Consider the following 115,343-nt stretch of genomic DNA (forward strand, 5'->3'; position numbering starts at 1 on the left):
TCTATTGATATTACCTTGCCTAATGTTACGGACTCTACAATTTGTTATGATGTTGTGGTGAGTGACCCAGTTACGGGTTGTACAACTACGGAACAAGCCTGTTTGGTAATTGGGCCACCCCGTGGACCTGTAGAGTGTATCAATATTTATGTATCGCCCACGGCTAGCGCTACTGGTGCGGGTACACAGTTTGATCCTACGACGATTGAGACGGCGATTGCGCGTTCGTCTTGTAACAATACAGTAATTAAGATGGCCCAAGGGGTGTATAATATTGACACCACCTTAAACATCACAAGCTTTTTGACTATTGAGGGTGGATTTGATCCTACTAACTTGTGGGAGAAAACATCTGATGTGGCACAGACTGTAATTAACAGAACCAATGCAAACCCCTTGGGTTTTGCAAATGCTTATCAACTCATTGCGATGAATGCCTCGAATGCGCAGGGATTCCGTTTGCAAGATTTGACGATTACCACCGATGATGCAGACTCTTTGGGTATGTCTACTTATGGTCTTCGTTTGACAGGCTGTTCTGACTATAATATTGTACGCTGTTCAATTTCTGCTGGTGCTGCTGGAGATGGCGCTGATGGAACTGCTGGTTCTATTGGGTTTGACGGTGACCCTGGTGGAGATGGCGCTGCTGGTTCAGCAGGTATTCTAGACACCTATGCCGGCGGTGGCAATGGTGGCTCTGGAGGAGGACTTTCTGGTTTTGGTAACGGGGGCTCTGGAGCTTCTGGTGGCAATACTGGTATTCCTTTGCCTGGTGATGGTGGAGATAGTGCGTCTGTTGCTAGTTCTTCTGGTGGCGGCGGTGGCGGCGGTGGAGCCGGTAATGTGCATTCGCCTTCTGCTGTTGGTGCTCAAGATGGTGGTGGTGCTGGATCTGGCGGTATTCCACCTGATGTAAATGGTTTGGGCGGAAGTGTAACTTCTGTTCCTTGTCCTACTGGAGCAACTGGACTTGGCGGCGGTGCTGCTGCTGGTACGCCTGGTTCTCCGAATGGAGCAAATGGTACTGTGGGTACTTCTGGAGCAAACGGTGCAAATGCGCCTGTTGGTCCTGCTCCTACTGCTTTGGCATTTTTCTTCCCTGGCACACAAGCTCTCCAAGGCCAAAACGGTATTGGTGGAACTGGTGGTTGTGGTGGTGGAGGAGCCTATGCTGCAGCGCCTAACACCGGTGGCGGTGGCGGCGGCGGTGGCGGCGGTGCCTCTGGCGGTATTGGTGGTTTTGGTGCCTATGGTGGTGGTGGATCTTTTGGGGTCTACATCTATAGCAACGGAGCCAATGGTAATATTCAAGATTGTAATATCACTACATCTACTGCAGGTGTAGGAGGTACTGGTGGATTTGGTGGCGCTGGTGGAACTGGTGGCGCTGGCGGTGCTGGCGGACTATCTGGTGGCGGAGTAAGCCAAGGTGGCGCTGGTGGCCGTGGTGGTGATGGTGGCGCTGGTGGCCGTGGTGGTAATGGTACTGCAGGTTACTCAGTAAATGTTATGGTATCTTCTGCTGTAGCTTCACAACCACTAGTTAATGCTGACTCTCTTTATGACTTTACTGTAGAGCCAGTCATCATTGTAGAAAATGTAAACTGTACGAAAGCAACCGTTCGTTTTGAAGATACTGGCTTGCCTGTTGGTAACCCTGGTGCGGGTTTCAATATTACAGATTGGGACTTTGATGTGATTGGCAACCTAGCTAATCCTACTAATGGTATTCACAACCCTGATACCACTCAATATGATAGTGTTGGACGTTATACTATTGCTCATTCAGGCTTTAATTATACCGACTTCCATAATATTGCCTTTGATGGGGCTTATCAACCTACTATTTCAAGTACAGCGAATTTGATTGGAAATGATACTTTCCAGCTTTGTGTAGGAGAAACAGCTAGTTTCTGTAGTGATATTTATGCGGACTCTATTATTTGGAACTTTAGTGGGGCTATTCCTAACCCTGTTGATGTTCAGTGTACGCCTAACGCACAGTTTAATGTAGCTGGCTTCTATGTTGTAGAATTGCAGCTCATTACTGACTGTTGTGGAGACTCTCCTTTGGATACCGCTTATTTGTATGTTGATCCTGTACCTACAGCAACAGCTGCAAATCCTGTTAATGATATTTGTAAAGGAGAAACGTCTACTTTGACCTTGAATGGCTTGAGCCCAACAGATTCTGTTATTTGGTCTCCTACAGTAGGAAACTTGACCGTAACTTCTCAGAGTACTGTAGATGTTACCCCTAATGATAGTACAACTTATATTGCTACTATTTACTCTGTAACAGTAACTAACGGTCAGACCCGTTTGTCTTGTCCTTCTTCTGTTTCTTTTGATGTTAATGTATATCCTGACCTTGATCCTAATCTCAGCTCAACAACTACTATTTGTGGTAATGATGGTACAGCTACTGCTGCTCCTTTGAATGGCTCTGGAAGTTATGACTTCAACTGGTCTAATGGTGTAGTGGAGACAGCTGTTGCTAGTTCTACTATTAGTGGTCTTCCTGTAGCTGGTTATACAGTAACAATTACAGATGCAAATACTGGTTGTGATACTGTTGAAACTATTTTTGTTTTTGCTGGTCCAACTCAACCTAGTGCCCAATTAGACTCTTTGGCAGATGTTAGTTGTGCAGCTGGTACCGATGGATTTGTTCGTGTGGCTACTATTGATGGAACTGCTCCGTATGATTACGTATGGGATAATGGTTTTGTAGAAAACAACGTTTTGACAACAGAACAAAGTGGTCTGGCCTCAGGTGTCTACTGTGTTACTGTAACTGATGATAATGGCTGTTCTTCTTCTACCTGTGTAACAGTAGGAGAGCCTGATCCTTTAGTAATTAACTTGATCCAAGTAGATACTGTAGACTGTAGCTATGATGCGGATGGAGTAATTGAAGTAGAGGCGCAAGGAGGTACTGGTCTTTATACTTATAGTTGGTCTGGAACTGCCCAAACAACAGCTTTGGTAACAGGATTAACCGGAGGACCTGCTACTTCTTATACTGTAACAGCTACTGATGAAAACGCTTGTACAGCAACTTTGACTGTAGATATGCCGGTCAAGTACCCTGTTACTCCTCAGGTTGTACAAACAGCACAAATTCTATGTAATGGAGATAGTACGGCTGTAATTCGCGCTGGAGCAACAGATGGTGTTGGTCCTTACGAAGTAGCCATTTCTGGTCCTATCTCAGCAATTGATACTCAGGCTGCTGGCGCATTGGCTACACCTGTAACTTTTGCTAACCTACCCGCAGGAACTTATGACATTACAGTTACTGATATCAATACAACTCCAGGTTGTTCTGCAGTAACTAATATTGTAATCAATGAGCCTGCACTACTAAGTAGTTCAACTGCTTTGGATCAGGATGTTAGCTGTAATGGCGGTAATGATGGTGCTGCAACAGCAACAGCAACAGGTGGAACTGCCCCTTACACTTACCTATGGGCTAATGGAGAAACAACCGCTTCGGCAACAGTTCTTCCTGCAGGTAGTCAATGTGTAACTATTACAGATGCCAATGGATGTACCTCATCTTCTTGTGTACTTATTAGCGAACCTATTGTACATACAGTCAGCGCATCGGTAGCTACACCTTACAATGGTCAACAAATTAGTTGTGTTGGCGCTTGTGATGGTAGTGCAACAGCAGCAGGAGCTGGTGGAACAGCACCTTATACTTATGTATGGAGTGATGGTCAGACTACAGCTACAGCAACTGCTCTATGTGCAGGAACTTATAATGTTACTTCAACGGATGCTAATGGCTGTACAGCTACTGTAGTTGTCACTGTTTCTGATCCAGCCGCTTTAACAGCAGCTATGAGCTCTACGGATGTATCTTGTAATGCTGGTACTGATGGAACTGCCACTGCTTCTATTTCTGGAGGTACAGGTGCATATACTTATCTCTGGGATGATGGACAAACAACAGCTACTGCAACAAGCTTGTCAGCTTCTGCATCTTTCTGTGTGACAGTAACGGATGCGAATGGTTGTACAGTTAGTGCCTGTGTGCCTGTTAATGAACCAGGAGCTGCACATACTGTCAATGCTGCAGTAAGCGCACCATACAATGGTCAACAAATTAGCTGTGCCGGCGCATGTGATGGTAGTGCTACGGCAGTTGGATCTGGCGGAACTTCACCTTATACTTACGTATGGAGTGATGGACAGACGACGGCTATAGCCACAGGTTTATGTGCAGGTACTTATACCGTAACCTCAACAGATGCGAATAGCTGTACTGCTACCGCAACTGTAGTAGTCAATGATCCACCCGCATTAACGGCAAGTAGTGCCGGAACGGATGTATCTTGTAATGCAGGAACAGACGGAACAGCAACAGTTACAGCTGTAGGGGGTACGGGCGCATATAGTTATCTTTGGGATGATGGACAGACGACGGCCACAGCGACAAACTTGTCGGCCTCTGCCTCATTCTGTGTAACGGTAACCGATGCGAATGGCTGTACAATCAGCTCATGTGTAACAATTAACGAACCTGGCGCGGCGCATACCGTAGCGGGTACAGTAGCTGCTCCCTATAATGGAGAGGAAATTAGCTGTGCCGGTGCTTGTGATGGTAGTGCAACAGCAGCAGGAGCTGGAGGAACTTCACCTTATACCTATGTATGGAGTGATGGACAAACAACAGCTACTGCAACTGGCCTATGCGCAGGTACATATACCGTAACCTCAACAGATGCGAATGGCTGTACAGCAACAGCTAGCGTAACTGTAGATGATCCCGCGACATTAACAGCAAGTAGTGTTGGAACGGATGTATCTTGTAATGCAGGAACAGACGGAACAGCAACAGTTACGGCTGTAGGGGGTACGGGCGCATATAGTTATCTCTGGGATGATGGACAGACGACGGCCACGGCAACAAACTTGTCGGCCTCTGCTTCATTCTGTGTAACGGTAACCGATGCGAATGGCTGTACAATCAGCTCATGTGTAACAATTAACGAACCTGGCGCGGCGCATACCGTAGCGGGTACAGTAGCCGCTCCATATAATGGAGAGGAGATTAGCTGTGCCGGCGCTTGTGATGGTAGTGCAACAGCAGCAGGAGCTGGTGGAACTTCACCTTATACTTATGTATGGAGTGATGGTCAGACTACAGCTACTGCAACTAGCCTATGTGCAGGTACATATACCGTAACCTCAACAGATGCGAATGGCTGTATAGCAACAGCTAGCGTAACTGTAGATGATCCCGCGACATTAACAGCAAGTAGTGTTGGAACGGATGTATCTTGTAATGCAGGAACAGACGGAACAGCAACAGTTACGGCTGTAGGGGGTACGGGCGCATATAGTTATCTCTGGGATGATGGACAGACGACGGCCACAGCGACAAACTTGTCGGCCTCTGCTTCATTCTGTGTAACGGTAACCGATGCGAATGGCTGTACAATCAGCTCATGTGTAACAATTAACGAACCTGGCGCGGCGCATACCGTAGCGGGTACAGTGGCTGCTCCCTATAATGGAGAGGAGATTAGCTGTGCCGGTGCCTGTGATGGTAGTGCAACAGCAGCAGGAGCTGGAGGAACTTCACCTTATACCTATGTATGGAGTGATGGACAAACAACAGCTACTGCAACTGGCCTATGCGCAGGTACATATACCGTAACCTCAACAGATGCGAATGGCTGTACAGCAACAGCTAGCGTAACTGTAGATGATCCCACGACATTAACAGCAAGTAGTGTTGGAACGGATGTATCTTGTAATGCAGGAACAGACGGAACAGCAACAGTTACAGCTGTAGGGGGTACGGGTGCATATAGTTATCTCTGGGATGATGGACAGACGACGGCCACAGCGACAAACTTGTCGGCCTCTGCTTCATTCTGTGTAACGGTAACCGATGCGAATGGCTGTACAATCAGCTCATGTGTAACAATTAACGAACCTGGCGCGGCGCATACCGTAGCGGGTACAGTGGCTGCTCCCTATAATGGAGAGGAGATTAGCTGTGCCGGTGCTTGTGATGGTAGTGCAACAGCAGCAGGAGCTGGTGGAACTTCACCTTATACTTATGTATGGAGTGATGGTCAGACTACAGCTACTGCAACTAGCCTATGTGCAGGTACATATACCGTAACCTCAACAGATGCGAATGGCTGTACAGCAACAGCTAGCGTAACTGTAGATGATCCCGCGACATTAACAGCAAGTAGTGTTGGAACGGATGTGTCTTGTAATGCAGGAACAGACGGAACAGCAACAGTTACGGCTGTAGGGGGTACGGGCGCATATAGTTATCTCTGGGATGATGGACAGACGACGGCCACAGCGACAAACTTGTCGGCCTCTGCTTCATTCTGTGTAACGGTAACCGATGCGAATGGCTGTACAATCAGCTCATGTGTAACAATTAACGAACCTGGCGCGGCGCATACCGTAGCGGGTACAGTGGCTGCTCCCTATAATGGAGAGGAGATTAGCTGTGCCGGTGCTTGTGATGGTAGTGCAACAGCAGCAGGAGCTGGTGGAACTTCACCTTATACTTATGTATGGAGTGATGGTCAGACTACAGCTACTGCAACTAGCCTATGTGCAGGTACATATACCGTAACCTCAACAGATGCGAATGGCTGTACAGCAACAGCTAGCGTAACTGTAGATGATCCCGCGACATTAACAGCAAGTAGTGTTGGAACGGATGTATCTTGTAATGCAGGAACAGACGGAACAGCAACAGTTACAGCTGTAGGGGGTACTGGCGCATATAGTTATCTCTGGGATGATGGACAGACGACGGCCACAGCGATAAACTTGTCGGCTTCTGCTTCATTCTGTGTAACGGTAACCGATGCGAATGGCTGTACAATCAGCTCATGTGTAACAATTAACGAACCTGGCGCGGCGCATACCGTAGCGGGTACAGTGGCTGCTCCCTATAATGGAGAGGAGATTAGCTGTGCCGGTGCTTGTGATGGTAGTGCAACAGCAGCAGGAGCTGGTGGAACTTCACCTTATACTTATGTGTGGAGTGATGGACAAACAACAGCTACGGCAACTGGCCTATGCGCAGGTACATATACCGTAACCTCAACAGATGCGAATGGCTGTACAGCAACAGCTAGCGTAACTGTAGATGATCCCGCGACATTAACAGCAAGTAGTGTTGGAACGGATGTATCTTGTAATGCAGGAACAGACGGAACAGCAACAGTTACAGCTGTAGGGGGTACGGGTGCATATAGTTATCTCTGGGATGATGGACAGACGACGGCCACAGCGACAAACTTGTCGGCCTCTGCTTCATTCTGTGTAACGGTAACCGATGCGAATGGCTGTACAATCAGCTCATGTGTAACAATTAACGAACCTGGCGCGGCGCATACCGTAGCGGGTACAGTGGCTGCTCCCTATAATGGAGAGGAAATTAGCTGTGCCGGTGCTTGTGATGGTAGTGCAACAGCAGCAGGAGCTGGTGGAACTTCACCTTATACTTATGTGTGGAGTGATGGACAAACAACAGCTACGGCAACTGGCCTATGCGCAGGTACATATACCGTAACCTCAACAGATGCGAATGGCTGTACAACAACAGCTAGCGTAACTGTAGATGACCCTGCTGTATTGACGCCAACAATTACATCTACTGTAGATGTGAATTGCTTTGGTCAGTCTACAGGGGCTGCTACAGTAGCTGCCGCAGGTGGAACTTCACCTTATACTTATCTTTGGGATAATGGAACAACTACAACTGTTAATGCAGGCTTAGCTTCAGGAACACACTGTGTAACAGTGACGGATGCCAACTCTTGTACTGCAACAGTTTGTGCTACAGTAAATCAGCCGGCTTCCGCCGTGACAGCAAATACTGCAGTAACGTCTAATTATAATGGACAAGATGTTAGTTGCGCCGGCTCTGCAGATGGAGAGGCAACAGCAGCAGGAGCTGGTGGAACAGCACCTTTGAGCTATCTTTGGACCAATGGTCAGACAACTCAAGTTGCAACAGGTCTAGCCGCAGGAACACATTGTGTGACTGTAACTGACAATTTAGGCTGTACAGCAGTAAGCTGTGTAACAGTTACAGAGCCTGCTCCAATTGCTCTAACTGTAGACAGTCAAGTTAATGTGAACTGTTTTGGTGACGCAACTGGAGAGGCAACTATTGGTACTACAGGTGGAACCGCACCTTATACTTACCAATGGGATGCTGCGGCTGCTAACCAAAATACAGCAACCGCAACAGCTTTGGCTGCTGGCACTTATTGTGTAACAGTTACAGATGCTAATAATTGTCAAAACAGTCTTTGCGTAACAATTACAGAACCCACCCAGGCTGTAGCCGTAACTCTTAATGAGCTCGCTCCAGTTAGCTGTGCAGGAAATACAGATGGTTCTGTAGAGGCTATAGGTTCTGGTGGTAGTGGTTCTCTAGCTTACCAGTGGGGAACAGGAGATGTGACTTCAACACTTACTGGACTCGGCGCAGGAACATATTGTGTTACTGTTACGGATAGTCTAGGCTGTACGGTTAGTGATTGTATTACATTGACGAACCCTACTCCTTTAGTAGTTACTACGGTAAACACTGTAGATGTAAACTGTTTTGGAGAGTCTACTGGTGAAGCTACTGTGATGGGATCTGGCGGAATAGCTCCTCTAAGTTATCAATGGGATGCTGCTGCAGGGGCTCAGACAACAGCGAATATTGTTGGTCTAGCTGCTGGTACTTACTGTGTGACAGTAACAGATGCCAATGGCTGTACAGCAACTAACTGTGTGACTATTGCTCAGCCGGCAACTGCTGTTGCTGTAACTGCAACTGCTGTCTCAGATTATAATGGATTTAATGTTTCTTGTTTTGGTGATACTGATGGTTCTGCCACTGCAAATGCTAGTGGAGGAGCAGGAAACTATACTTATGTTTGGGATATTAACTCTCAAACTACACAAACAGCAACAGGTCTAGCTGCAAGTACATATTGTGTAATTGCAGCAGATGCGAATGGTTGCCGCGATACTTCTTGTGTAACCTTAAATGGTCCTACTGCAGTCCAAGCGACAATTACAGATTCTGTAGATGTACTTTGTCAAGGTCAAAGTACAGGTTCTGCCACTGTAATGGGATCTGGTGGAACAGGAAGCTATAGCTATAACTGGTCTAACACACAAACTACAGCTGTCGCAACTGGATTGGCTGCAGGTGTATATAATGTGACTGTTACTGATGCTAACCTTTGTGCAACGGATGCTACAGTAATTATTGAGGAACCTGCTTCTTCAGTTGCTGTAAATGTAGTGTCTACTACTGATGTTTCTTGTAATGGAGGTAGTAATGGTTCTGCAACTGTTGCAGCTCTTGATGGTACCCCCGGCTACACTTATCAGTGGGATGGGGCTACAGGTGGTCAGATTGGTGCCACAGCTAATAATTTGTCTGCTGGTACTTATGCAGTAACAGCTACAGATGCAAATGGCTGTACCGCTGTCACTACAGTAACTATTAGTCAACCTACTCTTGTTGTAGCTACAATTAGTAGTACTGTAGATGTAGATTGTCGGAATGATTCAACTGGATCAGCTACAGTTACTGCTACAGGTGGAACTCCTAATGCTGTAGGTCCCGCATACACTTATATTTGGGATGCTAATGCAAATAGCCAAACTACAGCGACTGCAACTGGCCTAGCTGCTGGTTCTTATGATGTGACTGTAGTTGATGCAAATGGTTGTACTTCTGTGGCTTCTGCTACTGTTTCTCAGCCTGCTGGTTTGGTAGATGTTACAGCATCTATTACTTCAAACTTTAATGGTCAGGATGTGAGTTGTGCTACTGCAGCTGATGGAGAGCTTACAGCTACAGCAGTAGATGGCACAGGACCATATAATTTCGCTTGGTCTAATGGTGCTACAACTGCAATCGCTCCAAATGTTGCAGCAGGTACTTACACGGTAACAGCTACCGATGCAAATGGCTGTACTGATACAGCTATTGTTACTGTTGTTGCTCCTGCAGTTCTTACGGCAACAGCTACTGTTGATAATGATGTAGCTTGTAACGGAGGCGCTAATGGACAGGCTACAGCCGCTGCTACAGGTGGAACTGCACCTTATACTTATATTTGGACTGACGGACAAACGACAGCTACCGCAACTGCTCTAGCCGCAGGAACACACTGTGTAACTGTTTCTGATGCGAATGCTTGTCAGACTGTTGTTTGTGTTAATATTACTGAACCTGCAACAGTGGTTCAGCTTACAGAATTAACTAACAACTCTCCAAGCTGTGTAGCTGGTAACGATGGTAGTGCATCTGTTGTAGCAAGCGGTGGTGTTGCCCCTTATACTTACGAGTGGGACGGTAATGCTGCCAGTCAATTGACGGCAACAGCAACTAACCTAAGTGCTGGAGCATATAACGTAACTACAACTGATGCCAATGGTTGTACTGCAGTAACAACAGTTACTGTTGTAGATCCTGCTGCAATCACAGTTGTTGGAACAACAGTAGATGTAGACTGTAGAGGAGATTCTTCAGGATCTATTACACTTGCTGTAAGTGGAGGAGCTACTCCTTACAACTACAACTGGTCAAATGGTGCATTTACTGCAAATTTGATGAATCTCACAGCTGGACTTTATACGGTAACAGTAACGGATGCAAATGGCTGTGTTCAAACTGCATCTTATACAATTACAGAACCTGCCACAGTATTTACGCTAGCATTGAGTGTAACTGATATCTCTTGTAATGGAGGTAGTGATGGATCACTTACTGCAAATACTGCAGGTGGTGTAGCTCCCTACAGCTATGTATGGGATTTGGGTGGACAAACAACTCAGAGCATTACCAACCTTGCAGATGGTGCCTACTGCGTAACGGCTACCGATGCAAATGGCTGTGTGCAACAAGCTTGTACTACTCTAACTGAACCTACTCTAGTAAATGCGGCTGTTGTGTCTACTACAGATGCAAGCTGTAACGGAGGTTCTGATGGAACAGCTACTGTAGCTGGAACTGCTGGAACTCCTGGTTATACCTATCAGTGGGATGCTAGTGCAGCTAACCAAATAACTGCTACAGCGACAAACTTGAGCGCTGGTCTAAGTCCTTACTCAGTTACTGTAACAGATGCAAATGGTTGTACGGCACAAACTAGTGTAATTATTGGTGAACCTGCTTCTTCTGTATTAGCTACAGCTAGTGAAGTAGCTGCTGTTAGTTGCTTTGGTGGAAACGATGGTGAAGCCCTTGCTGCCGCTACAGGCGGAACGGCTCCTTACACTTACCTCTGGGATGCTGCTGCAGCTAGTCAAACTACAGCTACTGCTACTGGATTGTCTGCTGGAAACTTCTGTGTGACCGTAACAGATGCAAATGGTTGCTCAGATGTAGTTTGTGTAACAATTACTGAACCTACACAATTAGTAGCAACAGTAACTGCTACTACAGACGCAAGCTGTAATGGAGGCAATAACGGTACTGCAACAGTAACTGCTACTGGTGGAACAGCTAACTATAGCTACCTCTGGGATGCTAATGCTGGCAACCAAACAACTGCTACAGCTGATAGCCTAGCTGCGGGTACATACAATGTGACCGTAACCGATGCAAATGGCTGTCAACGCGTAGCTACTGCAGTAATCTCTGCACCTAGCAATGCTTTGAATGCAAGTATTACAATTACTTCAAACTATAATGGAGCTCAGATTTCTTGTAACACCTTCGCTGATGGTGAAGCTACAGTTAATGTAGTTGGTGGTACAGGATCTTATTCTTACCAATGGTCTTCTACTGGAGCACCAACTACAGCTTCAGTAACTGGACTACCCGCTGGTATTGTCGGTGTTACTGTAACAGATGCAAATGGTTGTGTTGCTGTAGATACAGCTCAGTTGATTGCACCAGTGGCTCTTGTCGGAACAGTTAATACTTCTGATGTTTCTTGTTTCGGAGGAAATGATGGAGTGGCTACGGTCACTGCAACTGGAGGAACAGGAACCTACACTTATCAATGGGATGATGCTGCCGCCCAAACTACAGCTACAGCTACTGGCTTAGTTGCTGGCCCGGTTTGTGTCACTATTACCGATGCAAATGGCTGTCAAACGGTAAGCTGTGGTTCTATTGCTGAACCCGCAGCTGCGCTTACCGCTTCTGCTACTGTTGTCGCAAATCCTGCCTACAACGGTGAAGATGTTAGCTGTAATGGAAGTGCGGATGGTACTATCGCTGTAAGCACTACAGGCGGAACAGCTCCTTATACTTACAACTGGAGCAATACCGCAACTACAGATACTGTTGTTGGTGTAGCTGCTGGTACATATAACGTTGTCGTTACAGATGCAAATGGCTGTCAAACTACAGCCACTGTTACTGTAACTGAACCTACTCAAGTTACTGTTGCCGTGGTTGCAACTGTAGATGCTACTTGTAACGGTGGTAATGATGGAGAAGCAACGGTAACTGCTAGTAATGGTACAGTACCCACAGGTACTTACACCTACCTATGGAATGATCCTGCTGGACAAACTACAGCTACTGCCACTGCTCTCGCTGCAGGTTCATATACAGTGACTGCTACAGATGAAAATGGATGTCAAGCGACACAAACAGTAACTATTGGACAACCACTCATCGCTGTAAATGCAACAGTAAATACTACTTCAAACTATAATGGTGCTGAAGTAAGCTGTCCTACAGCTTGTGATGGTGAAGCTAATGTAACAGCTGCTGGTGGAACTGCTCCTTATACCTTCCAATGGGATAATGCTGCAGCCCAAACGACAGCTACTGCAACTGGCCTCTGCGCAGATACACTTTATAGTGTAACTGTAACTGATGCTAGTGGCTGTACTGATATCCAAACAGTAACGCTTAGCGCACCAGCTCAAATCGTCGCTACAGCTGTGGTTGACAACGATGCAAGCTGTAATGGCGGTAACGATGGTGCTGCTACAGTAACGGCTACAGGCGGAACTGGTACTTTGACTTACCTATGGCCTAGTGGAGAAACTACGGTTTCTGCTACTCAGCTCTTTGCTGGTAACAACTGTGTGACTATTACAGATGATAATGGATGTACAACAACAGCCTGTGTCACTATCGCTCAGCCTGCTAACCCATTACTCCTTTCTGTAGTTAATGATACTTTGTACAACGGACAGCAAATTACTTGTAACGGAGCTGCTGATGCTGCTATTAGTGTAGCAGTAGCAGGCGGTGTTCCTGCTTACTCTATTCAATGGAGTAACGGACCTACTACAGCTAGCCAAACTGGCCTCGATGTAGGAATGTACTACGTTTCTGTTACTGATGCTGGCGGATGTACTCAAATCGATTCTATCGAGATCTTAGAACCTAACCTAGTCAATGCTACAGTAGCTAGCCAAACTAATGTTGGCTGTCTAGGTGACTCTTCAGGAGCATTTACTATCGGCGCTACTGGTGGTACTCCTGGTTATACTTATGATATTGGTGATGGACCAGTGTCTAGCAATGTATTTAATAATCTTCCTGCTGGCTTCTATAGCGTAACAGTAACAGACTTGAACTATTGCTCGACTACTATTTCTGTAACTATTACAGAACCCGCTGCTGTACTTACTGCTTCTGCAGTTGTGACCTCAAACTATAATGGAGCAGATGTTAGCTGCTTCAATAGCTGCGATGGGGAAGCTACAGTTACTGCTGCTGGCGGAACAGCACCCTACACTTATGTATGGTCTGCAAATAACCAGTCTACTGCAACAGCCACGAACCTTTGTGGTGGAGCAAACTATAGTGTACAAGTTACGGATGCGAATGGCTGTCAAGCTACAGCTACTGTAACTATCGCTAATCCTACTCCTGTTGTAGCTAGCCTACAGTCTACTGTAGATGTTCTCTGTAACGGAGATGCAACGGGTCAAGCTACTGTAACTGCTACCGGTGGAACAGCTAACTATACTTACGATATCGGAAATGGTCCTCAAGCTGCAAATACCTTCACTAACTTAGCTGTAGGAAACTATGAAGCTACTGTTAGCGATGCAAATGGCTGCTTCACTACTGTTCCTTTCGTAATCAACGGTCCAGCTGCACTTACTTCTACAATCAATGTTACCTCTAACTATAATGGTAACCAAATTAGCTGTGCAGGAGCCTGCGATGGTGCCGCTACAGCTGTAGGAGCCGGTGGAACTGGTACTTATACTTTCCAATGGAGCAATGGTCAGACAAGCTTTACAGCAACAAACCTTTGCAACAATGCCTATGTAACGATCACTGATCAAAATGGCTGTTCTGTTGTAGACTCTGTAACGCTTAGCGAGCCCACTCTTCTTAACTTGGCTGTAGTTAACCAAGTAGATATTGGATGTGCCGGAGCAACTTCAGGCTCTTTTGAAGTACAAGCTTCTGGTGCTACTCCTAACTATACCTTCGATATCGGAAACGGTCCTCAAGCAAATGGTATCTTCTCTAACCTAAGTGTAGGTACTTACTGCGTGACGGTTACAGATATCAATGGTTGCTCTGATATTATTTGTACTACGATTACTCAAGGTTCTTCTATGAACTTGACTACTCAAGTAATCTCAAATAATAACGGCTCTGCTATTAGCTGCGCAAATAGCGCAGATGGCGAAGCTTCTGTATCAGTAACTGGCGGAACCGCTCCTTATACTTACCTCTGGGATAATGGCCAAACTACTGCTATCGCAACTGGCCTAACTGGTGGTACACACTGTGTAACAGTAACAGACGCTAACCTATGTGATGCTGTTGCTTGTGTAACAATCACTGGCCCTGCCGCACTTGATATTACAGTCATCGATTCTACTGAAGCTAGCTGCTTCGGCCAAGCCGATGGCGCCTTCACTGTAGCCGCTACAGGTGGTGTTGCTCCTTATATCTACTCTGTAGACAATGGAAATACCTTTACAAACCAAGTTACTTATAACAACTTGGCTGGTACTGTAGCCGGAATCAACTATACTGTAATTGTTCAAGATGCCAATGGCTGCCAAGACACTGTAATTGCTACTGTTTATGCACCCACTCAAGTTCAGCTTGTTCTAGTCAATGAAAATGATGTGAGCTGTGCCGGTGGCAATGATGGTAGTGTCTCTGTTACAGCTACAGGCGGAAACGCTCCTTATACTTACAGCTTCCAAGGTGGTGCCTTTGACACAACCTCTAGCTTCCCCGACCTTATCGCTTCTAGCTACACAATCGTAGCTCAAGATGCAAACGGTTGCCAAGCTAGCTTGCCTGTAACGATCTCTGAACCTACTCCGCTAGTGTTGAGCATCGATACGACAATCAACCCCAGCTGTAACCTAGATTGCGACGGTCAAATCCAGCTTTCTGCAACAGGAGCTACCGCTCCTTATAGCTTCTCTATCGATGGCGGAAATACTTTCCAAGCTGTAGGTGCCTTCAACGGCCTTTGTGAAGGAAATTATACCGTGATGGTGATGGATGCTCAAGGTTGTACTCGTACTCGTACGATCTTCCTAGATGATCCCGATCCTGTCCGTGTAGATGCTAGCATCACTGGAACGATCTCTTGTAATGCTGCAGCCGATGGCGAAGCAACTGCTGTTGCCGTAGGTGGAACTGGAACATTTACTTACCTCTGGTCTCCTTCTGGTCAAACTACAGCTGTAGCTACTGGCCTAGATGCTGGAGTAGTTCACACGGTGGTCGTTACAGATATCAATGGCTGTTCTGCTACTGATTCTGTAATCCTTACAGAACCTGTTGCCCTAGCTGCAACAGTAACTCTACAAAATGATCCTGCTTGTAATGGAGATAACAACGGTGCAATTAGCATCCAAGCTAATCCTACTACAGGTACTGGTCCTTATACTTATGACATCGGATCTGGTGCAACTAATAATGGCGTATTTACCAACCTAAATGCAGGTACTTACAACATTACAATTGCCGATGCCAATGGCTGCTCTATCGTCGAAACAGTAACACTCAACGATCCTGCTCCTTTGGCGATCCCTCAAGCTGTAGTTACTTCTGACTATAATGGTCAAGATGTAAGCTGTAATGGCGCCGATGACGCTAGCGTAATTGTGCCTAGCCCAATTGCTGGCGGTACTGCTCCTTATAGCTTCCTCTGGTCTACTGCCAATACTACTCAGGCTGTCTCTGGCCTAGGAGCTGGCACTTATGTAGTCACCGTAACTGATGCAAACGGTTGCTTCGATACTACTTCTGTAGTAGTTACTGAACCTACTCTTCTTGCTGTAACTGCCACGGCTGTAGCTGCTGGCTGTAACGGCGGAAGCGATGGAGAAGTAACTGCCGTAGGAACTGGTGGAACTGCACCTTATGCTTACGAGCTTAACGGAACAACCAACATTACTGGAGTCTTCTCTAACCTTACTCCTGGTAGCTACATTGTCAATATTACCGACGCTAATGGCTGTACAAACAGCACGCAAGTTCAGGTGACTGACGGTAGCGCTATCAATACCGGTATCGCTGTTACTTCTAACTATAGCGGATTTGATATCAGCTGTGTAGGAGCTGCAGACGGTGAAGCCGCTGTAAGCGTTTCTGGTGGACAAGCACCTTATGCCATCCTTTGGTCTAATGCCGCTAACACCGATACTATTACTGGCCTAGCTGCCGACACTTACTATGTGACTATTACTGATGCCAATGGTTGTACTGCAACCGACTCTGTAGTGGTTAGCGATCCTAGCCCGCTCGACCTAGTCGTTGCTAGCACTATCGATCCTAACTGTGGAAGCACTGCTGATGGTAGCATCACTGTTGCCGCTAACGGCGGAGCCGCTGGATACCTTTACAATATCAACGGTGGTCTCGCTCAGTCTTCTCCCACTTTTGCTAACCTCGGCGGTGGAACTTACACCATCGAAGTGGTAGACAATAACCTCTGTAGCTCAACACTTACTGTTGACTTGACCGCTCCAGATACACTTATTGCTCTACTTAGCGCTACAGATGTAAGCTGTAATGGCCTACAAGACGGTACGGTCACTACTACTGTAACTGGTGGTACTCCTTACCCCAACGGTGGATATGTCTATAACTGGTCTCCAATTGGTCAAACAACAGCCAATATCGGAAACCTACAAGGCAATGTGAACTACACGGTAACTGTAACTGATGCCAACGGATGTTCTGATGTTCAAACTGTATTTGTGGCAGAACCCACAGCCATGCAGGCCAATATCCTCGATATCCAACATGTTACTTGTAACGGAATCAATGATGGTGAACTTACGCTTAACCTCTTCGGTGGAAACGGCGGCTATGATTACTCTCTAGATGGAGGCGCTAACTTTACGCCCGTAACAACTAACCCGCTTGTTCTTACTGGACTCGCAGGTGGAACTTACCAAATCGTTATCCGCGACTCTAGCTCTATTAGCTGTGAAATTCCCGTTTCTGTAGAAATCTTGGAAACTGACGGAATCACAGTAGATGTAACTACTACGCCTGTTTCTTGTGTAGGCGATGAAGATGGTACCGCAAGCGCTATCGCTACCGGTGGTACTGGACCCTATAGCTTTGAATGGTCTGCTAACGCAGCCACGCAAACTACACAAACGGCTACCGGCCTAGATGCTAACTTTATTGATAGTGTCTTCCAAGCCGCACCTTACTTTGTTATCGTTACCGATGCAAACGGCTGTACAGATACTTCTGCCGCTGTAGGTATCGCAGAACCCGATACACTGGAAATTAACCCTGTTGTGGACCAAAATGTAAGCTGCTTCGGCGCTGCCGACGCTAGCATTAGCATCAACCCCACAGGCGGAAATACCATTGACGGATTTACTGTTCTCTGGGATAATGGAGCAACCACAACTACGCTCTCTGACCTAGACGGCGATATCTTCTACACAGCTACTGTAACTGATGCTAAAGGTTGCCAAGAAGTAGCTACCGTATTTGTCGATGAACCCGATCCTATCGTTGCCGGATTTACTACAGACTCTGTGAGCTGTTTCGCTGGCAATGACGGCCTCATCCAAATCGATTCTAACGGAATTACTGGTGGTACGCCTTTCAATGGCACTGACTACGAGTTTAGCCTAGATGAAAATGGTCCTTTCACTTCTGATGTGATCTTTAATCAAGGGCTAACCGCTGGAGTCTACACGGTCTTTGTACGCGACTCTAACGGCTGTGTGCTCGAGGTAGATAGCCTAGCTATCTTCGAACCCGCTCAGTTGACGGTACAAGCCTTCAGTGACCAAACTATCCGAATGGGTGAAGAGGTTACTGTAAACGCTAGCGTGAACTCTGTAAATATCGATAGTACGCTAATCAACTGGTCTTATGTTGATCAAGATGGCAACCAAAATGTGCTCTGCCAAGGTGGTGATTGCTTCGAGCTTACTCTCGATGAACTTACCCAAACTACTCAACTGACCTTCGATCTAGGTACGCCTTGTAACGATACCGCTTCTGTTCTGATTACCGTTAATGAAGCCCGCTCGATCTTCGTACCGAATGCCTTTACGCCTAACGGCGATGGCTCTAATGATGTCTTTACGGTCTACGGATCTGTAGATATTGAGCGCATCGACAAGTTTATGGTATTCGACCGCTGGGGTGAATTGGTTTACGAAGCTACTGACTTCGCTCCCAATGATCCTTCTGCAGGATGGGATGGTACTTTCCGCGGTAAACTTATGGATCCCGCTGTATTCGTCTACTATGTCGAATTTACTACCGTAGATGGCAAAACCGCTGAGGACGGAAACGTCCGCAAAGGTGATGTTACCCTACTCCGATAATATCTGAATATGGAAAAAGGGCCCAATTAAGGGCCCTTCTTTCTAATATATTATCTCTTTGTTATACACTAGTTAAAGTTTATTTGCGTTCTTATAAATACTGAACATTCTCTTGCATAAGAACACAAATTTATAAACCTATAAGCTGCTCTCACAGCCTTTAAAATAGCCTATCATGAAACTGTCCAGACTCCTATATTTGGCGCTAGCTTGCTTCTTTGCTGGCTCTTCTCTACAGGCCCAGGATATCCACTTTTCACAGTTCTATGCTTCGCCCCTCAACCTGAATCCAGCAACAACGGGCGTGCTTAGCTGTGATATGCGCTTCTCTGCTATCTATCGCAACCAATGGGCAAGCGCTCTCGGAAATAAGGCCTTTAGTACCTTCTCCGCTGGTATGGAAACTCGCTTCGATGTTGGAAAAAATGATTACTGGGGCCTTGGCGTGAACCTTTGGGCCGATAAGGCGGGTACCTCTTCTTTTAGTAATGTGCATGGCTCGGTTAGCGCTTCTTATATCAAGCGCCTAGGCGGCCGCCGTTCTAATAATATGTATTTGGTAGCTGGTGGTGCTGTGGGCTTCTCTCAAAGAAGTATCGAAACGCTTGGCCTTCAGTTTGGTGAACAATGGGATGGCGATACCTATAATGGCGCTAATTCTTCTGGAGAAAATCTGGCTAACTGGAATAATAATATAACAAACCTCGATGTTCGCGCTGGCTTGTTCTGGTGGATGGCCCTCGATAAAAAAGATAAAAGCAATGTCTTCGCTGGTATCGCTTTTGACCATCTTACGCAATCTAATATTGCCTTTATCGAAAATGGCTTTGATCCGCTTTATATGAAGACAACGGTACATATTGGTGGAGATTTTCGCATCAAACGCCGATTGGCTGTTGTCCCCAATATGATTATGCTTTTCCAAGGCCCTTCTACAGAAGTGAATTTTGGCGCTATGGTCCGATTCGATTATAGCAAACGGGCTTACTCTAATCAAGCTTTCGAAATTGGCCCTATGTTCCGCCTAGTGCAATCAAGAACAGGACAAATTGCCTCTGATGCCGCTATTATTGCCGCCCGTATGCGCTACGGCAGCTCTACTTTTGGCCTCAGCTATGACCTGAATATCTCGGCCCTGCGCCCCGCCACCAATTCTAATGGTGCTTTCGAGGTCTCTTATGTCTACACGCTTTGCGGTGTTCGCAGTCGCAAAATGGGATGTCCTACTTTCTAGGATAGCTATAATACAATATCTTAGGTCCAGCTTTTTCTAAAGGCTGGGCCTTTTTTTTGGGGCCCGCGGCCGTTCCGGCCGCCGCTATGCTGCGGGGCTCGCAAGCCTGCTCGGCCCTGCAGCCGCCTGCGGCGGCTTGGGTCTGGCCCTTCGGGCCACCCGCTCCGCAGCGCTGGGCCTGCGGCGGCTTCGCCGCCTGCAAACCGCAAAAATGGTATTCGTCGCTGCCGCTCCTCATCTGTTGATATGTCCCCGCCCACCCTCCCCTCTATGGGATTCCTTAGGGAATCCCTCGGGGAGTTTGGACCAAGAAAAAAGCCGCCCCGCCAGGCAGCAACTGGCCTAGCGATGTGCAGCAGTGGCCGTCAGGCCAGACCAAGGCGGCAGAGCCGCCGCAGGGCCGAGCAGACTTGCGAGCTGCGGAACGTAGCGCCGACGACCAAAGGGAGGCGGAGGCCCCAAAATTACCAAAACCTAAAACTTAAGGTCGTCTGCATATAGATTCCCGAAAACTCCTCGAAGTTGGCCCCAAAGCCATAGCTATAGGCCCCCCGAACTCGCCAAATGACTTGTCGGGTATGCAAGAGATTGAGGCCCAAAATAAAGGCCGCCCGAGAACGGGCCTTCTCAAAATCAGACCGCTGGATACCGCCATATTCTAGCCCCCAAAAGGGAACAAAAACAGCCCGCTTGATGCGGTCCTCAAAGGAAAACTCGACCCCCAAAGAACTACTCAAAATAGAAGAGGTGTCTTGCAATTGGCTACGCAGCAAAGCCGCCTGAGCATAGACCCGAAAATAAGCGGGGCCCGTCCGAGCATGCGCCCGATTCCGCATATAAAGATTTAGGCCAAACTCAGGCCCAATAAATGGCCCCAAACCCTTATCTTCATAGGGCAAAAATGCCGTAACCCCCAAATTGGGCCCCAAATGATCAAACCAATGAAATGGGGCAGGAGCGCCATTGATAATCCTCGCATCTTCCTTTTGTCCAAACAATAAAGTAGCCCCAAAACTGAAAATCAAAATCAAAAAAATGTTTTTCATATCATCTAAGTTTAGTTGTTGTTTAGATGAATGAATTACTTTATCCCCCTATATTATGCTTCTTCAATTTATCGGGCTCCAAGCCCAGCTCCAAATACAACGCTCAGAACCAGCGGCAGAACTTGCGCAAGCCCTAGCCCCGCTGCTGGCCAATGAACAGCAACCCAATGCCCCCTTTATGGGCCAAATTAAGGGGGAACGCATCCATTTTCGTCGAAATAAACCCGCTCAGGGACTCAGTTTCCCCATTTGGGTTAAAGGCCAGTGGCATAGCTGGGGCAAAGACCAAAGTGCGCTCTTTCTGCAAATTTCTCCCTCCAAATGGGTGCTGGCCCTTTTTGTGATCTTCCTACTTTTTATTTTGGGCCTGAGTTTCGTATTTTTGGGCCTCAGCCAATTAGACCAATGGATAGATCTGGTTTTTTTTCTGCCCATCCTCTTCTTTTTGGCCATTTTTGGCCTATTTTACACGGCCCTCAAACAAGAAGTACAACATCTTAAAACTGAGCTGAACCGCTTGCTGCAACCCTAATGTATGGCCGAACCAACAGAAGATTGGGAGTTCGATTTCCAATGGCTACAACTCCGCCACCAATTTAAAAATCAACTCCAACTAGAGAGCCTGCCCAATCTGCAGGCCATGCTCCTACTTGTCGGTATCCAAGAACTTGGGCAACTGAAAGAGGAGTTTACCAAAGAGGAAAAACAAGACCTCATGCAGCTGGCCTCTTGCCGCCTTTTGGCCTATGAAGGCTATTTTGAGTTTGAAGGCCTAGATGCCGAGGGCTGGCCACATTATCGCAACCTTGGCCTAGCCCCAAAAATGGGCATCAAAGAGCAAGAAAAACTCCTTAAGTCTCTGCTGCTCCGATATGCCAAAGAAGAGTTAGAGCTGCCCAAAGAAGAAAATCCCAACTAAACCAAATATTTATTTTCATGTTCTAATAATAATTGTAGCTACATGAATACATTTTATCGGCAATTGCCTAAGTTTGCATTGCTATTTTTTGTCACATTTATGCTATTTAGCGCCTGTCAAAAGCCTATGTTTAATCCAAAATCTGCAGAATATTCTCCTATCATTGAGCTGCAAACGACTAAAGGAAACCTGCAAATCCAATTGTACGCTTCGACCCCTAAACACCGCGACAATTTTGTAGAACTCGTGAAAGAAGGCTACTATAACGGCTTGCTTTTTCATCGTGTCATTGCCAACTTTATGGTGCAGGGCGGCGATCCCGATTCTAAGGAAGCTAAGCCTGGCCAGTCCTTAGGTATGGGTGGCCCCGGCTATCAAATTGATGCCGAACTAGGCGTAAATGCCGATAGTACACTCAATCATATCCATCTTAAGGGCCGCATTGCTGCCGCTCGCCAAGGTGGAATTGGCAACCCCCTCAAAAAGTCTAGCGGATCACAGTTTTATATTGTGCAAGGCCAAAAGGTAGAAGAGGATTTCCTCCAAAAAGTAGAGAATATTCGCAAGTTTAAATATTCAGAAGCGCAGAAGAAGGCTTATCTAGAAAAAGGCGGAACGCCCCATCTAGATGCCGATTATACCGTTTTTGGAGAGTTGGTGGATGGCGAAGAGGTGCTAGATGCTATTAGCAATGTCCCTTGCGATCAGATGGACCGCCCTATGCAAGATGTCCGCATCATTAAAGCCGTGATCGTAAAGGGCTAAACGCCTTTTAATCATGAAAATACTCTATGTCTTTCCACATCCCGATGACGAATCTTATGGCCCTGCCGGCGCTATTTATCAGCAACTGCAAGCCGGGCATGAGGTCCACCTCCTGACCCTAACAGAGGGGGAAGCCACCCGAATGCGCCATAAATTGGACCTTTCTAAAGCAGAAATGGGCCAAGTCCGCCGAAAAGAAATGGAGGCGGTAGCGCAGGTTTTGGGCCTTTCTTCGCTTACCGTCTGGACCTGGCCCGATAGCCAACTTCAAGACCTTGATCCTCGTCCGTTGGTCCAAGAACTCAAGGCGTTTATCCAGCAACTGAAACCTGAGATCCTGGTCTCTTATCCGGTGCATGGCATTAGCGGCTTTCACGACCATTTGGTCACGCATAGCCTCATCAAACAATGCTTTTTGGAGCTAAAAACGGAGGGGCATTCGCCAATCAAGCGTTTGGCTTTTTATACCATTCCGGACCATGGACAAGCTACTTTCAGCGGAGATTTTATCCGTATGCGCCATTCTACAAAAGAGCGGATTGATTGCATTGAGCCGCTTTCGGTCCAAGCGATACAGAAAAATCGGGAGGCCCTGATGGCTTATGAAAGCTATCAAGAGGTCATCGAAGAGTCGGGGATTCTCAACAAATTGGATGAGAAGGCCCATTATGAGTTTTTTCAAGAAAATTTCGAGCCGCCAGTCCAAGAACTAACGGCTGGCCTCTAAGGCCCAAAAGTCACTGCTTAATGATTTAGGCAGTGACTTTTTTTTTATCTAAGGATTTGGGGCCTCAGCTGCGGCTTCGCCTTGCTGCGGGCTGTGTCGCGGCTCGCAGGTCTGCTCGGCCCTGCAGTTTTTTCGCTTTGCTCAAAAACTTGGGTCTGCGGCTTCGCCGCCCCGCTTTCCATCCCTAGGCCTGCGGGCGCTTTGCGCCCTGCTACATCCAAAAAGGGCCAAAAAAACCTAAAAAAAACTGTACTTTAGGCTAGCCAAATCAATCATTATGCAGTTAAGAGAACTCTTATTTAAGTACACCACCGACGCCTCTCGTTTTTTGGTTGTAGATGATATGCTCATCCATTATCGAGATGAGGGAACTGGAGAACCCTTGCTCCTTTTGCATGGGGCTTTTTCTTCTTTACATACCTATAATGAATGGACCAAATACCTCAAAAGCCATTATCGGGTGATTCGCTTAGATTTGATGGGTTTTGGTTTGACAGGGCCCAACTCTACAGGCAATTATACGATGGAAAATCATATTCGGGTGCTCAAGCAGTTTCTGGATATTTTGGGTTTAGAGCAGTTTCATTTGGTGGGCAATTCGTTGGGGGGCTGGATCAGCTGGGAGTTTGCCTATCGTTATCCCCAAAGGGTCAAAAAATTGGTCCTTATTGATGCGGCGGGTTTTATGGAGGAAGAAAATGTGCCCTTACCCTTTAAATTGGCCCAAGCGCCCATCTTTGGTCGGGTGGTCAAGTATGTGGTTCGGAAACCCATTTTAGAGAGTTTTTTGCGGCAGGTATACTACGATAGTGATAAAGTGACCAATGCCTTGGTAGATCGTTATTACGAGCTATTTAGTCGAGAGGGGAACAATGACGCCTTTCTCAAGCTCGTCAATTCGCCTTATACGGACCATAGTCCATTTTTGAAATATGTGAGCAACCCCACCTTAGTGATGTGGGGGAGAGAAGACATGTGGATTCCGGTCCATAATGCCGATCGGTTTCATAAGCTACTGCCTCATTCTTGGCAAAAGATTTACCCTAGGGTAGGGCATATCCCGATGGAGGAAATTCCGGAAGAAAGCGTTTTAGACCTCTTGCATTTTTTGCAGGAAAGTGCGGAATTTTCCCATATTTCTGAGGGCTAAAAAAATAAATGGAAGAAAAAAAGGGCTCCTTTTGCAAAGCTTGCAGAATATTTAATAATTTAATCTTGCCTTAGATCTGCGATCTACAGGCCCGCAGGGCCGCAGGCTGAGGGATGGAAAGTGGGGCGGCGCAGCCGCAGACCCAGCAGGCAAAGCCTGCGCAGGGCCGAGCAGACTTGCGAGCCACGACAGAGCCCGACCCGAGCGAAGCGAGTGGGCAGCCCCCAAAAAAAGTTCTTAGCCTAATGAAAAATAGTCTTTTAGCCATATAACTTATTGAAGAATTTGATCTTGAGTGAGTTCATAAAATGATAACCCATGTTAGTTCCAAGCCTTATTCTTAAGCAACTGTATAACTTTAATAGCCTAGCGAATGTAGAGGGCGGTTTGCAGTTCATGATGAAAAATCGTTTGAGCGATACGCAGATTACCCAACTCAAATCGGTGCGTATTGGAGACCATCGGCTGCAGGCGGATGAAATTACGCTTTTGCTAGAAGATGGCAGTCAGCGGGCTGCGGCTAGTTTGACCGAAGCCGCGCCCTTAGATTTGCCCCTAAAGGCCAGTTTTCAGTTACATTGTGCCATGCCCCAATTGCCTAATGGAAAATATGAGGTAGAAATTGTTTTTTCTGCTCAGCCTTTTGGCGAATTGACCTTAGTGGTAGAAGATGGGCTTTCGGATAAATCGGAGCCTACGGTTAGCATTCCTAGAGACCGGAGCGATGACTATGGCGATGCCATTATTAAGGAGCGTCAAAAGTTTGTAGAGGATTATACGGGGGCCAAAATGGAGCATGTTGGACAATACTCTTTTGATCCGCATAGCTGTAATGGAAACTGCGAGCACTTTATTGGAGCGGCTCAGATTCCGTTGGGTGTAGCTGGGCCTTTGCAAGTAAACGGAGAATTTGCCCAGGGCGAGTTTTTGATTCCATTGGCCACCTCAGAAGGGACCCTAGTGGCCTCTTACAACCGAGGCATTAAGGTTGTTAACCTTTCTGGAGGGGTAAAATGTACGGTCCAAAGAGATTCGATGCAAAGAGCGCCCGTTTTTGTTTTTGAGGATGCCCGTGCTGCTCGTGACTTTGTAGACTGGGTAAAGGTTAATTTTGCCAAAATTGCCGAAGAAGCCGAAGCTACCTCAAGTGTGGCTCGTTTGCAATACATTGACCCCTATTTGGCCAATAAATTTGCCTACCTCCGCTTCAACTTCTTTACGGGAGATGCTGCGGGGCAAAACATGGTGGGTAGAGCTACTTTTGCGGCCTGTAGTTGGATTCTAGACGCCTATAAGGACCATAAAGTAGAGCACTTTTACTTAGAGTCGAATTTTGCGACTGATAAAAAAGCCTCTCAGGTAAACATCATGCGCACTAGAGGAAAACGAGTAACTGCCGAGGTCGTACTCAAGCGAGATGTACTCATTCAAAATATGCGGGTAGAGCCCGAAAGTTTGGCCTACCACTATGGCGTGGCCAATATTGGCTCTATTATGTCGGGGGCCAACAACAACGGTCTACACTCAGCCAATGCCATTACGGCCATGTTCATTGCTACGGGCCAAGATGTAGCCAACGTTTCAGAATCTTCTGCGGGCTTGGTCTACTGTGAGCTCACGCCCGAAAAAGACCTTTATTTCTCGATCACCATCCCTTCGCTGATTGTGGCCACTTTTGGAGGCGGAACAGGCCTCGCCACCCAGAACGAATGCTTGAGCATGTTGGGTTGTGTAGGCCGCGATAAGGTCAATAAGCTAGCTGAAATCATTGCGGGAGTAGTGCTTGCTGGAGAAATTTCTTTGGCCTCGGCCATCTCCTCTTCCGATTGGGTATCTAGCCATGAACAATATGGAAGGAACCGATAGGCACCGTTTTTGCCTAGGAAGGCTAGCAAAAGAGAAAAAATTGCTGCAAATTTTATCTTTTTTCGCTTTTGTCAATTTACTTTCCGTAAAAACTGTAATTTTGCAGTGCTTTTATTTTACACAAAATCACACATCTATGAAAAATCTTGTGAAATTTCTTTCGTTCGCTGCTCTAGTTGCTGCTTTCACCACTTCTTGTACTGAAGACGATCCCTGTAAAGACGTAGTTTGCGGCGACTTCGGTAGCTGTAACGAAGGCGTTTGTGAGTGTGTTTATGGCTATGAGCAAGATGCTGACGGCCTATGTAACACTACTTGGGCGGCTAAGTTTGCTGCTGGACCCAACGCTCCTGCTGCTGACACTGTTTATGGAGAGACAGGTAATTACACTCAGGCTTACAACATGACTGTTTCTGTAACTGACTCAGTAAACCTTTCTACTACTAACTTGGGTGGATTTGGTGCTAACAATGTTGTAAATATGGAAGTTACTAGCAGCTACGATATTTTGATCGACGATACTGATATTGGTGGCCGCACATTTAACGGTACTGGTACAATCAGCGGTAGCGAGATCACTTTGAACTACACAGTGACTTATAGCGATAACACCGTAGATACTTGCGAAACTGTTATCACAAAATAATTAGGACTTAATTCCTAAATGTTTAGGCCCAGCTTTTCTAAGCTGGGCCTTTTTATTTTTTTGTGAACTCCAAACTGCGCCTTATTTTGCGCTCGTCAAATTTTGCCCCTAAATATAGCCACATGTCTATCTACGCTCAACGCCTCGACCAATTTACTGCTGCCCACAAACAGGCTCAACAACAGTTCAATCTGCTGAGTATTGCCCGCCTGATTACGGTGGGGCTCTTTATTGTTGCTGGCTATTACTATCTCGATAATCAGGAAAGTCTTTGGGCTTATTTGCTGCTGGGCAGTACGCTGGCCTTTTTTGGCCTGCTCCGCCTGCACGATCAGGTAAAACGCAAACGAGACCGCCTCAAGGAACTTTGTATTATCAATGAGCAGGAGCTGGCCCATACCCAAAATGGAGCGCTTCCCTTTGATGATGGTCAGGCGCTGGCCCCTCAAGATCATCCCTATTCTCATGATCTAGATCTTTTTGGCCCTAATTCGCTCTACCAATTGCTCAACCGCACGGCTACCCCTATGGGCCAAGCCGCACTCCAAAAAGATTTGTTAGAGGGCCTAGAACAGGCCGATATTCTGGCCCGACATGCCGCTATTGAAGAGCTTAAAGCCGAACTCGACTGGCGGCAAGAGTTTTTGGCCCAAGCTCGCCTAGCACCCAAAGGCAGCCAAAGCCTTTATCCCGATTTTTTGCGCTGGACCCAAAGAGCGGCCTCTTCAGTTCATCCTTTAGCAAATGTTCTCCGCTTCCTTTTTCCTATCGGCCTTTTGCTTTCCGCTATCGCCTATATATTTACGTTTAGCCTGCTTTGGGAACGCTTGACCGAAGCCTTTTTTATCCTCAATATTATTTTGGTCCAACGCCATCTTAAGGCCATTCAGGCCGAAAGCCTACAACTGGACCGCCTGCGGCCTACACTCCGCCAATACGGCATTCTCCTCCAATTGTTCGAGAAGAAAAGCTGGCAATCGCCGCTACTCCAAAATATGCAGGCCAATTTGCGCAAAAATGGCCCAGAAGCCGCCCAAGCCCTTAGCCAATTGGGCCGCCTGCTGGCTGGCCTCGATAGTATTAGCAATCTGGTCGGCGCCCTGATCTTTAACGGCATCGGCGCTTATCATCTCCACCTTTTGGCCCAACTCTACAATTGGCGGAAAAAATACGCCAAAGAACTCAACGAATGGTTGCTGCTGCTAGGCGAGCTCGAAAGCCTGAATTCCTTGGCCAATTTGGCCTATAATCGCCCCGATTACCAGTTTCCCGAACTGCAAAATACCCCCGATTTCTATTTTGAAGACCTGAAACATCCGCTGCTTCCCCCAGAACAGGCGGTGGGCAACGAACTCGATCTCCGCCAACAAAAGCTAATTATCCTCACGGGCTCCAATATGTCGGGCAAAAGTACTTTCCTCCGCGCTATGGGCCTCGCTATGGTCATGGCCCGCATGGGCTCGGTAGTGGCCGCCAAAACGGCTCAATTACAAGCCCTGCCGCTCTATCTGTCGATGCGCGTCAATGACTCGCTCAGCGAAAATGCCTCTTACTTTTTTGCCGAGGTCAAACGCCTGCAAACTATTCTTGAAGCCCTAAAAAAAGCACCCCATTTTGTCCTCCTAGACGAAATTCTGCGCGGTACAAATTCCGATGATAAACGCAACGGAACTCTGGGCGTACTCCGAAAACTAGTGGAGTATAAGGCCGTTGGCGCCTTGGCTACACACGACCTCGAGGTCTGTGCCCTACAAGCCAATTATCCCAATTATTTGCTCAATGCCTGCTTTGAGGTCGAAATCCGTGAACAAGAACTCTATTTTGACTATAAACTAAGAACGGGTATCTGCCAAAATCAATCGGCCAGCTTCCTGATGCGGAAATATTTGTAGGCTGTTGTATATATAGGTTTGGGGCCTCCGCCTCGCTGGTCGGCGGTTACTCCCGCTGGTCGTCGAACTGCGGCCTAAAGGCCTTGTTGTCGTTTCGCAGCTCGCTGCTGTTTTGGGGCCTCCGCCTCGCTTCGCTCGTCGGCGCTACGTTTCGCAGCTCGCAGGTCTGCTCGGCCCTGCGGCGGCTTTGCCGCCTTGGTCTGGCCTGCGGCCACTGCTGCACATCGCTAGGCCAGTCGCTTCGCTCCTCAGAATGCGCCAAAATGGCTTTCCTCTTCATCCGTCTAAGAAAAGGGACCTATGTACAAGAGTAAACTATTTGCCTTATATCGCTCTTTGGGAACTGCTCAAGAGCAGCGCCTAGGCCGCTTTTTGTCTTCTCCCTACCACAACCAAAGAGAAGATATTTTGGCCCTTTATGATTATATACACAATCATGCAACCGAAACAGATCGCCAATCACTACGTAAAGAAACGGTCTATGCCGCCCTTTTTGAAGGCCCCTATAAGGTGGCCAAAATGGACCATCTGATGTCTATGCTCCTCCAACTGATCGAACGCTTTTTGTTGGTCGAACGCATCGAGCAAGAACCCCTAGAATCACAAATCAAACTCAACCGCAGCTATCTGGAATTGGGCCTCGATAAGCATTTTAGACAAAGCTGGCGAAAAGCCGAAGCCCTAAGAGAAGAGTCTCCGCTCCGAGATAGTAATTACTATAGATACGGCTATTACTTAGAGTACCAACGCTACGAACAGTCTACCTCAGAACGTAGACACCAAGCCAAAAATCTACTTAAGTTGAGCCAAAGCTTTGATATTTACTTTCTAGCCGAACGCTTCAAACAAGCTTGCCTGATGCTGGCCCATGAAGCAGTCTATAAGGTAGAGTACAACCGCAGCCTAGTCGAACTACTCGAACAATATGTGCAGCAAAACCCTCAGCTTTTGGCCCAGGATAGTCCTCTTTCCCTTTATTTTTTTTGCTACCAAAGTTTACTTCCGCCTTATCCCGAAGCCAGTTTCCAAGCTTTTAAAAAGGCCCTGCTTGGCCCCGCTCAAAATACACTCCCCAAGGCCGAACTCCGAGACCTCTATCTATTGGCCATCAATTACTGTATTCGCCGCTCTAATTCTGGACAAAAACACTATCTCAAAGAATTACTCTATTTCTATAAGTCGGGCCTGCAAGAAGGGATCCTCATCCAAAATGGCCGCCTGCCAACAAGTAGCTTTAAGAATATGGTCAAGGCCGCCCTCAAAAGCAAAGAGTTTGCCTGGGCCAAGGAGTTTATTGAGCAGTATCCACCCTATTTAGACCCCAAGCACCGAGCCGCTTATTTACATTATGCCCAAGGCGAATACTATTATTATTTGGGCCAATATGAACAAGCTATGCTGGCCCTGCAAGAAATTGAGTTTGGCGATATTTTTATGAATCTGAGCGCCCGCCTGCTCTTACTCAAAATGTACTACGAATTAGGCGAACTAGAGGCCCTAGAAGCCCAAATCAATAGTATGAAAATCTATTTGCAACGCAAGGACCAACTGGGCTACCACCGAGAGAACTATAAGAATATTCTCTACTTCTGTCGCCGCCTCCTCCAATTACCCCCATACCCCAAAATAGCCGAGAAAAAAAAGCTAGAGGCCGACATCCAAAGCCGCCAACCCTTAACCGAAAAAGACTGGCTGCTCCAACAATTGGCCAAAAAATAAGCAAAACAAAAGGCCCTGCAGCTCGCTGCGGGGCCTTTTGTTTGCCCAGAACCGCCCCTGAGGCCAAGAATTAGAAATCTAAAACTATTCTAAATAAGAAGCAACTAGGCCTTTATTTAAGCAAAAAGCGGGCTCTTGGGTTTTGATATAGTAATTTAGATATAAATCTGGCTCAGAAGATAAGCCTTTTGCCCGCTCTTTCTGTAACTATCTTTACAAAAAAGGGAAGAAAGAGGACAAAATTTAATATTTTTCGGCCGCTTTGTTTGTAGCAAAAAACAGACAAAATTGGGAGAAATATCTTCTTCTGAGAACGAAAACACATTATCGAACCAAAATCTTGACACATGAATTGGGTAGTCAAATTTCTTACTTCATCTTTGGGCAAAAAGCTCATCATGAGTCTTACCGGTCTCTTTTTATGCACCTTTTTGGTGGTGCATATGATTGGTAACCTGGCTCTGTTTGCCGATGCCGACGGTCATAGTTTCAACGAATATGCCGAGTTTATGGCCCACAACCCCCTCATTAAGACGGTTTCTTTGGGCCTCTATTTCTTCATTTTTCTGCATGCTGTACAGGGAATTGCCATTTGGGTATCTAACCGCAATTCTGCCGGAGGAAGCAGCCGCTATAAGGGCAGCGAAAAAGCTAAAACAGAAGCTAGCGCAGCTTCTCGCAACATGATGTGGCTAGGCGTACTTATCCTCGCCTTTTTGTTGTTGCACATGGCGCAGTTCTGGCTCAAAGCTAAGTTTACTGGCCTTACCCGTGAAGGCGACCTATACTATGAGGTCTCTCTTGCCTTTCAGCAAGAATGGGTGGTGATTGTTTATCTATTGGGCTTGTTTGCACTCTCTGCTCACCTTTTACACGGCTTTCAGTCTGCTTTCCAAACTTTGGGACTCAACCACAAAAAGTATACTCCCGTTGTTAAAGCTATCGGAGTTGCCTTTGCTATCCTTGTCCCTCTCGGATTCGCAACTATGCCAATCTTCTTCTACGTTAAGGAAATGCTCTAGATAGCGCAAACTATCTAAGTAGCTAGCTGTTAGTTTATTAGCAGCGAAATGTTTGGCTCTGCCAACAGTATTCAAACTCGACTTTAAAAAAATAATCATACTCTTATGAGAAAGTTAGATTCTAAAGTACCTCCTGGTCCCTTAGCCGAAAAATGGGTTAAGTATCGTTCAACTATGCCGCTAGTAGCCCCCAATAACAAACGTCGCCTAGATGTTATCGTTGTTGGTACTGGCCTCGCTGGTGCCTCTGCTGCAGCAACCCTAGGAGAGTTAGGCTATAATGTTTCTTGTTTTACTTTTCATGATAGCCCCCGCCGCGCTCACTCTATCGCCGCTCAGGGTGGAATCAATGCCGCCAAAAATTACCGAAATGATGGCGATAGCGTTTACCGCCTTTTCTATGATACCATCAAAGGGGGAGACTACCGCTCTAGAGAAGCTAATGTGCATCGCCTAGCCGAAGCCTCTACCGATATTATTGACCAATGTGTGGCTCAAGGGGTTCCCTTCGCCCGCGAATATGGTGGAGAACTCGCTACCCGCTCTTTCGGTGGGGTACAAGTATCTCGTACCTTCTATGCCCGTGGCCAAACTGGTCAGCAGCTTTTGTTGGGCGCCTATAGTGCCCTCTCTCGCCAAATCTCTTTGGGTAGCGTGACGATGTATAACCGCCACGAAATGCTCGATTTGGTAGTCGTAGACGGTAAAGCTCGCGGAATTATCGCCCGTAACCTCCTCAACGGGAAAATTGAACGCTATGCCGCTCATGCCGTTGTGCTCGGTACCGGCGGATACGGTAATGTGTATTATCTCTCTACTAACGCTATGGGATGTAATGTCTCTGCCGCCTGGAGAGCCCACCGCCGTGGTGCCTATTTTGCCAACCCTTGCTATTGCCAAATTCACCCCACCTGTATCCCCGTTTCGGGCGATTATCAGTCTAAACTAACACTGATGTCAGAATCACTCCGTAATGACGGACGTGTATGGGTGCCCAAGGATATGGCTATGGTCGAAAAACTCCGCAAAGGAGAAGTTAAACCCGAAAATGTAGCCGAGGAAGATCGCGATTATTACCTAGAACGCATCTATCCCGCTTTCGGTAACTTGGTGCCTCGTGATGTAGCCTCTAGAGCCGCTAAATATGTTTGTGATGAAGGACGTGGAGTTGGACCAACTGGCCTCTCTGTTTACCTAGATTTCTCTACAAACACTATGCGCTACGGCCGCTCTGTAGCTATCTCTAAAGGCCAGCCCGATGCCTCAGATGCTAAGGTGAAAGAATGGGGTAAAGAAGTGGTTTCTGCAAAATACGGTAACCTCTTCGAAATGTATGAGAAGATTACTGGCGAAAATCCCTACGAAACACCCATGCGTATCTATCCCGCTATCCACTATACTATGGGGGGACTTTGGGTAGATTATAACCTAGAAACAACGATCCCCGGCCTCTTCGCCCTAGGCGAATGTAATTTCTCTGACCATGGCGCTAACCGCCTCGGTGCTTCTGCCCTAATGCAAGGTCTAGCCGATGGCTATTTCGTCATCCCTTACACTATCGGTACTTTCTTGGCCAACGAAATCCGTACACCCAAGATTAGCCCCGAACAAGCTGCTTTCGATCAAGCAGAAAAAGAAGTGAAGGAACGTATCGAGAAACTACTTAGCATCCAAGGAAACCGCTCTGTAGAGTCTTTCCACCGCGAACTAGGCGTAGATATTATGTGGGAGTACTGCGGTATGGCCCGTAATGCCGATGGCCTCAAAACAGCACAGCAAAAGGTCCGCAAACTCCGCGATGAGTTCTGGAAAAATGTATTCGTCCCCGGCGCTGCCAACGAATATAATCCCGAACTCGAAAAAGCGCTCCGCGTAGCCGATTTCTTCGAACTCGCCGAGGTGATGATTATGGATGCCCTAGACCGTAAAGAGTCTTGCGGTGGCCACTTCCGCGATGAATACGCTACTCCAGAAGGAGAAGCCCAGCGTAATGATAAAGAATATGCTTATGTAGCCGCCTGGGAATTTAAAGGCCCCGGCCAAGCCGAACTCCACAAAGAAGAACTCACCTTCGAAAATGTAGAGCTCAAAACGCGTAGCTACAAGTAATTCTTTTCACATCTATTGACTATTTAAACTCCATATATTATGGCTCATGACGAAATTAGACTGACGCTCAACGTCTGGAGACAAAAAAGTGCAGGCCAAGCCGGTAAGTTCGAAAGCTATCAGGTGACTGCCAATACGCATATGTCTTTCCTCGAAATGTTGGACGTCCTCAATGAACAACTCAACTCCCAAAAGAAAGACCCCGTCGCTTTTGAACACGATTGCCGCGAGGGAATCTGCGGAGCTTGTAGCCTCGTAATCAACGGCCGCCCGCATGGCCCTATGCAAGGTACCACTACTTGCCAATTGCATATGCGCCACTTCGATGATGGCGATACGATCTGGATCGAACCCTACCGCGCTAAGGCCTTCCCCGTAGTGAAGGACCTGGTGGTAGACCGCTCTGCCTTCGATCGCATTATCCAAGCCGGAGGATACGTTTCTGTAAATACTGGGGGTACTCCCGACGGTAACGCTATTCCTATCGAGCAAGAGGTGGCCGCCAAGGGCTTTAATGCCGCCGCTTGTATTGGCTGTGGCGCCTGTGTGGCCGCCTGCCCCAATGCCTCGGCTATGCTCTTTACTTCTGCTAAAGTGACGCATTTGGCCACTATGCCGCAAGGACATGTAGAGGCCCAACAACGGGTACTCAATATGGTCAGCCAAATGGATGGCGAGGGCTTCGGTCTTTGCTCTAATATTGGCGCCTGTGAGGCCGAATGCCCCAAGGAAATCTCTATCGAGAATATCGCTCAGATGAACCGCGAGTATATTGCCGCTGTCTTTGGCTCTAACCGCCAAGCTGCTAAATAAACCGCTTCCTCTGATCCCAATTTATACTGGTCAGTGCCTCCTGAGGTACTGACCTTTTTTTTGGGGCCTCCGCCTCGCTACGCTCGTCGGCGGTTACTCCCTTTGGTCGTCGAACTGCGGACTGAAGTCCTTGTTGTCGTTCCGCAGCTCGCTGCTGTTTTTGGGCCTCCGCCTCCCTTTGGTCGTCGGCGCTACGTTCCGCAGCTCGCAGGTCTGCTCGGCCCTGCGTCGCCTTCGGCTCCTTGGTCTGCGGCTGCGCCGCACTGCTGCACATCGCTAGGCCGCTCAGCTGTCTTTTTTCAGCCTAAGTTTCTTCTTCGGCCTTTGATCTCTGTCAAATAGGGCGTAAAGGTTTTGATGGGGTATTTGATCTCTGTCAAATAGGGCGTAAAGGTTTTGATGGGGTATTTGATCTCTGTCAAATAGGGCAAAAAGGTTTTGATGGGGTATTTGATCTCTGTCAAATAGGGCGTAAAGGTTTTGATGGGGTATTTGATCTCTGTCAAATAGGGCGTAAAGGTTTTGATATGCCGTTCTGCATCTGCAGAATAGGGTGTAAAGGTTTTGATATGCTGTTCTGCATCTGCAGAATAGGGTGTAAAGGTTTTGATGTGCTGTTCTGCATCTGCAGAATAGGGCGTAAAGGTTTTGATATGCTGTTCTGCATCTGCAGAATAGGGCGTAAAGGTTTTGATGTGCCGTTCTGCATCTGCAGAATAGGGTGTAAAGGTTTTGATGTGCCGTTCTGCATCTGCAGAATAGGGCATAAAGGTTTTGATAGGTTGTTCTGCCGCAGCCAATCTTGCTGGGCCATCATCTTGCTCGCCGCAGGAGCTTAAAAGCCCCTGCTTCTTGGATAGAAGGCAGGGACTTAGATTTTTCAGGTCCTGCGGCTTTTAAGCTGCAGGCCAAGAGGACTGCCAAAATCTAGCTTAGTTGTTCCGAAATTGGCTGCGGCTTTTAAGCTGCAGCTATGATGGCCGAAGGCCAAAGGCCTAGCGATGTGCAGCAGTGGCCGTCAGGCCAGACCGAGCCGCTGAAAGCGGCGAAGGGCCGAGCGAAGAGCGAGCTGCGCAACGTAGCGCCCGCCGAAGGCGGGAGGCCCCCAATCCCCCTAACTACTTGCAAAAGACCTAGTTGAAACAACTTTTTGAGGAGAAAAAACGTCTTGTTAATAAAGACCTAATGAAAGCAACTGTACTCTACTCTCTTATTTTTATTTTCTTGAGCTACCTAGGCGCCGCCCAGAGCTTTGAAAGCCCCGAAGAGCTCCTTTTTGCCGCCATATTTGATCAAGACCTAGAGCAGGTAGAGGCGGCTTTGGGACAGGGGGCGCAACTGGATAGCCGCTATACCTATAGCCGCTATGCCGAGGATTGTTTTTATTGGACCCCCATGATGGCCGCCTGTGCCATGGGACAAGTTGAGCTGGTCCGGCTGTTGCAGGATAATGGGGCAAGCCTTTGGGCCCCTTTGACGGAAGGTTGGCGCTCTGCCGGACCATTAAGCCAAAAGGGGAGTAGGCCCCTACATGTAGCTGCGGCCTACGGAAGCGTCGAGGTGGCCGAGTTTTTACTGCAAAGAGGCGCTTTGGTCAATGCTGGCCCCAAGCATTATACCCCCTTATTTTATGCCCTGCAAGCCCCCGAGGCCAAGCGAGAAGAGCTCATTAGCCTATTGCTCTCTTATGGGGCTGACTATCGACAGCCGGGCATCTTGGCCGAGGCCATTGCGCAGGGCGAAATAGACTGGGCCAAAAAATGGTTGCGCAAACAAGCCTCTGCCAAGGCCAAACGCCCCAATTGTCAGGGCGCCTGTAGTCCCTTAGAATTGGCCATACAAAAAGAAGCCAACGAACTCCTGCCGCTGCTCAAACAAAAAGGGGCCAAATTAGTGGCTAGCGCAGGAGCCCCCCCCTTATTAGAACAGGCCTTTTTGGCCCAAAATCTCTTTGCTTTTCAGTGGCTTTACCGCCAAGGGCTACGGCCCGATGCCGTCCTATTGGCTCTAGCCGAAAACAGCTCCTCGAGCTGGCAGAAAATCTTGCAAAATGGGCAGCTGCAGGCCGAAGATCGCCGTTTTTTGGCCCTGCTTAAAGACCCCATTTTTCAGAATATAGAACTGAGCGAAAAACCTTTGCAAAATATGCAATGGCGCAGCCTGAGCGGAGGCTTTATCAGTCTGAAGCAATTGCAAGGCGAATGGCTGCTGATTGTGCCTTGGGCCAGCTGGTGCGAAAGCTGCAAAGAACAGCTCCGCTCTTTGCATAAGCTAGACAAAAAGCAGCAAAATTGGCGGATTTTAGTCATTTCTCTAGACCCCAAACCCTATCCCTTAGAAGATTTTATGAAGGCCGAAAAACTGCCTTTTTTAGCCGCTCATGATCCTCAGCTTCATAGCATTAAGGCTTGGGATTGGCGGGCCCCCGAATTGATTTTGCTAGACCCCCAAGGCTGGCAACGCAGCCGCTCTAAGCAGGCCCTAGACTGGCACAAAAAGCCCCTCAGCCGCTTTTTGCAATTGCAGCGAAAACGCTATCCTGCTAGACCATAAAAAAAAGGGCGACCGATAAACGGTCGCCCTTTTTGGTTACTACTTTAGAAGCGAACATTGCTTAGGCCAGCCAAATCCTTGACCTCCTTAATGCAGTCTTGGGCTCGTTTCCGAATCTCTTCGGAGCTGGCCTTAATTTGTTTCTTATACTCCTTTTTATTGCTCAAAACCTCGGCTCGTTTTTCCTTAAAGCCGCCAATCAATTGGCCCAAAGCCGTTTTTGCGGCCTCCTTGAGGTCCTTATAAGAAAGTTGTTGGTTGGGATCCTGATAAACGGCCAATAATTGCTCATGCTCAGTAATATGTCCAGCCGCCTTAATCAAAGTAAAGAGGTTGTCTACCCCAGGGCTCATGATGCCTTGGGCCTGTTCGGCTCCCGTATCGGTCACGGCAGAACCCACCTTCTTAAAGAGGCGGGCTTCCTCTTCAAAAACACTGATATAATGCTTTTCGCCTAGGCTTTTGCTCATTTTGCGGTTGGGGTCGGCCAAAGAGCGAATCTTAGGCGACTCTGTAAATAGGGGCTCGGGCAGCTCAAAAAACTCCTTGCCCACAGCCTGATTGAAGCGAGTAGCAATATTGCGAGTAAGCTCTAGATGCTGCTCTTGGTCCTTGCCCACCGGCACATAATCGGCCCGATAAATTAGGATATCGGCTGCTTGCAAAACGGGGTAGCTAAACAAAGCCGCCGAGATAAAGCTATCTTTTTGGCCCTCTTTCACCTGTTGGCTTTTGTCCTTAAACTGCGTCATGCGGCTCAGCTCGCCATAAGAGCAAAAGCAGCTCAAAATCCAGCAGAGCTCGGCATGTTCGGGGACCAAAGATTGCAAAAAGAGATACTCTGGCTTGACATCTAGGGCCAGAAGATTAAAAATCATGTTCCAGCTATTCTCCCGCAGTTTTTTGGTTTTATAGGGCATGGTCATGGCATGATAATCCACCACCCCAAAGGTACAATCGTAGTTTTCTTGTAGGCGCACCCAATTTTGGACCGCCCCAAAGTAGTTGCCCAAATGAAGGTCTCCGGTAGGTTGAATGGCTGAGAGAACGCGTTTTTTCATCTTCTTAAAAGTTCTTGGACCCAAAGGCCCACATGGTTATAGTAAAGAATCAAAGTTAAAAATCTTTTGGCTTTTGGGGCCTTTGCTTGCTGCTTTTTTGTCTGCTGTTAATTTTGGGGCTGCCCCTTGCTTCGCTCGGGTCGGGCTATGTATTCCCGTTGGTCATCGAACTGGCGCCCCTTTGGGGCTGGTTGTCGCAGCTCGCTGTTACTTGCTTCGCTGCGTCGGCTCCCGTTGGTCGGGTCGCTCGGCCCTGCAGCCCTGCGGGCTTTGGTCTGGCCTTCGGCCACTGCTTTCTATCCCTCAGCCTGCGGCGGCTCCGCCGCCTGTCCACCGCAAAATGGACCAAACAAAAAACGCTCTACCTTTTGGGTAGAGCGAACTAAAAAGTATGGACCCATTAAAGGAGCTTATTCAATCATCAGGCAGGCCAGGGCATTGGCATATTCTCCCTGTTGGATGAGGGTACGGGCATAGCGTTCTTGCATCTGAAAGCGGGCTGTAGAGCCTGCGGGAGCTAGCTCGAGCAAATTGGCCAAACTATCATCTTTTTGGACCAACTGTTCTATTTCCTGCTCTGTTGGTAGGGCCATTAGGCCCGCCATGCAAGCAATTTCACTTCCCTTAAGGGTATCGCTCTGGCGGATGCGCTCTGGCAATTGATCAAAGCCTAGGGCCAAATCAGAAGGATTTTGATAAATAGAGAAAAGGGCATCTCCACTAGCACGCACATAATAGGCTCGGCCAAGGCGGCCCACCAAATCGAGTTTATGAGGGTCAATGCGGTTGCGTTCATCAATAACAGCCTCATCAATATGGAAGCGCTGCACCTTACAGAACATCAGGTTGCCGGCTCCGCCATGTTCTCCCAAGCTAACAATTTGCTCCACCTTGCACTCAAACTGCACGGGAGATTCGGCAATGCGGAAGGGGGCCACGGTTTCTGCGGCTAGGGGCGTAAAGCCTGCTTTGGCAAACTCATCAATATGGGCGGGATAAGAAATGCTGGCCAGGGTCATTTGTTGGACCATATCGTAGGTGACCACATTGATGACCACCTCTTGATTTGCCTGAATATTATGTAAAGTATCTTTAGTGGTATTTCCTCTGACGGTTCGGTTAGAAGAAAAGACCATCATGGGCGGATTAGAGGAAAAGGCATTGAAAAAGCTATAGGGAGCAATATTGGCCACCCCATTTTCATCAATGGTAGAAACAAAAGCAATGGGACGAGGGGCAATGGCCCCCACCATAAACTGGTGCAGGTCTTTAATTTCTAGGTCTTGAGGGTTGATGCTACGCATTTTTGACATGAGTCAATTTATTTTAAGAGCGATTTGATAGTAATATGGTCGGCGATATTTTTGCCGTAATGTACTTGTTTTAATTCTTGATTATCTTGAATGACAAAATCGGCAGGGATGATAGGGCCAGGGCGGTTGCCTTTTTTGGGGTATTTTTCTCCATCATAGGCTTTCTTTCCCTTTTTTGCGGCCTTGCGGACCTTTTTGCTAAAAATGGAATTTCGGACTTTTCCCGCAGATTTTTCAATTTTATAGGCCTCAAAAAGTTCTTCATCGGGGTCGGCCACAACAATAAAGGGGAGTTCGGCATCTTCGGCTAGGGCTTTGAGGCGGTCTTTGGGGCTAGGGTAGACCACAATAACGGCATAACCTTGTGCTTTGAGGGCCTCATAATTATCTTTGAGCTCATGGGTTCTAAAGTTACAGACGGGGCACCAAGTAGGTCTTAAAAAAGTGATGAGGACCCGATCATTTTCTTTGAGTAGCTCTTTGAGCTTATAGCTTTCGCCATCTATGGCTTCAAAGGTAGTTTTGGGGGCTTTTTCGCCTTCTATTAGGCGTTCTGTTTGGGCTTGGGCCAAATTAAACTGGCCAATGAGAAGGCCCAAAAATAAGAGTAAGCTACGCATAGGTAAATTGTTTTGGGGAGGGGGGGATAAATAAAATTTGGCTTAAAATACGCTCTTTTCCTAGGCGAGGTTCTCAAGGAAATGATAAAATAGGTTTAAGAAGATACAAAAAAAGGCAAGCCATCTGGCTTGCCTTTCATTTGCGGATGCTAATTAGCGGTCTCGCTTATTTTTCTTCACGCTGGATAGTCACCTTGCGGTTAAGTTCAGCGCCAGATTCGTCAGTAATTTGGAACATATAAGTACCATCCTCTAGTGTTTCTACGTTGAGTGCGCGGTAGTTGCTACCTTCAGTTACTTCCATAACTCGGTGAGCAGCTAGTTCGTAGCCCTCTTCGTCAAACATTTTCATGGTCAATTCTTTCTGCTCTTGAGATTTTAGAGAGAACACATAGACATCATCTTGAACGGGATCATCAGAGGCAACCATTTCGATATCTAGGACCTTGGCCACTTTTTCGGCAGACATAAGGCTAGTATAAATTGTAGCTACAACTTCACGGTCATCGCCATTGTCCATAAGGAGAATAACAGCAACCATCTTGTCTTCATGATTAGGGTTTGCAGCGAAAGCGTTGCTGGCATTGAAGCCAAGAACAAGCGCTAGGACGAAAGATAGAATTTTCATATCGATCAATGTTAAAAAGTAGTGTAGATAAAAAGTAGATTAGAAATAGCAGGTAAAAACACTCCTTTTGAGCGCTTTTTAGATAGAGACGTACTGGAGTAGAGGCAGTCACTCTTAATAAAGGACTTTTCTTTTGGGGAAGAGCGGCAAACCACCGAAGACAGAAAAAATTGCTTATCTTTGGCTTTGCCCTAACAAAAATAAGTACAAGTCCTTAGAGTTCAAAATTTTAGGATTTGAAATATAACATTTTCTTAAAAATTATTTGGGTGTTCAATTTATTGATTCCCTGATGATTAGCATACTTTTTAAGTTTTTGCTATATGAGTTTAGCACAACAAATTGCCGTTTGCCATCAGTACTTAAATAACAGAACTGAGACCTTTAAGGTTCGCTATGGTTTAATTTTAGGTACGGGTTTAGGCCCTTTGGCGGAAGAAATAGAAGAAGTTCATCGTATTCCTTATGCGGAGATCCCGCATTTTCCGGTATCTACGGTAGAGGGGCATGCGGGTTGTTTGATCTTTGGGTATTTGGCGGGGCAGCCGGTGGTGGCTATGTCGGGTCGTTTTCATTATTATGAGGGCTATTCGAGCAAGGAGGCGACTTTTCCGATACGCATATTTAAGGCTTTGGGCGTAGAGCGCCTATTGATTTCTTCTGCGGTGGGCAGTGTGAATGGGGAGATGAATGCGGGCGACATTATTTTGGTCCGTGATCATATCAACTTCATTCCCGATCATCCGTTGCGGGGAAAGAACGACGATCGTTTGGGTCCTCGTTTTCCAGATATGAAAGATGCCTATGATCATGCTTTAAATAATCGGGTAGAAGCCAAGGCCAAGGCCATGGGGTTGCCCATTCATCAGGGCGTATATTTGGCCCTGCAGGGGCCCAATTTAGAAACGCCAGCAGAATATCGGATGGCGCATATTTTGGGTGCGGATGTCATTGGGATGTCTACGGTGCCTGAGGTCATTGTGGCCAAGCATGCGGAGCTGCCTGTTTTAGTCACTTCTATTGTCTCGAATAAATGTTGGCCTTTAGAGGAGATTGTCGAGACCAGCTTAGAAGATGTTTTGGGGGTTGTAGAAAAGGCTTCGCCCAAACTTTCTGCATTGGTCAAAACTTTATTGGAAGAGGAGATGCTTTAGGGCCTTGGCCCTAGCTGGGCGGCCGCAGGCCGCTTTTGTATGGCCTAGCGATGCGAAAGGGTGGCCGTTAGGCCAGACCGAAGCCCGAAGGGCTGAAGGGCCGAGCGAATAGCGAGCCCTGTAGCGTAGCGCCGCAGCTTTGCTGCGGAGGCCCCAAAAAACAATTAGAATATTATTTAACATAGAACTCCATTTAGATGAGTTCATTTTGCGACGCAAAACACTATGAATAGCTTATTGAGCAAGCTGTCTGCGATTAAGGACAAATTTGAGTACCTGCAAGAGCAGCTTTCGGACCCCAGCATTTCTTCTGATATGAAGAAATTTATGAAGGTCAATAAAGAATATAAGAGTTTGGAGCCTTTGGTAAAGGCGCATGAGGAGTACAAAGCCATCTTGGATGGTTTGGCCGAGTGCAAAGAAATTTTGGATAACTCTGATGAGGCCGAATTTAAGGAAATGGCCAAAATGGAGATGGACGAGCTTTTGGAGCGCCGGGGGCCGTTGGAAGAGGAAATCAAGTATATGTTGATTCCCAAAGACCCTGAAGATGAGAAAAACGTCACGATTGAAATTCGCTCGGGAGCGGGTGGAGATGAGGCGGCCATTTTTGCGGGCGATTTGCTTCGGATGTATGAGCGCTATATTGATAAAATGGGCTGGAAGCGGGAGTTAATCTCGGAAACCCCTAGTGGTTCTGGGGGCTACTCTAAAGTATTTATGGAAGTAACTGGCGATGGGGTGTATGGCCTGCTCAAATATGAGTCGGGCACACACCGCGTACAGCGAGTGCCTAAAACGGAATCTCAGGGGCGGGTGCACACCTCTACGGCTACTGTGGCCATTATGCCTATTTTTGAGACCGAAGATATTCAGATCAATACCGCCGATTTGGACTGGGACACTTTCCGGGCCAGTGGGGCAGGGGGGCAGCACGTAAACAAAACGGAATCTGCCGTGCGGGTAACGCACAAACCCAGTGGGGTAGTGGTAGAATGTCAGGAAGGACGTTCGCAGCATCGCAACCGAGAAATTGCCTTACAAAAACTCTATGCTCGTTTGTTTGAATTGCAGCAGCAAGAGCAGCAAGATAGCATTACCGATTTGCGAAATAGCTTGGTGGTCTCTAGTGATCGCTCTTCAAAAATTCGGACCTATAACTACCCTCAAAACCGAGTGACGGATCACCGCATCAATTTTACCCGCTATAATCTAGGCGATATGATGAACGGAGCCATTGATGAGTTCATTGAGGCTATTCAAACTACCTATAATGCCGAGAAACTAAAAGCCAGCGAAGAAGTATAATTATGCAACATCTATTTACTTTTCTCAAAGGGATGGCCATGGGCGCTGCAGATGTGGTGCCTGGGGTTTCTGGCGGAACCGTAGCCTTTATTACGGGCATTTATGAGCGTTTGCTTCGGGGCATTAAGGGCGTTAATTTGGAGAGCTTAAAAGTTTTGCAAAGACAAGGTATTGCCGCTTTCTGGACCGCCATAGATGGCAATTTTTTATTGGCCCTTTTTGGGGGCATCTTTGTCAGTGTCTTGAGTTTGGCCTCTTTGCTTAGCTCGGCCCTAGAACATTACCCGCAGCTACTTTGGTCCTTTTTTATGGGCTTGGTCTTGGCTTCGGCCCTATATGTTGGGCGGCAAATTAAGTGGAACAACCTGCCTTCTATCGTCCTATTGATTATGGGCGCGGGCATTGCCTACGGCATTACGCTTTTTGTGCCTACCGAAATGCCCAAAAGCTACCCTATGGCCTTCATTTCTGGGGCTATTGCTATTTGTGCCATGATTTTACCTGGCATCTCGGGTAGTTTCATTTTGCTCCTGATGGGCATGTATAAGCATGTGATTGAGGCCATTCATGAAAGAGATATCCTTTTTCTCTTGGTCTTTATGATGGGCTGTGGTTTGGGCCTATTGAGTTTTGCTAGAATATTGAGCTGGCTGTTTGAGCATTATCGCTCGGCGGCCTTGGCTTTGCTCACTGGCTTTATGTTGGGCTCTTTGCCCAAAATTTGGCCTTGGCAAAATGTCATCCAAACACGTATCAATAGCCATGGCGAAGAAGAGCCTTTCTTGTTTCAATCTGTTTTGCCTAACGCCTATGAAGGTGAGCCCTACCTGTTAGGCGCCAGCCTTTTGGCCCTTTTGGGCTTCGCTTTGGTGTTTGGCCTAGAACGCCTAGGACAAAAAACAGGGGAATAAGAAAGTAAAACTTTGCTAGAAGTACTAAAAAATTATATTTTAGGGAGATAGAATCTCTAAATTGCTTTTTAAGCACCAATATGGTGCCCTAAATATTGACTCATGGGAAGACCTACACTCCGTCTATATGATGGCTATCGCCACACCTCCCCCCATCTTCGCGATGAGGTGGCCGAGCTACAAACATTACTCAAAGGTTATGGCTACCGCGTTCGCCCCGATGGCGAATTTGGTCCCTATACCGAGAATTGCGTCAAGCATTTCCAATATAAAAAAAGAATGACGCCTGACGGTATCGTAGGCCCTTCTACCTGGGCGGCCTTGCTGAATCGCCCCCAACCTTCGGGCAATTATCTTCAGTTTCAGACCTCCTACGCCAAAAATAACCCCCATTTGCTCAAGCAATTGGCAGAGCTCAATGGCAAGTATAAAAATGCTGTGCTCCGAGTATCGCAACAATACGGTATTCCCGCCTCGGTAATCGCTGGCATCGGCTCTAGAGAGTCGCATTGGGGCTTGGCCCTAACCCCTCCCGGCCCACATGGCACCGGAGATGGTGGCCACGGTAGAGGACTCATGCAGGTGGATGACCGCTGGCATGTCGCTTTTATCCAGTCTGGAAAATGGGCAAATGCTACCGAAAATATTATCTATGGCTGCGCCGTGCTCAAAAATTCTATGAACCTCTTTACCAAAAAGTTGGGCTGGAAAATGAGCAAACAACTCCTGCAAGCTGGTATCGCTGGCTATAACTGCGGGCCTTCTCGCGCCCTCAGCGCCCATCAATCTGGCTACGATATTGACTACTACACCACAGGCCGAGATTATTCTCGAAATGTGCTAGAAAGAGCGGGCTGGTTCCAACTTCATGGCTGGAAATAAACCGCATATAACAAACTAAAGGGCTGTCCATCTGGATAGCCCTTTTTTTATGTCTCTAAGGATCTTTTTTTGGGGCTGTCCCGCCCTACGGGCGGGTCGCTACGTTTCGGGGCTCGCAGGTCTGCTCGGCCCTGCAGCCGCCAAAGGCGGCTTTGGTCTGGCCTAACGGCCACCCCTGCACATCGCTCATCCGCTCATCGCTAGAGAGCTGCTTTTAGCTGGAGCTCTTCGGCACTTAATAGGCAAAAAATCAATAAGATAGACCTAAAAAATGAGATAAACAATAGAAAAATAAATTAGCTGTAAAACTCTTTAGATGCTTTGTAGAGCCCATCTCTTTTTTCTACATTTAATAGTCAAGCAAGATTTTACCCCACTAAATTAACTAAAAAAGAATGAAAGCTAAGATTCAACCAGATTACAAAAATCTGACCCATGCCGCCTATGTCAAGGAGTTTAAACGCCTAGCCAAAATGGCCGAAACTCAAGCCAATGGCGAAGAAAATGCCGTTACTTTCTTTGTAAAACGCATGCATAAATTTGCCTGCGGCACAGAAGCTCCCCTAATGCTCCTCTCTAAAATGGATGCAAAATGGAAAAAGCAAGCCAAGGAAGACCTTAAAGGCGATAAAAAGATGATTCTTATTGCTAAAGCTCATTTTACCGCTGGCGAAAATGGCAATGTCCTAGAACTTTCTCCCATTAAAGGAAATGCGCCCTTGGCCAAAATTGCTAAGGAAGGAAAGGCCCTACTCAAAAAGGCCAAATTTGCCCTCGTTAAGGCTGGAGAAGCCGTAAGCGCCGCCGCTGCAGAAGGAGCCGCCGCCGCCGGAGGAGAAGAAGAAGCGCCCAAAGAAGAAGCACAGCCAACAACAGAAGACAGCAAAACTACCGAAACTGCCGAAACCACTAGCGATGATACCGCCGCTGCCGGAGCAGAGTCTGCCGCTGTAGATCCTCAACTAGAAAAGAAAAAAGCCAAAGGACGTCAAGTAATGGCCAAAATGCTCGAAAACCTTCAGAAGATTGAAGCCAAACTGAAGAACTAAGCCAACCCATTTACCTAACTAACTTTTAATGACCAATCTTATGGCAAATTTTGATAAGATCCAAGCTCGCTTGGAGCAGTATAATGCAACCCTTGACCAACTCAAGGAGCTCTTTATGAGTGATGGGAAAATTGATGCCCAAGAACAAGAGCAAATCAACCAAATTGAAGCCGCTATTGCCCGCCTAGGCGAGCGCATTGGCTCGGCTACCGCTGCGGCAACTGCCGCCGCAGAAACTCCCGCCGAAACAGGCAGCGAAACGCCTGCCACAGAAACTCCCGCTCCTGCAGCCTCTTCTATTTCGGGCTCGGTGGGCAAAGGCGGAGACAATAAAGAGGCCGATGTGAAATTGGTCCAAGAACTACTCAAGAAAAAGGGCCAAAATGTAGCCGTAGATGGCGACTGTGGACCAAAAACTATCGCCGCTATCAAAGCTTTCCAACAAGCAGCCTTTGGCTGGCAAGATGGCCGCATTGATCCAGGCGGGAAAAGCTGGGGCGCCCTCTCTGGCGGAAGCTCTTCTAGCTCTTCAGAGGATAGCAGCAGCTCAGATAGCAGCAGCGCTGATGCTGCAGCCACAACAGAAGAAGCCGCTCCAACAGGAGATCCCGTTCCAATTAAGGACCTTCAAGGATCTGTGGGCCAAGGCGGAAAAAATAATCCCGATGATGTCAAGGTGGTCCAAACCCTTCTCCGTGAAGAGTTTGACTATAAAGTGGATATCAGCGGAACTTGCGATAATAAGACCATTACCGCGATTAGTAATTTCCAAGCCACTAAATTGGGCGTCAGCAAACCCGATGGCCGTGTAGATCCAGGCGGAAAAAGCTGGAAGGGCCTCAATGGCGAAGGCCTACAAGAAGCCGCTATCCCTGGCCCCATGAATAAACCCAACTGGATCAAGGTGGCAGAGTCTGAGCTGGGCGTTACCGAAATCCCCGGCGCAGAAGATAACCCCCGAGTAATTGAGTATCACTCGACTACTGGTGGCTTCCGCGATGATGAGACGCCTTGGTGCGCCTCTTTTGTCAACTGGGTGATGAATAAAGCAGGCCAAGGTGGAACAGGCAGCGCAATGGCGATGTCTTGGGCCAAATATGGTAAAAAGGTGGATAAACCCGCCTATGGCGCTATTGCCGTTTTGAGCTATGGCGGTGGAAAAGGCCATGTGGGCTTTGTGGTCGGCAAAAAGGGCGGCAATGTCTTGCTTTTGGGCGGTAACCAAAGCAATATGGTGAAAATCTCTGCCTTTAGCACCAGCAAGATTCACGCTTATGTCTTCCCTAACAACTTTGAGGTTCCCGAAAACTACTATACCTTCGGCGAAGCAGAAGGCGACTTTGAGACGACAGATTTCTCTCAAACTCGATAGGGCCAATTGGCGCTAGACGCAAAGGGGCGGTCGGATTTTCCGACCGCCCCTTTTTTGTCTTTTTCGGGCCCCTTGGGGCCTTTTGTCGAGCTGGCCCAGCGCTGCGCAGCCGTGGCCGAAGGCCAGACCCAAGGCGAAACGAAGTGGAGCCTGCAGGGCCGAGCAGACCTGCGAGCGGCGTAGCATAGCGGCGGCCGCCTTGGCTTTGCCAAGGCGGCCGCGGGCCCCAAAAAACAGCAGAAAAACTACTGCTCTTGCTCTTCGTTATTGAAGTAATTCATCAGGTCCGAAGAAACTCGGTCCATGCCATTTACGCCCATTTTGGCGGCAATTTGAAACATATTATTGGTCACTAGGGCCGTGGCCAGGGCCTCGGCGCCAGCAATATGAATGGTATCATTGACCTTTTCATGCAGGCGGTTGAGGCGCAACATTACTCGGCCCAACTGCTGATAAAGTTCTAAATCTCGCTTCATTTCGGCCACATCAATATAGTCGGGCAAAACATCATCATGCTGCTCTGCCGCTCGAATTGTCTCCTCGACAAAGATTTCATTTTCTCTATGGAGTTTGGGGAAAGAAGCGCGCTCGTCTTGGGTAAGCGAGAGCAAAAAGGGGAGCTTTTCTTCAATTTGGGTCACTAATTGGCGGACCTCTTCTACCATATCGGTAGTCAATTCGATAGAAATGCGATTTTCGGCCATTGGATTTATTTTTTAAATGAAATGAGCTTAATACCTCTTCAATATAGGCTTTTTTGAAGGAAAATGAAATTTTATGCTCCTGCTAATCTCGGCTATATCCCTGAAAAACCTCTTGCAAATGCCAGTCGAGATAGTCCTCTTTGGGCCGATATTTTTTGAGATGAGGCAGACGGATTTGCTGGGCCTGATGCCGCAGTAAATAGTAATCCAAACCCTCGCCATGTACCTTATGCGAGACCTGCATGCGCAAGGAATCATCAATCCGAAAAGCGCCCAGATCAAAGAGTTTGTGGTGCATGCTGCAAAGGGCCAGGCCATTTTCTGCCCGATCGGGCCCGCCCGCCTGATGCCACTTAATATGAGCGGCCTCTAAGGCCAAAGGCTGATGCCCCAGCCGCAAATTGAAGCCACAAACCGCACAGGCATAGCCATAGGCCTCCAAAATTTGGCCCCGAAAACGAGGGTCTCTTTTTCGCCTTTTGCTAAGCAAAAAGGCAGGTTCTAGCTCTAAGCCCACGGCTTGCAAAATATTTTGGTGCAGACTTTCGGGGAAGTTGCGCTGCAAAAGCTGCTCGGCCAAATGCCCCACTAAATCGGGTTGCTCTCGCAAAAGCGCTTGCATCTCGGCAGGGAATTGAGCGCTGATGCCTTCTTCTCGGAGTCGCTTGGGCGAGCTATTGATTTTACCATCGATGCGATGCAGTTCACTGAGTTCCCAAATCTTATCTGAGCTTAGGTAGACAAAAGGGTAGTTGGGGCCAGGTGCACTATTTGGTGGACCAAACTCCCGAAAATAATCCTTCAGCTTTGCTTCTTCCTCTGCATACTGCAGTTTTGTTCGGCCTTGTTGCCAGGCGGCTAGGGCATACAGCAGCAAAAGCGGTTTGTGCGGGGCTCGTTTGCCCTTGGCTTTCCAGCTTTTGATTTTGGCCCAGCGGCTTTCTAGTTCTTTTCGGTCCATGACTTAAGGCGCTAAGCGTTCGATTTTCCATTTTTTCTCTTCGCCCTCAATTTTGTCTATGGTATAACGAAGGCGGTCGTGCAGGCGGCTGCGGCGGCCCTGCCAAAACTCGAAGCGGTAGGGTCGGACCAAATAGCCACCCCAGTTTTCGGGCATGGGAATCTCTGTTCCCTCTGGGTATTTTGCCTTCAGCTCGGCCAAACGATCTTCCAAAACAGAACGATCGCTAATCACTTGACTCTGAGCCGAGGCTAGGGCTCCAAATTGGCTATCTCGAGGGCGAGAGCGGAAATACTGCTCAGAAGCCGAGGCGCTCAACTTTTCGACTAGGCCATCTATGCGAATTTGGCGCTCCATTTCGATCCAAGCAAAAACCAAGGCAGCCTGCGGGTTCAGATCGAGTTGTTGTCCTTTGGCGCTGCCATAATTCGTATAAAAATACAGGCCTTTTTCATCAAATCCCTTGAGCAGAACGATGCGGGCCGCGGGCCGCCCCTGTTCGTCTACCGTGGCCAAGGTCATGGCGTTGGGCTCGGGCAAATTGGCATTTAAAGCAGCCTTGAACCAGTTTTCAAACTGCCGAAAAGGGCTTTCGGCTACCTCAGTTTCTAATAGGCTGCCCATTTGATAATCTTCTCTTAATTGGGCGACCTTCTCATTTAAATCTCGATTCATATGCTTATCCTGTTTGAAATGAAAAAAACGGCTTACAGTAAGTTAGTAGGAACTCCTTTAAAAGCGGCATCTGCTAGGCAGAAAATTAGCTTTCTGGGGTTTTTAATAGACTGCGCTATAAAGCGCAGCAAAACTAATATCTTTGGGCTGCTCTCTGACAAACTTGTTTAAAAATAGTGTATGTCTTATCAAGAAACTGCAAAATCGGTATTTGAGTTGGAGGCCAAGGCCCTTCAGCAACTTGGCCAAAAAATTAACAGTCATTTTGATGGGGCTGTTCAGGCTATTCTCAATTGCTCGGGCCGCTTGGTGGTCTGTGGCATGGGCAAATCGGGCCTGATTGGGAAGAAGATTGCGGCGACTTTGGCCAGTGTGGGCCGCCCTAGCTTTTTTCTCCACCCTTCAGAGGCCATTCATGGCGATTTGGGGATGCTGATGGAAAATGACTGCTTTTTGAGCCTTTCTAATTCGGGAGAAACGGATGAACTCTTGCAAATTTTGCCTCATATTCAAGCGCTCGAGCTGCCGCATATTTGTATTGTGGGCCGCCCCAAATCAACCTTGGCCCGTTATGCCGACTTTGTCCTAGATGTGGGCGTTTCGGTAGAGGCCGCCCGCCTGCAGGCGGTTCCCTTAGCCTCTAGCCTGACCGCCCTGGCCATGGGCGATGCCCTAGCCGCGGCCTATATTGAGGCCAGCAATTTCCAACAGGCCGATTTTTTGCGCTATCATCCTGGCGGCAACCTCGGCAAGCGCCTGCTCACTAAGGTCCAAGAGGCCATGCAAAGCGAAAAATTGCCCCTTGTTGGTCCAAATACCAATATGCAAGAGCTACTATTGACGATTTCGGCTGGGCAGCTGGGCCTAGCCATTGTTCAGGAGGCCGGAAAAGTCTTGGGCATTATTACCGATGGCGATTTGCGCCGCCAACTGAGCCAAACGGCCAATGATGCCTTTTTTGCCCTGAAGGCCAAGGCCCTAATGACGCCAAGACCCAAAACTATTTCTCCCCAAGCCTCTTTGCTCGATGCCGAGGAGCAAATGCAGCAGCTGAGAATCAACGCCCTTTTGGTCCTTGAAGAAGAACGCCTGCTGGGGATTATTGCCAAGCAACATCTTAAGTAGGATTTGGGGCCTCCGCTGCGCTGCGCTTGCGGCGCTATGTTGCGGGGCTCGCAGGTCTGCTCGGCCCTGCGGCGGCTGCGCCGCCTGGGTCTGGCCTGACGGCCACCCCTCCACAGCGCTAGGCCAAGGAGGCCTGGCCCTACACACAAACTAAAACTATGTATCCATACCTTTTTGCCATCAGTCTGATTTGTACGGCCTCCTTTTTGCGGGCCCAATCTCTTTTTAGTTTAGAACAACTAGAAAACGATGAGGAAATTCCCCTCTACTATTCGGTAGATAAGGCCTATATAGAAAAAGCCAAGGCCTATAAGCTACGCCTCTACAAACAGGCCAATAGTCTGCCGCCTTTAGTGGCCCAATTGCCCAATTTGCAAGCCCTTTATGCCGAACATATTTACTTTGAGCATTTAACGGAGGCCATTGGCGATTTAGAACAGCTACAACTGCTTTCTCTTCGGCATAATAAGGTGAAAGAACTGCCCGAAGCCCTGGCCAAATTGCAAAACCTCAAGTGGCTGGACCTCAGCAAAAATCGTCTGACAAGCTTTCCCTATCCCTTGGACCAATTAGGCGGCTTAGAAACATTGCAACTGCAAGAAAATGATATCGATAGCCTGCCCGCCGATTTATCGAACTGGCAAAATTTGCAATATCTGGACCTCTCTAATAATTATTTTGTAGACCTTGGTGGCCTGCCTAAATTGCCCAATTTGCAGTATCTAGATCTCTATTATAATAAGCTAGAAGAACTAGATAGCCTGCTCTGGCAAATGGAGAACCTACAACAACTCAATTTGGGCCGAAACCCCCTCAAAAATCCAGAACAACTCTTTGAGCAACTGCCTGCACTCAAACAACTCTATGAGCTACAATTGCCCGAATTGGGCCTAGAGCAACTGCCCAGTAATTTGGACCAATTGCAGCAAATAGAACGCCTTAACCTCAAGGGGAATAAACTAAAAGCCATAGACGAAAGCCTCTATAGCATGAAGGACCTCTTTTGGCTAGACCTCTCTGATAACCGACTCGATAGCCTCTCGCCCAGAATAGGCGAGCTAGAGCATTTGGTTTGGTTAGACTTGGCTGGAAATGATCTAGAGGTTTTGCCCGATAGCCTAAAATATCTGGAAAATCTCCGCTACCTCAGTATTCGGGTGATGGACCTCAAGGGCTTTCCAGAGGTAGTCTGCGAACTGCCCAACCTAGAAGAGCTCAATGCCGCCAATGTTCAGATTTATAGTTTGCCCAGTAGCATGGAAAAAATGCAAAACTTAAGGGCCATTGATTTGAGCTATAACAAATACCTTAAACCAGGCCAGGTTTTTGCCCGCTTGGCCAAACTCCCTCGCTTGAGCAGCCTAAAATTAGCGGGGACCAAATATAACTACCTCCCCCCCAATATTGGCGATTTGCAGGCCCTAGAAATCTTGGACCTCTCGGATAATGATTTTGGCCAACTACCCGATAGTCTGTATAGCCTACGCAATTTGCGCCAACTGAATTTGGCCGATACCAAGCTGCGCAAACTCAAGCATAAAATTGGGCAATTGGAGAACTTGGAAGAGCTCGATTTGCGCTATAATAGCAAATTGGACCATTTGCCAGAAAGCATTAAGCAGTGCAAAAAGCTAAAGAAAATCTATTTGAGGGGCTGCCCTATTCCCGAAGAAGAAAAGGCTTGCCTCCGAGAATGGTTGCCTGGCGTAAAGCTCTATTAACAGCGCATTTTACTGGGGGCGCAGCCCCTTTGATGGCCTAGCGATGTGCAGCAGTGCGGCGCAGCCGCAGACCAAGGCCGTCAGGCCGCAGGGCCGAGCAGACCTGCGAGCTGCGAAACGTAGCGCCGACGACCGAAGGGAGGCGGAGGCCCCAAAAAAGATGATTATTCATCTAAATCGTTTTTCTCTTTGAGCGTTATTTACAGGCAGATGCCCAGAACTAAAAAGGGCTGTCGGAATTCTCCAACAGCCCTTTTTGCTTAGTCCTTATTCAGTTCCTCTTGCTTCTGCACATTTTTAGGAGCTTCGGCTTTGGGTTCCTGTTTTTTGGGTTCCTGCTTCTGCACATTTTTAGGAGCTTCGGCCTTAGGTTCCTGTTTTTTGGGTTCCTGCTTCTGCTCATTTTTAGGAGCTTCGGCCTTAGGTTCCTGTTTTTTGGGTTCCTGTTTCTGCACATTTTTAGGAGCTTCGGCTTTGGGTTCCTGTTTTTTGGGTTCCTGCTTCTGCTCATTTTTAGGAGCTTCGGCTTTGGGTTCCTGTTTTTGGGGTTCCTGCTTCTGCTCATTTTTAGGAGCTTCGGCCTCTTTATTTTCTACAGTATCTGTAGGACGGGGACCCTTGCGTTTTGGTCCACGAGGGGGGCGCTTACTGCTGCGCTTGCCTTTTCCTTTGGGGTCCTCCTCATTCGTCTCCTCTTGTTTAGGAGCATCTTTTCGTTCTTGTTGGCGTTGCTTGCGGTATTTCCGTCTTTCCTGTTCCTCTTCCTTTTCGTATTGTTCTAGGCTAATACTAGGCATTTCATTAGCGTGCATATCCTCATAATTGGCCCTATTTCTATGGGCATCGATAGCCAGATAGAGCGCACGGCGGAAAGAGTCGGCATCGGCTACATTTTTTCCGGCCAAATTGAAGGCGGTCCCATGGTCTGGAGAAGTGCGGACAAAGGGCATTCCTGCGGTAAAATTGACCCCTTGACCAAAAGAGAGGGCCTTAAAAGCCACCAGTCCTTGGTCGTGGTACATGGCCAAAATGGCGTCAAAATTTTTATAATTTTGGCTACCAAAGAATCCATCGGCAGGGTAGGGGCCAATAGCCATAATGCCTTCTTTTTTGGCTTTTTCGATAGCGGGGAGAATCACTTCTTGCTCTTCGGTCCCAATATTTCCACCATCGCTAGCGTGGGGATTAAGGCCCAGAACGGCAATTTTTGGGCGGTCCAGCCCAAAGTCGGCCCGCAAACTATGGTGCATCAGTTGTAGCTTGCGCAAAACGGTTTGGCTATTGATGGCATCGGCCACTTGGCGAATAGGGAGATGATTGGTCACTAGGCCTACACGGAGGTTTTCATGCACCAGCATCATTAGATTTTCTTTGCTACCCAATTGCTCGGCCAGATACTCGGTATGTCCCGTATGCGGAAAGTTGGCTAGCTGCATAGCCTCCTTATTGATTGGGGCTGTGACTAGGGCATCTACATAGCCATCTTTTAGGGCCTGTACGGCTTTTTCGAGGGCGATATAAGCATATTTGCCAGCTTCTTCAGAGATATTGCCCAAATTGATACGAACATTATCGCTCCAACAATTGACCACATTGATTTGTCCTTCTTCTGGCTGTTCTCCTTCTTCTATGGTATGAAACTGAAAACTGCGCAGCTTGACAATATTCTTATGGTAGGCCAAGATCTTGGCCGAACCAAAAATAACGGGCGTACAAAGTTCGGTAATGCGGCTATCGCCTAATGTCTTGAGGAGAACTTCTGGACCAATACCGTTAATGTCTCCAATAGAAATTCCTATTTTAATCTTTTCCATGATTGCTTAAAATGAGCGCATAAAAAAAAGCCCTAGCTCAGTTGTTGAATCAGCGCCTCGCAGGCGCGGTCCAACATGGCATAGACCAACTCAAAGCCATTGTCATCCCAATAAGGATCGGGAACGGCTTGGTTGAAATGGGGCCGTTCGAAGTTCATAATGAGCTGTACTTTTGCTTTTTGCTCTTCTCCTTGGGCCATTTTTCGGGCATCTTGATAATTTTGGCTATCCATAGCCAGAATAAGGTCAAAGATAGCAAAATCTTTGGGTTTTAGGGCTCGAGATCGCTGTTGGCTGATGTCGATCCCATGGGCGAAGGCCACCGCCTGAGAACGAGGATCGGGGGCTTCGCCAGCATGATAGGCAGAGGTCCCCGCCGAATCTATAGTCCAGTCTAAATTTAAATCAGTTACTTTTTTACGCAGAATGCCCTCCGCTAGCGGAGAGCGGCATATATTGCCTAGGCAAAGCATTAAAATTTTCATTATACAATTTGCTTTTTTATTTTGTACAACTGTTTAGTTTTTAAGCGGGAGCTGAGCTAATTTTGGCCCTCTTGCAACTTATGGACAGGCTTTATTTATACACTCCACTTTAAGGTAAATAAACTCCCCCGGATTTATGTCAAAAATAAAAGGACAACTATTCAAGCGGGGGCTGATGTGGCATTTGCGATCAGCCTCTCAACGGCAACAAACTCCGCTGCGCTTGCAGCAGCAGAGCTTGCAGTTTCTTTTGCAGATGGCTGAGCAAACAGCATTTGGTCGGCACTATAAGTTTGCTCAAATTCGGGCGGCTCTAGACCCCATTCGGGCCTATCAGGAGCAGCTTCCTATTGTAGATTATGAACAGATGTATGCCCATTGGTGGCATCGTTTGCTAGAGGATGAGGCCAATGTAGTTTGGCCTGGGAAAATCCGTTATTTTGCCCAAAGTTCGGGCACTTCTGGCAGCCCTAGCAAGAAGATTCCCGTGAGCAAGGCGATGCTAGGCGCCATGAAACGCAGCACTAAGTTTATGTTTGCTCATTCTACCCAATGGGAGCTTGGCCCCAATTTTTATGGCCGAGATTTCCTCATTATGGGCAGTAGTACGACTTTGCGCAAGCAGGGCCAGCATTGGCTAGGCGATATTTCGGGCATTAATGCCACGCAAATGCCAAGCTGGTTTCGGGGCTTTTATAAACCTGGTGCCAAAATTATTAAACTCCCCAATTGGGAGGAACGAGTTTCTGCTATTGCCGAACAGGCCCATAAATGGGACCTAAGCGTAATTGCGGGTATCCCTTCCTGGGTGCAGATGATGCTCGAACGAGTGCTGCAGGTCCAAAAAGCGGATCAAATTATTGATATCTGGCCCAATCTCAAGATTTATGTCTCTGGCGGGATCGCCTTTTCGCCTTACCGACAACGCTTTAAGGAGTTGATTGGCGGCAATGTACACACCCTAGATACCTATAATACCTCGGAGGGGAGCTTGGCCTGTCAAACCCGAATTGACGATGAGGTCATGCCCCTAGAGTTGATTCTGAATAATGGGATTTTCTTTGAGTTTATTCCCTTCAATGCCGATAATTTTAGCCCAATGGGCCAGTTGCTTCCCCAGGCCAAAGCCCTGCATATTGGGGAGGTTCGGGAAGGCAAGGAGTATGCTCTGCTCCTCAGTACTTGCTCGGGCGCTTGGCGCTATTTGCTGGGCGATACGGTCCGCATTCTCAATAAACAAAGGGCCGAGATTCGCCTTACGGGCCGCATTAAGCATTTTGTGAGCATCTGCGGCGAGCACCTTTCTGTAGACAATATGAATGAGGCCCTGGCCCGCTGCGAAGCAGAACTAGGCTTGCAATTTGGCGAGTTTCATCTGCAGGCCGTTAAGGTCGGCAATCATTTTGAGCACCATTGGTTTTTGGGCCAAACGGCCCCCTTGGCGGGCTTGTCGGAGGAGTTGCTGGCCCAAAAAGTCGACCAATATTTGGGCGCTCTAAACGACGATTATAAAACAGAAAGAGAAGATAATTTGTTAAAGAAAGTGAAGCTGCGCCTCTTGCCCAATGCCCTGTTTTGGGAGTGGTGGGGGCAGCAAAAACGCCTCGACGGGCAGTCCAAGTTTCCTAGGGTACTGACCGCCAAGCAATTTGCCGACTGGAAACAATTTTTAGATGCCAAAGGATACTAAAGCCATTTTACTTTTTGATGGGGTTTGCCATCTTTGCGAGAAAAGCGTGCAGTTTGTGCTGCAAAGAGATCGGCAGGCTAAGGTTCATTTTGCCGCCTTGCAATCGGAGGCAGGGCAGCGGATTTTGGCCCAACAGCAACTGGCCCAAAGCGATTTTAAATCGCTGGTTTTAGTAGAAGATGGCCAGGCCTATTTGGGCTCTACGGCGGCTTTGCGCCTGCTTTGTTTGCTGCCTTTTCCCTGGCCCATTTTTGGCGTTTTTTTGTGGCTGCCCCGCTTTTTAAGAGATCCCGTCTACTACTGGATTTCCAAAAATCGCTATCGTTGGTTTGGCCAAAAAGAGCACTGTATGCTGCCTAAAGCGGATTGGCAAGACCGTTTTCTTTCCTAATAATTTGGGGCCCGCGGCCGCCTTGGCAAAGCCAAGGCGGCCGCCGCTATGCTGCGCCGCTCGCAGGTCTGCTCGGCCCTGCAGCCGCCTTTGGCGGCTTGGGTCTGGCCCTGCGGGCCACGGCTGCGCAGCGCTGGGCCGCTCATCTTTTTGGCTTTCTTTTGGCCCGCTTCTTCGGCCCGCAAAAAGGAGCAAAACCCTAGGGTTTTGCCAATCATCGCCTAGGGGCTTGTCTCTAGGCGGCAAAAAGGATAAACACAACATTTTAAACAGACACATAAGGAGCAAGATTAAATTTCTGCGTTTAGAAGGAGCGCAGCGACTGGCCTAGCGATGTGCAGCAGTGGCCCGTAGGGCCAGACCGAGCCAGCTTGCTGGCGAAGGGCCGAGCGAATAGCGAGCTGCGAAACGTAGCGCCCGCCGCAGGCGGGAGGCCCCAAAAACAGCAGCAGCTTAAAAATAAACCTAGAGAAAGCCTTTTAATTTGGAGCTATGCAAGTTTCTTTTTTGGCTAGGGGCGGCTTGATAAATGGCATAATCGGGCGTATCCTGGCTAATGATAGCGCCCATACCGATAATATTATATTGGCCGATTTGGACATTTTGTTGGACAGCGGATTGGAGGCCGAGGAAAGAGCCCTGGCCCACAGTAACATTGCCTGCGAGGGTACAGCCGCTGAGGAGAGTATGGGCCTGGATTTGGCAATGATGGCCTAGTCTGGCGCCAAAGAGAATACAGTTATCGGCTAATTGGATAAAGGGTTGGAGGTCAGATCCTTCTCCGATAAAGACATTTTCGCCAAACTGGAGATTGGGCCAAACGTCTGCTTTAGAGGAGCAATAGCTGGCCAAGGTGTAGCCTTTTTCTTTAAAGTAGTGGAAGAGTCGTTTTCGTTCTTTGATATTGCCAAGAGCAATAAAAACCGCAGTTGTTGAAGGGGGGAAGGAGTTGGGGAGTTCTTCTAGGGGGATAATAGGGTAGTCTGCTTTTGCGTTGGCTAGATACTTTTGTTCGATACAGTGGGCAACAATTTGGTAGGGACTATCTAGTTGAAAAACATAAGCGGCATAGGCGGCAAAGCGGCCGCAGCCATAAATAATTAGCTGCATGAAAGAAATTGGTTATATACATTGGAATAGAGTGGTGTAGTGGTAAATAAGCATAGAGAGCGGCCTACTTCCTTTGGAAATAGGCCGCTCTTGTAAAGCTAAGAATAAAAAAGATTAGGGGCGTTTGTTATCCACCTCTTTTTCGGGTTTGATAGTTAGGATCAATGCTTTTTCGATATCGGCATATTGGTTAATGGCCTTTTTGATATCATCTGCTTTGAGATCTTCGATCATTTTTTCTTTGTCGAAAATGCTCAAGGGATTTTCATTGAAGCGATATTTATTGAGCAATTGGCCGATCCAGAAGCGGTTCTCTTTGAGCGAAGTTTCTAGGCCACGGCGTTTAGTTTCGCGGACCTTTTCGAGATTTTCCTCAGAGGGGCCATCTTTTTGGAGCTTGGCCACTTCTTCTTTAACGGCTTCTACGAGGACCTCCACATCATCGGGAGCGCATTGGAAGAAGACAATAATCTGGCTAGTTCCCTTGGGTTCGCGGCTCATGCCACCGCCTACAAATGGGCTATAGACCCCCCCTTTATCTTCGCGGAGGTTTTCTCGGACCATGATGCTCAGGACGCTAATTGCGGCATCTAATTTAAAGGCCTCTTCAGCCGACCAATTGACCTCTTGGGCAAAAGAGAGAATCACATTAGACTGAGGAGCGAGTCCTTTCTTCAGGTTTTTGGTCATACCCTTAGCGGGGAACTTCACCTCAGGGTCTTTATAATTCTCCTTGCGGTTGGTGCTAGGGAGGCTAGCGATATACTGCTCCACCTGTCCTTTAATCTCTTCGGGTTTAAAGTTACCGACGAGGACAAAAGTAAAGTCGCTAAAATCGGCGAAGCGTTCCTTATAAATCTCGTGAGCACGTTTCATATCGATGCTACGGATTTGCTCCTCAGAGAGGAGGCCAGGGCGGCGGGGGTGATTTTGGCTAAGGGCCTTTTGGTACTCGTTGAAGAAATACTGTTGGGGGTTAGACAGGGCGTTACGGCTTTGTTCTATGGCCTCTTCCAGATAAGCTTCATAGGCTTTTTCGTCTAGGCGGCTTTGGGTAGCATAGAGATAAAGCAATTTGAGCATAGTTTCAAAATCGGCGGTAGAAGAGCGGCCAGAGAAGCCCTCGCTCAGTTCGCTGATATAGGGGCTAATGCTGACTGTTTTGGCGGTCAATTTTTTCTCTAGGGCGATAAGGTCAAATTGGCCAACGCCAGAGCGGTCGATCAATTCGGCGGCGCTAGAAGCCGTAAGGAAATCCTTGACATCATAGATAGAGTGGCCACCGGGGCTATAGGCTTGCAGCATAATTTGGTCGCCTTCAAAGTCGGTGGGTTTCAAGATCACCTTAGCGCCGTTAGAGAGCGTCCATTCGGTAATATTGAGTTCTTTCTCCTTCACTTCTTTTTGGGCCGTTACCTTACCTGTTTTGGGGGCTTTTTCGAGCAGCGGCATATCGAGGAACTTATCCTTATAGGCTTCCACTTCAATCTTTTCGTTTTCGGCTAGCAGTTCGCGGATGCGGTCTTCAGTTGGGATCTTGAGGCCCTCTTTGGCTGGGGCGGTAAGGATAGCCGTGCGGTTTTCCTTGGTGATCCAAGCCTTGGGCAGGGCATTCATTTCCTTAAGCTTAATGCTAGGGAGAAACTCCTTGACCAACTGTAGTTCTTTTTCGATACCGAATAGGGGGGCATCTTGGAGGAAGTGGCTCACACATTCGCTGGCGATAGAGGCTGAAGTCACCTTATCGCGTTTGCGGTAAGCTTGTTCTACATAATTGAGATATTCGGCTTTGGCCCGTTCTAGTTCGGTATCGGTAAAGCCGTGTTCTAGTACACGTTTTTGTTCGCGTAGGACCAGGGCGATAGCCTCTTCGATACTATTTTCTTTGGCGGCAGCTTGGATAAAATAGGCATCGGAATTACGCACATAATTGCCATAGCCAGAACCTGCATAGAGGAAAGGGGCTTTGGGATCTTGGCTTAGCTCATTATAGCGAGCATTAAGCATGATATTATAGAGTTGGTGCGTAATAGAGGTTCTAAAATCGTCTAGAGTCTTGATGCTTTTGGGAGCATGTTTATGGATCATTTGGAAGCTCACATTCGTGGCTTCTTTATCGGTAGCTACAGCGACAAAAGTTTCCTTATGGCCGGGGACCTCAAAGAGTTTTTTCTCTTTGGGGTTTTCGGGATTTTCCATTTTAGAAAAATTCGTTTTGATTTTGGCTTCGATCTCATCTAGGTCGATATCGCCGACCACGATAAGGGCCATAAGATTGGGGCGGTACCAATCCTTGTAGAAGGTCGTGAGGCGTTCGTAGGGGGCATTTTGGATCACCTCTGTAGTCCCGATAGGTAGGCGATTAGCATAGCGAGAATTATAGAAAAGTTTGGGCCAGTAGACCTGGCGCATACGTTCGTCGGCGCCGAGGCGGGTTCTCCATTCTGAGAGAATAACGCCTCTTTCCTTATCAATTTCTTCTTCTTCAAAAGAGACTGCTGAGGCCCAATCTTGCATAACGACCAGTCCTTTATCGACTAAGCCTTCCTTATCGGTAGGGAGTTGGAGCATATAGACCGTTTCATCGAAAGAAGTATAGGCGTTGAGGTCTGCACCGAAGCGGACCCCTGTTTTTTCTAGGAAGTCGACCAACTCATTCTTTTTGAAGTTGGCAGTACCATTAAAGCACATATGCTCTACAAAGTGGGCGAGGCCTCTTTGGCTATCTTCCTCTTGCATAGAGCCGGCATCGATAGCTAGGCGTAATTCGATGCGGTTTTCGGGTTTGGCATTTTTGCGCAGATAGTAGCGCATACCGTTTTCTAGTTGGCCAGTGCGGATACTTTCGTCAAAAGGCAGGGCGGCTTCCATGCCACTTGCTTTTTCCTCTACGGTAGAGGTATTGGCGGAGATACTGCCTAGGCCGCTAAGGGGCGAGCTAGTATCTTTGGCTGGGCTATTTTGTTGCTCATCATTAGAGGAGAGCCCACCTTTTACTTTAGTAGAGGTTTTGCAGGCGGCTACTCCCATTAGGAGCAACCCTAGGGCAAAGCCCCATTGTTTTAGCTTCATCATGAGATATGTCAATTAAGAAATAAGGTGTGTAAAATACATGTATATTAGTGTTGTGTTTTGCTTTTTAGTTAAGCAAAAATAAAATTTGAAAATAGAAACTGAATTTTTTTCGACTGAAATGCCTTTATAGGCCATAAAAACAGTTAAATTTAACTTTTGTTATATTGCAGTACGACCCCTTAACAGGGCTATATAGTATTTTCTCCATTTTGAGGGCGGAGAAAAAGAAGAGCAAGCGAGTTAACCTATAGAATGTATTGAAAAAACGAACTAGCTTAGTGAACTAGGCCCCCCTTTCTGTTTGCCTATTATTTTGGGTAATTATTTTGGGCAGCCCGTCAAAAAAAGCCTAAAAGCAGTCTAGCCAATAGAGGCTTATATCCGAGTTATTGGCTAGCTCACTCATTATTTTATCAATTTTTGGCAAAATAAACATTGAGTCTAATGGTTTGCAAATGAGTGGTTTAAGTTGTTTTTTTGCTATTGGGGGGTAATTTTTCGATTTTTGAGGTAACAAAAACCAAAATTTTGGCATAAATGTCTAAAGATAGAAGTAAAGAGAACGCTCCATTGCTTGAAGCGATTCGGTTGAGAGACGATAAAGTAATAAAGCAGATATATCTGGAGAACAAGAAAAAGTTTGTACCTGCAGCTTGTAAAATTTTTATGCAAAAAGAAGCGGAGGTCAATGAGTACTATCATGAATGTTTTCTTGTTTTTGTAGATAATGTGCAGAAAGGTAAATTAACGAAGCTGACTTGTCAGCTACATACTTATTTACTGGCTATATCTAAGCGTTTGCGCAAGGAATCTTTCCGGAATCAGCAAAGAGACAAGTTGTCTACTCAGGATACCGAATTTTGGTTAAATGTAGATGGGGAGTCTAGTTCTGTTGATACCTCTATTTTGGAACATTACGAAGATGAGCATCGTAAAAAGATAGTAAGGAGTTTACTAAAGCGTATTAGTCCTTCCTGTCAAAAGTTGCTCAATCTTATTTTTTACAAAAATCATAGCTTAGCTGAGATTGTCGAGCTAATGGAGTATTCTGATGAGCGAGTTGTGCGCAAGCGAAAATCGATTTGCATGAAGAAGCTCCGGGAGATTGCGCAGTCTTTTAAAGATAAGCTTCACTAACTGCTAGCCCCCCCTATATTTGCTAGTAGTAAAACGCCCCTAATAATGATCACAGAAGAGAAAAAACTAGAGCTGATTGAAAAGCTGGTCCTCAACTATGAGATGACAGCAGGAGATCGGCAGATGGCAAATGACTTAAAAGAGGAGATGCCTAGGGAAGAGTATGAAGATTATGAGATGCTCTTTAAGGGCTTGGATGGTCTGGCTGCAGATAGCTTATTAGCCGATATGAAAAGCTGGGATGCTGAAGAGGAGTTGGCAGAAGAAAAACCGGCCGCCAAGGTCTTTTTCTTGCCTAACTTTAAGTTTTGGCAACTGGCCGCTTCTGTACTTTTGTTGTTTGGCCTGAGCTATAGCCTTTATCAGCTGCTGCCCCAAGAAGATCGCTATTTTGCTAGCTTGCCAGCCGCTCCTTTGTATAGCTTTACCCGAGGAGAAGCTCTGGAGGCTAGTCAAGCATTGATTGCCCAGAAATACCGGGATGAAGATTACACAGCTATTGTAGAGCAGATGGCTCAGCTGTCTTTGGCCGAACTACAAGCTAAGGAGCTTAAAATGCAGTTGGCCTTTGGGTTTAGTACTATCAAAACAGGCAAAGAACTGGAGAAGGCTGAGGCTATGCTCTTGGCTTTTCCTCAAGAAGAGGATAAAATGCGCTTAATGCAGCTCAAGGACTTTCAACTCTTTTTGATTAGTTATCAATTAGGAAAGGAAGAGCGCATGCAGGCACTTGCTGCACAAATCTTAAAACAGCCTCGACATGAGTGCTATGCGCAAGTACAAGCCTTCTATGAGGAAAAAGGCCTTGCCTTACCTCAATAATTAGTGATAGTTAAGATAGAATTCTACCAGCCAGTCCTACCTTAGGGCTGGCTTTTTTATTTGCAGAATGCAAAGCGCTGGCAACCATAGAAAGGGCGGCAATGCCCCAAAAATATAAAGCATAAGTTTGTTTAACTTGGCAAACTGCCGTAAGTTGATGGACTAAATCCGTATCATAATTATGGCCATTTTGTTAGCGTATAAGGGCTTGACAATAGACTTTAAACAGGGCGATATGCCCGCTGTTCGAGCCGTGGACCAGCTGAGCTTTCAGTTGCGCTCTGGAGAGTTGTTGGGCATTGTCGGAGAATCAGGCTCTGGCAAATCAGTGAGCTGTTTGGCCGCACTACGACTGTTGGCCAGGCCAGCAGCACAGTATGTAGCCGGACAAATTATTTATCGAAAAGGAGAGGAGGAGCTAGATCTTTTGCAACTGAAAGATGCCGAAATGCGGAAGATTCGAGGCCAGGAAATCGCCATGATTTTTCAGGAGCCCATGAGTTCTTTAAATCCCGTTCTTTCTTGTGGCGAACAATTGATAGAAGCGATCCCCAAAGAAGAAAAAAAGGAAGCCAAGGCCGCCAAAGCTCGAGCCTTGGCCCTATTGGAAAAAGTACGTTTGGATGATAGTGAACGCATTTTTTCAGCTTATCCACATCAATTATCTGGCGGCCAAAAACAACGCCTAATGATAGCTATGGCTTTGGCCGGCCGCCCCAAGATCCTAATTGCCGATGAACCCACAACAGCCCTAGATGTCTCGGTCCAAAAGTCTATCTTGGCCCTGATTAAGCAGTTGCAAAAGGAGCTAGATATGGCCGTAATATTTGTTACGCATGATTTGGCCGTTCTAGCCGAAATTGCCGACCGAGTTCTGGTGATGTATCAGGCTAAACGAATGGAAGAAGGACCTATCTCAGAGATTTATGAATCTCCCAAATCACCTTATACAAGAAGCCTACTGGCCTGCCACCCGCCCCTAGATAGTTGGCTCAGCCGCTTGCCTACTGTGGCCGATTTTATGGGAGAACCCCCCAAATATAGCTCGGCCAAAGCCGCCCGAAAAGCACTCGCTAAACCAGCCCCTACTTATGAAGTACCTAAGGTTCAGCCGCTTTTGGAGGTGGAAAACCTAAGGACCTATTTCCCTAAGCAACGAACTTTCTTTGGCCGTACCAAAAGCTACCTTAAAGCCGTTGATGGAGTGTCCTTTGCTTTGTATCCCGGCGAGGTCTTGGGCTTGGTCGGGGAGTCGGGCTCTGGAAAAACTACCCTGGGCCGCAGTTTGCTGCGCCTACAAGATTGCCAAGCCGATAAGCTTTGCTTTGATGGGCAAGATCTCCGAACACTCTCGCCTAAAAAGTTGCGTCAGCTGCGCCCACAAATGCAAATCATTTTTCAAGATCCCCTAGCCGCACTCAATCCCAGACAAAAAATTGGAGCCGCCATTGAAGAACCCATGCGTATGCACGGCATTTTGTCCTCTAAACGAGAACGCCGAAAACGCGTGGAGGAACTGCTGGAACAAGTCGGACTTTCTGCCGATCAATATAACCGATACCCCCATGAGTTTTCTGGTGGACAGCGCCAACGAATCTGTATCGCTCGGGCTTTGGCCCTGCAACCCCGCCTGATTGTTTGCGATGAGTCGGTGTCTGCCCTAGATGTCTCGGTGCAGGCACAGGTCCTCAATTTATTGCTGGACCTAAAAGAACAGTACCAATTGAGCTATATCTTTATCTCTCATGACCTCTCTGTGGTCAAGTTTATGGCCGACCGCCTGCTCGTTATGCAAAACGGAAAAATTGTAGAATCAGGCAGTAGTCGACAAATTTATGAAAACCCCCAAGAAGCTTATACCCAAGAACTCATTGCTGCCATCCCCAAAGGTTAGCTAAACCCTTATCAATGATAAAACTAATCGAGCAATGGCCTTACCCCCCTAAGGCAATTAAGTCCAAATTACACGCATGGGCCTATTGCTTAACCGATGACAAAAATTGGCAACTCAGTCAGGAGTTTGTAGATGCAGCCTCTGGACTGACTGTACTTCTGTTGCAGGCTCGAAGGCGATACCGCCTCAATGAAAAAGGAGAGGGCTATAGCCTACCCAATAAGGTCTTTTTGCTAGACCAAAAGCCTACTCGCTTATTAGCACCCAAGGATTGGCGCCCCCGCTTTGAGTATAAACGCAAAGAATGGCAAGACCCTAAAGGCATTTTCCTTTTGCAAGTAGAAAGAATTTGGTCCGAGACCGGCGACTATTATGAGGAAAAACTCTTTAAAACCGAAAATATGCAGTTGCTCATGCAACGCCAACGCCTCGCTTTTGAAGAAAAAGAAGCCGAAAGCCTTTTGCTCAAACAACTCCGAAAAGAACGAAGCCTAAAAAATAACCCCCAAAGCCTTAGTTTGACCGAACTGAGCCAGCTGCAGGCCCAAAAAATGAAGGAAAGTCCATGCTTACTCTTACTTAGCTATGTCGATGAGGAAAATAAAATCTTCCGACTTTGGTCAAAATATGCCAGCCTAGAATTAAAAGACGAAGATGGCCAACTCTGCCAAAAATTTGACAGCCTAGAGGATTTTTGGTGGTTCTGGAATGCCGCCGGCCTCTTTTTTCTCTATTATCGCCCCTGCCATCATTGCCTAGACCATATCGAACGCCCCCTCTTCCTCTGCCAATGGATTGTCCAATTAGGTAACCAATTGCGCCAAAGCCAAAACCTAAACAGTAGCGACTATTTCCTGCTCCAACAATGGGAAAATCTCTGCTTCGACCCCAGCCTTTCAAGCGGCTGCTTCAAGCAGTTTTGCCCAATTTGCCAACAAGCCCTGCCCTATAATCCCCGCTACCCCAAAAGGATCTGCAAAAACTGCCAAGCCAAAGCCCAAAATGAAGCCGGCCAAAGCCTCCGCTTCTACAATCAAGGCCTAAATAAAGGCTTGGTCCTCGAAACCCTCGGCCCAAAAGGCAAAGTCCTCAAAAAAGACCAAGGCCGTAGCCAATATTATTGCTATATCAATAAACAACTTTGCCTCATCCATGAAGGCCGCTTCGGAGGCATCCTCCTGCGTTTAGTCGATTGATTTTTTGCTGTTTTTGGGGCCCGCGGCCGGCTAGGCTTCGCCTAGCTCGGCCGCCGCTATGCTGCGGGGCTCGCAAGCCTGCTCGGCCCTGCGCGGGCTTCGCCCGCTGGGTCTGGCCTGCGGCCACCCACTCCGCAGCGCTGGGCCAAATAACGCCTGGCCGAAATAGAAAACTTGAGCAAAGGGAGAAAAAAATTAGGTAGAATCAAAAAACAATTAATATATTGCCAGCCGCAGTTAACTAACTGAAAATAAAAAAGTTACGTCAATTGCCTAATCGATTGAGAATTAATAAATTAGCATAAATTGAAGAGCTATATCGTTTTTCTAAGAGGAATCAATGTCGGCGGCAAACGCAAATTGCCCATGAAGTCGCTCCAAAGCTGGCTAGCCGAAAGCGGAGACTACCAAGCCGTAAAAAGCTACCTGCAAACCGGTAATGTTTTGCTCAAAACAACAGCAACCTCCCCCAAAGCATTAGAAGACCAACTAGAAAAATTGCTCCAAAGCAAAATGCAAGATGCTCCCACGGTCTTGGCCCGAACCGTAGAAGATTATATTTCTGCCATAGAAAATCGGCCATTTCAAGAGCAGGCCTTAGAAAAATCTTATCTTTGTCTTCTCAAATCTGCTGATTATCAAGGCCAGCAAAAGCCCAGCGATGAAGTAGAAAAATGGGAGTGGCGAAAAGGAATGTTATTTCTCTATTACCCCAATGGCTACGGCCGCTCAAAACGAGCCAACAACTATTGGGAACGACAACTAAAAATGCCCTGTAGTAGCCGCAACTATAAAACTTGTCTACATTTACTCGCCTTAGCCAAAAGCACCTATGTTGATTAGCAAACAAGAGTTGAGTTCTTCCCTTGGCGTCTGTAACTCAACCATTAGCAACTGGATTAGAACCGGCCTGCTACCCGATTACCAAAAAGGCCAAGAAGGATATAGCCCCAGAACGATAGAGGATATCATGAGCCAGATACAAGCCACAAACAAACTGAAAAGTAGAGTGAACCGCAGCCATAAACATGAATTGCAAATCGTAACCGGAACCCTAAGCTATGCCGAAAGTAAGCTTTTGGTCGAATGGCTACTCCAACTCTCCGAACGCCACCAGCTTTCGGTAGATGCACTCATGTGTTGCCTCTCTATTAAGGCCCTTGATGATGCTCAACTCATTAAAATGGATTGGGCCAATAGCCAACTCAGCTCTAGCTCAGATGAGTTTACGCTCTTCCTGCAAACTTGGCTAGATGAACAAGGCCTACCCCAAGATTTAGAACCCCTCCAAAGAGATCTGCTCGGCCTAACTGTGCCCGAAAAAGAACCCGATTTTATGGGGGTGATCTACGAATCTATGCGCAGCCTGAGCGAAAAAGCTAAGCTGGGCGCTTTCTTTACCCCCGCCGAATTGGTCGAGGATATTGTACTGCCCGCTACCGCTTCTGTGCTCGACCCCTGTAGCGGAACCGGAACTATTTTACTCCATGTCTTGGACCGTGCACACGCTCCCTCTCTTATTCACCTCCGAGATGTAGATAGCCTCGCTCTCCGCATCGCTAAGGTCAATTTTGCCCTCTTTTTTCAACGTATCGACGAGCTGGTCCATACCGAAGTAATGGATGTGCTAGAGGAACAACCCCAAGAACGATTCGATTATATTATTACGAATCCTCCCTGGGGCGCCAAATTGGACAAAAAACGCAAGAAGGAGTTACGCAAAACCTATCCCGAACTCAAAAGCCCAGAGTCGTTCAGTATCGCAGTCTTCAATGCCTTAGGCAAACTCAAAAGAGGCAGCCAAACCGGTAGCCGCCAAAATAGCCGCCTGATTTTTATCCTGCCCGAGTCCCTACTCTATGTAGATGCCCACAAAGGCATCCGAGAAATTCTCTTTGAACGCCAATACAAAATTGCTATCCGCTTTTTTGGAAAAGCCTTTAAAGGGGTGATGTCTAGCGTGATTCGACTAGAACTCCAAAGAGGAAAACGCCAACTCCAACTCGAAAGAGAGGGCCAGTCTATGGAAATCCCCTTTGAGCTATTGGCCCAAAATTATTTCCGCCCCCCAGCCCTAGAAACTAAGGCCGAACTCCAAATTCTTCAAAAGATTCTGGACCGCCCTTCTTTTACCCTGGCCCAAGGCGATAGCACTTTTGGCCTCGGTATCGTTACCGGAAATAATAAGGCGCACCTCAAAAATGAACCGGCCCCAGGCCTAGAACCTATTTATACGGGCAAAGAGTTACAACCCTTCGCCTTTGATGCCCCCCGCAAGTTCATCCGATTTGAACCCGCAAAACTACAACAGGTGGCCCCTCTGCAGCTCTATCGCCAACCCAAAATTTGCTACCGCTTTATTTCTAAAGAACTTAAGGTAGTGGCCGATTTTAAAGGCAGCTTGCTGCTCAATAGTATCAATTTTATTGTGCCCGACCGCAGGCTGTCTATTAAGGCCCTTTGCGCCTTTCTCAACTCGCCTGTGGCTAGCTTTCTCTATCAACGACTCTTTAATTCCATCAAGGTTTTGCGCCGCCAAATTGAGCATTTTCCAATCCCGCAAGCCTTTAAGGAGTATAGCCCAGCCCTAGAAAATCTGCACGATTGGCAGGTGGAAGGCAATGAAGGCCGCTGGGAACTACATGTACTCACCGCCAAAATGTACGGCCTAGACGATCTAGAAACAGAAGTCCTCTGGAAAACTATGGGCGGAGAAGATCTTTAAGCTTTTTTGGGGCTGCCCCGCCTTTTAGGCGGGTCGGGCTGGATACTCCCGTTGGTCGTCGAACTGGCGCCCCTTTAGGGGCTGGTTGTCGCAGCTCGCAGGTCTGCTCGGCCCTGCAGCGGCTGCGCCGCTTTGGTCTGCCGCCTTCGGCGGCCCTGCTGTCCATCCCTCAGCCTGCGGCGGCTTTGCCGCCTGTAGGACCTAAAAAAGGGCCTCGCTATATCTAGCGAGGCCCTTTTGCTTTGCCCTAACGGCGGTTGTTATACTGCCGCTTTTTTTGGTAATTATTATTCTTCTTATAATAATTGTTGCGTCGATATTTAGGCTTGAGAAAGTCTAAGTAGACCTTGGGCGAAATGCTTAGCTCTCCTTTGCTCAAACGATGCAGCTCATCGGCAATGAGCTCATTGGTGGCATGCCCCTGATTAAATTTATTATAGGCCTGCTTCATAAAGGCGGCAATGATACGAGTAAAATCAGCCTTTTTATCCTCATCCTCCATGGCAATTGCTTTCTCAATCATCTGCGGAATGCCCCGGCCATATTGGCGATAACGGAGATTGTTTTCGGGGTAGGGGATAGCATCGGGCTTGATTTTTTCCTTTTTGCGAGGGACCTCCTCGGGAATATCAACCTCTAGCTCATAATTGCAAATTTGCAAAATATGCGACCAAATTTTGATGCGGTAATCTTCGGTGCTTCTTTGTGGGTCGGGATACATATTGGTAATCAACTTGACAATATGTTCTATAGCGGCCTGTCGTTCTTCTGCATCTTCAATGGCTTTGGTATGAAGAATCATGGCTTGCATATTTCGGCCAAACTCACGCACGAGAATGGGCTCTTTTTCAGTATGATAAGTAGATGGATGTTGCATAAATAGTGTTCTGTGTACAAAGGAATGCAAGGGGCCAAATTGGTCCTTTGCGGTAGTATGGGGCGGCGAAGCCGCCACGGCCGTTAGGCCGAACGGACTAGCGATCTGTAGCAGGGCCGCCGCAGGCGGCAGACCTAGGCGCCAAAGGCGCCGCAGGGCCGAGCAGACCTGCGAGCTGCGAAAGGTAGCGCCCGCAGCCCCAAAAAAAAGGGCTGCGGGAGGCCCCAAAAAAGGAGACTATTCTACAGTAACAGATTTGGCAAGATTACGGGGCTGGTCTACATTACAGTCGCGCAAAATGGCAATATGATAAGCCAGCAACTGCAAGGGGATAACAGAAAGTAGGGGAGAGAGTGGCTCCTCGGTATCTGGAATTTCGATGGCATAATCGACCAATTTCTCAATGGCCTGATCGCCTTCCTTGATAATGGCGATGACCTTCCCTTTGCGGGCCTTGACTTCCTGAATATTGCTAATGACCTTTTCGCGGGTGCTATCATTGGAGGCCACCACGATCACGGGCATATTTTCATCGATAAGGGCGATAGGACCGTGCTTCATTTCGGCTGCGGGATAGCCCTCTGCGTGAATATAAGAAATTTCTTTGAGTTTGAGTGCGCCTTCTAGGGCCACGGGGAAATTATAGCCACGGCCTAGGTAGAGGGCATTATTGGCATCCTTAATTTCCTGGGCCACATACTTGATTTTGGCGTCATTTTGCAGCAGGCTTTCCACTTTTGCAGGAATATTTTCTAGCTCATTGAGGAGCTGGAAAAAGTAAGAGCTAGAGATGGTGCCCTTTTTGCGGGCTAGCTGTAGGGCCATCAAAGTAAGCAGCACCAATTGGCCCGTAAAGGCCTTGGTAGAAGCCACGCCAATTTCTGGACCAGCATGAATATAAGAGCCAGCATCCGTCATTCGGGCAATAGAGGAGCCCACCACATTGCAAATACCGTAGAGCAGGGCATCGCGGTCGCGGGCCAATTCTAGAGCGGCAATGGTATCGGCGGTTTCTCCAGATTGAGAGATGGCCAAAACGATATCATTATTTTTGATAATCGGGTTACGGTAGCGGAACTCCGAAGCGTATTCTACTTCTGTAGGAATACGAGCTAGGTCTTCAAAAAGGTGTTCGCCAATCAGGCCGGCAATCCAAGAGGTGCCACAGGCGGCAATAATAATGCGATCGGCATTCAAAAAGCGGTTTTCAAACTCATTGATTCCCCCCAAAGTAATAATGCCTTGTTTGGCATTGATGCGCCCACGCATAGCATCGGCAATAGTTTTGGGTTGTTGGTAAATCTCTTTGAGCATATAGTGGTCAAAACCGCCCTTCTCGATGGTGTCAATTTCCATTTCGAGATATTGGATAAAAGGCGTTTGGATCTCATCGCCAATGTTTTTAATCACAAACTCGCCATTATCGCGAGCAATTAGGATTTCCTCATCATTGAGATAAACCACATTCTTGGTATACTCTACAATTGGAGACGCATCAGAGGCGATAAAAAACTCGCCAGATTCGCCCAAGCCGAGCACCATCGGGCTACCTTTTCGGGCGGCAATAATGCGGTCGGGAGCTGTTTTATCAATAATCACAATCGCATAAGCGCCAATGACTCGGCTAAGCGACATTCTTACGGCCTCTTCAATAGAAACGGCCTCTTTTTTCTGAATCTCTTCAATGAGATGAATCAAGACCTCTGTATCGGTTTCCGACTCAAACTCATGCCCTTCTTTTTCTAGGGCCATCCGAAGGCTATCGTAGTTTTCGATAATTCCATTATGAATAATAGCCAGTTGCTTGTTGCCCGAAATATGAGGGTGCGCATTGATGTGGTTGGGTGCGCCATGCGTTGCCCAGCGAGTATGTCCAATACCAATATTGGCTTGGGTGCTTTTTCCGGTAGAAAAATCAAGCAATTCCTTGACCTTTCCCTGCCGTTTATAAACCTTAATCTCTGTTTCCCCCTCGGCAGGATTAAAAAGTGCCACGCCGGCACTATCATAGCCACGGTACTCTAGGCGCTGAAGCCCTTTAATAAGGATAGGGAAAGCCTGACGCTCTCCAATGTAGGCAACAATTCCACACATAATTTAATCGATTTTGGTGTAGGTTAAGAAGAGTTTGGCCTGAAGGCTACTCGCCTGCCCATTTCCAATACGCATACGCTCGGTATCCGTAATAGCAGCCGTTTGAATATAAAGTGCTGCCTCCTCTGTTTCCTGATCAACTAGGCGTTGCAGGTATTCAGATAAATTCATGGCAAAATAGGCTTGATCTCCATCATAGCTCAACAATCCACCAAAGAGGCGGAAAGGGTCGCTTGGGTTAAGATTGACAGAACTGGTCACATCATCAATCAATAGGTAACCATCAGTACTCGTTTTCTCTAAACAAAAAAGTTGATCTGGGGCGGGAAAATTTCGGTCCTGCTCTTCGGCTAGTTGAATGACTAGTTCCGCTTTATTCACAATAATAGCGCCTAAGTTAGCCAGATGCGGAAAGGCTAGGCGAACACCTAGACCGTTCATTCCCTGAAGGTAAACGATGCTGTCACTGCTATTATTTTGAAGTACAGTCGTATTGCTATAATCATGGCTAATGTTCAAAACAGATTCGGCATCATCATCCATCAAGTAGTCGTAGCTTTGGGCCACCCCCGCAGAATCTGTATAATAAAGCGTCAGCTTAGAATAGGCACTCTCTGATAAGAAACGCAGAATAGCCGATTGCTGTCCATTGGTTTTTGGACGAATATACACCCCCTTAAAGGCTTCTTTAAAAACACTATTACTACTATAAATAGCAGAATCGGGCTGCATGAGGTATTGGCCCAAAGAATCGGCCAAGCGAATGCGCAACTGAGGGTCAAGGGCCGCATCATCTACACTCACGGACTCATTCACCTTGGGAATAAAGCTAAAGTCAGCCAACAAATCGCCCGTCAAAAATTCAGTATCAGCGCTATAGTCTTCATCGGGGTCAATGTCTTCTGTCAAACGATAAACCTGCCATTCCTGAACCCCCAACTGGCTAATGTTTCCACCATAATGCCCTACCGAATCATAGGCCAAACTCAACACCAAAGAATCAAAACTAGCATTGGGAAAACTGGCATTACTACTGGTCAAGCGAAAGTTGGCATAAAGCCCAGCCTCCGTTTTACCAAAAATAGGGTCCAGATAACTGCCACAAATCCAACGCGTCCGAGCCGAGCTCGTAAGCGGATCGGTCAATACCGTTTGTAGATCCAGACTCAAACTGTCGGTATAAATAATATTGGCAGGGTCTTGCTCTACTAAAGAAAGACCTAATTCGCTAGGTTTGCTACAAGCAGCCAGAAAAAAAAGGCTGCTCCAAAAAAAGAGGGTTCTAATTTGCATAAACGTTTAGACTACAAGGCCCATATCGGGCGGTGATTCAATGCTAGAGAGGCCAAGGCCGCTAAGCGGTCACAAAGGTACAAAATAGTATTTAGCTTTCTCTAGCTTTTATATAACTGGGCGGCTTATTGAGATCAATAGCTTGATTTTTAGGGGCTTTCCCTCCCTGCGGTCGGGCCGGGCTGTGTCGCAGCTCGCTCTTCGCTCGGCCCTTCGGCGCAAAGCGCCTCGGTCTGGCCCTGCGGGCCACTGCTATCCATCCCTAAGCCTGCGGCGGCTTCGCCGCCTGTAGGCCGCCAAAAGGGGAGCTCTCCCTTAGCAACGCCCCTTAGGCCAAAAGTGTGGGGCCAAAAACAAAAAAAGCGCTCATCAATAAATTGATAAGCGCTTTTTATTGCTCCAAATAAATTAGAGTCTTGGCAAACGACTAGGCGTTTTCTTCTACAGGCTTAAGCAATTCCTGGAAAAAATCCCATTGCTTGCTCCATGCCTCTGCATCTTTTTCTACCCCACAGCAAAAGCTCGATTTATCACTCTTTTGCATCATCTCCTCCGGCGCCGTAAAGGCATCGGCATAGGCAATCGCCCCAGCATTGAGGTCCAATTGCCCCTCAGGCATATAAGCGGCCTGCTCTTCTTCACTCAATTGGTTTTCTGTAGCTACCTGAGCAAACTGCCCAGCCAAAGCCGTCTGTACTTTCTCCTCTACAGGATAAGCAGAGTAAACCAACTGGCTATCTTGGAAAATAGGCTCGTTCTTATAATGATTCTTGAGGTAAGCAGGCAATAAACTGCTCATCCAGCCATGGCAATGAATTAGGTCAGGTGCCCAACCAAATTTCTTAACCGTTTCAATTACCCCCTTGCAAAAGAAGGTCATGCGGCTCATGTTATCCTCAAAAGGCTGCTCGTCCTTGTCCAAGAACAATTGCTTGCGCTTGAAAAAGTCGTCATTGTCCAAAAAATATACCTGCATACGTGTACCAGGCAAAGAGGCAACTTTAATAAGTAGAGGGTAGTCTTCATCACTGACGTTAATGTTCATACCAGAGAGACGGACCACCTCATGCAAACGGTGGCGACGCTCGTTGATCAATCCATATCGAGGCATCAAAATGCGCAATTCCGCACCCTGCTCCTGAATGTATTGAGTGTACTGACGAGCAATCTCCGCAATCTCCGACGCAGTTGTGTAGGGCTTGAACGCCTGGCTCACAACCAAGATTCTTTTTTTATCAGCCATAGACCTTATATGTATATAGTTAAAAGAAAATTTTCTTTGAAATCGAACTTCAAAGCGTTTGCAAAATTACAAAAAAAAACCGACTTTTCCGAATTTATTGGCAGATTCCTATCGGTCAAGCGCTTTGTACATAGGAGTTTGTAGGTTTTTTAAGCAAGAAAATTATGCTGGTTTGTAAAAGTCGATCTGCCTTGCAAGCAGCTCTAAACAATTGGAAGGCCGCCAACAAAAGTTGGGGCTTTGTGCCCACTATGGGCGCCCTGCATCAGGGCCACCTTAGCCTCCTCCAACAGGCCAAAGAAGAACAGGGCCTAGCCCTCTGCTCTATCTTTGTTAATCCCACCCAATTTAATGACCCCAAAGACCTAGACGCCTACCCCCGCCCCATAGAAAAAGATATTGCCGCCCTAGAAGCCATAGGTTGCGACCTGCTTTTTTTACCTCCCGTAAAAGAGGTCTACCCCACTAATTGGACAGCCCCAGTGGTGCCCCTAGATGGCCTAGACCTTCCCATGGAAGGGGCCCATCGCCCCGGCCACTTCAAAGGGGTGGTAGAGGTGGTCTACCGCCTCCTAGAACTCTGCCAACCCAAAGCCCTTTATATGGGCCAAAAGGATTTTCAACAGTATGCTATCGTGGGCAAGATGATTAGAGAATTAGAGCTGCCCGTAGAGCTGCACTGCGCTCCAATCGTCCGCGAAAAAGATGGCCTGGCTATGAGCTCCCGAAATGTGCGCCTCAGCCCCCAAGGCCGTGCCCTGGCCCCCGCTCTCTACCAATCTCTACAAGCTATGCAATCCGCTAGCGAAAAGGAACCTCAGGCCAAAAACTTAGTCGAACAAGCCCAAAAAAGCTTGCAAGCAGCAGGGATCCAAGAAATTGACTACTTCGAAATTGTAGATGGCTATAATTTGCAGCCCCTAAAGTCCCTAGAAAATACTAACTTTGCGGTCGCCTGCGCTACTATCCGTATTGACGGTGTGCGCCTGCTCGATAACCAAATTCTGAAGAAAATTTAATTTGTGGCCCAGCCACAAAGCAATTATTATAACTTATAGAGAAAATGAAATACAAAGCCCACCCATGGCACGGCATCTCTGCCGGTAAGAAAGCTCCCGAATTGGTGACCTGCTTTATCGAAGTAGTACCCGGAGACGAAATGAAGTATGAAGTAGATAAGGAAAGCGGCTATCTCATGATCGACCGCCCCAATAAGTTTTCTAATATTCTGCCCGCCCTCTACGGCTTTATTCCTCAAACTTATTCTGCCGAGGCTTGCGCCAATTATTGCATGAAGCAATCTGGCCTAAGCAATATTGAAGGCGATGGCGATCCTATCGATATTGTGGTCCTCACCGACCGCAAAGTCCCGCATGGCGACCTCCTCCTAGAAGCGATTCCCGTAGGCGGTTTCCGCATGATTGATGGCGGCGAAGCCGATGACAAAATTGTTGCAGTCCTGAAAGGCGACTCTACTTATGGCGATATTCAGGAGATGAGCGATCTGCCCGAAAAACTCATCAAACGCATCAAACATTATTTCCTTACCTATAAGGAGCATCCCGATACCCTGGGCAAACAAGCCCCTAAGGTGGAAATTACTCAGGAATATGGCCAAGAAGAAGCTTTTGAGGTGATTACCGCCGGCCAAAAAGATTATCTCACGCATTATGGCCAAAAAGAAATGGCCTAAAATTAATCGATTATGCAAGATTTTTTTGTTCCAAATGATATCCTTCGCGTTTTTAGAGGCCTTTACCCTAATGTAGACCTCTGCCAAGTAGAATGGAGCTGGGAAGTGCCCGGCAAAATCTATGAAGCCGATTTTGAACTGAATGGCCATGAGTATGAGGTGGAAATTACCGTTACGGGCCACCACCTTCTTACCGAAATTGAAGGCCCAGAAGCACCAAAATCAGTACGTGATGTGCTAGCAGAACTTTATCCCGACCATAGCGTAGATGCCTGCACTTGGGTGCACTATAGCAATGGCGACCTCAGCTTTGAGTTTGAACTCACTTCTGCCAAAGATGGCCGAGAGTTTGAAGTTCATCTCCGTGAAGATGGTCAGTTCCTCCTAGAAGGTATCGACCTCTAAATTGTTTTAGCCTCTTTTTAAGATGAATTTGGGGCCTGCGGCCAAGCCAGGCATTGCCTGGCTTGGCCGCCGCTATGCTGCGCCGCTCGCAAGTCTGCTCGGCCCTGCAGCCGCCGAAGGCGGCTTTGGTCTGGCCCTTCGGGCCACGGCTGCGCAGCGCTAGGCCAACAGTCGCTCGGCCTTTTCTTTTACTAAAAGAGGCTATTTGTTACCCCAATTTTAGCATGTTTTGGACCAATTTTAGGTCAGACAGGCGGCGAAGCCGCCGCAGGCTTAGGGATGGATAGGGGGGCGGCGAAGCCGCAGACCCAAGTTTTTTGAGCAAAGCGAAAAAAACTGCAGGGCCGAGCGAATAGCGAGCCCCGACACAGCCCGACCCGAAGGCCCAAAGGGCCGAAGGGGAAGCCCCAAAAAAATAGCCCCTTATATATATGTGTAGACTTAGCGGATTTTGGGATTTTTCTAGCCCTACTTATGACCCTCAGGCGGTTTTGCAAAAAATGCGAGATAGCCTGCAGCATGGTGGTCCCGATTATGGCGGCGCTTTTTTAGATGCGGAAACGGGCCTGGCCCTAGGCCATCGCCGCTTGTCCATTATTGACTTGAGCCCCGCCGGCAACCAACCGCTTTATTATAAAGAGAAGGCCCTGATTTTTAATGGGGAAATTTATAATTATCAGGAGATCCGCAAGGAGCTGGAGCTTTTGGGCCGTGCTTTTCAAACAGAATCGGATACGGAGGTGCTTTTTCAGGCCCTAGAAGAATGGGGCGAGGCTGCCGTCAATCGCTTTCATGGTATGTTTGCTTTTGCGCTTTGGGATAAGGCCAATAAGGAGCTATTAATTTGCCGAGATCGTTTGGGCGTAAAGCCGCTCTACTATTATTATCAGGATGGGCTCTTTTTGTTTGCCTCGGAGCTCAAAGCTTTCCATCAACATCCTCGTTTTCGCAAAGAAATTTCGCCTCAGGCGGTTTCGCTTTATTTGCAGCAGGGCTATATTCCAGCGCCCTATTGCATTTTTAAGGGCTGCCAAAAGCTAAAAGGGGGACATTTTCTCAAGCTCAACCAAAAGGGCGAGCTGAAAACTTATCCCTATTGGTCTTTGGCGGAACGTTATGCAGCTGCAGAAATTCCAGATGCCTCAGAAGCGGAACTCAAGTCGGCTTTGGAGAAAGAGTTGCGAAAATCTTTTGCCTTGCGGATGGTGGCTGATGTGCCCGTGGGCGTATTTTTGTCGGGGGGAGTAGATTCTTCGATTGTGGCGGCTTTGCTACAAGATCAATCGGCCCAACAGCTGCGCACTTTTACCATTGGGTTTAAGGACAAAGAATATAATGAGGCCAATCAGGCCAAGGCCGTGGCGGAGCATATTGGTAGCCAGCATGAGGAGCTTTATTGTGGACCAGAAGATTTTGAGCAGCTGATTCCCAATTGGGCCGAACTATATGACGAGCCTTTTGGCGATAGCTCTGGCATTCCTACTTATTTGGTGGCTCAAATGGCCAAACAATCGGTCAAAGTGAGTCTTTCGGCCGATGGTGGCGATGAACTTTTTGGCGGCTACACTAAATATGAGGTCTGTCAACGTTTTTATCCGAAAATAAAGAAATTGGGGCCCCTTCGCCCCTTGGCAGCTGCATTAATGGGCCAAATTAATCCCTTTTGGTTAGAGCGGAATGCCAGTAAATTGCCCATTCTCAAAGGCTATAAAAATATTAGCAACAAATGGCCGAAATTGGTGGCTGCTTTGGGCGCCAAGGACCAAGAGGCTTTTTTCCATCAGTCTTCCTCTTATATTTCGCCCCAAAAGCATCAGGCTTTATTTGGATCCCCCACGCCTCGCTATCAAGGCGAGCTCAAGCCCAAAGCGGGGCGATATATTGGGTATTTGGGCAGTTTAGATTTGCTCACTTATCTAGAAGGCGATATTATGGTTAAGGTGGATCGGGCCACGATGGCCGTCGCTTTGGAGGGCCGAGAGCCCTTATTGGACCATCAACTGCTCGATTTTGCGCTTTCTTTGCCCGATGAGCTCAAAATTCGCTCGGGCCAAGGCAAATATTTGTTGCGGCAGCTGCTGTATGATTATGTCCCCAAAGACTTAATTGAACGCCCCAAGCAGGGATTTTCAATCCCCATTGAGCAATGGCTGCGGGGCTTGCTCCGCCCAGACTTAGAAGCTTTGGCCCAAGATAAGGCCTTTGCCGATTGCTTTGGGCTGCAACAAACGGTCTTAGAAGATATGTTGCGGCAGTTTTTAGACCGCAAAGCTTATATCAACCCTCATTTCATCTGGTTCTTGTATGTGCTTCGGCAGTGGTACAAGCGCTGGTTCTAAATTATTATTACAATGATTGATTATCATAAAATTGGCGAGCGCTTGCTCTTGATTGCAGGCCCTTGCGTGATCGAATCTAAAGAATTATTGCAGGAAGTGGCCCAAGAGTTGGTTCGCTTGCAAGAGAAATATCCCGTACAAATTGTCTTTAAGGCTTCCTTCGATAAGGCCAACCGCAGCTCAATCGGCTCTTTTCGGGGCCCTGGTCTAGAAAAAGGCTTGCAAATGCTGGCCGAAATCAAAGAAGAGTTTGGCTTGCCCATTTTGAGCGATATTCATTTGCCTAGCCAGGCGGCTCCCGCTGCTGAGGTGCTCGACATTTTGCAGATTCCCGCTTTTCTTTGCCGCCAAACCGATTTGTTGGTGGCCGCCGCCAAAACCAATAAAATTGTCAATGTCAAAAAGGCCCAATTTCTTTCTGGCCCCGATATGAAACATGTGCTCGGCAAACTAGAGGCGGCTGGCAACAAACAGTTGTTGCTAACGGAGCGAGGAACCTCTTTTGGCTACAATAATTTGGTGGTCGATTATACGGGCATTTTAGAAATGCAAGAGTTGGGCTATCCTGTGGTCATGGATGCCACCCATTCGGTCCAAAAACCCGGCGCAGCCAATGGCAAAAGCGGCGGAAATGGCGCTTATGCCCCCTATATGGCCAAGGCGGCTGCCGCTATTGGGGTTGGCGCTTTTTTCATCGAAACCCATCCCAATCCTAGCCAAGCCCTCTCTGATGGGCCCAATATGGTCCCGCTGGCCGAGCTAGAAACCCTTTTGCAGCAACTTTTGGCTTTGCATCAGTTGGTACAGACGTTCTAATATATATAATGGGGTAGGAGAGGGGCAAATGCTCCTCTTTTTTACTTTGGGGCCTCCGCCTCGCTACGCTCGTCGGCGCTACGTTTCGCAGCTCGCAGGTCTGCTCGGCCCTGCGGCCTGACGGCCTTGGTCTGCCGCTGCGCGGCACTGCTGCACATCGCTAGGCCTGCGGCTGCAAAACGCAAAGAAAGCCAGTAGCCGCAGCTAAAATTATAATAGGCTGATAATAAGCGGCTAAAGCGATTAAGTAAACTAAAGGGAAATTTATTGTTAAAATAAAGAGAGTAAAATTTGGAAAATCCTGATTGAATTTGCAACTTTCAATAGCCGAAAGGCCGTAAAAGGAAGCAAAAGAAGTTGGTTTCACAAGGGAGCTAGCTTTTTCATTATAAACTTTGAAAATAGAAACGCCTATGGATATCAGAACGCAATCAATTCACTTTGATGCAGACGTCAAGTTGTTAGACTTTATTGACAAGAAGGTAGGCAAGTTGAGTACGTTTTTGGACCGTATTGTTAGTGCTGATGTAATCATGAAGCTCGAGAAAACGGGGCAAATCCAGGATAAAGTTGTAGAGATTAAATTAAATGTCCCTGGAAATGTACTTTTAGCTAAAGAAACTTGCAAAAGTTTTGAAGAAGCTGTAGATTTGTGCGCCGAATCGCTAAGGCGTCAGTTATTGAAGTATAAAGGCAAGGTTTTGGACCGCCACTAAAAAAACTTGACTTTTTTTTACAAAAAGTTTTGAATTACAAAAATAGCTGCTATATTTGCATGCGCTTCTGAGGAAGTGCTGCTTTAAAAAAGCGACAAGAAAAAAAGTTTCTTGATAAATTTTGATACTTAAGTTTTTTTAACTTATATTTGCATCTCGAAAAGAAGCCGGCATAGCTCAGTTGGCCAGAGCACGTGATTTGTAATCTCGGGGTCGTGGGTTCGAATCCCTCTGCCGGCTCCACTTTCTTTTCAAGATGTTTGGGGATGCGCCGAAGTTGGAGAGTCGGGGCAGACTGTAAATCTGTTGCTTATAGCTGAGGGGGTTCGAGTCCCTCCATCCCCACAGATTTTAATGATTACACAGTATCAAGCGGGAGTAGCTCAGTTGGTAGAGCATTAGCCTTCCAAGCTAACGGTCGCGGGTTCGAGTCTCGTCTCCCGCTCTACAGACGAAAAGGGAGTTAGTTCCCTTTTTGTCTTTTTTATGACAAGCCAACGTAGCTCAGGGGTAGAGCACTTCCTTGGTAAGGAAGAGGTCGTGAGTTCAAATCTCATCGTTGGCTCCAGTCTTGTGTAAGTAACGCGGTTAGTTGCAATTAGTTTAGCATAGCCGAGTTTACGAGTAAGTTATATATTTATAAAATCATTTAACACCTATTTAAACAATGGCTAAGGATACGTTTCAGCGCACCAAGCCCCACGTGAATATTGGTACTATCGGGCACGTGGATCACGGTAAAACTACTCTTACTGCTGCAATTACCACTGTTTTGTCTGACAAAGGTACTGCAGAAAAGAAAGACTACTCTTCTATTGACTCAGCTCCTGAGGAAAAAGAGCGTGGTATTACTATTAACACTGCTCACGTAGAGTATGAAACAGACAACCGTCACTACGCTCACGTAGACTGTCCCGGTCACGCCGACTATGTGAAGAACATGGTTACTGGTGCTGCCCAAATGGACGGTGCTATCCTAGTAGTAGCTGCTACTGATGGTCCTATGCCTCAAACTCGCGAGCACATCTTGTTGGCTCGTCAGGTAGGTGTACCTCAGATTGTAGTTTTCATGAACAAGGTTGACCTTGTTGACGATGAAGAAATGCTAGAATTGGTAGAGATGGAAGTTCGCGAATTGTTGAGCTCTTACGAGTTTGATGGCGATAACATTTCTGTTATTCAAGGTTCTGCTTTGAAAGCTCTAGAAGGTGATGCTGAAGGCGTTGCTGCTATCGAATCTTTGATGGCTGCTGTTGATGCTGAAATTCCTGAGCCCGAGCGTGCTGTAGATAAGCCTTTCTTGATGCCTATCGAGGATGTATTCTCTATCACAGGTCGCGGTACTGTTGCTACTGGTCGTATTGAGCGCGGTGTAGTAAACGTTGGTGAAGCTGTTGAGATCATCGGTCTACAAGAAGAGAAATTGACTTCTACTGTAACTGGAGTAGAGATGTTCCGTAAAATTCTAGATCGTGGTGAAGCTGGTGACAACGCTGGTATCCTTCTCCGTGGTGTAGATAAGAAAGCGCTTAAGCGTGGTATGGTTATCTGTAAGCCTGGTTCTGTAACTCCTCACACTAAGTTCAAGTGCGAAGTATACGTACTATCTAAGGACGAAGGTGGACGTCACAAGCCTTTCTTCAACGGATACCGCCCTCAGTTCTACTTCCGTACCACTGATGTTACTGGATCTATCTCTCTTCCTGAGAACGTAGAAATGGTAATGCCTGGTGATAACTTGACACTAACTGTTGAGTTGATTGCCCCCATCGCTATGGAAAAAGGTCTTCGTTTCGCTATCCGCGAAGGTGGACGTACCGTAGGAGCTGGTCAGGTAACTGAAATCATCGAGTAAGAAATTCTTACTTTGAATATACAGAGTTGGGTGCTTTCTTAGCACCCAACTTTTATACACGGGTGTGGCTCAATTGGTAGAGCAGCGGTCTCCAAAACCGCAGGTTGGGGGTTCGAGTCCCTCCGCCCGTGCAAAATCCTTAAACAGGAGGCAAAATGAATGATATCGTACAATATTTCCGCGACAGTTACAATGAGCTGAAGCATAAGGTGACTTGGCCCGCATGGAACGAGTTAGAGCAAACCACTGTGGTAGTAATTGTTGCCTCCATTCTTTTGGCATTGCTATTATATGGTATGGACAAACTTGTAGTTTTTGTTCTGGAAGTCTTCTATAGCCTCGGTGGCTAAGCTTAGATTTCTCCTTAGGAAACGCTACGACTACAAATCAAGAGAATTAAAGCTGTCATGTCTACAAATTGGTATTGCCTTAGAGTAATTTCAAATAAAGAACGAAAAATCAAAGAGCGCCTAGATGCGCATATTGAACGTTCTAATTGGAGGGAGATTGTTCCCCACATCATTGTTCCCACTGAAAAAATTTATAAGATCCGCAACGGAAAAAAGGTAATCCAAGAGCGTACCCTTACGCCAGGTTACATTATGGTAGAAGCGGATCCACATCGTTTTACTATTGAAATCATCCAAGCTATTGCTAATAGCAAGGATGTTATTCATTTTTTGGGCCGAGATAATCCAGAGCCCATGAAAGAGCATGAAGTAAAACGAATGCTTTCTCAGGTTGACTCTTCAGAGGAAGAAGGCGAATCACTAGCCGATCCATTTATTGTTGGAGAGGATGTCAAGGTGATTGAAGGCCCCTTCCAAAACTTTATCGGAACTATCCAAGAGGTAAATGAAGAGAAGAAAAAGCTAAAGCTAATTATCAAAGTCTTTGGCCGAGGAACAGAAGTTGAATTGAATTTTATGCAAGTTGAAAAACAATCTTAATAATGGCGAAAGAAGTCGAAACCCTCATTAAATTGCAGGTGAAAGGCGGACAAGCCAACCCAGCTCCTCCCGTAGGTCCCGCTCTAGGTGCCAAAGGGGTGAACATCATGGAATTCTGCAAGCGTTTTAATGCAGAAACCCAAGATAAAATGGGCCAAGTTTGTCCTGTGATTATCACAGTCTTTAAAGACAAGTCCTTTACATTTGTAATTAAAACAGCCCCTGCTGCTGTTCAGCTAAAAGAGGCCGCTGGCCTTAAGGGTAAGCCCGGTTCTTCACAGCCCAACTTGGTGAAAGTTGGATCTGTAACATGGGACCAAGTCCGCGCAATCGCAGAAGACAAAATGGCTGACCTTAACTGCTTCACAGTAGAATCAGGCATGCGCATGGTCGCAGGTACTGCTCGCTCTATGGGTCTTACCGTAGAAGGCACCGCACCCTGGGAAGAGGCTCAGGCGTAAGCAGTAAACAAAATTATTTAAGTCTCTATTTGAACCTCTAAATAGAGATAACTATTCAAACACAATTTATCAAATGGCTCGATTGAGTAAGAAAAAAGCCGAAGCGCTTAAAAAAGTTGATGCCGAGAAATTGTACACACTAGAGGAAGCAATGACACTTCTCCAAGAAGTGAACTATGCGAAGTTTAACGCTTCTGTAGATTTGCACATCAGACTAGGGGTAGACCCCCGTAAAGCTGATCAGAATCTACGAGGTACCATCTCTCTCCCTAACGGTACAGGTAAAGAAAAGAAGGTTCTTGTTTTCTGTACACCTGATAAAGAACAGGAGGCTAAAGAGGCGGGCGCAGACTACGCTGGTTTACAGGAATACATCACTAAAATCCAAGAAGGTTGGACCGATGTTGATGTAGTAGTGGCAATGCCTAGTGTAATGGCTCAAGTAGGTCGTTTAGGTCGTGTTCTAGGTCCCCGTGGCCTCATGCCTAACCCTAAAACAGGAACTGTAACACCCAATGTTGGTGATGCTGTTCGCGAAATTAAAAAAGGAAAGACCTCCTTCCGGGTAGATAAGTACGGTATCGTTCATACTTCTGTAGGACGCGTACAGTTCCAACCCAATCAACTTGTAGAAAATGCCCAAGAAGTAATCGAAACCCTTTCTCGCATGAAGCCCTCTTCTGCTAAAGGTATTTACTTCAAAAGCATTACTGTGGCCTCTACTATGAGCCCCGGTATCAAAATCGACCCCAAAACGGCTCGATAATTTAAATTCAACTATTGGTAAGGTCTTTAAAATAGCAATATAATGACACGCGAACAGAAAACTGCGGTGATCGAAGAGCTAGCTAGCCAATTCCAAGATTCTAAGTATTTCTATATCACAGATACTTCTGAGCTAACTGTTGAAAAAACAAATCAGCTCCGTCGTAAGTGCTTCGAAAGCGATATCGAAATGAAGGTAGTCAAAAATACCCTCATCCGTAAAGCACTCGAACGTGCCGCCGACGCCAACGAAGAAGACTACACAGAGATCTATTCAGCCCTAAAAGGCTTCTCTGCTGTGATGTTTACTGAGACTGGAAACGTTCCCGCTAAACTCATCAAAGAGTTCCGCAAAGAGAATGATAAGCCGCTACTTAAAGCCGCTTTTATCGACTCTTCAGTATATATCGGAGACGATCAAGTAGAAGCTCTCACTCAGATCAAATCTAAGGAAGAACTTCTTGGCGAGATCATCGGTCTACTCGAATCTCCTATCAAAAATGTTATGGGCGCTCTCCAATCTGGAGGCAATACCATCACAGGACTCCTCAAAGCGCTCGAAGAGCGTGAGTCTGCCTAAAGATTTTGGCTTCCACCAACATCACCCATATATCCAACATTCCTTTTAACAACAATCTCTAAAAGCTAATAAAATGGCTGATCTAAATCAACTAGCAGAACAACTAGTTAACCTAACCGTTAAAGAAGTAAAAGACTTGGCTGACATCCTTAAGGATGAGTATGGTATCGAACCCGCTGCTGCCGCTGTTGCTGTTGCTGGCCCCGCTGCTGGTGGCGACGCTGCTGCTGCTGAGCAAACTGAATTTGACGTAATCCTTAAGTCTGCTGGTGCAGCTAAACTACAAGTAGTTAAGGCTGTTAAAACTCTTCTCGGTGTAGGCCTAAAAGAAGCTAAAGCTATGGTTGACAGCGCTCCCGCTCCTGTCAAAGAAAAAGTTTCTAAAGAAGAAGCTGAGCAAATTAAGGCTGAACTAGAAGGCGCCGGTGCTGAAGTAGAAGTGAAGTAAGTACATACTGCGTTCGCATAATTAGCATGCGCTCGTATCTATATCTAAGGCTTAGTTACAGCTTGCTGTAACTAAGCCTATTCAGCTATTATACTACCTTCTATAAATCTTGCTACTTTGCTCACAATCAGACAATAAGTAGTCGACCTAAATTTAAAAGGCTAAATGGCAAAAAGTACAACTCTTACTCCCAAAAGACCAGAACGCTTTAGTTTCGGTAAAATCCAACACGATAACCACTATCCGGATTTTCTCGAAATTCAAGTTAAGTCTTTTGAGGAGTTTTTTCAGTTAGAGACCACCCCTGAAAGTCGCTTCAATGAGGGACTCTATCAGGTGTTCCAAGAAAATTTTCCAATCACTGATGCCCGCAACATCTTTGTCCTGGAATTCCTTAACTATTTTATCGACCCTCCTCGCTATACTATCGATGAATGTATGGAGAGAGGGCTTACCTATAGCGTCCCACTCAAAGCAAAACTTCGCCTGTCTTGTAATGATGAAGAGCATGTCGACTTTGAGCAAACTGTACAAGATGTATTCTTAGGCAATATCCCTTATATGACGCCTAAAGGTACATTCGTAATCAATGGCGCCGAACGTGTAATCGTTTCTCAACTGCACCGCTCTCCCGGTGTATTTTTTGGCCAAAGCCGCCACCCTAACGGTACCAAAATCTACTCTGCCCGTGTTATCCCTTTCAAAGGAGCTTGGATGGAGTTTGCTACCGATATTAACTCGGTGATGTATGCCTACATCGACCGCAAAAAGAAGTTTCCCGTTACTACGCTCCTCCGTGCCATCGGATACGACGGAGACCGCGATATCCTTGGCCTATTCGGCCTCGCCGATGAAGTGGAAGCTACGCAGGAAGCCCTTGAACAACACCTAGGCCGTAAACTCGCCGCCCGCGTTCTCCGCTCTTGGGTAGAGGACTTTGTCGATGAGGATACCGGTGAGGTGGTGTCTATCGAACGTAATGAGGTGATCCTCGAACGTGACGTAATCCTTGATGAAGATAATATTCAAGAGGTGATCGATATCGGAGTAGATAAGGTGATCCTCCAAAGAGAAAATGTAGAAGATGATTATAGCATTATCTACAATACACTCCAAAAGGATACTTCTAACTCTGAAATCGAAGCCGTTCAACATATCTATCGCCAATTGCGTGGATCTGATCCACCCGATGACGAAACCGCTCGCGGTATTATCGATAAACTCTTCTTCTCCGATAAGCGCTATAGCCTCGGTGAAGTCGGCCGATATAAAATTAACCGCAAACTAGAACTCGACGAAAGTAACGATACTTCTGTCCTTACTAAAGAGGATATTATCGCTATCGTTAAGTATCTAGTCAAATTGATTAACCAAAAAGCTGAGATCGATGATATCGACCACCTCAGCAACCGCCGTGTCCGTACCGTTGGCGAACAACTCTATGCCCAGTTTGGCGTAGGCCTAGCCCGTATGGCCCGCACGATCCGCGAAAGAATGAATGTTCGCGATAATGAAGTGTTTACTCCCGTAGACCTCATCAACGCAAGAACACTCTCTTCTGTGATCAACTCTTTCTTTGGTACTAGCCAACTTTCTCAGTTCCTCGACCAAACTAACCCGCTCTCAGAAATTACACACAAACGTAGAATTTCTGCTCTCGGTCCAGGTGGTCTCTCTAGAGAAAGAGCAGGCTTTGAGGTGCGTGACGTTCACTATTCTCACTATGGCCGCCTTTGTACTATCGAAACTCCTGAAGGTCCCAATATTGGTCTTATCTCTACACTCTGTGTACACGCTAAGATTAATAAAATGGGCTTTATCGAAACCCCCTACCGTAGCGTAACTAAAGGAGGTAAGGTCGATCTCAAAAATGATCCCGTCTATCTCTCCGCAGAAGAAGAGGATTTTAAAACGATCGCTCAGGCTAATACCACCCTTAGCAAAAAAGGCGTTTTCGATACCGATCGCGTGAAGTGCCGTAACCATGGCGACTTTCCCGTTCTCGATCCTTCTGACGACGAAATCGAATTCATCGATATCGCTCCTAACCAAATTGTAGGGGTCTCTGCCTCTATGATTCCTTTCCTCTCTCATGATGATGCAAACCGTGCACTCATGGGCTCTAACATGCAGCGCCAAGCTGTACCCCTTCTTCGCCCTTCTGCCCCTACCGTGGGTACCGGCCTAGAAGCTAAAGTAGCCCAAGATTCTCGTATGCTAATCAACGCAGAAGGATCTGGTGTGGTCGAATATGTAGATGCTCGCAAAATCGTTATCCGATACGATAGAACCGATGAGCAACGCCTCACTTCTTTCGATGACGATTTGACAACCTATAACTTGGTGAAGTTCCGCAGAACTAACCAAAGTACTTGTATCAATATCAAACCTATCGTCCGCAAAGGCGAAAAGGTCCATAAAGGCAAAATCCTCTGTGAAGGTTATGCTACCGATAATGGCGAACTCGCCCTCGGTCAAAACCTTAAGGTGGCCTTTATGCCCTGGAAAGGGTACAACTTTGAGGATGCAATCGTGCTTTCTCAACGTGTAGTCCGTGAAGATATCTTTACTTCTCTTCATATCGAGGAGTTCGAATTAGATGTCCGCGATACTAAACTAGGTGAAGAAGAATTTACCAACGATATCCCCAACGTTTCTGAAGAGGCCACTAAAGACTTGGATGAAAACGGTATCGTGCGCACCGGCGCATGGGTCCGCGATGGCGATATTATTATCGGTAAAATTACGCCCAAAGGCGAATCTGATCCTACCCCAGAAGAAAAGTTGCTCCGCGCAATTTTTGGCGACAAGGCCGGAGATGTAAAAGATGCCTCTCTCAAAATGTCTCCCTCTGCTAAAGGGGTGATCATTGGCTCTCGCCTTTTTGTCCGCGCCAAAAAGGATAAGGTCCAAAAGGCTAAAGACAAGCAAATGCTCGATAAATTAGAGCAGGAGCATAGCCAAGAGATTAAAGAGCATACTCAAGTTCTCGTCGAGAAGTTGATGCAGGTCCTCGAAGGCCAAAATTCTGCCGGTGTCCGTAGTATCTATGCCGAATTGCTTATCCCCCAAGGTGCACCCTTTACTCAAAGAGCGCTTAAGGATATCGATTATAGCGCCGTAGATTACTCGAACTGGACAGAAGACGAGACCGTAAACAAACAGGTCCGCACCCTCTTGCACAATTATACCATTAAGCTTAATAAAAAGATTAGTGTGTATAAGCGTAAGAAGTTTGCCATCAATATCGGTGACGAACTACCCGCCGGTGTCCTCAAATTGGCCAAAGTATATATGGCCAAAAAGCGTAAGCTGAAAGTAGGGGATAAGTTGGCCGGTCGTCACGGTAACAAAGGTATTGTGGCCCGCATCGTTCGCGATGAAGATATGCCTTTCCTCGAAGATGGAACACCTATGGACATCGTCCTTAACCCCCTAGGGGTACCCTCTCGTATGAACCTCGGACAGATCTTTGAAACTGTTCTGGGTTGGGCGGGCGAAAAACTCAATATGACTTTCGCTACTCCCGTATTCGATGAGGCTAAGGTGCACCAAATTGAGGAATACGTACAAAAAGCTGGCTTGCCTAGCTATGGCGAAACTTATCTCTATGACGGAGAAACTGGCGACCGCTTCCACCAAAAAGCAACTGTCGGGGTGATCTACATGTTGAAACTCTCTCACATGGTAGACGATAAGATGCACGCCCGTTCTATCGGTCCTTACTCACTCATTACGCAGCAGCCCCTCGGTGGTAAAGCCCAGTTTGGTGGTCAGCGTTTTGGTGAAATGGAGGTTTGGGCCCTAGAAGCATTCGGTGCCTCGCATATCCTACAAGAAATCTTGACGATCAAATCTGACGATATTATCGGACGCGCCAAAGCTTACGAAACGATCGTTAAAGGCGATAACTTACCTACTCCCGGTATTCCGGAATCATTCAATGTACTGGTACACGAACTTAGAGGTTTGGCCCTAGAAGTCAAGTTTGACTAAGCCTTCCTTTTTGTTCACTCTGCTTTTTATTTGGGGCCTCCTGCCCAACTTGGCCTTTGGCCAAGACGGGCAGGCGCTACGCTCCGCAGCTCGCTGTTCGCTCGGCCCTTCGGCCTGCGGCCTCGGTCTGCCGCTTCGCGGCACTGCTGCGCATCGCTAGGCCAGGGCCAAACAACGGCCCAGCTCGGCTGCGCCTCGCTCGGCCTCCTCATAAAAAGCAGAGCCTTGCTTTTGTCTTCTTTTAATTGCAACTGTTCTCGCCAAGAGCTAGCTAATGGGCCAAACGCCCCTTGGCCTAGCGCTGTGAAGGGGTGGCCGAAGGCCAGACCCAGCCGCCAAAGGCGGCGCAGGGCCGAGCAGACCTGCGAGCCCCGCAACATAGCGCCGCAAGGCGTAGCCGCTGCGGAGGCCCCAAAAGAATATAAAAGCCTATCCTATTAAATGCCTCTTGCTGGCCCCCAGCCAGCCTAAATTTGTCTTCTTATGCCATTTAAGAAAAATAGTACCAACAAAATTAAAAACGACTTCGATAGCATCACGCTCAGTTTGGCCTCTCCAGATTTGATCTTGGAGCGCTCTTACGGGGAAGTCCTCAAGCCAGAAACCATCAACTACCGCTCGTACAAACCCGAGCGCGATGGCCTTTTCTGCGAACGTATCTTTGGCCCGGTCAAGGATTATGAATGTTTTTGTGGAAAATATAAACGCATTCGCTATAAGGGGATCGTTTGTGACCGCTGTGGAGTTGAAGTGACCGAAAAGAAGGTGCGCCGCGAACGTATGGGCCATATCCGCCTAGTGGTTCCTGTGGTACACATCTGGTACTTTAAGTCTTTGCCCAATAAAATTGGTTACCTACTCGGTTTCTCTTCTAAGAAACTAGAGTCTATTATTTACTATGAGCGCTATGTGGTGATCCAGCCCGGTGCCGTAGCCGAAAGAGGAATTACAGGTAGTGAACAAAGAGATCTTCTTACTGAAGAAGAGTATCTCGATATTCTCGAATCACTTCCTCGCGAAAACCAAATGTTGCCCGATGATGATCCCAATAAGTTCATCGCTAAAATGGGTGCAGAAGGGGTTCGCCACCTTCTTTCTCGTGTAGATCTAGAGAAATTGTCTTATGATCTTCGCCATAAAGCCGCCACAGAAAACTCTCAGCAACGTAAATCAGAAGCGCTTAAGCGTCTTCGCGTGGTAGAGGCTTTCCGTGAGGGCCAAAAAAATATTGAAAACCGTCCCGAGTGGATGGTGATTGATTACCTTCCCGTTATTCCACCAGAACTCCGCCCCCTAGTACCTCTAGATGGTGGCCGTTTTGCCTCTTCAGATCTCAATGACCTTTATCGTCGTGTGATCATCCGTAACAACCGCCTAAAGCGTCTACTTGAAATCAAGGCGCCTGAGGTAATTCTCCGCAACGAAAAGCGGATGTTGCAAGAGGCCGTGGATTCACTATTCGATAACTCTCGTAAGTCTAATGCTGTTAAGGCAGAAGGTGGTCGCGCCCTCAAGTCTTTGAGTGATGTACTCAAAGGTAAGCAAGGACGTTTCCGTCAGAACCTTTTGGGTAAGCGTGTTGACTACTCGGGTCGTTCGGTTATTGTAGTAGGCCCTACCCTCAAATTGCATGAGTGTGGTTTGCCTAAAAACATGGCCGCAGAGCTCTTCAAGCCTTTTGTCATTCGCAAATTGATTGAGCGAGGTATCGTCAAAACGGTAAAATCAGCGAAGAAACTGGTTGATCGTAAAGATCCTATCATTTGGGATATTTTGGAGAATGTGCTCAAAGGGCATCCTGTTCTCCTCAACCGGGCTCCTACACTTCACCGTTTGTCTATCCAGTCGTTCCAGCCTACCCTTATTGAAGGTAAAGCGATTCAGCTTCACCCCCTCGTTTGTTCGGCATTTAACGCGGATTTTGATGGTGACCAAATGGCGGTACACGTACCTTTGAGCAATCAAGCCATTTTGGAAGCCCAAATTTTGATGCTTTCTGCACACAATATGCTCAACCCTCAGAACGGTACGCCGATTACGCTACCTTCTCAGGATATGGTTTTGGGCCTCTATTATATTACTAAAGAGCGTAAGCATATTCCCGAAAACCCCGTAAAAGGGGAGGGCGGCCGATTCTATTCTCCAGAAGAGGTGATTATTGCTTACAATGAAGGTCGTTTGGACCTACATGCGATCATTAAAGTTCGTGTTCCTGTAGAGGATGAAAACGGTAACTTGGTTATCCGCCTTACAGAAACGACAACGGGTCGTGTTCTCTTTAACCAAGTGCGTCCCAAGAGCTTGCCCTATATGGATGAGCTCCTCTCTAAGAAGAACCTTAAGCGCGTAATTGCAGGTATCTTGAAAAGAACAGATGTGCCTACGGCCGCCAAGTTCTTGGATGATATTAAGGATATGGGATTCTATTGGGCTTATCGTGGTGGTTTGTCTTTTAACCTCCCCGATTTGATCACGCCTACTGTTCGTGCCGAACGCCTACAAGCTGCTCATGAAGTAGTAGATGGCATTTGGGATAACTATAACATGGGATTGATTACCAACAACGAGCGCTATAACCAGATCATTGATGAATGGACCCAGGCGGATAACTACATCACCAACACTTTGATGAAGGAGATGGCAGAACACAAGCAAGGGTTTAACTCAGTATACATGATGCTTGATTCTGGAGCTCGTGGTTCTAAACAACAGATTAAGCAGCTTTGTGGTCTTCGTGGTCTAATGGCCAAGCCTCGTAAATCTGGTGATACTGGAGGGGCGATTATCGAAAACCCCATTCTTTCAAACTTTGTAGCGGGTCTATCGGTACTAGAGTACTTTATCTCTACCCACGGTGCCCGTAAAGGTTTGGCGGATACGGCCCTTAAAACAGCGGATGCGGGTTACTTGACTCGTCGTTTGGTTGATGTGGCCCAAGATGTAGTCGTTAATATCTATGACTGTGGAACACTTCGCGGTGTTGAGGTGAGCGCTTTGGTAGAAAACGATAAAATCGTTCAACCGCTTTCTGAGCGCATTGAAGGCCGCTTCCCGCTTTATGATATTTTCCACCCGGAAACAGAAGAGTTGATCGCTTCGGCTGAAGAGGTAATTACTCCTGAATTGGCTCTGGAAATTGAAGAAGCAGAAGTAGAAACTGTAGAAGTTCGCTCGGTACTCACCTGCGAAGCTCGCCGAGGTTGTTGCGCTATGTGCTACGGTAAAAATACCGCCACAGGCCGCGCTTCTGAGCAAGGAGATGCCGTGGGGATTATTGCCGCCCAATCTATTGGTGAACCTGGTACTCAGCTCACACTGCGTACCTTCCACGTAGGGGGTGTGGCTTCATATACTGCAGAAGAATCTGAACTCCGCTCTAAATTTGACGGTCGCCTAGAGTTTGACTCTGTAACCACCGTTGAACTTTACGATAAGGAGAAGGATGAAAAACGCGATATCGTAATTTCTCGTACTGGTGAACTTCGCATCATTGACGACAAGACGAACCGCGTACTTTCTACCGCCCACTTGATGTATGGTTCTTCTCTCTTTGTGAAGGATGGCCAAGAAATCAAGAAAGGAGATAAAATCTCTGAATGGGATGCCTATAACGCCTCAATTATTACCGAATTTGACGGTACACTAGAATTTGAAAACATTGAGGAAGGCTTTACTTACCGCATTGAGCGTGACGAACAAACTGGTTTCGAACAAAAGGTAGTTGTAGAGTCTAAGAATAAAAAACAAGTACCTACTATCAAGGTAGTAGACAACAAAGGCGAGGTGCTTCGTGCTTACTCTATTCCTGTGGGCGCTTACATTAGTGTAAATGACGAGCAGGAAGTGACCAAGGGTACCACCCTAGTGAAGATTCCTCGTACAATGGGTAAGATTCAGGATATTACCGGGGGTCTCCCTCGTGTAACAGAGCTTTTCGAGGCTCGTCGTCCTTCTAATCCTGCTGTTGTTGCCGAGATTGATGGTATTGTCAGCTACGGACGAATCAAGCGGGGTAACCGTGAGGTGATTGTAGAGGCCAAAGATGGTCAGAAACGTCGCTACCTCATTGGTCTATCTAAGCATATCCTTGTACAAGAAGGTGACTTTGTTCGTGCAGGTACACAACTCTCTAACGGAGCGACATCTCCACAAGATATTCTCTCTATTATGGGAACTGGAGCGGTACAACAGTATGTGCTCAATGGTATCCAAGAGGTATATCGTGCGCAGGGTATTACGATTAACGATAAGCATATTGAGGTAATCGTTCGCCAAATGATGCGTAAGGTCCAAATTATGGATGCTGGAGATACTAAGTTCTTGGAAAAAGAGGCGGTCAATAAGTTTGACTTCCTCGAAGAGAATGACCGTATCTATGATAAGTTGTTGATTGAAGATGCTGGAGAGTCTAGCAAGTATTTCGCTGGGCAGTTCATTACTGAGCGCCAATTGCGAGAAGAAAACTCGGCCCTTCGTCGTGACGACAAGAAAATCATGTCGGCTCGTCCTTCTATTGCAGCGACTTCTAAGCCTGTATTGCAGGGGATTACTAAATCTTCTTTGGGTACCGATAGCTGGATTTCAGCTGCATCTTTCCAAGAAACCACTAAGGTGTTGAGCACGGCGGCTATTTCGGCTTCTAGCGATAACCTCATGGGCTTGAAAGAGAACGTAATTGTCGGTAAACGCATTCCTGCAGGTACGGGTCTCCGTATTTATGACGATATGATCGTAAAAGAAAAGTAGGCAATATCCTGACTACTTGACGCCATATAAGGGTCCACTTCTTTTAGGAGTGGACCTTTTTTTATGCGCTTGACAGGCGGCGAAGCCGCCGCAAAGGCGCGCAGCGCCTCGGCTGAGGGATGGATAGCAGTGGCCGAAGGCCAGACCCAAGGCTTTTGAAGCGAAGCGAAAAAGCCTGCAGGGCCGAGCAGACCTGCGAGCTGCGGCACAGCCCGACCCGCCCGCAGGGCGGGGCAGCCCCAAAATAAAAACAGGAAGAACGACCTATTATCGCTCTTCCTGAATTTGTTTGCCCTAAAGTATTTTACCCTAGTAAATAGGCGGGAAGTCTGTGGGACGAGCCTCGCGCATGAGGGCATAAATTTGCTCTACCACATCATCGGCAGAGGGTTTAATGCTATAATCGGCATCGGAGCCATAGCCTGGGCGCACCGCCTTGGCACTAATGGTCAGGGGCTCTGAGTCGAGATGATAATATGCTTTTTGCTCCACCATGAGTTGTTGCAACAAATAAGCAGAAGCGCCGCCGGGCAGATCTTCATCTAGAATGACCAGGCGGTTCGTTTTCTTTACAGATTCGGCAACCATATGGTTGATATCGAAAGGCAGTAAGGTTTGGGCATCGATTAACTCTACTGAAATACCCATTTCTTTGAGCTCCTCCATGGCTTCTTCGGCAATGCGGACCGATGAACCATAGGTAAGCAGCGTAACATCTTGGCCTTCTTCAAGGACCTCAGGAACGCCCAAAGGCAGTTTAAATTCGGCCAAATTGCTCGGCATTTTCTCCTTGAGGCGGTAGCCATTAAGGCATTCGATCATTAGGCAGGGATCATCGCTATCGAGCATTGTATTGTAGAAACCTGCGGCCTGCGTCATATTGCGGGGCGTAAGAATATAGATTCCTCTGAGGCTATTGAGCAAAAGACCAATGGGAGAGCCCGAGTGCCAGATTCCCTCTAGGCGGTGGCCACGAGTACGGATAATGGCGGGGGCTTTTTGCTGGCCATTGGAGCGATATTGGAGGGTAGCCAAATCATCAGAAAGGGCCGAAATAGCATAAATGAGATAATCCAGATATTGGATTTCGGCTAAGGGGCGAAGGCCGCGCATGGCCATACCGATAGCTTGGCCGATAATGGTCCATTCACGGATTCCCGTATCAAAAACGCGGGCTTCTCCATACTTCTCCTGCATATTCATGAAACCTTGGTTCACATCGCCAATTTGGCCCACATCCTCGCCAAAAGCAAAGAATTGAGGATTATTTTGGAGGTGCAAATCAAAGCAGGCATTAAGGATTTCATAGCCACTTTTGAGTTCAGCATCCTCGGCATATTGAGCGGGAACGCCAGCTTGCTTGAGGGCTGATTTTGGTCCTTCACTATAGAGCTTAGAGGCATAGCGTTCGTTTTGCTGGGCCATTTTTTCCTCTAAAGCCTGAGCCAGGCTATTTTTTGCAGCAGATTGCTCACCACGCATTAGGCGGAGCGCCTTGCGCATAGCCTGCAACATATCTTTGCGAACGGGATTATAGGCCGAGCCCAAAGCAGTCGCTAGGGCCTCTATTTGGGCCTTTTGGCCAGAAGAAGCGGCGGCTTGGCGCAGCAGTTCTTGGGTCTGCTTAAGTTCTTGCTGAATAGGATCATTAAAGTTGCTCCAAGCCTTGCGAATAGCGGCTTTCACTTCCTTTTTGATCTCCTTGCGAATCGCTTTGAGCTCCTCTTCTGTGGCTACACCCATCTCGATCAACCAAGCTTGTAGTTTCTCGATACCATCCTGCTCTTTTTCCCAATTGAGGCGATTCTCGTCCTTATAGCGCTCATGAGAGCCCGAAGTCGAGTGCCCTTGGGGCTGCGTACATTCCTCTACATGGATCAGGCAGGGGCTATGTGCTTCTCGGCAAAGCGCAATTGCTTCGGCAAAAGCTTGGCGCATACCTAAATAATCCCAGCCCTTTACTTTTACAATGCGAACGCCATTTTGGCCCTCTTCTGTGGGATGAAAGCCCTTGAGCGCCTCAGAAATGCTGCCTTTGGTCGTTTGGTACTCTCTAGGCACCGAAATGCCATAGCCATCATCCCAAACAAAAACAGCTAAGGGAAGCTGCTGCACGCCAGCCGCATTTAGGGTTTCCCAAAAAACACCTTCAGAGGTAGAGGCATCGCCAATAGTACAAAAGCTGACCTCATTTCCATTGACCGAGAAATTATTGGCCAAATCGCCAATCTGATCGGCGCATTCCCGATATTTCTTAGAAGCCAAGGCCAAGCCCAAGGCTCTAGCCATTTGGCCGCCCGTAGGCGAAATATCGGCACTAATATTTTTGAGTGTGGTATGATTGAGCCATTCGCCCTGCGCATTAATTAATGGAGAAGCAAAATGCGAGTTCATTTGTCGACCAGCAGAAAAAGGATCATTCTCCGGATCAGCATAGAGCTGTGCATAAAGCTGCTCTACCGTTGCTAAACCCGTAGCTAATACAAAGGTTTGGTCTCGGTAATAACCCGAACGAAAGTCTCCCTGCTGGAAAACTCGGGCCATGGCCAACTGGGCCAACTCCTTGCCCGCACCAAAAATACCAAATTTAGCCTTACCAGACAGCACTTCGCGGCGGCCGTTAAGGCTGGCTTCGCGGCTCATGCAAGCCAGTCGGAAATCTTGCAAGGCCTCTTGCAGAAACTCCTTACTAGGGGGTGTTTTCAAATGAACTTCAGTCATATATAGTTGTCTATTTAATATGCTAAAATCAAGCAGCTAAAGTCGGCAGTTTTGCCGAAATTTTTGCTTGTTTTGTGACATCCTAAAGCCTTAAATAGCTAGGCAATAGGACCGCTGTGTTAAGATGTTGTTTGGGCCTTAAAATACAAAAAAAAGGAGGCAGGCAGCTATTCCCCCCAGTTTTTCGCTTATACAAACAAGAAGTTTAATAATGAGTTTACAAAAAAAAAGGCTTTGGCACGGCAGTTGGAACCCCTAGAAATCAATGGCTATTCTACTTTTATAAATCATTAACTAAACTTTTAGTTAGTCAGATTTCTAGAATTGCCAAAAAAAGCCTACTATTGTATTGAACATTCTGCTCATCTTAAATTAAAATCGAGAATTATATGAAAACCTTATTCGCTTGTCTCGCCTTTGTTGCTCTATTTGCCAGTAGCTCTTTTGCACAAAACATTGATTTCGAGACCAAAGAAGTTAATTATGGCAGCATCGAGAAAGGGGCTAATGGTGTCCGCCTATTCAAATTTACTAACTCTGGCGATGCGCCCTTGATTATTAGCAAAGCCAAAGGAAGCTGCGGCTGTACGGTGCCTACCTATCCCAAAGAGCCCATCATGCCCGGCGAAAGCGCAGAGATTAAGGTCAAGTATGACACGAACCGCCAAGGTGCCTTTACCAAATATGTAACCTTGACGACCAACGCCAAAAATGAAAGCACGACTCGCCTAAAAATTTATGGTGAAGTGAAGCGACAAGCTGCTCCCACTCCCAAGAGCAAAGAAAATATGTTCAACCGCTAGTCACTAGCCGAACAGATAATGAAGAAAGCCGCTATCTCTGATAGGGGCTTTTTTTATGCCTTTATGTATTGATTTTGGGGCCCGCGGCTGGCTAGGCTCCGCCTAGCTCGGCCGCCGCTATGCTTCGCCGCTCGCAGGTCTGCTCGGCCCTGCGTCGCTTCGCTCCTGGGTCTGGCGCTTCGCGCCACGGCTGCGCAGCGCTGGGCCGTTTTGGCCCTGCGGGCCAAGAGGCGGAGCGCCTCAAATAGGACCAAATCGAAAAAAAAATGCGCTATATGGTGTATATAGCGCATTTTTGTTGTTACTTATTTATACTAAATGCCTTATCTACTTAAAGGGGCATTACTAATCGCTAGGGTTTCGCCAGAAGCTTTTACTTTTATTTTGGCCTGGCTAATCTTGAGCTGCTCATTGGGTGCAAATTCATCTACTGGAATATTCCAGCTCTTGACCTCAATAGAACCCGCATACTCCCCACTAGCATCAAAAATATCAATCTGGGCAGAAACAAGCTCCAATTGATCATTTAAGGCTTGCTTACTCCCTTTGTCTACCGCCTCAATGGTTTTTTGAGTCGGATTGATCTTAAATTCAAGTTGTTCTGCAGTTTGGGCTTGTAGTGCCAGCTGGACTACAAAAAAGAAAAAGATAATTTGGATGTACTGCATAATCGAAAAGTTTTATAGTGTGCCCCCTATTGGGCAAAGCTTATACCAAATTTAACAAAAAATTTTGAAGCGGAAAATCCCCTTTAACAAAGCTAAGTGACTAAAATTAAACTAACTATATTTTTAAGAAGCAGCAAAAAAATGCTACTTTTACGAGGTCCAGACAGAAAAATCAACTACCTCAAACCGCAAGATCGCACTCACTCTTTAGCGATTGACTTACTCTCTAACGCTAGAAAGTAGCCTAATCGTTTATAAATTAGGCCCTTTCTCAAAGTTTTGCATATGATTTTCAGACCCTTACTACTTGGTTTAGGCTTGCTTTGTGCTGCCCCACAACTCTCTGCCGCAGAGAGTAGTGACCCTCCTTTTTGCCTAGAGCAACAAGAGGAGGAAAACTTGAAAGCCCAAGCCTATATCCGCAGCTATTTAGCTATTGCCATTGAGGAAATGAACCGCAGTGGTATTCCTGCTAGTATTACTTTAGCCCAAGGGATGCTGGAATCAAATTATGGCCGCAGCGAACTTGCTCGCCAAGCCAATAACCACTTTGGAATCAAATGCGGTAAAGATTGGTCGGGCATTACTTATTATAAAAATACGCAAGAACAAACAGCCTACGGTACCCAAAGAACCGAAATGGCCTGTTTCCGTGCCTACGAATCTGTTGAGGACTCTTATAAGGACCACACTAACTTTCTCTATTCTCGTAAACCATATCGAACGCTTTTTGCCGCCAGAAATATGGATTACCGCTTTTGGGCCAAGGGCCTAAAAGAAGCCAATTATGCCACAGATGTCAATTATGCCAATAAGCTAATTGATGTGATTGAGAAATTTGATTTAGCTAAATATGATAGAGTTTCTACACAGTACCAATTGCCCTCTAATACAGATCTAAACGCCTATCGTGCCGATCCTAACTTGGATATGGGCGAAGACCTCTCTACGGTCCGAAATCGTGTAGAACGCTTAGAAAATAGCTTGCAACAAGCTTTGGCTCATCAAATAGAACTACAGGTCCAACTAAAAGAAATGAATCGCCAAATTGGCCAAATGGCTAAGCGCGACGATCGCCTAAATGGTAAAATTAACTATGTAGGTACCGCCCTAGAGGAGCAAAAAGAGGTGATTGAGGAATTGCAAATCGAACTGAATACGGTGAGCAGTATCCAACGCCAAATGCTTACTCTAGACCCCTTCCGCGATTATTTTGATCCCGAAACCGGTCTGAAAAAACAGTTGGTGATTTTCCCGACCCAACATCATAACCAAAAAGGGATTTTCTACAAAAATAGCCGCCGAGCAACTACCTTACGCGAAGGCATGACTCTAGACGATATTGCTCAAGAACATCAATTAGAGCTCAAGAGCCTGCGCCGCTACAATGACCTCTCTATGGGAGAGGAAGATAACTTGCCCCCCAATTGCTATATTTATCTAGAAGCAAAGGGCAATATGGTGGAAGATGAGAAAGGACCTCATAAAGTCAATGAGGGCGAAAGTATGTATACCATTTCTCAGCTTTACGGAATTAAGTTGTCTAAATTGTATAAACGAAACCGCCTAGAAGAAGGAGAAGAACCCGCCGTGAATGAGTTTATTTTCCTTAATGAAACCTGCGACAATAAACCCGCTCTCCGTGGAGCAAATCCTTACCAAGTTGGCGAAAACCAACCTAATGTAGACCTCTTCGGTGGGGGAGGTGCCAAAAAATAATTGGCCCAATAACTCAAAAAAAAAGCGCCTTTCTTCTTTAAGAAAGGCGCTTTTTTGCTCCAGCTAGGCGGCAAAGCCGCCAAATGAAAAGAGGCGAAGCCTACCGCTTTGCAGGCTTTAGCCTGCATCGGCTGAGGGATGGAAAGTGGGGCGGCGAAGCCGCAGACCAAGGGGCTGAAGCGAAGCGAAAGCCCCGCAGGGCCGAGCAGACCTGCGAGCCACGGCAGAGCCCGACCCGAGCGAAGCGAGTGGGCAGCCCCAAACTAAAATTAGTGACGCAAATCAAAATCTTCTACCAATTGGGTGAAGACAAATAGCTCTTCATAATAGGCCGAAATTAGCTCAAAATCGACATTGGTGCTAAATAGATGCGCATCGAGTAGTTCATAGGGCTCAGCCACGGCCAAATAAAAATGACTGCCCATAAAAGAGGCATAAATCTCTTGGCCAGAACGCTCATGATAGCTATTGAGGGTGTTGAGCAGCTCAGGCGTCAAAATGTCCTCATACTTCATTTTTCGATCAATATAGACCAGGAAATCCTCATCAAAACGAGGGTTGCCCGTATCCTTGAGCTCATAGCCGCCATAACGGGTGAGCCGCTTGAAGGTCCGAATGAATTTTTGGGCCTGCACCCTCGGAATAATGACCATCTGCCCCTCTGCCCGAAAGTTGAATTTGGTGTGAAAAAAGACCCCATTGAGCCAGCTCTCTAAACGGTCCGTCACATCTGAAGTATGCATGACCTTGAGCTCGCACATCTCAAAATAAACTTCCCCAATTTTGCCCATAATATAGTCCTCGCCGCTATAAATATGAGGGTTGAAAGGGAAGATATGCGCCCGATTAAAACTATCCTTGGGTATAAAATCCTTATGATAGTAGCGCAAACGAGGGTCTATAAATTGCAAAATAGACTGCACCACCAAGGGCTTAAAACGGGCCTTGAAACGCTCTATCCAACGCAGAAAAAAGTTGTAAATAAACCAATAGGGCAAAATGAGCAGGAAAATAATAGGGAAGAGCTCAAAGGCCAAAACCGCCAAGACTAAGCCCAAGGCAAGGAATATGGCCAGCCCAATGCTAATGATAAGGGCCCAGCGCTGCCGCTCAAATGCTTGCAAATCAGCATGCAGATGATTGTTGTAGTAGCGGCGAAATTCTTTGAGGTCTTGCATTGGTCTAGCGAGTAAAAGGCTTGCCCGAATCAGTCAAAAATAAGTATCTTCCCCTTTTATTTTGATATTCCGCGCTATTTTATGCAAAATCTATCCAAAGCTTGGGGGCGGCTGGGGCCCGGTTTACTCTTTGCCGCTGCAGCTATCGGCGTTTCGCATTTGGTCCTTTCTACTCAAGCTGGTGGGCAATATGGCTTTGGGCTGCTTTGGCTGCTCTTTCTGGCCAATTTGGCCAAATATCCCTTCTTTGAATTTGCCCTGCGCTATGCCCAAAAAACAGGCAAAACTCTTTTGCAAGGCTACCAAGAGCTGGGCCAATGGGTGCTTTTGCTTTTTATTGGACTTACTTTAGGGACCATGTTTAGCGTGCAGGCAGCGGTCAGTTTTGTCTCTGCCGCCTTGGCAGGCCCCATTTTTGGCCTCAACCAACCGCTTTATATGTCGGCGGGCCTCTTGCTTTTTGCCGCAGCCGTTCTTTTGTTGGGCCGATATAAACTGCTAGACCAATTGATGAAGTATATGGTCTTTTCGCTCTCTATGCTAACGCTTTTGGCCCTGATTCGCCTGCTTTTTCGACCTTTGCCCGAGATAGATTATATCCCATTTTTCTCTCTAGAAGCGGGCCATTTGGCCTTTATTATTGCTTTTGTGGGCTGGATGCCAGCCCCTCTAGATCTGTCGGTCTGGCAGTCTATCTGGACCCTAGAAAAGAAGAAAAATCAAGCCGATTTTGGCTGGAAAGAGGCCCAGTTTGATTTCCAATTAGGCTATGGAGTGAGTGTGTTTTTAGCCATCTGTTTTATGGCTTTGGGCGCCATTTTGCTGGGCGGTAGCGATTTTCCCCAAAAGGCGGTCGCCTTTGCCCAGCAGTTGCTCAAGGTTTATGAGGCCGCGCTGGGCCCTTGGGCCGCCCTTTGGGTCAGCTGGGCCGCCTTTATTTGCATGTTTAGCACCCTAATTACCTGCCTAGATGCCCTGAGCCGAACCATGGCCCAAGCGATGAATTTGGCCTTCCCAAAGCAGCCTTTTTGGCATCGGCAGGGGCTCTGGATAGGCATTTTGATTGGGGGCGCTTTGCTCATCATTTTTGCCTTTTTGCAGGCTATGGGCCAGCTCATTTTTATTGCCACCGCCCTTTCTTTTCTCAGTACGCCATTTTTTGCCTGGGCCAATAGTCGCCTCGCTTTTGGACTACCCAAAGCAGATGCACCTAGCCCAAAATTTCGCTATTTAGCCTACTTCGCTGGGGGCTTCCTCCTGCTTTTCTGTGGCCTCTATTTATTCTCTTTGTTGGGCTAAAATGGGCAGCAATTGGGTCCAGAATTTTTGCAAATTTTCCGAAAGTTCTATCTCTTCAGACAAACCAACTTGGGCCAAAATATCAAGCAAAGACTGAATGCGGGCCTCGGTGGTGTAGAATTTATTCATCACAATTTGCCGCTGCTGCTTAACCAGGCAATAGCCCGACTGAAACTGGCCCTTTTCATAGCGAATCCGATAATCTGCCGCCTTGAGCAGCTCTTCCAATTTTTTTAAGGTGGTTTTGTTGTATTTCACGATTCTGTTTTTCTAATGATTTTTTTTAGGGGCCTCCTGCCTTCGGCAGGCGCTACGTTCTGGGGCTCGCTATTCGCTCGGCCCTTCGCCAGCTTTGCTGGCTTGGTCTGGCCTTCGGCCACCCCGCCACATCGCTAGGCCGGCTCGACAAAGCTGCGGCCAAGGCCGCAGTTAGCTGGCGGGGGGAGCAGGGTAGAGGGCTTCAAATTTAGCTTCTAATTGAGGGAGTTCGGCTTTCATTTTGGCCTCTGCAGCTTCTAGGTTGAGGCCGCGGAGCTGGCTGCTATCGCCTTCTTCCAAAATTTGGATAAAGCCCTGGGCGTAGCGATTGACATCATCTACTGGGCCACGGTCATTAAAGCGCTCCATCATGAAGATGGCCGAATTGAGGGCGGCATGTAAATAATAATGGGCCTTGGCCATATCGGGTTGGAATCCCTGGCCCTGGCCGGCAGGCAATTGGGCAAAACGACTTGGGTCTGTTTTATGCAGCAGCATAAGACGAGTGAAAGCCAAGGGATTGAGATAATTTTCGGCCACTTTTTCCATAATAGCAAGTCCTTGCTCAAAAGAATCTTGCTGAAAATATTTTTGGCCCAAAAAATAAAGGGCAAAACTGGCCTCTAGCTCCTGAATGCCTGGCCGCTCTAAACGGTTTTTAATGCCTGGAATATCCGTTTCGTCTAGTTCTTGGCAAAGCAAAAGCAGATCGGGATTTTGCTCTAGGGGCAACTGCAAATGATTCTGCTGATTATCTAGTAATTCGGCTACCGTATAGCTTTTGGCCAATTGGTCCGAGCAACTAAAAAGGCCCAAAGAAAAGAAGGCGAGAAGAAAAAAAGCATAATGATTCATAGATAAAGGTTTTGGCAAAAAAACGCAATTTTAGGTCCAGAAGGCGGGCGCAGCCCGCCTGGCCACAACAAGCCCTTTAGGGCGCAGTTCGACGACCGAAGGGAGTAACCGATGTGCAGAGGCGGGCGCAGCCCGCCTGGCCTAGCGATGTGCAGCAGTGGCCGCAGGCCAGACCAAAGCGCTTTAGCGCTGCAGGGCCGAGCAGACCTGCGAGCTGCGAAACGTAGCGCCGCAAGGCGAAGCCGCAGCGGAGGCCCCAAAATAAGAAAAGAAAAAAACATACGTACAAAGTTGTTTTTGTAAATATGTAGTTATATCTTTAATGTAAACAATTTTACATTTAAAGACAAGCTATATGCAGCGACCATTTCCGGCGGGGACCGCCATGAGCAAGCTTTGCATAAAGGCCTACGCTTTGGCCGATTATGATGAGAGCAGTTATATTGGGCAAATTTATTTATCGATCAACCCATCTAGTTTTGATATTTCCTATAAGGTAACGAGCACGGAAGAGCTTTCTACGGCTGCTTCTTCGGCAGATAGGAAGGCGCAGGCGGCCAAGGAAGTTCTGGGGAACAGTCCGGAGTATATGATTCCGGAGATTAAGTTTTCGAATATTTTGGTAGATGCTACGGGCGTTTATCATCAGGGGAGTCAGCAGGACAAGGCGCTTTTGCAGAACAAGGACAACAAGCCATCGGTGGCGCCTTATATTAAGGCCTTAAAAGCGTTGATTTATGATTATCATGACTGGGCCAATGGGCCGGCCTACTTAAAATTGGAGTGGGGGGAGATTTTGCCCAGCAATGATTCTCGGAAGGAGGCCAGTGCGCACACCTTCAACTGCATTATTTCGTCCATGGACATCAATTACTCTTTATTTTCCTTTGAGGGCTTGCCCATTCGGGCGGAGTTGAGTTTATCATTTTGGGGGCGTTCGCCATTTCGGCAGCAGCAAAACTGGGAGCAGTCGGCGGTGCGGCAAGAATTGGTCAAATATGAGTATCACGACATTCAGCAGGGGGATAATTTGGGGAAGATTTCGATGCGTTATTTTGGGAGTTTGGCGCTTTATTTATTGTTGGCGCAGTACAATGGTTTGAGTAGTTTGTATGAGTTGCCGGTGGGGCGGCGTTTGCTTATTCCGCCCAAGCGGGTCTTATTAAACTGGGCCAAATCGAGGCGACAAAAGCGGCGGTTGGGGCGCAAGCTACGCAAAACGGCCAGAGATGCGGCCAAGGAGCGTTTGCGTCGGGAGATGGCGGCGGCTATGCGTCGGGTCAATCGGCGGACACTTTAGAAAATAGCTCGGAGTTGCATTCTACCGAGGTGGACCATTTTGGCTTCGCCTGTTTTTCGGCCTTCATAGCTAATCGAAAGTTGTAAAAACTTGCTTAGAGCTTGTTGGAGTTCTAGGGTCCATAAAAAATTACTTCCCGTTTGCAGGCCTTCCGTCAGGGCAAATTGGCTAGGGCTATTTTCTTCGCCCTCATACTGGAGCTCGACCCAACTGAGTTTCATGCGGATATTTCTGCGTTTTCCTTTGCTGCTAAACCATTTGCCTTCTAGGCCCAGCTCTTGGAGTTGGGCCTTTTCTATGCCTAGGCGGTTCTCGCTATCCTTTTGGCGATAATAGAGGCTCAGGCGGAGGTCGCTGCCTCTTAGGTAGCTCAGTTTGGGGCTAACTTCCCAGGAATCGAGTAAATAATTGCGTTGGCTATAAAAATCGGAGCGGTTTTCATTTTGGGCCAGCTGGGCGGCTGTTTCTAGGCGGATAAAAGGCTTAATTTGCCACCAGCTCGAAAAGCTATAGCTGGTTTTTCGTTGGCTATCGAAGCCAAGGTTTAGGAAGCGTTTGCTTCGGCTATCGCTTTGTTGTAAAATGAGGCGAAACTTGCGTCCTCTTCGGTCCCAATAGAGGGCATTACTCATATTGGAAGAGATAGACAGCAGGCTACTATCGGCAATATCGAGTTCAAAGGGATTGAAGGCGGCCAGTTCTTCTTGGGCCAGGGTTTTGCGTTCCATCTTATAAATAGAGCGGCTAGAGATTTTTTTGAGCCAGCTTTTTGGGCCTGTTTTGGCCGCCCGCCAAAGGCGGGCGGGGTCAATATCTATACTCTGGTTAAAGGCCAATTGATTGGCGCGGACAAACTCGCCAGTGAGCACACGCAATTGAATAAAATTAGCCTGATCTTGAAAGGGGGCTTGTTCAAATTCGTCTTGTTCTTGGATGCTGTTTTCATTGCGGTCAATCCAAATATGGGTGCCTTGTCCTTGGTCCACCTCCAAATAATTGTAGGCATATTTTTGCTCTTGGCCAGCCCCTAATTCATAAATCGTTTGCCATTTAATCAGGCCTTTTTTCCATTGGGCATCATAGGCAATGCGGCCCAAGTAGGTGTTTTTTGGGTCTTGGCTGCTCAGGCTGCTGTCTAAGACCATCAACTGCCGATAATTGAGGTTGAAGCTGAGGTTTTGCTTGGGGCCCATCTGCCAATGTCCCTGTAGTTGGGCCTCCTTGGCTAAGGTCACATCGACTAGGGTTTCCGCCAAAGGCAGGCGGTCTAGCCGCTGACTAGCCGAGAGCTTCAGCGAGAACTGCTCTGTAGTAGGCAGCTCCGCACTAAATCGATAGAGCTGATACTGAAAGCTATTGGCCGCTAGGCTATCGCCATTAATCCGTTGTTGTTTGTTTTCTTCTTCATAGTAGGCCGAAATGCGCAGGCCTTTTTGGAAGCGGTAGCCTAATTGTAGGCGAGGGCGCCAAAACTGGCTATTGGATTGAGAAAGGTAGCTGCCTTGGCCAGTCAGCTCCCAGCCCTTATGCTGAAGCTGCAGGCTTGCGCTCTGTTGCCAGTTTTGACTGCTATCTCTAAGCAGGCCACTTAGTTTGTAGCTGATATTTCCTAATCCCTGCTGTTGGGCATTTAGGTCCAGCCAAAAGAGTTGTTCTTGGCTGCTGCTGCTATCTAGTCCCCAATCTCGACTAAATTCCCGATTCCGATAGGGCTCTATCGTTTTAAAGTTCGTGCTGAGCTGTTCATAATGGGCGTTGATGCCTAGGCTCCTGCGGAGGGTGTCCACCCGCTGGCTATCCACTTTTAGCCGATAGCCCAAACTCAATTCTTGCTGATAGCTTAGCCGCAAAGCCAAACCCTGATTATCTTCATTGTCTATATTAGAAAAGCGGTTGAGGTCCTCTTGACTAATCGCTAGATTGGCCATTAATTGCCCCCTTTCTCCAATATTATAATAGCTACTAATTTCTGATAGCTGCTTCTTTTCTGGTGCCTTGAGCAGCCTCAGAGGCGCATATTGCCCGCGGCTCTGTCCCGTGATGGGATCAGGAGCAATCCAAATATATACGCTGCCATTAATTTGTCCCTCTTCCCGAATATAATCGCCGCCCTGGCTTACTGCCCGAAAACTGACCGAATAGAAACTACTATCACTAGCATTGCTGCTAGCATAAACCAAAACCGAATCATAGCTGATCCCATGAACAACTGTATCGATAAGCTGGTAAGCCACCAAGCCCGATAATCCATCTGCTTCATTAATGCTTTGGCCGCCCCATATTTGGGCGGTTTGGTCCCCGGCTCGACTCAAGCTGGCTTGGGCCGAATCACTTAGGGGATTGGTGGGTTGGTTTTTGGCATCTTGCTCTTGATAGTGAAAAAAGCGCAGCCCCCATTTTTTGTCTTCGTAATGGCCATTAATTGCGGCAATGCTGCGGAGGTATTCTAGGTCCGAATAGCTAAACTCGACCTGTATGCGCTTGTCTTTTGTGATGAGGACTTTATTGGTAAATTGGATTTCGCCCAAATTATAATCAATCGTATAATCTCTATCAGAACCCCTTTCTAGTTGCTGCCCATCAATAAATACGCGCTCACTTCCCGCCAGTATAATCAGTAATTGCTCGCCATCATTACCCTCTAAACGATAGGGCCCTTGATTGCCCTCTTGCCCCATAAAACTATTGCGGGCAAAGGTTCCTCTAGAAATGGCAAAACTGCCTTGTCCCCCCCATTTTGCCCCAGATTTCAGTTGGCCCGAACTCCCAATTTGTCCCCCCTGCAAACGCTTGAAATGATTGAGGAAGTAGCTGTTTTTGGGCTGCTCCAAATCATAATCCCCAGCCAAAAGGTAATGTTCATCTACCTTGAACTTAATGAACACCCGATCAAAATCTTGCAGCTCTTGGCTATTGCCCTCGGCTTGGACCGGAATGTTATTATCCGATAAAGCCCCCGTAATCTCTACGCCCCCAACTTCTCCCGCCAATTGTAGATTGAAGCTAGAATTAAGGATGAGGTCTTGCTGATTCCCCAAGGAAATTCCCCTCGCAAAGCTGCCATTATAATCCAAGCCCTTCAGATCGCCTTCTTTGCCGCCCTGCCGCTGTACCTGATAGCCATAGGATTGGCCCAAAACGATATCTTCTCCCAACTGCATTTTAGGCTGTAACAATCGCCGATCTTTTCGCTCCCGCCTGCGGTGAATGGGCAAGGGCAAGCGCTTATAGCTCAAACAAAGACTGTCTTGCTGCAATAATTCTCCCTTGGGGAAAAAATAACTGCCTTGCAGTCGATATAAACTATCCGCCAAAGGCTGCCCCCGCCAATGTAAACTGCCCGGCAAGACCCATAAACTATCAAGCAGTATACTATCCGCCAAGACATAACAATCCGACTGCCGCAACTGCTGTTGTTGCAAACTATCTAGCTGGGGCAATGTCTGCGCCCCAAGCTGCCCAAAAAAGAAAAGACCGCAAAATAAAAGCAGTAAGCGCAAAAGTATGGCGTTTTGGTGTTCTTTAAGATAACGCTAAACTACTGCTTTTGGCTGGTGAGGGAAAGAGAAAGGGAAGAAGCTGGGGGCTTCTTCCCTGGGGAAACTTAGATCTATAGAGAGGTCAACTGTCTGTTAGCCTGCCGCCATGACCATAGGCCAGACCAAGCCGCTGATAAGCGGCAGAGGGCCGAGAGCGAGCTGCGAACCATATCGCCCACCAAAGGCGGACAATAAGGCTGCAGGCCGTCTTCAACGACTGTAAGGAGTAAGGCCCCAAAAATATATAATGAAAAACTTAGGAGCTATAGAGTGCTGACTCACGAAGGTGTTTAATTGCCACCTTAAGGGAATGGTCATCAGAAAAAAGGGCTGCTTTTCTGCGATTCCATGATTGTAAGGTCGTTTTAATTTTCTTTAAATCAAATTGATGGTCATCTTTACAAATGTAGTCAATACTAGAGAGCAGCTCAAGTCCAAAGGAAGAGTAAAAGCCAGACAAAAAGTGCTTTGTTTTTTCGACAATAGCTAGATAGCTGCTGTGCTCTGCTCGGGCGAGGTAGTGAGTCACATTCTTTTCGGCTTCCATGATAAGACCAATTTCCTCAAAGGGTTTTTGTTCTTTGCTGTAGTAGCCTTTAATATAACTACCATTGAGATAGTGCAAAACATGATTGACCTTTGCAGAGTATGGTCCATAGAAATGGGGCTTATACTCTAGGTTTTTGAATGCTTTGTCGCCTCCAAAACGCTTTAAGAAATAAGCGGCTTTTTCTCCAGCAAACTCCGAAACAAACTCTCCCTCTTTCACCAAATCATATAAAATAGCTAGTAACATAGCTCTGGCAGGAGTAAGCTTAACTTGTTTTTTTACTGATCTTTCCTTTACGCTATAATTAGGGGCATAAAGATAAATTTTGCAGTCTAGCTCTTTTAGCTCGTCCAAAATTAGCTGCTTTACGCTTGCCCAGTTTAGGCCTCCATTTCCAGCGCCCAATGCAGGAATTGCAATTGACTGAATCCCTTCAGATATAATATAACGCCTTAGATCTTCTAATCCTTTTTGGATGTAGCTATACTCAGAGGGGGCTTGCCAAGTAGTTTTTGTAGGGAAGTTAATAATGATTTTACTAGGGGATAGTAAATCGCCTTCTCTCGTAATGAACATTTTTCCAATAACAACTTCTCCTTTTGCACAGGCCGCTTTATATGCTTTGAAGTTTAGAGGGTATTTCTTCTTGAACTGTAAGGCAATCCCTTTTCCCATAACCCCAACTGTGTTAACCGTATTCACGATGGCTTGAGCTGGACTGTCTAGCAAGTTGCCGCTTATTTCTTCTACCATAGTGTATGATTTTATCCTTAATGAAGGAGATTTAAAAATAGTAATGGGGTCTTACTGCAATTTGAGCTTCAGCAACGCCAAAGTTAGTTAATCGCTCCTTACTTTTTTGGTTATAAACTACAAAGCCCGCAATCAAATGATAGGGGATATCTCCATAGACTAAAAACTCTGCCTGTTTCTTTAAACGTAAAAAGCTGTTTTCTTCACCACCCCAAGATGGGTTTTTAATTGCTTTCCAATTTAATTTCTCCTCAATATTATTGATGTCGGAAGCATCGTAAAACCTGCTGAAAGGGCTAATCGCATGAGCATCAGTGAAAAGGTAGCTTAGGGTCGATCCTATGATTTGAGGAAGCCGCACTATGATGTAAATGATATCTTCTGTTGGAGTGGGAGCTGTGTTGCCATATTGATTTTGTATGGCATAAAGCATTGGCGACCTATACCAGAAATAAAAAGGAATATAGTCGTCTAATGTATGTCCCCTAGGGCAAACTTTGGTCGCTCGGCGGCTAATTATATCTAATGCACCAATAGCCCTATAATTAGGGTTGCTGTTGATCGAGTTTTTATGGGTAATCCCATATTTGATTATATGTGGAATATTATCAATATGGACCATCCTGAAAATTGGAATATTAGTTTGCAAAAGTAGCCATTTTTTGAGTTTCCTCAAGTTAATCAGAAATACACTCAATATAATGCTTAATTCCTTATAAATTAAGTAGTTGTTCCTACCTTCCCACATCCCTACTCCCCCAAGCGCAAGTCCCCTACCACAATAGCCCCCACCGACAACAACAAATAGAGCACTATCCCCGCAGGCAGGGCCAAGCCCAAAGGCAAAAAGATGAGCAAGGGCAAAAGACCCAAGATGAGCAGAAAACGCCAACGGTTGGGCCGCCAAGCCAAGGACTTAAACTTGAAGCTGAGCAAGGGGATCTCCGCAATGAGGAGGTAGCAAAGCAAGGCCAGCAAACCATAGAGCAAGGGGGGCCAAAGTAAGTATTGCTCCAATCCATAGAGCTGCTGCTGTACGCTCCAAAAGTAACCAAAGACAAAAAGGGTGGTGGCCGGGGTGTTCAAACCAATAAAGCTTTCGGATTGCCGACTATCCGTATTGAATTTGGCCAAACGCAGGGCCGAAAACAAGAGCAACAAAAAAGGCAATAAGAGCAGGTAGCTCTCCCGCTGCCCCCATTGCAATCCCTCTGGCAGCCCCAAGGCTTGCATGAAGAGCTGATATAACATGGCAGCCGGAAAAAAACCAAAGGAAATCAGGTCCGCTAAAGAGTCGAGCTCTTTGCCCAATGGCGATTGCGCCTTGAGTAAACGAGCCAATAAGCCATCTCCAAAGTCAGCTATTAGGGAGAGCAAGAGACAGTAGGGCAAGACCTCCCACTGCCCAGAAAATAGACTGATAATAGCCGCCGCTCCCGCCCAGGCATTCAATAAAGTGACCGAATTGGGTATTTGTTGCTTGATTTTGCTCCACATAAACTAACATTTTGATAAGAAGAGGAAGGACAAAGATAGCAGAAAAAACATCTAGCTTTGCGCAATTTTTTGCCGCATCCAAAACCTTTGTTTATGCCTTCTCGCCTTCTCGCCGCCCATTTGGCTCTCTTTACCGTAGCCCTTTTGTATGGCGCAAACTATTCTATCGCCAAGATCGCTATGCCCGATCCAATTCCCCCCGCCGCCTTTATTATGCTTAGGGTCCTGGCCGCTAGCCTGCTGTTTTGGATCACTAGCTTTTGGCTTAGGGAAAAGGTCGCTAAGGCCGATATCTTCCGCCTAGCTATTGCTTCCGCTTTTGGGGTGGCCTGTAATCAATTACTCTTTTTTAAGGGACTAGAAATGACTAGCCCGATTAGCGCCTCACTTATTATGCTGACGGCCCCCATTGTGGTCCTTTTGTTTTCGGTGTTCTTTCTCGGCGAGCAGCTCAATAGCCTGAAGATTATCGGAATTGTTCTAGGGGTTATCGGTGCTGCTTACCTGATTCTCAATACGGGTAGTTCTGCCGCTTTTAAGGCTAGAAACCCCCTGCTGGGCAATTTGTTGATCGGGGGCAATGCGGTAGCCTACTCGATTTACCTGATTATGATTAAACCCCTGACCCAAAAGTATCAAGCTATTACGCTGCTCAAATGGGTCTTTCTGTTTGGCTGTCTTTATGTTTTGCCCTTTGGCGGCCCCGGCGCACTGGCCATTCCCTACAGTCAGTTGTCTGCAGAAATATGGGCGGTGCTGGCTTTTGTCCTCATCGGCGTAACTTTTCTGGCTTATCTGCTCAATGCTTGGGCCCTGCAACGCCTGCCCGCCTCGGTGGTCAGTAGCTATATCTATTTGCAACCCCTTCTGGCCGCTTTGGTCGCTATTCTCCTCGCTGCCGATGAGCTGCGGCCCGCTCTTTTTATCTCTGCCGCCTTCATTTTCTCTGGCCTCTTCCTGATCTCTTATAAGAAGAGGAAACCCAAATTACAAGAGGAGGCAGTTTAGTGTTTTTTTGGGGCCTCCGCTGCGGCTTCGCCTTGCGGCGCTACGCTTCAGGGCTCGCAGGTCTGCTCGGCCCTGCGGCCTGACGGCCTTGGTCTGCGGCTGCGCCGCCCCCTTTCGCATCGCTAGGCCTGCGGCGGCTTCGCCGCCTGCTATCTGTGCTCTGTAGGTTGAAACCTACAGCCATACAACAATTATATGCTACATCTATAGTGCGGAGAGGATTAAAATCCTCTACCGCTTTTAACGGCCCTCAGAACTGCTTCATTTATGATTTAGGCAGCCTAGAAGATGTTTGTTTATGGAAGGTTTTAACCTTCCATACTATATTAAATTGCATTCGTTAATTGGCTGTAGGTTTCAACCTACAGCTCGGCCCAGTAGGCCTTTAGGCTGCAGGATATTTGGCCCAAAATACAGCCGCCTTCCATATTTCGCTCCTAAGCGCCTATCCCTAAACTGTAGTAGGGTCGGTCCAGGAAAAAAAGATAGGAGATTATAGATACGCCCGGAGGGATTTGTAAACTGCAAATTAGCTCTGGCGCCACGCCAGAGGCGTTTTGCAACTGCAGATTAGCTCCGGCGCCACGCCAGAGGTGTTTTGCAACTGCAGATTAGCTCCGGCGCCACGCCAGAGGTGTTTTGCAACTGCAGATTAGCTCTGGCGTCACGCCAGAGCCGTTTTGCAACTGCAGATTAGCTCCGGCGTCACGCCAGAGGTGTTTTGCAACTGCAGATTAGCTCTGGCGCCAGGCCCAAGGCGTTTTGCAACTGCAGATTAGCCCCGGCGTCACGCCAGAGACGTTTTGCAACTGCAGATTAGCTCTGGCGCCAGGCCCAAGGCATTTTGCAACTGCAGATTAGCTCTGAACAACTGTATCTCCCCATTCTGCAACTGCAAATAAACAAGATGCGGCCATTTTGGCTGTATTTGCATCATCCGAGGCTTGCTAAACTAGCGTTTAGCTGCTTGCTTGGACCAAGAAGGGCCTAAAGCAATTCCCCAGAGGCATCAAGCAGGAATTTGCCCCTAAAGGGCTTAAGGATTTTACAAGAAGCCCTTTCCCAGAGCAGAAAAGGGCCGAAGGCCCGCGGCTGAGGGATGGATAGGGGGGCGGCGAAGCCGCAGACCCAGCTTTTGAGCGCAGCGAAAAAGCGCAGGGCCGAGCAGACCTGCGAGCCCCGACACAGCCCGACCCGCCCGCAGGGCGGGGCAGCCCCAAATCATCAGAAAAAAACATAAAAAAAGCAGCTCCCCCAAAATGGAGAAGCTGCTCAGTAGCTAAAAAGGCAGATGATCTAGCCCTTAATTTTTTCAATCAAGGCCTTGGTTTCCTCGGCTTCCATGCCTTGCGCCTTGGCCAATTCTACGGCCTTTTCGGCAGTGGCAAGGGCCTCTTTCTTCTTGCCCAATTTATGGAGCAAATTGGCCTTGGTATCTACATTATAGTAGTTTTCCTCTAGTTCAATAGACTTGTTGATCCATTTGAGGGCCGCTTTGAGTTTCTTTTTGCTGTCTTCTGTCTGAAAATAGCTCCAAGCCACCTCATTAAGCTCCTGCCAGCTATCCGAATGCTCGAGCAACATGATATTTAGGTACTTAAACTCTTTTTTGGTCCCGTTGTGAATGATGGTATTGAGCATAGCGGTATAATAAGCAGCCAAATCCTTAGAAAGACCCTCATTAAGGTTTTTGACCAGCTGCTTATACTCCTGGCTTTTAGTGCCTTTGCCGTTTTGGGCCTCTCCAACCAAATGTACTTGGCTCATGAGCGCGCCCTTCATGTATTCTTCAACGGTTTCCTCGCCATTTTCTGCTACAAACTCTTCTTTGTGGGCCAAAATATAGTCAAAGTACTTTTGCTCAAAGCCCACTTCAGTAAGCATCATGATCTCAAAATGCTCGCTTTGCTTCCATTCGGCTTCTGGAATAAGACCGAGATAAAGACGGGTCTCCTCTACATTGCTTTCATAGGCTGCGTCTAGAGCCTTGATATAATTGCGTAAAAACTCGGGCTGGCGGTCGCCTTTTTCATAGCGTTTTTTCAGGCTAAAGAGCTGTTTGTTGGGGTCCAAAGCCTTCTGGCTTTCGGCAATAAGTTGTGGAGCATCGGGGGCGCCCACTGTTTTATGAAGCAGCTCGCCATCGGCAGAGAAGAATAGGAGGGTGGGGTAGGCTTGCACCCCATGTTTTTCGGCAAAGGCAGGGCCCTCGCCTTTTTCCATATCAAACTTATAGCTAATATAGTTGGCATCGAAGTGTTGGCCGACCTGCGGTTGGGTAAATATCTTTTTGCTCAACCATTTGCAGGGGCCGCACCAAACGGCATAGGCATCGACAAAGATCATTTTGTTTTCTTTGAGGGCTAGGGCCTTGATTTCCTCCCAGCTGCCTTCGGTAAAGTTGATGCCATTGGCAGACTTGGGCATTTTTTCCTCAATCTTTTTGAGCAGGGCCTCGGTTTCGCTGACATCATCGCCATTTTCTTTGCCTAGGGCAATAGACTTCTCGGCCGCCTTTTTGGCCTCTCCGTAACGCTTGAGCTTAAAGGCGAGATTAGCCTCTGTGTCCGTATTGGCAAAGCCAGGGGCTAGGGCCACCGACTTTTTGGCCCAGCTATAGGCCATGCTCAAGAGTTTTTCTTCTTCTTTTTGCTCAAAATAGCTCCAAGCGTAGCTATTTAGCATTTGGGCGTTTTCGCAATGCTCATTGAGGTAGGCATGTAGGTACTGATCGCGTTGGGGCGTACGGAAATAATACTGTAGGTCCAAAAGTGAAATGCTGGCCGCGGCTTCTTTCTCGCCCAAAATGCTTTTGATCCGCTCCTTATAGAGGAGATAGGGTTTTTCTTGC

At 47.2% G+C, this 115,343-nt stretch carries 78 protein-coding genes and 5 tRNA genes (2 of these 83 cut by a window edge); 56 read left to right on the forward strand and 27 right to left on the reverse strand.

Annotation, left to right across the window (positions count from 1 at the left end; genetic code table 11):
- On the forward strand, window positions 1-18,783 hold the 3' portion of the coding sequence (locus SGRA_RS23825) for a T9SS C-terminal target domain-containing protein (RefSeq protein ID WP_041329611.1). It extends 1,590 nt beyond the left edge of the window; only the last 18,783 of its 20,373 coding nucleotides appear in the window; its start codon lies off the left edge, out of view; its stop codon occupies window positions 18,781-18,783.
- A gap of 175 nt (window positions 18,784-18,958) precedes the next feature.
- Window positions 18,959-20,017, forward strand: a complete 1,059-nt coding sequence (locus SGRA_RS10130; protein WP_015692585.1) for a PorP/SprF family type IX secretion system membrane protein — start codon at window positions 18,959-18,961, stop codon at window positions 20,015-20,017.
- A gap of 464 nt (window positions 20,018-20,481) precedes the next feature.
- Here the strand turns inward: SGRA_RS10130 and SGRA_RS10140 are convergent, their stop codons facing one another.
- The gene (locus SGRA_RS10140) at window positions 20,482-21,063 is read right to left on the reverse strand and encodes a hypothetical protein (protein ID WP_015692587.1); all 582 of its coding nucleotides are present in this window, start codon (window positions 21,061-21,063) and stop codon (window positions 20,482-20,484) included.
- A 55-nt stretch (window positions 21,064-21,118) separates the two neighbouring features.
- On the opposite strand from SGRA_RS10140, the gene SGRA_RS10145 reads away from it, so the two are divergent.
- From SGRA_RS10145 to SGRA_RS10200, 12 genes are all read left to right on the forward strand, one after another.
- A complete protein-coding gene (locus SGRA_RS10145) occupies window positions 21,119-21,595 on the forward strand; it encodes a hypothetical protein (RefSeq protein WP_015692588.1) in 477 nt (158 codons plus the stop codon).
- A gap of 3 nt (window positions 21,596-21,598) precedes the next feature.
- On the forward strand, window positions 21,599-21,982 hold the full coding sequence (locus tag SGRA_RS10150; protein ID WP_015692589.1) for a hypothetical protein: 384 nt from the start codon (window positions 21,599-21,601) through the stop codon (window positions 21,980-21,982).
- Between the two features lie 126 nt (window positions 21,983-22,108).
- A complete protein-coding gene (locus SGRA_RS10155; RefSeq protein WP_245538533.1) occupies window positions 22,109-22,747 on the forward strand; it encodes a peptidylprolyl isomerase in 639 nt (212 codons plus the stop codon).
- 13 nt (window positions 22,748-22,760) lie between these two features.
- Window positions 22,761-23,474, forward strand: a complete 714-nt coding sequence (locus SGRA_RS10160) for a PIG-L deacetylase family protein (protein ID WP_015692591.1) — start codon at window positions 22,761-22,763, stop codon at window positions 23,472-23,474.
- Window positions 23,475-23,751: 277 nt separating this feature from the next.
- Window positions 23,752-24,624 carry an alpha/beta fold hydrolase gene (locus tag SGRA_RS10165; RefSeq protein WP_015692592.1) on the forward strand — a complete coding sequence of 291 codons (873 nt, stop codon included), beginning with the start codon at window positions 23,752-23,754 and terminating at the stop codon, window positions 24,622-24,624.
- A gap of 318 nt (window positions 24,625-24,942) precedes the next feature.
- On the forward strand, window positions 24,943-26,490 hold the full coding sequence (locus SGRA_RS10170) for a hydroxymethylglutaryl-CoA reductase (protein WP_015692593.1): 1,548 nt from the start codon (window positions 24,943-24,945) through the stop codon (window positions 26,488-26,490).
- The gene (locus tag SGRA_RS10175) at window positions 26,474-27,136 is read left to right on the forward strand and encodes a hypothetical protein (RefSeq protein ID WP_245538534.1); all 663 of its coding nucleotides are present in this window, start codon (window positions 26,474-26,476) and stop codon (window positions 27,134-27,136) included. The genes SGRA_RS10170 and SGRA_RS10175 overlap by 17 nt, the downstream gene beginning before the upstream one ends.
- 122 nt (window positions 27,137-27,258) lie before the next feature.
- On the forward strand, window positions 27,259-29,028 hold the full coding sequence (locus SGRA_RS10180) for a MutS-related protein (protein ID WP_015692595.1): 1,770 nt from the start codon (window positions 27,259-27,261) through the stop codon (window positions 29,026-29,028).
- A 300-nt stretch (window positions 29,029-29,328) separates the two neighbouring features.
- Window positions 29,329-30,747, forward strand: a complete 1,419-nt coding sequence (locus SGRA_RS10185) for a hypothetical protein (protein ID WP_015692596.1) — start codon at window positions 29,329-29,331, stop codon at window positions 30,745-30,747.
- 347 nt (window positions 30,748-31,094) lie between these two features.
- Window positions 31,095-31,769, forward strand: coding sequence for a succinate dehydrogenase cytochrome b subunit (locus tag SGRA_RS10190; protein ID WP_041329613.1), 675 nt, complete (start codon window positions 31,095-31,097; stop codon window positions 31,767-31,769).
- A gap of 105 nt (window positions 31,770-31,874) precedes the next feature.
- On the forward strand, window positions 31,875-33,878 hold the full coding sequence (locus SGRA_RS10195) for a fumarate reductase/succinate dehydrogenase flavoprotein subunit (RefSeq protein WP_015692599.1): 2,004 nt from the start codon (window positions 31,875-31,877) through the stop codon (window positions 33,876-33,878).
- 39 nt (window positions 33,879-33,917) lie between these two features.
- Window positions 33,918-34,691: a succinate dehydrogenase/fumarate reductase iron-sulfur subunit gene (locus SGRA_RS10200; RefSeq protein ID WP_015692600.1), complete on the forward strand. Its 774-nt coding sequence runs from the start codon at window positions 33,918-33,920 to the stop codon at window positions 34,689-34,691.
- Window positions 34,692-34,990: 299 nt separating this feature from the next.
- Here the strand turns inward: SGRA_RS10200 and SGRA_RS10210 are convergent, their stop codons facing one another.
- The gene (locus tag SGRA_RS10210) at window positions 34,991-35,458 is read right to left on the reverse strand and encodes a hypothetical protein (protein WP_015692602.1); all 468 of its coding nucleotides are present in this window, start codon (window positions 35,456-35,458) and stop codon (window positions 34,991-34,993) included.
- Window positions 35,459-35,876: 418 nt separating this feature from the next.
- Here SGRA_RS10210 and SGRA_RS10215 point away from each other — a divergent pair, with 418 nt between their 5' ends.
- Window positions 35,877-37,244, forward strand: coding sequence for an ankyrin repeat domain-containing protein (locus tag SGRA_RS10215; RefSeq protein ID WP_015692603.1), 1,368 nt, complete (start codon window positions 35,877-35,879; stop codon window positions 37,242-37,244).
- A gap of 44 nt (window positions 37,245-37,288) precedes the next feature.
- Here SGRA_RS10215 and trpS read toward each other — a convergent pair whose 3' ends face one another.
- The 4 genes from trpS to SGRA_RS10240 all read right to left on the reverse strand — a co-directional run bounded on the left by trpS (window position 37,289) and on the right by SGRA_RS10240 (window position 40,779).
- Window positions 37,289-38,305 carry a tryptophan--tRNA ligase gene (gene trpS / locus SGRA_RS10220; RefSeq protein ID WP_015692604.1) on the reverse strand — a complete coding sequence of 339 codons (1,017 nt, stop codon included), beginning with the start codon at window positions 38,303-38,305 and terminating at the stop codon, window positions 37,289-37,291.
- Window positions 38,306-38,715: 410 nt separating this feature from the next.
- Window positions 38,716-39,618, reverse strand: a complete 903-nt coding sequence (locus SGRA_RS10230) for a flavin reductase family protein (RefSeq protein WP_015692605.1) — start codon at window positions 39,616-39,618, stop codon at window positions 38,716-38,718.
- A gap of 8 nt (window positions 39,619-39,626) precedes the next feature.
- Window positions 39,627-40,238 (reverse strand): peroxiredoxin family protein, encoded by a 612-nt coding sequence (locus SGRA_RS10235; RefSeq protein WP_015692606.1) that lies wholly within the window; start codon window positions 40,236-40,238, stop codon window positions 39,627-39,629.
- A 166-nt stretch (window positions 40,239-40,404) separates the two neighbouring features.
- Window positions 40,405-40,779 (reverse strand): T9SS type A sorting domain-containing protein, encoded by a 375-nt coding sequence (locus SGRA_RS10240; protein WP_245538535.1) that lies wholly within the window; start codon window positions 40,777-40,779, stop codon window positions 40,405-40,407.
- A 410-nt stretch (window positions 40,780-41,189) separates the two neighbouring features.
- On the opposite strand from SGRA_RS10240, the gene SGRA_RS10245 reads away from it, so the two are divergent.
- The 6 genes from SGRA_RS10245 to SGRA_RS10275 all read left to right on the forward strand — a co-directional run bounded on the left by SGRA_RS10245 (window position 41,190) and on the right by SGRA_RS10275 (window position 47,542).
- Window positions 41,190-42,020 carry a purine-nucleoside phosphorylase gene (locus SGRA_RS10245; RefSeq protein WP_015692608.1) on the forward strand — a complete coding sequence of 277 codons (831 nt, stop codon included), beginning with the start codon at window positions 41,190-41,192 and terminating at the stop codon, window positions 42,018-42,020.
- Window positions 42,021-42,245: 225 nt separating this feature from the next.
- The gene (prfA, locus tag SGRA_RS10255; RefSeq protein WP_015692610.1) at window positions 42,246-43,328 is read left to right on the forward strand and encodes a peptide chain release factor 1; all 1,083 of its coding nucleotides are present in this window, start codon (window positions 42,246-42,248) and stop codon (window positions 43,326-43,328) included.
- 2 nt (window positions 43,329-43,330) lie between these two features.
- Window positions 43,331-44,239 (forward strand): DUF368 domain-containing protein, encoded by a 909-nt coding sequence (locus tag SGRA_RS10260; RefSeq protein ID WP_015692611.1) that lies wholly within the window; start codon window positions 43,331-43,333, stop codon window positions 44,237-44,239.
- A gap of 102 nt (window positions 44,240-44,341) precedes the next feature.
- Window positions 44,342-45,121, forward strand: a complete 780-nt coding sequence (locus SGRA_RS10265) for a peptidoglycan-binding protein (RefSeq protein WP_015692612.1) — start codon at window positions 44,342-44,344, stop codon at window positions 45,119-45,121.
- A 395-nt stretch (window positions 45,122-45,516) separates the two neighbouring features.
- Complete coding sequence (locus SGRA_RS10270; RefSeq protein WP_015692613.1) at window positions 45,517-46,170, forward strand: hypothetical protein; 654 nt, start codon at window positions 45,517-45,519, stop codon at window positions 46,168-46,170.
- Between the two features lie 40 nt (window positions 46,171-46,210).
- The gene (locus tag SGRA_RS10275) at window positions 46,211-47,542 is read left to right on the forward strand and encodes a TIGR02594 family protein (RefSeq protein ID WP_041329903.1); all 1,332 of its coding nucleotides are present in this window, start codon (window positions 46,211-46,213) and stop codon (window positions 47,540-47,542) included.
- A gap of 245 nt (window positions 47,543-47,787) precedes the next feature.
- Here SGRA_RS10275 and SGRA_RS10280 read toward each other — a convergent pair whose 3' ends face one another.
- The 3 genes from SGRA_RS10280 to pdxH all read right to left on the reverse strand — a co-directional run bounded on the left by SGRA_RS10280 (window position 47,788) and on the right by pdxH (window position 49,882).
- On the reverse strand, window positions 47,788-48,246 hold the full coding sequence (locus SGRA_RS10280) for a hypothetical protein (RefSeq protein ID WP_015692616.1): 459 nt from the start codon (window positions 48,244-48,246) through the stop codon (window positions 47,788-47,790).
- A gap of 82 nt (window positions 48,247-48,328) precedes the next feature.
- Window positions 48,329-49,207, reverse strand: coding sequence for a phosphorothioated DNA-binding restriction endonuclease (locus tag SGRA_RS10285; RefSeq protein WP_015692617.1), 879 nt, complete (start codon window positions 49,205-49,207; stop codon window positions 48,329-48,331).
- A 3-nt stretch (window positions 49,208-49,210) separates the two neighbouring features.
- Entirely contained in the window at window positions 49,211-49,882 is a 672-nt protein-coding gene (pdxH, locus tag SGRA_RS10290) for a pyridoxamine 5'-phosphate oxidase (RefSeq protein WP_015692618.1), read from the reverse strand.
- A 180-nt stretch (window positions 49,883-50,062) separates the two neighbouring features.
- Here pdxH and SGRA_RS10295 point away from each other — a divergent pair, with 180 nt between their 5' ends.
- Together SGRA_RS10295 and SGRA_RS10300 are read left to right on the forward strand one after the other, a co-directional pair.
- Complete coding sequence (locus SGRA_RS10295; protein ID WP_015692620.1) at window positions 50,063-51,007, forward strand: KpsF/GutQ family sugar-phosphate isomerase; 945 nt, start codon at window positions 50,063-50,065, stop codon at window positions 51,005-51,007.
- A gap of 158 nt (window positions 51,008-51,165) precedes the next feature.
- Window positions 51,166-52,728 (forward strand): leucine-rich repeat domain-containing protein, encoded by a 1,563-nt coding sequence (locus tag SGRA_RS10300; RefSeq protein WP_015692621.1) that lies wholly within the window; start codon window positions 51,166-51,168, stop codon window positions 52,726-52,728.
- Between the two features lie 260 nt (window positions 52,729-52,988).
- Here SGRA_RS10300 and pdxA read toward each other — a convergent pair whose 3' ends face one another.
- Together pdxA and SGRA_RS10310 are read right to left on the reverse strand one after the other, a co-directional pair.
- Window positions 52,989-54,542: a 4-hydroxythreonine-4-phosphate dehydrogenase PdxA gene (pdxA, locus tag SGRA_RS10305; RefSeq protein WP_015692622.1), complete on the reverse strand. Its 1,554-nt coding sequence runs from the start codon at window positions 54,540-54,542 to the stop codon at window positions 52,989-52,991.
- Between the two features lie 32 nt (window positions 54,543-54,574).
- Entirely contained in the window at window positions 54,575-55,027 is a 453-nt protein-coding gene (locus tag SGRA_RS10310; RefSeq protein WP_015692623.1) for a low molecular weight protein-tyrosine-phosphatase, read from the reverse strand.
- 136 nt (window positions 55,028-55,163) lie between these two features.
- Between SGRA_RS10310 and SGRA_RS10315 the strand changes: the two genes are divergently transcribed.
- Complete coding sequence (locus SGRA_RS10315; RefSeq protein WP_041329617.1) at window positions 55,164-56,717, forward strand: GH3 family acyl-acid amido synthetase; 1,554 nt, start codon at window positions 55,164-55,166, stop codon at window positions 56,715-56,717.
- Window positions 56,701-57,108, forward strand: coding sequence for a thiol-disulfide oxidoreductase DCC family protein (locus SGRA_RS10320; protein ID WP_015692625.1), 408 nt, complete (start codon window positions 56,701-56,703; stop codon window positions 57,106-57,108). Before SGRA_RS10315 ends, SGRA_RS10320 begins: the two co-directional genes overlap by 17 nt.
- A gap of 465 nt (window positions 57,109-57,573) precedes the next feature.
- On the opposite strand, the gene SGRA_RS19555 is transcribed toward SGRA_RS10320, so the two are convergent.
- Window positions 57,574-58,218, reverse strand: coding sequence for an acetyltransferase (locus SGRA_RS19555; protein WP_015692627.1), 645 nt, complete (start codon window positions 58,216-58,218; stop codon window positions 57,574-57,576).
- A gap of 114 nt (window positions 58,219-58,332) precedes the next feature.
- On the reverse strand, window positions 58,333-61,293 hold the full coding sequence (locus tag SGRA_RS10335; RefSeq protein WP_245538536.1) for a M16 family metallopeptidase: 2,961 nt from the start codon (window positions 61,291-61,293) through the stop codon (window positions 58,333-58,335).
- A 537-nt stretch (window positions 61,294-61,830) separates the two neighbouring features.
- On the opposite strand from SGRA_RS10335, the gene SGRA_RS10340 reads away from it, so the two are divergent.
- From SGRA_RS10340 to SGRA_RS10365, 6 genes are all read left to right on the forward strand, one after another.
- Window positions 61,831-62,430 (forward strand): RNA polymerase sigma factor, encoded by a 600-nt coding sequence (locus SGRA_RS10340; protein ID WP_015692629.1) that lies wholly within the window; start codon window positions 61,831-61,833, stop codon window positions 62,428-62,430.
- Between the two features lie 45 nt (window positions 62,431-62,475).
- Complete coding sequence (locus tag SGRA_RS10345; protein WP_015692630.1) at window positions 62,476-63,252, forward strand: hypothetical protein; 777 nt, start codon at window positions 62,476-62,478, stop codon at window positions 63,250-63,252.
- A 181-nt stretch (window positions 63,253-63,433) separates the two neighbouring features.
- Complete coding sequence (locus SGRA_RS10350) at window positions 63,434-65,146, forward strand: ABC transporter ATP-binding protein (RefSeq protein WP_015692631.1); 1,713 nt, start codon at window positions 63,434-63,436, stop codon at window positions 65,144-65,146.
- A gap of 14 nt (window positions 65,147-65,160) precedes the next feature.
- On the forward strand, window positions 65,161-66,342 hold the full coding sequence (locus SGRA_RS10355; RefSeq protein WP_015692632.1) for a hypothetical protein: 1,182 nt from the start codon (window positions 65,161-65,163) through the stop codon (window positions 66,340-66,342).
- Window positions 66,343-66,648: 306 nt separating this feature from the next.
- A complete protein-coding gene (locus tag SGRA_RS10360) occupies window positions 66,649-67,185 on the forward strand; it encodes a DUF1697 domain-containing protein (RefSeq protein WP_015692633.1) in 537 nt (178 codons plus the stop codon).
- Window positions 67,175-69,067 carry an N-6 DNA methylase family protein gene (locus tag SGRA_RS10365; protein WP_041329619.1) on the forward strand — a complete coding sequence of 631 codons (1,893 nt, stop codon included), beginning with the start codon at window positions 67,175-67,177 and terminating at the stop codon, window positions 69,065-69,067. The genes SGRA_RS10360 and SGRA_RS10365 overlap by 11 nt, the downstream gene beginning before the upstream one ends.
- 247 nt (window positions 69,068-69,314) lie before the next feature.
- Here SGRA_RS10365 and SGRA_RS10370 read toward each other — a convergent pair whose 3' ends face one another.
- From SGRA_RS10370 to SGRA_RS10385, 4 genes are all read right to left on the reverse strand, one after another.
- Window positions 69,315-69,944, reverse strand: a complete 630-nt coding sequence (locus SGRA_RS10370) for a DUF4290 domain-containing protein (protein WP_148268325.1) — start codon at window positions 69,942-69,944, stop codon at window positions 69,315-69,317.
- Between the two features lie 237 nt (window positions 69,945-70,181).
- Window positions 70,182-72,038: a glutamine--fructose-6-phosphate transaminase (isomerizing) gene (gene glmS, locus SGRA_RS10375; RefSeq protein WP_015692636.1), complete on the reverse strand. Its 1,857-nt coding sequence runs from the start codon at window positions 72,036-72,038 to the stop codon at window positions 70,182-70,184.
- Window positions 72,039-72,041: 3 nt separating this feature from the next.
- On the reverse strand, window positions 72,042-73,331 hold the full coding sequence (locus tag SGRA_RS10380; RefSeq protein WP_015692637.1) for a DUF4270 family protein: 1,290 nt from the start codon (window positions 73,329-73,331) through the stop codon (window positions 72,042-72,044).
- A gap of 427 nt (window positions 73,332-73,758) precedes the next feature.
- A complete protein-coding gene (locus tag SGRA_RS10385) occupies window positions 73,759-74,574 on the reverse strand; it encodes a glycogen/starch synthase (protein ID WP_015692638.1) in 816 nt (271 codons plus the stop codon).
- A gap of 164 nt (window positions 74,575-74,738) precedes the next feature.
- Between SGRA_RS10385 and panC the strand changes: the two genes are divergently transcribed.
- The 20 genes from panC (at window position 74,739) to rpoC (ending at window position 94,344) form a co-directional block, all read left to right on the forward strand.
- The gene (gene panC / locus SGRA_RS10390) at window positions 74,739-75,593 is read left to right on the forward strand and encodes a pantoate--beta-alanine ligase (protein WP_015692639.1); all 855 of its coding nucleotides are present in this window, start codon (window positions 74,739-74,741) and stop codon (window positions 75,591-75,593) included.
- A gap of 44 nt (window positions 75,594-75,637) precedes the next feature.
- Window positions 75,638-76,267 carry an inorganic pyrophosphatase gene (locus tag SGRA_RS10395; protein ID WP_015692640.1) on the forward strand — a complete coding sequence of 210 codons (630 nt, stop codon included), beginning with the start codon at window positions 75,638-75,640 and terminating at the stop codon, window positions 76,265-76,267.
- A gap of 12 nt (window positions 76,268-76,279) precedes the next feature.
- Window positions 76,280-76,672, forward strand: a complete 393-nt coding sequence (locus SGRA_RS10400; protein WP_015692641.1) for a hypothetical protein — start codon at window positions 76,280-76,282, stop codon at window positions 76,670-76,672.
- 431 nt (window positions 76,673-77,103) lie between these two features.
- Window positions 77,104-79,011: an asparagine synthase (glutamine-hydrolyzing) gene (gene asnB / locus SGRA_RS10405; RefSeq protein ID WP_015692643.1), complete on the forward strand. Its 1,908-nt coding sequence runs from the start codon at window positions 77,104-77,106 to the stop codon at window positions 79,009-79,011.
- Between the two features lie 12 nt (window positions 79,012-79,023).
- The gene (kdsA, locus tag SGRA_RS10410) at window positions 79,024-79,827 is read left to right on the forward strand and encodes a 3-deoxy-8-phosphooctulonate synthase (protein WP_015692644.1); all 804 of its coding nucleotides are present in this window, start codon (window positions 79,024-79,026) and stop codon (window positions 79,825-79,827) included.
- 413 nt (window positions 79,828-80,240) lie between these two features.
- Entirely contained in the window at window positions 80,241-80,543 is a 303-nt protein-coding gene (gene hpf / locus SGRA_RS10420) for a ribosome hibernation-promoting factor, HPF/YfiA family (protein ID WP_015692646.1), read from the forward strand.
- Window positions 80,544-80,709: 166 nt separating this feature from the next.
- Window positions 80,710-80,786: transfer RNA gene (locus tag SGRA_RS10425), tRNA-Thr, on the forward strand.
- 19 nt (window positions 80,787-80,805) lie between these two features.
- Window positions 80,806-80,888 (forward strand) — tRNA-Tyr (locus SGRA_RS10430).
- A 27-nt stretch (window positions 80,889-80,915) separates the two neighbouring features.
- Window positions 80,916-80,988: transfer RNA gene (locus SGRA_RS10435), tRNA-Gly, on the forward strand.
- Window positions 80,989-81,036: 48 nt separating this feature from the next.
- A tRNA-Thr gene (locus SGRA_RS10440) sits at window positions 81,037-81,111 on the forward strand.
- A gap of 99 nt (window positions 81,112-81,210) precedes the next feature.
- Window positions 81,211-82,398, forward strand: coding sequence for an elongation factor Tu (gene tuf / locus SGRA_RS10445; protein WP_015692647.1), 1,188 nt, complete (start codon window positions 81,211-81,213; stop codon window positions 82,396-82,398).
- A 58-nt stretch (window positions 82,399-82,456) separates the two neighbouring features.
- Window positions 82,457-82,529: transfer RNA gene (locus SGRA_RS10450), tRNA-Trp, on the forward strand.
- A gap of 24 nt (window positions 82,530-82,553) precedes the next feature.
- Window positions 82,554-82,748 carry a preprotein translocase subunit SecE gene (gene secE, locus SGRA_RS10455; RefSeq protein ID WP_015692648.1) on the forward strand — a complete coding sequence of 65 codons (195 nt, stop codon included), beginning with the start codon at window positions 82,554-82,556 and terminating at the stop codon, window positions 82,746-82,748.
- 57 nt (window positions 82,749-82,805) lie between these two features.
- The gene (nusG, locus tag SGRA_RS10460; protein ID WP_015692649.1) at window positions 82,806-83,348 is read left to right on the forward strand and encodes a transcription termination/antitermination protein NusG; all 543 of its coding nucleotides are present in this window, start codon (window positions 82,806-82,808) and stop codon (window positions 83,346-83,348) included.
- Between the two features lie 2 nt (window positions 83,349-83,350).
- On the forward strand, window positions 83,351-83,809 hold the full coding sequence (gene rplK, locus SGRA_RS10465) for a 50S ribosomal protein L11 (protein WP_015692650.1): 459 nt from the start codon (window positions 83,351-83,353) through the stop codon (window positions 83,807-83,809).
- Between the two features lie 73 nt (window positions 83,810-83,882).
- The gene (gene rplA / locus SGRA_RS10470) at window positions 83,883-84,575 is read left to right on the forward strand and encodes a 50S ribosomal protein L1 (protein WP_015692651.1); all 693 of its coding nucleotides are present in this window, start codon (window positions 83,883-83,885) and stop codon (window positions 84,573-84,575) included.
- 42 nt (window positions 84,576-84,617) lie between these two features.
- Window positions 84,618-85,154 (forward strand): 50S ribosomal protein L10, encoded by a 537-nt coding sequence (gene rplJ / locus SGRA_RS10475; RefSeq protein WP_015692652.1) that lies wholly within the window; start codon window positions 84,618-84,620, stop codon window positions 85,152-85,154.
- Window positions 85,155-85,227: 73 nt separating this feature from the next.
- A complete protein-coding gene (gene rplL, locus SGRA_RS10480) occupies window positions 85,228-85,602 on the forward strand; it encodes a 50S ribosomal protein L7/L12 (protein WP_015692653.1) in 375 nt (124 codons plus the stop codon).
- A gap of 165 nt (window positions 85,603-85,767) precedes the next feature.
- Window positions 85,768-89,598: a DNA-directed RNA polymerase subunit beta gene (gene rpoB, locus SGRA_RS10485; protein ID WP_015692654.1), complete on the forward strand. Its 3,831-nt coding sequence runs from the start codon at window positions 85,768-85,770 to the stop codon at window positions 89,596-89,598.
- A 483-nt stretch (window positions 89,599-90,081) separates the two neighbouring features.
- Window positions 90,082-94,344, forward strand: coding sequence for a DNA-directed RNA polymerase subunit beta' (gene rpoC, locus SGRA_RS10495; protein WP_015692656.1), 4,263 nt, complete (start codon window positions 90,082-90,084; stop codon window positions 94,342-94,344).
- A 309-nt stretch (window positions 94,345-94,653) separates the two neighbouring features.
- On the opposite strand, the gene SGRA_RS10500 is transcribed toward rpoC, so the two are convergent.
- Window positions 94,654-97,065, reverse strand: coding sequence for an alpha-ketoacid dehydrogenase subunit alpha/beta (locus SGRA_RS10500; protein WP_015692657.1), 2,412 nt, complete (start codon window positions 97,063-97,065; stop codon window positions 94,654-94,656).
- Window positions 97,066-97,454: 389 nt separating this feature from the next.
- Here SGRA_RS10500 and SGRA_RS10505 point away from each other — a divergent pair, with 389 nt between their 5' ends.
- Window positions 97,455-97,868: a DUF1573 domain-containing protein gene (locus SGRA_RS10505; protein WP_015692658.1), complete on the forward strand. Its 414-nt coding sequence runs from the start codon at window positions 97,455-97,457 to the stop codon at window positions 97,866-97,868.
- Between the two features lie 323 nt (window positions 97,869-98,191).
- Here the strand turns inward: SGRA_RS10505 and SGRA_RS10515 are convergent, their stop codons facing one another.
- Window positions 98,192-98,536: a hypothetical protein gene (locus SGRA_RS10515; protein ID WP_015692660.1), complete on the reverse strand. Its 345-nt coding sequence runs from the start codon at window positions 98,534-98,536 to the stop codon at window positions 98,192-98,194.
- A gap of 285 nt (window positions 98,537-98,821) precedes the next feature.
- On the opposite strand from SGRA_RS10515, the gene SGRA_RS10520 reads away from it, so the two are divergent.
- Window positions 98,822-100,255 carry a glucosaminidase domain-containing protein gene (locus SGRA_RS10520; protein WP_015692661.1) on the forward strand — a complete coding sequence of 478 codons (1,434 nt, stop codon included), beginning with the start codon at window positions 98,822-98,824 and terminating at the stop codon, window positions 100,253-100,255.
- 269 nt (window positions 100,256-100,524) lie between these two features.
- On the opposite strand, the gene SGRA_RS10530 is transcribed toward SGRA_RS10520, so the two are convergent.
- Window positions 100,525-101,433, reverse strand: coding sequence for a DUF3137 domain-containing protein (locus SGRA_RS10530; RefSeq protein WP_015692662.1), 909 nt, complete (start codon window positions 101,431-101,433; stop codon window positions 100,525-100,527).
- A gap of 81 nt (window positions 101,434-101,514) precedes the next feature.
- Here SGRA_RS10530 and SGRA_RS10535 point away from each other — a divergent pair, with 81 nt between their 5' ends.
- Window positions 101,515-102,732 (forward strand): NRAMP family divalent metal transporter, encoded by a 1,218-nt coding sequence (locus SGRA_RS10535; RefSeq protein WP_015692663.1) that lies wholly within the window; start codon window positions 101,515-101,517, stop codon window positions 102,730-102,732.
- Here SGRA_RS10535 and SGRA_RS10540 read toward each other — a convergent pair.
- A complete protein-coding gene (locus SGRA_RS10540) occupies window positions 102,712-102,990 on the reverse strand; it encodes a hypothetical protein (RefSeq protein ID WP_015692664.1) in 279 nt (92 codons plus the stop codon). The two genes, SGRA_RS10535 and SGRA_RS10540, sit on opposite strands and share 21 nt — an antisense overlap.
- Before the next feature lie 171 nt (window positions 102,991-103,161).
- Window positions 103,162-103,845 carry a hypothetical protein gene (locus SGRA_RS10545; protein ID WP_015692665.1) on the reverse strand — a complete coding sequence of 228 codons (684 nt, stop codon included), beginning with the start codon at window positions 103,843-103,845 and terminating at the stop codon, window positions 103,162-103,164.
- 355 nt (window positions 103,846-104,200) lie between these two features.
- Between SGRA_RS10545 and SGRA_RS10550 the strand changes: the two genes are divergently transcribed.
- A complete protein-coding gene (locus tag SGRA_RS10550) occupies window positions 104,201-105,145 on the forward strand; it encodes a CIS tube protein (RefSeq protein WP_015692666.1) in 945 nt (314 codons plus the stop codon).
- On the opposite strand, the gene SGRA_RS10555 is transcribed toward SGRA_RS10550, so the two are convergent.
- From SGRA_RS10555 to SGRA_RS10570, 4 genes are all read right to left on the reverse strand, one after another.
- Complete coding sequence (locus tag SGRA_RS10555; RefSeq protein ID WP_015692667.1) at window positions 105,142-108,645, reverse strand: hypothetical protein; 3,504 nt, start codon at window positions 108,643-108,645, stop codon at window positions 105,142-105,144. The two genes, SGRA_RS10550 and SGRA_RS10555, sit on opposite strands and share 4 nt — an antisense overlap.
- A 295-nt stretch (window positions 108,646-108,940) precedes the next feature.
- Entirely contained in the window at window positions 108,941-109,987 is a 1,047-nt protein-coding gene (gene darG / locus SGRA_RS10560; protein WP_015692668.1) for a type II toxin-antitoxin system antitoxin DNA ADP-ribosyl glycohydrolase DarG, read from the reverse strand.
- A gap of 31 nt (window positions 109,988-110,018) precedes the next feature.
- Window positions 110,019-110,636 carry a type II toxin-antitoxin system toxin DNA ADP-ribosyl transferase DarT gene (gene darT, locus SGRA_RS10565; protein WP_015692669.1) on the reverse strand — a complete coding sequence of 206 codons (618 nt, stop codon included), beginning with the start codon at window positions 110,634-110,636 and terminating at the stop codon, window positions 110,019-110,021.
- A gap of 101 nt (window positions 110,637-110,737) precedes the next feature.
- A complete protein-coding gene (locus SGRA_RS10570) occupies window positions 110,738-111,484 on the reverse strand; it encodes a CDP-alcohol phosphatidyltransferase family protein (RefSeq protein WP_015692670.1) in 747 nt (248 codons plus the stop codon).
- A 93-nt stretch (window positions 111,485-111,577) separates the two neighbouring features.
- On the opposite strand from SGRA_RS10570, the gene SGRA_RS10575 reads away from it, so the two are divergent.
- Window positions 111,578-112,492, forward strand: a complete 915-nt coding sequence (locus tag SGRA_RS10575; protein ID WP_041329622.1) for a DMT family transporter — start codon at window positions 111,578-111,580, stop codon at window positions 112,490-112,492.
- A 1,296-nt stretch (window positions 112,493-113,788) separates the two neighbouring features.
- Here SGRA_RS10575 and SGRA_RS10580 read toward each other — a convergent pair.
- Window positions 113,789-115,343 carry the 3' portion of a thioredoxin domain-containing protein gene (locus tag SGRA_RS10580; RefSeq protein ID WP_187288168.1) on the reverse strand. The gene runs 752 nt beyond the window's last position, so only the last 1,555 of its 2,307 coding nucleotides appear in the window; the start codon falls outside the window, past its right edge; the stop codon is at window positions 113,789-113,791.

Origin of the sequence: Saprospira grandis str. Lewin, from assembly GCF_000250635.1 — a bacterium.
GTDB lineage: Bacteria > Bacteroidota > Bacteroidia > Chitinophagales > Saprospiraceae > Saprospira > Saprospira grandis.

Excerpts from the sequence above, each read along its gene's own strand:
- SGRA_RS10130 (WP_015692585.1), top strand. The coding sequence starts at position 18,959 with ATGAAACTGTCCAGACTCCTATATTTGGCGCTAGCTTGCTTCTTTGCT.
- SGRA_RS10140 (WP_015692587.1), bottom strand. The coding sequence starts at position 21,063 with ATGAAAAACATTTTTTTGATTTTGATTTTCAGTTTTGGGGCTACTTTA.
- SGRA_RS10145 (WP_015692588.1), top strand. The coding sequence starts at position 21,119 with ATGCTTCTTCAATTTATCGGGCTCCAAGCCCAGCTCCAAATACAACGC.
- SGRA_RS10150 (WP_015692589.1), top strand. The coding sequence starts at position 21,599 with ATGGCCGAACCAACAGAAGATTGGGAGTTCGATTTCCAATGGCTACAA.
- SGRA_RS10155 (WP_245538533.1), top strand. The coding sequence starts at position 22,109 with ATGTTTAATCCAAAATCTGCAGAATATTCTCCTATCATTGAGCTGCAA.
- SGRA_RS10160 (WP_015692591.1), top strand. The coding sequence starts at position 22,761 with ATGAAAATACTCTATGTCTTTCCACATCCCGATGACGAATCTTATGGC.
- SGRA_RS10165 (WP_015692592.1), top strand. The coding sequence starts at position 23,752 with ATGCAGTTAAGAGAACTCTTATTTAAGTACACCACCGACGCCTCTCGT.
- SGRA_RS10170 (WP_015692593.1), top strand. The coding sequence starts at position 24,943 with ATGTTAGTTCCAAGCCTTATTCTTAAGCAACTGTATAACTTTAATAGC.
- SGRA_RS10175 (WP_245538534.1), top strand. The coding sequence starts at position 26,474 with ATGGAAGGAACCGATAGGCACCGTTTTTGCCTAGGAAGGCTAGCAAAA.
- SGRA_RS10180 (WP_015692595.1), top strand. The coding sequence starts at position 27,259 with ATGTCTATCTACGCTCAACGCCTCGACCAATTTACTGCTGCCCACAAA.
- SGRA_RS10185 (WP_015692596.1), top strand. The coding sequence starts at position 29,329 with ATGTACAAGAGTAAACTATTTGCCTTATATCGCTCTTTGGGAACTGCT.
- SGRA_RS10190 (WP_041329613.1), top strand. The coding sequence starts at position 31,095 with ATGAATTGGGTAGTCAAATTTCTTACTTCATCTTTGGGCAAAAAGCTC.
- SGRA_RS10195 (WP_015692599.1), top strand. The coding sequence starts at position 31,875 with ATGAGAAAGTTAGATTCTAAAGTACCTCCTGGTCCCTTAGCCGAAAAA.
- SGRA_RS10200 (WP_015692600.1), top strand. The coding sequence starts at position 33,918 with ATGGCTCATGACGAAATTAGACTGACGCTCAACGTCTGGAGACAAAAA.
- SGRA_RS10210 (WP_015692602.1), bottom strand. The coding sequence starts at position 35,458 with ATGCCCTATTCTGCAGATGCAGAACGGCACATCAAAACCTTTACACCC.
- SGRA_RS10215 (WP_015692603.1), top strand. The coding sequence starts at position 35,877 with ATGAAAGCAACTGTACTCTACTCTCTTATTTTTATTTTCTTGAGCTAC.
- trpS (WP_015692604.1), bottom strand. The coding sequence starts at position 38,305 with ATGAAAAAACGCGTTCTCTCAGCCATTCAACCTACCGGAGACCTTCAT.
- SGRA_RS10230 (WP_015692605.1), bottom strand. The coding sequence starts at position 39,618 with ATGTCAAAAATGCGTAGCATCAACCCTCAAGACCTAGAAATTAAAGAC.
- SGRA_RS10235 (WP_015692606.1), bottom strand. The coding sequence starts at position 40,238 with ATGCGTAGCTTACTCTTATTTTTGGGCCTTCTCATTGGCCAGTTTAAT.
- SGRA_RS10240 (WP_245538535.1), bottom strand. The coding sequence starts at position 40,779 with ATGGTTGCTGTTATTCTCCTTATGGACAATGGCGATGACCGTGAAGTT.
- SGRA_RS10245 (WP_015692608.1), top strand. The coding sequence starts at position 41,190 with ATGAGTTTAGCACAACAAATTGCCGTTTGCCATCAGTACTTAAATAAC.
- prfA (WP_015692610.1), top strand. The coding sequence starts at position 42,246 with ATGAATAGCTTATTGAGCAAGCTGTCTGCGATTAAGGACAAATTTGAG.
- SGRA_RS10260 (WP_015692611.1), top strand. The coding sequence starts at position 43,331 with ATGCAACATCTATTTACTTTTCTCAAAGGGATGGCCATGGGCGCTGCA.
- SGRA_RS10265 (WP_015692612.1), top strand. The coding sequence starts at position 44,342 with ATGGGAAGACCTACACTCCGTCTATATGATGGCTATCGCCACACCTCC.
- SGRA_RS10270 (WP_015692613.1), top strand. The coding sequence starts at position 45,517 with ATGAAAGCTAAGATTCAACCAGATTACAAAAATCTGACCCATGCCGCC.
- SGRA_RS10275 (WP_041329903.1), top strand. The coding sequence starts at position 46,211 with ATGGCAAATTTTGATAAGATCCAAGCTCGCTTGGAGCAGTATAATGCA.
- SGRA_RS10280 (WP_015692616.1), bottom strand. The coding sequence starts at position 48,246 with ATGGCCGAAAATCGCATTTCTATCGAATTGACTACCGATATGGTAGAA.
- SGRA_RS10285 (WP_015692617.1), bottom strand. The coding sequence starts at position 49,207 with ATGGACCGAAAAGAACTAGAAAGCCGCTGGGCCAAAATCAAAAGCTGG.
- pdxH (WP_015692618.1), bottom strand. The coding sequence starts at position 49,882 with ATGAATCGAGATTTAAATGAGAAGGTCGCCCAATTAAGAGAAGATTAT.
- SGRA_RS10295 (WP_015692620.1), top strand. The coding sequence starts at position 50,063 with ATGTCTTATCAAGAAACTGCAAAATCGGTATTTGAGTTGGAGGCCAAG.
- SGRA_RS10300 (WP_015692621.1), top strand. The coding sequence starts at position 51,166 with ATGTATCCATACCTTTTTGCCATCAGTCTGATTTGTACGGCCTCCTTT.
- pdxA (WP_015692622.1), bottom strand. The coding sequence starts at position 54,542 with ATGGAAAAGATTAAAATAGGAATTTCTATTGGAGACATTAACGGTATT.
- SGRA_RS10310 (WP_015692623.1), bottom strand. The coding sequence starts at position 55,027 with ATGAAAATTTTAATGCTTTGCCTAGGCAATATATGCCGCTCTCCGCTA.
- SGRA_RS10315 (WP_041329617.1), top strand. The coding sequence starts at position 55,164 with ATGTCAAAAATAAAAGGACAACTATTCAAGCGGGGGCTGATGTGGCAT.
- SGRA_RS10320 (WP_015692625.1), top strand. The coding sequence starts at position 56,701 with ATGCCAAAGGATACTAAAGCCATTTTACTTTTTGATGGGGTTTGCCAT.
- SGRA_RS19555 (WP_015692627.1), bottom strand. The coding sequence starts at position 58,218 with ATGCAGCTAATTATTTATGGCTGCGGCCGCTTTGCCGCCTATGCCGCT.
- SGRA_RS10335 (WP_245538536.1), bottom strand. The coding sequence starts at position 61,293 with ATGATGAAGCTAAAACAATGGGGCTTTGCCCTAGGGTTGCTCCTAATG.
- SGRA_RS10340 (WP_015692629.1), top strand. The coding sequence starts at position 61,831 with ATGTCTAAAGATAGAAGTAAAGAGAACGCTCCATTGCTTGAAGCGATT.
- SGRA_RS10345 (WP_015692630.1), top strand. The coding sequence starts at position 62,476 with ATGATCACAGAAGAGAAAAAACTAGAGCTGATTGAAAAGCTGGTCCTC.
- SGRA_RS10350 (WP_015692631.1), top strand. The coding sequence starts at position 63,434 with ATGGCCATTTTGTTAGCGTATAAGGGCTTGACAATAGACTTTAAACAG.
- SGRA_RS10355 (WP_015692632.1), top strand. The coding sequence starts at position 65,161 with ATGATAAAACTAATCGAGCAATGGCCTTACCCCCCTAAGGCAATTAAG.
- SGRA_RS10365 (WP_041329619.1), top strand. The coding sequence starts at position 67,175 with ATGTTGATTAGCAAACAAGAGTTGAGTTCTTCCCTTGGCGTCTGTAAC.
- SGRA_RS10370 (WP_148268325.1), bottom strand. The coding sequence starts at position 69,944 with ATGCAACATCCATCTACTTATCATACTGAAAAAGAGCCCATTCTCGTG.
- glmS (WP_015692636.1), bottom strand. The coding sequence starts at position 72,038 with ATGTGTGGAATTGTTGCCTACATTGGAGAGCGTCAGGCTTTCCCTATC.
- SGRA_RS10380 (WP_015692637.1), bottom strand. The coding sequence starts at position 73,331 with ATGCAAATTAGAACCCTCTTTTTTTGGAGCAGCCTTTTTTTTCTGGCT.
- SGRA_RS10385 (WP_015692638.1), bottom strand. The coding sequence starts at position 74,574 with ATGGCTGATAAAAAAAGAATCTTGGTTGTGAGCCAGGCGTTCAAGCCC.
- panC (WP_015692639.1), top strand. The coding sequence starts at position 74,739 with ATGCTGGTTTGTAAAAGTCGATCTGCCTTGCAAGCAGCTCTAAACAAT.
- SGRA_RS10395 (WP_015692640.1), top strand. The coding sequence starts at position 75,638 with ATGAAATACAAAGCCCACCCATGGCACGGCATCTCTGCCGGTAAGAAA.
- SGRA_RS10400 (WP_015692641.1), top strand. The coding sequence starts at position 76,280 with ATGCAAGATTTTTTTGTTCCAAATGATATCCTTCGCGTTTTTAGAGGC.
- asnB (WP_015692643.1), top strand. The coding sequence starts at position 77,104 with ATGTGTAGACTTAGCGGATTTTGGGATTTTTCTAGCCCTACTTATGAC.
- kdsA (WP_015692644.1), top strand. The coding sequence starts at position 79,024 with ATGATTGATTATCATAAAATTGGCGAGCGCTTGCTCTTGATTGCAGGC.
- hpf (WP_015692646.1), top strand. The coding sequence starts at position 80,241 with ATGGATATCAGAACGCAATCAATTCACTTTGATGCAGACGTCAAGTTG.
- tuf (WP_015692647.1), top strand. The coding sequence starts at position 81,211 with ATGGCTAAGGATACGTTTCAGCGCACCAAGCCCCACGTGAATATTGGT.
- secE (WP_015692648.1), top strand. The coding sequence starts at position 82,554 with ATGAATGATATCGTACAATATTTCCGCGACAGTTACAATGAGCTGAAG.
- nusG (WP_015692649.1), top strand. The coding sequence starts at position 82,806 with ATGTCTACAAATTGGTATTGCCTTAGAGTAATTTCAAATAAAGAACGA.
- rplK (WP_015692650.1), top strand. The coding sequence starts at position 83,351 with ATGGCGAAAGAAGTCGAAACCCTCATTAAATTGCAGGTGAAAGGCGGA.
- rplA (WP_015692651.1), top strand. The coding sequence starts at position 83,883 with ATGGCTCGATTGAGTAAGAAAAAAGCCGAAGCGCTTAAAAAAGTTGAT.
- rplJ (WP_015692652.1), top strand. The coding sequence starts at position 84,618 with ATGACACGCGAACAGAAAACTGCGGTGATCGAAGAGCTAGCTAGCCAA.
- rplL (WP_015692653.1), top strand. The coding sequence starts at position 85,228 with ATGGCTGATCTAAATCAACTAGCAGAACAACTAGTTAACCTAACCGTT.
- rpoB (WP_015692654.1), top strand. The coding sequence starts at position 85,768 with ATGGCAAAAAGTACAACTCTTACTCCCAAAAGACCAGAACGCTTTAGT.
- rpoC (WP_015692656.1), top strand. The coding sequence starts at position 90,082 with ATGCCATTTAAGAAAAATAGTACCAACAAAATTAAAAACGACTTCGAT.
- SGRA_RS10500 (WP_015692657.1), bottom strand. The coding sequence starts at position 97,065 with ATGACTGAAGTTCATTTGAAAACACCCCCTAGTAAGGAGTTTCTGCAA.
- SGRA_RS10505 (WP_015692658.1), top strand. The coding sequence starts at position 97,455 with ATGAAAACCTTATTCGCTTGTCTCGCCTTTGTTGCTCTATTTGCCAGT.
- SGRA_RS10515 (WP_015692660.1), bottom strand. The coding sequence starts at position 98,536 with ATGCAGTACATCCAAATTATCTTTTTCTTTTTTGTAGTCCAGCTGGCA.
- SGRA_RS10520 (WP_015692661.1), top strand. The coding sequence starts at position 98,822 with ATGATTTTCAGACCCTTACTACTTGGTTTAGGCTTGCTTTGTGCTGCC.
- SGRA_RS10530 (WP_015692662.1), bottom strand. The coding sequence starts at position 101,433 with ATGCAAGACCTCAAAGAATTTCGCCGCTACTACAACAATCATCTGCAT.
- SGRA_RS10535 (WP_015692663.1), top strand. The coding sequence starts at position 101,515 with ATGCAAAATCTATCCAAAGCTTGGGGGCGGCTGGGGCCCGGTTTACTC.
- SGRA_RS10545 (WP_015692665.1), bottom strand. The coding sequence starts at position 103,845 with ATGAATCATTATGCTTTTTTTCTTCTCGCCTTCTTTTCTTTGGGCCTT.
- SGRA_RS10550 (WP_015692666.1), top strand. The coding sequence starts at position 104,201 with ATGCAGCGACCATTTCCGGCGGGGACCGCCATGAGCAAGCTTTGCATA.
- darG (WP_015692668.1), bottom strand. The coding sequence starts at position 109,987 with ATGGTAGAAGAAATAAGCGGCAACTTGCTAGACAGTCCAGCTCAAGCC.
- SGRA_RS10570 (WP_015692670.1), bottom strand. The coding sequence starts at position 111,484 with ATGTGGAGCAAAATCAAGCAACAAATACCCAATTCGGTCACTTTATTG.
- SGRA_RS10575 (WP_041329622.1), top strand. The coding sequence starts at position 111,578 with ATGCCTTCTCGCCTTCTCGCCGCCCATTTGGCTCTCTTTACCGTAGCC.